Consider the following 115,343-nt stretch of genomic DNA (forward strand, 5'->3'; position numbering starts at 1 on the left):
TGAGTCCCAGCATGTTTCGATCATCATAGAAACGTAGTCCTAACGTGGAGCCTTTCTTGTCGATGAATCCGTCTATAAGCGCGTTGAACACGAACTGAGGGTTGCGTCTGTTGTTGGTTACCTGTGCCTGATATGTCAGTCCGTGGTCAGAGTCGCGCATGTTCAGACGTATGGTGTCTATGCGGGTAGAGTCGGCATTCAGCGAATAGATGTGCATGCCACCGTTAAGTCCCTTCTCTGCCGATGTGGTCATGTCTATGGCAAGCTCCTTGAAATAGGTGTCTGCCGATGAGCGCAGGAAGTTGGACAATGGGTTGTTGCGCCCACTGTTCACGTAGAGTCGTGCCGTGGGGAGCATGGCCTTTAGTACATCCTGCTTCAGCGTGCGTTCCTTTAGCTGTGCCGTCATGCTGTCGGCAAGAGCCATGAACTGATCCATGAGCACTTGATAGCCTCCGCTGGCATCGGCCTTTATCACAAGGTCGCCGCTCTGCATGCGGAATAGGGTTGTGTCGGGCTCTGTGCGTAGCATTATCCCTACGTCGTCAGGGCGATACAGCTCAAGTGAGTCGCGCAGGTAGATGTCGCCTATCAGTCCTGAAACCTTATATACGTCGTCAAGATTGCTGTTGAAGTCTATGTGTCCACACATACCCACCTGTAGTGGCCTTTCCATAATATTCATGGCATAGAGGTCCAGTCGTCTGAGGTCGGTGCTAAGCGTTGCCTGCACGTTCTTAGTGTCCATAAGTGCATCGACAGCTATGTCACCACGAAGCAGTTCGTTGTCGCCATGTACTGATGCCAGCGCATGTCCGTCGCGTAACGTTGCCGTGGCTTTCATACTGTCAACGTTCATCTCGCCAAATCTTAGATGATCCAGTTCAGCCTCTGCTTCGAGCCAGCTTGTCTTCTTGAAGAAGTCTGTACCATAGCCTTTTGCCTTGGCGCTTGCTGTCACCTCATAGAGCTCCTGTTTAGGCATGAAGTGGTGAAGGTTCAGGTCTTTTATCTTTATGTCGGCATCATAGCTCATGGTGTTCTGAGCGAACCATCCTTTCATCGTTACTATGCCCTTGCCTTCGCGTGCTGTGAGGTTGGCTGTGTAGCGTGGGCCGTCGGCTTTCACTATGCCGTTCATGCGCATGCCTGATGGTATGCGATAGTCTCGCATTATCGACGGGTCGGCGAGTGTCATGGCGAAACCGAGGTCATAGGTCTGTGCCTCCATGTCGAGCTGTGCTATCAGTCGCTCCGTGTCAGTGATGTTAGCTGCTGAGCCATGAGCCTTCACGCTGAATGCCGTGGGCAGCGTCATCTCCAGCTCCCTCACGAACATCTTCTCCATGTTACCGTCTATGTCGCCTCTTACTGCCAATGGCCATTCGGGCCATCGCTTGCAGAACTGTTCAGGCATATCGGCCATGAAGAGCATAAGGTCCTGTTTGCCGAGTGAGGCGTTGAGGCCCATCTGCAACTGTCCTGGATTAATGGAGTCCATGACAGAGAAGTCGAAGGCTCCTCGTGCGCGTATATTAGAATATGGTGTCTCGATATTCAACTTAGGCAGTTTTATGCCCACAGAGTCCATGGTGACATCGCCCGACAGATGCTTCAATACTAAGCCACACTGCTCCTGTAGCGCTGCGTCACTAATCTTCACAGCCATGTTTGGCGCACAGAAATAGATGGAGTCGAGGGCAAGACGCAGATTCGAGAATGCCAGATGGTTGTAGTCCATGCCCTTTGGCGCCAGTGGCTCGTAGGGTAGGTCGTAGGTTACACTTCCTTCATCCCATCGCAGGTAGCCCACCTTGTAACTATTGTTCAGCAGGTCGATGACGCCTTTCCCTACTGTTGCATGTCCCATGCCAACGCCAATGCGCATGGAGTCGCCAGGCATGTGAACCATAATCTTTGAGCGCATGATGCTCACACTGTCAATATTTATCAGCCAGGGAAGAGGCTCCGACGTGGTGGTATCTACTGCTGCCGTGTCACCAAGAATTATTGTAAGGTCTGCGTCGGCGAGCATAGTACCGTTAAGCTCTACTGTTCCTTCATCGAGGTCAATGCCTTTAGAGTGAACAGCCATGCGCCCAACGCTGCCCTTCACCTGAAGGTCGGCAATGAAGTCTGCTGTATTGATTTTCGCATTGTTGATTTCCAGTTCATCGATGACAACAGTCTTCTTTATCAATGGAAGAAGCCTTATATCGACAATCACGTTGCGAATGTCGGCAATGGTGTCGGGCTGCCTAACAACAGTAACGCCTTCGATGCTCAGGTCAAGGGGAAACGACAGTCTCATCTTCTCGATTCCTACGTCCATGCCTGTTTCTTCCGATGCTATGGCTGTCGCCTTGCCCACTGCCCAGTCTTGAACTGGTGGCAGATAGAGTATGATGGATAATATGATGAAAATCAGGATGGGGCTAAGCAGTATGCCACCAATCCAGAGAAACACTTTTTTCATAATATAATTAGAATCGTGGTGCAAAGTAAAAGAAAAAAAATGATATAGCGAAATGAATTCTTGTTTTTTTTGTATCTCTGTATTGTCCTCTTTTGTGTTAAATTCTTGGTTTTTATGCAAAAATATTGTGAGATTGAAATAAAATAGTTACTTTTGCAGCCCAAAATGAAACAAAAACCAATAAAATAAGCATTATGAAGAAACTTTACACAGCTTTCTTTGCTCTGATGGCACTTGCTACAGCGACAACGCAGGCACAGACCATTCTCGAAGAAGATTTTGAGACAGGAGCCACAAAGTCACAGTCAACACCGCTCACACGTGGTGAGGGATGGACAGTCGTAAGCTCTTATAGCGGTACAAACTACCGTTATAACTGGTTCAATGAATATCGCGACCCTGAGTCGCAGTCGGGCGCAACGATAAGTGGCGCCGGGTGTGCTGCTTGTGACGGCCCTACAGGTGGTACTGCACCAGACGGTATGGGACCTCGTGAGGAAATTCTTCTTTCTCCGGAGCTGGATCTCAATGACAACTATCAGCTTCAGTTCTCATGGAAGGTGAGCCCCATGAACAATCGCGACAACTCGCAATATGACATACAGGTTCGTGTGGTGACAGGTGGCAACCTCAATGCAGCAGAGACGGTGTTCTCTATACATAATGAGGATATGTTGCGCGAGAGCGGCGTGGCAGTGTTCCCTATCGACACATGGGATGTGCACACCTCAAAGATTGACCTTAGCGACTTCAAGGGTGAGAAGGTAAAGCTTGCCTTCGTATATAAGATGCAAACCACGATTGCAAACATCGTGTGGATTGACGATATCACCGTTAAGAAGTTCACACCTGCTACAGGTCCTGTGGCTTCTATTAATCTCGATCGTTATGACTTCAAGGAAGTGTATATCGGTGAGAAGCGCTATAGCGAGGTATTCACACTGACTAACGTTGGTAAGAACGGTCTTCAGATTACAGGTTTTGACCTTCCTGCTGGTGTTACCACAACACTCGACGCTTCTAAGGTAAACCTCCGTACGTATGACAAGGTGTCGTTCCAGTTGGCTTATGAGGCTTCTCTTACCTCTGCTCCTTCAGGCGACGCTATCATTCATACCACTGGCGGTGATGTGAAGATTGCAGTTTCTGCAAAAAAACAGTTCGTGCCCGAGGGCTATATGCTTGAGACCTTCAATGCCTATTTTCCACCTGCAGGCTGGAAGAATAATGGCTGGAGCGCAACAAAGACTGCTATTGAGGGCGACCAGAGCGCTTATTGCAGTGGCAACTTCTCTAATTCCTATCTGCGTTCACCACGTCTCGACCTTAGCGAAGGCGGTACACTGAAGTTCACCTATTATAATCAGTATGACGGTGAGTCTGCACCAGAATATGATATCGAGCTTCAGGTGTCTTACGATGGTGGCGACAACTGGACAACGAAGTGGACAAGCGATTACCAGAATGGACTGAACCAACTGCTCACTGCAGAGGTTGACCTTGGCATGGGTTCTGACGAGAGCTATGTGCGTTGGTACTATCCTGCTATTGAGAGTGATGACGAGGGTGCTTATGACCACTCTAACTTCACACTCGACGGCGTGCTGCTGCCTAATGTCTATGGCGCCGACGGTGTACCAGGCAACGCAACAATTGTAAGCCCAGCCAACAATGCCCAGAACATCTATCCAAAGAACATCAAACTGGAGTGGGCACCTGCACAGTTTGCAAAGGGCTATAAGGTCTATGTGGGCAGCAACAACGAGGTAAACAACCTCGTCAACGGTGCCGATGTGATGACCGACCTGTCTATTGTCATCCCACAGGCTGACTATGAGACCACATATAAGTGGAAGGTTGTGGCATATAATGATAATGGCGAGTCAACAACTGCCAGCACATGGAAGTTCACTACCCAGCCCGACGCATCGGTAATGGAGTTCCCATGGAGCGAAAACTTCGACGAGTGCACCAAGGAAAATCCAATACCTACTGGCTGGCTGAGCACAACGACCATTACTGATCTCTATCCAACATGGACAAACCGTCGCTGGGAGCCTCTTAACACCAGTAAGGCATACGGTGGCACTGGTGTCTCTATGTACACTATGTGGCTCTATGCAGGTTACAGCTCAACACTGACTTCTCCTGAGTTCAACCTTCCTTCAGAGGGCAAGGCCATGAGCATTTCTTTCGTATGGGGCGACAACCATCCTGCATCTCTGATTGTTGATGAGACAGGACTTCTGAAGAAGCAGAATGTACCTGGAGGCAATGGCGCCAGTGACTTGGTCTTCGAGATCTATGCCGATGGCGAGTGGCATCAGGCTGCATACCTCTCTGAGAATATGAATGCTGACGGCGATACCAAGTACTGGCGTAACGAGTCTGTTGATTTGAGCGAGTATGCAGGTAAGAAGGTACAGTTCCGCTGGATTAACAATGCTTACTCTGGTGCCCACAAGGGTGCTGCACTCGACAATATCGTTATCGACGGTATCGTTGACGACTATGTTATGTTCAACAAGGAAGGCTGGGATGCTGAGAAGGTGAACTCCGGCAAGGGCAAGAAGTCAACTGACATCACTATGCTCAACAAGGGTAAGAATGCCCAGAAGGTGAAGAGCGTCACATTTACTACAAATGACTTCCAGAGCTCTATCGCAGCAGGCACTGAGATTGCTGTCAATGAAGGTATCGCATTCAATGTTACATTTACTGCAAACCAGGCAGGTAAGAAGGTGGACGACGTGATGACTGTAGAGTTTGAGAGCGGACTGAAGGCATATTTCCCTGTTACTGGCGAGGCTCTTGCCGAGGATGTGCTCTACTATGGCTTTGAGGATAACTCTCTCGACTACGACTGGACAGCAGACTTCACCCAGAAAGATGTCGATGGACAGACCAACTACAAGTCGAATTACTATCTGACAGTTGTTGAGAACGATGGCGGACGCTATGCCTTTACACAGGCTTATCACAGCAATCCGAACCTGACAGCCCACTCTGGTCAGGGCACCGCTGCTGCATGTGCTCCAGATAATAACTCGGCTGCTAATGACTGGCTTATCAGCAAGATGATCCGTCCTCTCGAAGGCGCATCATTCGACTTCTATGCACGTAACCTCGGTACCACAAACTCTGTATTCGTTGGCGATAACGATTTGCACTCAGTAGAGGTGCTCGTAAGCGAGACAAGCAATACAGACACAAAGACATTTACAACAGTTATGCCAACAACCGAGATGGCTTATCTGCCAGAGAATCAGTGGCATCACTTTAATGTTGACCTCTCGGCTTACGTTGGCAAGAATATCTATGTTGCTGTTCGTCATACTACTGTAAGCGCAAACTGGTTCGCATTCTTCGATGACTTCACCTTCACACATGTTGGTGAGCCCGATTTCTCTGCCATCAAGTCTGTCAAAGCCTTGAATGCTGATACACAGGTAGTCGTTTACAATGCTAACGGCATGATCGTTGCCAAGGGCGCTGCTGCCCAGACAATGGACCAGCTCGGCAAGGGCATGTATGTCGTTAAGACTGCCGACGGACAGGTCATGAAGACTTTCTGCAAGTAATATCCATTTACAGGTAGAGGTAATGGGTGAAGCGCATAACAGCGATGCACCCTTACCTCTACCGTTTGTTATTGAAAAGACGCTATGAGACACATAAAGTCAATAATTCTTCTCGCGCTTCTCTTTGTCGTATCACTATCAGTTGGTGCACAGGAGCGAAGCGTGAAGCTGAATATTCAGGTGACATCTGTGGAGAATGACAATCTCTACGGACAGGTCATCACACTTATGCAGGATGACTATGGTGTGAGTTACGGCACCCTGAAACTTGACGGGCAGGGCGCTTGTTCACTGAAGGTCTATCCAGGAAACCATACCCTTACCATAGAACGCTCAGGCTTCGAGACGCTCAACCATTCTTTTACTGTGGCACAGAGCGAGACGGAGAAAAATATCGAGGTGACCCTCGTTGAAAAAACACGCAAGCCTTTTGCTCTTAAGGCAGACATACAGCACGATGTTAACACAGGCATGAACAGCTTGGCGCTGTCATGGAACACAGAAGAGCCTGCTTTCTTCGATGATTTCGAGAGCTATTCTCCTTTCGCCATTAACTTTGGCGAGTGGACGGGCATCGATGAAGACCTTGAGGCAGCCGCACCACTTGTGGGAAGCTATCCCAACCGTGGCGTTATGCAGTATGCACAGATTATAAACCCTCTGACGGTGACACCTACATGGTGGTATGATTATCCCATCCTGCGCCCCTATAGCGGACAGCAGTATGTGGGTTTTACCCGTACCAGCTCAGGCAATGCCAACGATGACTGGCTTATATCGCCTGCCATCACCGTAGGCACAGAGAACATCCTCTCGTTCTATGCTAAGGCTGCCGACCAGTATCCGGAACGATTCTTGGTATATGTCTGTGAGCTTAGCGATACGAAGAAGGGTGACAAGCAGGATGACTTCACTCGCATAGACAAGGATAACTATGAGAGCGTCGACTATAAAGGCTGGAAGCAGTGTGTCTATGATCTCTCAGAATACGCTGGTAAGGAGATAAAGTTTGCCATCCGTTACATAAGCCATTATAATCGCACTGGTTCGTTCATGCTTATGGTTGATGATGTCTATGTGGGACAGCGACAGGAAAATGCGCGTGCCATGGCTCGCATGGTGGCAAGGAAGTCTGCTCATAACCCCAACGAGCAGTTCAAGGTATACCTCGATAATGAGCTGAAGGCTACCACGCCTGACTACGAATATACTCTTACTGATGTTGCTGCTGGCGAACATACTATTGGCATACAGGCTGTCTATCTGAAAGCAACAAGTGAAATGGCAACACTGCTTGTTGATGTGCCAGCAAACATCTATGCTAAGGTTACGTTCAATGTCACTGCCGATAGTAAACTGACTGCTGAGGGACAGACTCTCTCTCTCGTTAATAAGTCAACGACGATGGCCTATGAAAAGCAGGTTAGCGATGGCAAGGTGGTCTTCGCATCACTGCCTAAGGGCGACTATGTGGTCAGCATGGCTGAGGGAGCCTTCAATGCTTATCAGAAGGAGATTACGGTCAGCGAGGACGTGGCGTTCGATATAGCCCTCACCGACCATATCATGGATCCGTATAATATCACCGCCTCACTTGGCAGCGATAGTATATATACCATGCGCTGGAACCAGAACCTCGTGTTCAGCGACAGCTTCGAGGACTATGATGACTTCGCTACAGGCAAGTTTGGCGAGTGGACATCAATTGATGTTGACCAGCGCCCTGTCTATCCGATAGGCCTTGGTGGCGTGACAACCATTGTGTCGTTCCCTGGTTCAGGCACTGCTGCTAACCCCACGCCAATAGCACCTATGGTGTTCAATCCATGGAAGACAACCCCAGCGATGTTACCTACCGACCCTGCTATAGCTGCGCCTACTGGTGATAAGACTATTGTGTTCTTCTCTTCTGAGCAGGCTGCATCTGATGACTGGCTCATCTCTCCGCTGTTGGAGATTCGCGAAGGCTACAAGCTGACTGTCAAGGCAAAGGCCTACAGCACAATGTACACAGAGTCGATGGAGTTCTGTATCTCTGACGGCAGCGTTATTCCTACAGATTTTACCGTCATAAGCTATGTTGATGATGTCAGTAGCGGACAGTGGGCACTATACACCGTTGACCTTGCTCCTTACGCAGGAAAGACAGTGCGTCTGGGCATCCATTACACGTCTATGGACGCCTTCCTTGCTCAGATAGACGATTTCACCGTTGGTCCTGAAGACGGACAGGGCGAGATAGTTGATTATGGCAACGTGGTGCGCTATGATGTAAGCCTCGACGGACAGAAGATTGGCGAGACCACTACATCAGAGTACCGCCTGCCGAAGCTCAGCGAGGGTGAACACACCATTGGCATCAAGGCTGTATATAAGTCGGGTGAGTCGAAAGAGATAACCTATCTCCTCAATGTTACCTCTGGCATTGTAAGCGTTATGCTCAACAGTACACTGCCCATGCAGGTTTTCAACCTCTCTGGCATGTATGTTGGTAACGACCTGAACAGCATGGCTCGTGGCATCTATATGGTGAAACAGGGTGATAAGATGTTTAAGATAAGAAAGTAAGATATAATGAGAAAGATGAATAATTATAGCTTTCTGAAAAGCTTGGTCTTGAGTTTAGTTCTTACAATATGCTGTTTGGGGGCAAGTGCTCAGCAGGGCATAAGCAACACCCAACGACTGCTGGGACATATAATAACAGACAGCATCACCAGCAGTGGTGGCGCTTTCGGAACGGCAGGAACATATTCTGTTGGTGCTGTGCTGACAAAGAGTCAGCTGTCATCGTTTGCTGGCTGTCGTGTGATGGGTGTGCGCCTTGCTATTGCGGGTAGTGCCTATCGCACGCGTACCTTTATATATAAAGTAGAGGAGGGTAATGTGACACCTGTTGCCGAACAGAAGCAGAAACTCTATGATGGCTGGAACAACGTGTTCTTCAATGGTGATGGCTATGAGATAAAGGGTGATGAGATACTCTTCTTTGGCTTCGACTATGTGGAGACAGATGAGATGGTGGCTGCTGACCAAGGCGGACTGTGTGGCTTTGGCGAAGACCTCGACGGTGGCTTCTACTATATGAGAACTGGTACAAAGACAACGCTCTACCAGATAACAGGCATTGGTCGTCTGTGTGTTCAGCTCATCATTGACGTAAGCTCTCTGCCACTCCATGACATTGATCTCACATGGCTCGACACTGGCTTCAAATACAAGCAGCCGGGAGAGAGTATAGAGGGCCTGGCTCATTTCGCAAGCGTGGGCCGTGAGGACGTAGGCTCTTACAAGATGGGCTACCAGATAGACAAGCAGACACCTGTCTATACTGAGTTCAATGACTCCGTGAGATATGGTAAGGTGAACGACTGGAAGTTCAACATAAACCTTCCAAACGATATTGCCGTAGGCATGCACAGAATAATTGTGTTTGTGAGCGAGGTAAACGGACAGCCGCTGCCTGAGAAGTCGAAGAACGACACGATGAAGGTGGACTTTGCTGTATATAATAATATGGTGAGCCGCGACAAGGCATACCTTGAGGTATATACCGATCAGGGTTCGTACTATGTACCCTATCTCAACGACGTGATAAAGAAGTTGCAGTCAAGCAATAATGGTCAGATTATGGCAACGGTGAATGTGCACCGTCCTGGCACGGCGCTCGCCATCGATGCTGCCGCCTACTTGCATGAACTCTATGCCTATGAACTGCCTTCGTTCACAGTTAATCGTGCCTACTTCCCAGGTGAGGACAATGTGGCATACGACATGAACTACTATCTGCCAATCCTTGATGCAGACATGAATGCCAGCATCGTTGGGGACATGATACTTCAGGACTACTACTCGCCTGCCTTTGCTTCGGTAGAACTCGATGCGTGTTTTAACGAAACGACACGAGAGATTAGTATAAACGCTAAAGGCACTCTACTGCCAGAGGCTGAGGCTATCTATGGCGAGGTGGCACTGACGCTCATGCTCACTGAGAACAATGTGAAGGGTACTCAGGTGGTTTACAACGCTTCGAGACAGACCACCTCGACAAACAAGAACTATAATCATAACAACGTCTTGCGTACCTATCTTACAAGTCCTATAGGCGATGGCCTCACAGCTGTAAACGGCAGTTTCGATGTTGACTATAAGGCTACAGTCGATGAGGCATGGAAGGTGGAAGACCTAACCATCGTGGCTCTGCTCACAAAGAAGGTTGATGCCGTTTCGGCCGACAATCTCCTTGATGTTGACGTCATCAATGCCAACAGCCTGCCTATGACTGAGAGCACAGGCATACGCAACGTTGTGAAAAACTCTGACACAGGTAATGGCGCTGTCTATAGCCTCGATGGTCGCCGTGTTGATGGAAACGTGCTGAAGTCGGGCATCTACGTAAAGAATGGAAAGAAAGTATTCGTTAGATAACACATACATTAAAATCTCACAATGAAAAACCTGTTTCTTTTAGCATTCACGATGCTGATGACACTGGTGGCTGTCGATGCTGATGCGCAGACACTCTATGGCTACACCCGTGACTATCCCTATGCAATGGTTAAGATTGACGTAACAAACACGGCTGCTGCCACACGTACTGGTTCCGTTGACGTGCTGGCTACAGCAGGTGCCTTCGTCAATGATACCTATTATGTGATAGGCATGGACGACGACTTCAACACACTCGTCTATACAGCCAATACTGAGACTGGCGCCTTGACAAAGAAGAAAAACCTTGGCGAGAGTGCCCCTCTGCCTGTTGACATGAGCTACGACTATGTTGATGAGAAGATGTACTTCGTGACAAACTCAGTAAACAGCGAAGGCATGTCGGCCCTTTGGACTATGAATCTTGAGACCTATGCAATGACAAAGGTACAGGATAACATGGGCGATGCCATCCGCGCCTTGGCAGTGAATGCTCAGGGTGAGATGTATGGTATGGCACGCAGCGGTAAGCTCTATCCAGTGAACAAGACTACAGGTAAGATAGGTACTGCCATTGGCGATACTGGTCACTCGCCCCAGCTGTTCACAGCGCTTGGCTTCGATTGCGCTACTGGTAAGCTCTACTGGTCATGTTATGCTGACTCAAAGGTGACACTCTACGAGGTGAATACCGCAGACGCTTCTGTTACCGACCTTGGCGTAATAGGTAGTGGAAAAGGACTGATTACTGTTGCTATCGGCGCTCCTTACACGCCAAGTGCTGCTACAGCACCTGCTCGTGTTGACTCGCTGAAGGTGACTGCTGCTGCCGATGGTGCCCTTGCAGCTACTATATCATGGCAGAACCCTACGCTCATGGTGAACGGCGATGCTCTGACAAGCATCACGAAGGTGGAGGTGCTGCGTGGCGAAGATACTATCGCTACACTCACTACAGCTGCTCCTGGCGCAGTGATGAGCTTCGTTGACGATAAGGTGCCTGCAAGCGGTATTCATCGCTATACTGTTCGTGCCTATAACGAGATAGGAGCTTCTGCCGATCGTTTCGTTGATGCCTATGTGGGTCATGACCTGCTGGCTGCCCCTGAACGTGTCATCTCAGCCCTCGGCGCAGTGATGGGTCTGCCTGCGCTGACCAACATCGTTGCATGGGACTCAAGCCGTCAGGGCATTCATGGCGGATGGGTGGACACTACCAAGGTGGTCTATGACGTCATTCGCGTTAACGATGGAAAGGTTATAGCTAAAGGCACTTCCAACGAGTATTGCTTCGATGAGAATCTTGCTGACACTCTGACACGCTATATTTACAAGGTTATACCAAGTAATGTTGATGGTGAAGGCGAGGGCAAGGAGAGCAACTATCTTGTGAATGGTCCTGCAGCAAAGATTCCGTTCGTTGCCGACTTTGATAAGAAAGCTGATGCCGACCTGTGGACAGTGCTTGACGTCAACGGCGATGGCTATGAGTTCATCTGGCACAGCTATACCGTTATGGATGGCAAGGGCATGTATATCTATCAGACTCATGAGTATAATTATGCTCTCGACATGATTGTTACTCCACCAATGGAGTTCCAGGAGGGTCATAAGTACCAGATTACAGTGAGCTGCTGCAACAGCTTTGCTCCTTATCCTGAGTCGTTCCGCCTCTATTCGCTGGCCGGCTATACCACACAGGGCGCTGTGCCCATTGGCGAGCCTGTGGAGAATATCAACCATCCTAACGAGTTCCGTCCTTACACCTTCGAGCTTACTGCTGAAGACGATGGGATAGGGGCTGCCGACGAGAAGTTCATCAGCTTCTTCGGTGTCTGCTGCACCTCTAACCCTTCTATGCAGATGTTCTTCGTTGACAAGGTGACGGTGGAGGATATCACTCCTTCTGCCATCAACGATGTGCGCAACTTCACAGCTAACGAGAAGAAGGTTTATACCCTCGATGGCCGCCGCGTTTCTACTTCTAACATGAAGCCAGGACTGTACATCGTCGGTGGAAAGAAAATTGTAGTGAAATAGTTAAATATATTCCATTTCCTTGGAAGTTATGAAATATTTCTCTATTTTTGCAAAAATATTTATAAAGAAACGGATTGCTGCCAGCGGTAGTTTTTAACAATAGTACCGCTGGTGGCAATGTCTGACGATTATTATAACAATTAACATAATACTAACTAAAACCGAATAAGATTATTAACTTAAAAGAAGAGAGACGATGCCTATGACTGGGTGCGCGACCGGTTTTACCACTAAGACTGGAAGACGATAGAAAGGTTCGCGGCCGTGCACATACGACTTAAAACAATAATTATTATTTCCTTGCGCTAACGAACCGGAAGGCGCAAATAATCTAAAAACAATAACCAAATGAACAAGAAAATACGTTTTTCATTGCTCACGCTGTTGGTGATGCTCTGCGGAACTGTGTTTGCAGATACTTATACTTATGAGTTTACTACAAAACAGTTCACTGCAGCAGGTACTAAGGCTTTAGGTGATGCCAATTGGACTGTTACCACAGATGGAAGCTATTGGGGTTATGATGAAACCAAAGGTCAACAGTTTGGAAGTGGCAATAATCCTGCAAAATCCTTAGTTCTTGCCACCTCAGATATTACAGGAACTATTTCTGAGATTAAAGTTACCACAAGTGGTGCTAGCTCAATTGCAGGTACACTTGATGTTACTGTTGGTGGTAGTGCTTTTGGAAATCAGTACACTTTGACATCTACTTCTACAGAGGTAACCTTCACTGGTTCTGCATCGGGTGAGATTAAACTCAACTATGCACAGACCTCTTCAAAAGCTATCTACATCAAGAAGATTGAAGTAACCTATGCTGCAGCAGCTCCCGAGCCTTCTGGCTACATTGTAGACTTCAATACTGCTATTGCGACAAGCACACACGACTTTGCCGTGGCAAGTAACTGGCGTCATATCGTAGGTTCTTACAATGATTATGGAACTCTCTACTATATGAGCTATAGTTATGGTGCCAACGATGGTGCTAACGGCGAAGGCGATGGCGCTCTCATTGCCTATCGTCAGTATGCTGGCGATAACTGGGATGGTACGACTGTACAAGATGTGTTGGTAACACCTGTTATTAATGGTAAGGTGACTTTGGATATTAAGGCTTCTACCCTCGCCAGTTCATCAAACGGTGCCTACGTTGAGGTGTATGCCATCAACGAGAATGGTACCCTTGGTAACCAGATAAAGAAGATCAGCGACGATATCGCTGGTGCCAACTCTGGCAGCAACACTGAATGGGCTACCTTCGAGCTGGCCGACCTGACCGAAGCTCAGCGCATTGGCCTGCGTTGTCAGTATGTGTATATTGATAACTTCAAGGCAGATGAGGCTACTATCGTACCCGAGCCGAAGCTTACAATTACTGCTGTAACCAAGGCCACCGATGCTAGTACTGTCTACTTCAATCAGCAGCAAGACGGAACGTTGCTCGTGCAGATGTACGCCACGCTGCAGAACAATGGCGACGTGGACTTTGTTGCCGGTACTACCGAGAACTACACGCTGTCTGTGATTCAGAAACCTTCCTATGGTGCCAGCCATGGCCCTTACGGAGCCTTTGCTATTCCTGTTGACCTTGCTAAGGGACAGACCAGCGACCCGATTCTTGTCTCTGTCTCAGTTCCCGCAGCCGATGTTTCTTCGCTTAGCACTTGGGGCAACTGGTATGTGATTGAGAATATCAACGGCACGCAGTCATCTGCTTATGTTTATGCTAGCTTCAACAAGTATGAATCGAAGTTCATCTTCCGTGAAGCCGATGCATCAAGCACAAGCAGCCTGACAACTCAGAGCTGGGGCGCTATCACCGAACAAACCGTTAAGAACTATGAGATTGCCAACACGGGTTCTGCTCCGTTGGTAATCAAGAACATGGCTTTCCCCGAGGGCTTCAATTTCGCTATTGACTATGAGAACCTTCCCGAAGGCATCACCCGTGATACCAGCACCGGCGAGGTGACCATCAATGGTGGCACTAAACTTCCAGTCGTTGTTACCGTTCCTGCTACGCCTTACGGTTCATTTAGCGGTAATTTCACGATTACCTATCGCAATGCTTTGGCTGAAGAAGACACTGAATTCAGCTGCGCTTTCTCGGTCAATGTGATCAATCCCAACACATGGACGGCCGACTTCAATAACACCTCTTCGACCATCATCTATCCTGATGGAGCTATCGTCGAGGCTGGTGTTACCAACGACTATCAGTATGTTTCCAGCAATAACTATAACAACTGGATTAAGGGTTACAACAGCAGCAGCTATGAGACGAAGAACAATAAGTTCATCACACCGAAGCTCCATGCCAATGCAGGCGATAAGCTGTCGTTCGACGTAAAGGCTGGCTACAGTTATTCTGATGATTACTTCGTGAAGGTTTACAAGTCTACCGACCGCGTGAACTGGGGTGAGCCTGTGGCAACCTATGTTTACAGCACTATTGGTAGCTCATTCACTGCTCAGAGCATTACTTTCGATGAGGCAGGCGATTACTATGTGGCCTTCGCTATCTATGGCAGTGGCTCTGGTATCGACAATATAGTTGGTCTGGAGAAGGTTGCTGTGACTCACGACCTCTATATGAAGGAGGTTAGCTGGCCCGATGCATCCGTGAAGAGCGGCACTGCCCTGAGCAAGCCCTCTTTCGATATCATTCCGCTGACCACTGAGGCTGCCGAGAACTACACTGTGAAATATGTGTGCGGCGAGACCGTTCTGGCCGAAGCCGATGCCAAGGCTCTCACCGCCAGCGCCAAGAGCACAACCAGCTTCTCATTCTCATGGACACCCACTGTTGCGGAAACAACCGCCTATGAGGGTACAAAGATTGTCATCGAGTTTACCGATGGTACTAAGTTTGAGAGTGAGACGTTCAATCTGACCGTTACCAACGAGGCCATTTTCCACTTCGTTAATAGCGTTCCCACCAGCAAGTGGTACGAGCCAACAGACCGCACCAATGCAATCTCGTTCGGCAAGACCAATACCGAGGATACACAATCATTCGTTATATTCAACTGGGGCTCGAAGGATTTGACCGTGAACAGCATCTCACTGCCCGAGGGCTTCACAACCGATGCTGAGTTCCCGATGATCGTTCCTGCCTTTAACGGCGAGAATGATGGTCTGGCTGCTTCGAGCAAGACGCTGAACATCACCTTCTCTGCTGCTACTGCAGGTACTTTCAGCGGTGATATGGTCATCACCTACGAGACCGACAAGACTTTCCAGCTTGCAATCAGCGGTACGAAGCTCGATCCTACGAAGTTCTATGCAAACTTCGGCACTGAGAGCAACCAGTGGCCTGCAGGTTCTGTTTATCAGAGTAACGTTAGCCTCAGTAATACTGGTACATACTCAGCTCCTAACTACGCCATCACTTCTTCAAGCACGGAAAATAACTTCTTTATCACACCGAAACTCTCTGCTAAGGCTGGCGATAAACTTATGTTCGATGCTAAGCTCTATAGCACTGGTGATTACTATAAGTCAGGTGCTGTGAAAGTCTATGCCGCTGCAACCCGCGAGGCGCTGTTCAATGCCGAGACCCGTACCCAGTTGCTTGCTATCGACGGTAGCGATGATACCGACGAGGTGAAGCGCATCACTACCGACTACAAAACCTTCGAGGTGACTGTGGCTGATGCAGGCGAATATTTCTTTGGCTTCGAGATTAGCGGTCGTCCATACGTTGACGAGCTCTATGGTCTGACGGCTGTCGCTGTCGAGAACGATATTAAGATTGCTTCGAGCGTTGTTCCGACTGAGGCTATGCAGAACGTGGCTGCTACGGCTACCGTCAATATTCTGAACTTCGGTGCTGCCGAGATTGCTGCCGATGCTTACACCGTTAAGGTCTATGTCGATGGCGAGATAGTTGGCAATGGCACTACCGCTGCTATTCCTGCTACACAACTGTATAGCGGCAATGGTACACAGGTATCTGCATCGTTCCGTACTCCAAAGGTTGGCACATTCCCTGTATATATTGAGGTTAAGGCTGGCGAATATAGCGTTGCTACTGAGCCTGTTGATGTTACCTTCACAGAGGAAGTAGCTGTTGCAGAAGCAATTGAGGTTGGTACAAAGTCTGGTGCAGACAAATCGCATGGTCCTGTTGACTGGTACAACAATGATGGTTCTGGTACAAACTGGACAGACATTGTTTACACTGCTAAGCAACTCGACGATTTCGGAATTAAAGCTGGTGATAAGATTACATCTATAGCATTCAAGGGCTCTGGTACTGCTAAGAGCATAAAGGCTGCTATTACCTCATGGGTTGGTGTTAAGACAGGTGATATCACACCGGGTAATGTTGATAAGGATGCTATGACAGAGGTAGTTGTTTATGATCAGACAGATGCAGCTGCAACTATTGATTTCAGTCTCTTTAATATTGATCTGTCTTCTAATCCTATTGTTTGGGATGGAACATCTGACATCCGTATTTACACTGAGGCTATTCGTCAGGGTAGTAATAACTGGCAGACTGTGACTTACGACTATGATAGCAACTATATGAATTCATACTTTAAGAGTACTACTGCAGTCGCAACTCCTCTTGGATACTTTACCCTTGCTGCTGAGCCTGCTGTATTCTCTGGTACAGTGAAGACTGACACAGGTGCAGCTGTTGAGGGTGCTACCATTACTCTTGTAAGTACCGATGGCGATAACGTACAGTACACTGGCGCAACTGATGCCGAGGGTGCTTACAGTATCAACGTCATCCAGGCAAATCGTACGTATGATGTTACCATGAAGGCTGAGGGTTACGACGATCAGGTTGTAACAATCGAATTCAATGGCGAGAGCCAGACCAAGAACTTCGTGGTTGCTAGTGGCTCATCATTCGATCCTACTACTGCTATTGCAAATGCAGACTTCGAGGGCGAATTCGCTGTTTACTCATCTCCAAATACAGATCGAGATATTCATCAGCCAGCTGGCTGGACTATCAACTACGAGAATAGTAATGAAAACGACATGACCGCCCTGAATAGTTCTTGCAAGGCATGGAACAACTTCTCTGGTCGTCCACAGCTGACAACAGGTGGTAATAATACTTATTGGGTACGTTTCCGTTGGGGTAACAACGAGAATCTGACAATGTCACAGGTTGTAACTCTTCCTGCTGGTGAGTACAGAATGACTGCTGATGCATTCTTCAATGGTGCTAATGGCGGTTCTGCAACAATCAGCGCTGCTGGCGTAAGCACAAGCGTAGCAGGAAACAGCACATGGGGTAAATATAATGTTGACTTTACCCTGACGGAAGAGACTGCTGTTACTATTGCCTTCAATGTTAAACAGACACAGACGGTTGAGAATGTAGCTGCATTCGATAATTTCAAACTGGGTTACTTGGCAGATGTTGTTAAGGTTACATTGCAGGAGGAAATTGCTAATGCTGAGAGCTTGCTTGCTGACGCTTCTAAGACTGAAGGTCGTGAAGTATTCGCTGCTGCTATTGAGACTGCTAAGGCTCTCCGCACATCTGATGACGTTGCTGCCATCAATGCTGGCATAGAGACTCTTAAGGCTGCTGAACTGGCATTCCGTGTCGCTAACCTGCCTGTACAGGAGGGTACATACTACGTTTACAATGCTTACGCTAAGAAGTTCCTGAGCCGTGGTGATAACTATGGCGTTCGTGCTGTGGCTGATGACTTTGGTCTGCCATTCAACGTAACTGTTGATATGAGCAACACCACTTATAAGCTCCAGATGTATGACAGCAAGGGATACTATGGTGATGACTATTGGATGTACTCTGACTGCTCTGGTAATCGTGTACGCAGCTACTCACTCGAAAAGGTTGACGGTGGATTCTATCTGCACAACTCAAACCGTGCAACTGCTGCTGACAACCGCATGTACGTCTATATGAAGGACGATGCTGACAAGTGGGCTATCGCAGGTAATGCTATCGTTGGTGACAACGTTGGTGACGAGGCACAGACCGTATGGCAGTTCGTAACAGCTGAACAGCGTAATGCAATCATCGCTGCTAATGCTGCTGCTCAGAAGACTGCTGCCTTCACTGCAGCTGGCATTGCTGAGGACGCAACCCTTGAGGTTGCTGACGCAACAGAGCTGACCTTCAAGACAGGTTCTGCATGGATTTACACTGCTGGCCCTAACAAGGGCGGTACTCCTGGTGTGAATGATAATGGTACAGAACTGTATCAGGCTACTGGTAACTTCGCTCAGACTGTAGAGAACCTCGAGAGTGGTCTCTATAAGGTTAGCATCCAGGCATTCTATCGCGGTGGTGGTAACGGTGATGTGGTTGCTGCATATGGACAAGGTCACGACCTCTCTACTGTAAGCCTCTATGCTAATGGTACTGTGATTCGTGTAAATAGTTGGGCTGCTGACCGTGCTGCTGATAATAATCCTAACAGCATGGGTGATGCTGCTGCTCTGTTCGCAGAAGGTAAGTATCTTGCTGAGGGCTATGCATTCGTTGGTGAGGACAAGACTCTCAGCCTGAAGGTCTTTGTTCCAAGCTATATCGGTGCTGGCTGGTTCATCGCAAGCAACGTTAAGTATGCTAAGGTTGACGAGGCTGTTCTCGCTGGTGACGCTAACCTTAATGGTGAGGTAACCGCAAGTGATGCTATACTTGCTGTAAGCTTCGCTCTTGAGACTGAGACACCTTCTCCAAAGGCATTCAAGGCTGCCGACGTGAACGCTTCTGGCAATATCACCGTCAGCGACGCTGTGGGCATCGTGAACATAGCTCTTAATGAGGTTACTTCAGAGCCATCTGCTCGTGGCGATGTTGCTGAGAACAATGCTCTTGCACTCAACGGCAATGTACTTGCTCTTGCTAACACTACTGAGTTCGTTGCATTCCAGATGGACGTTACTGTTGCTGAGGGCACTCAGTTCCGTGGCGTTGAGCTTGCAAGCCGCGCTGCAGGCCTGAATGTTTCATACAACCGAGTTGCTGATAATACCTACCGCGTTGTAGCATTCTCTGTAAACAAGAATGCTATCGAGGCAGGTGAGGGTGCTATCTGCACATTCGACATCGTTGGCAACAAGAACGTACAGGTAACTAACATCGAGTTCGCCGATGCTGCTGCTCGCGCTTATGCTCTTGTGCTTGGCGAGACAACACACATCAATGGCATCGCAGCTGGTGCTGCCGGCGCTGAGTACTACAGCGTTGGTGGTGTGAAGAGCGACAAGGCTCAGAAGGGCATGAACGTCGTTCGCACTGCTGATGGCAAGGTGAAGAAAGTGCTTGTTAAGTAAGTAATAACTAAAAACAATAATCACAATGAACAAGAACATGATTTCCAGATGGTTCTCCATGTACGTGCTCATGATGATGTTCGGTATAATGGGAGCGACTGCACAGTCGCTCTCCATTGCCGACTTCGCCATCCGTGCAGGTGAGTCAAAGACCATCACAATGAATCTTGCCCAGGGCGGACAGACCGTCTATGGCGTTCAGACCGATCTTACCCTTCCTGAGGGACTGACCATTGAAGGTGAGCCTGCTATCGTTGAAGGTGCCATTACAAATGGTACTCTCAGCAAGAACCTGCTCACATCTGGCGCTCTGCGTCTCATCCTCATGTCTTATCAGGGCGACGCTTTCGCTGCTGAGGCTACCGGCATTATCACAATGACCGTTAAGGCTGCCGACACATTCGCTGGCGGTAACATCACTCTCACCAACAACCGCATCACCACAAGTGCTGCCGGTGCAGAGACCACTGCTGATAATGCTACGACAAACGTAACACTCAACACAACTCCTGAAACGGTTTATCCAGCTGCTGCGGGCGGTATCTCTTGGAACAAGGTGGCTGCTGCCGATATGGCTACTGGTGATGTTGTGGTAATTGCTGATGCAACAACACAGAAAGCCATGAGCAATAATGGCGGAGCTTCTAATGCTCCTTCTGCTGCAGCCGTTACAATTGCAGATGACAAACTTACGGATGAAATCGCTGCAACATTGCAGTGGACTGTAACTAAGACTGATGACGGTTATCAGTTTGGTGTAGGTGATGCATATCTCTATACAACTGATACAAATAATGGCGTTCGCGTAGGCTCTAATTCCAATAATGTTTTCACTATAGAAAGCGGCTATTTAAAGAACTCTGCAACATCACGTTACCTTGGTGTATATAATAGTCAGGATTGGCGTTGCTATACTTCGATTAACAACAATATCAAGAATACTGTAACAACCTTCTTTAAGAAGATAGAGGAGATACCTGACGTTGCTGCTCCGACATTTGCTCCTGCTGCAACAATGACATTCTTCGGCTCGCAGACAGTGACTCTGACTGCTGAAGAGGGTGCCGACATCTACTATGTAACAGACGATAGCGAGCTTTCTTCTGACTGCGCTAAGTATGTGGAGCCTATCACAATCAATGCTACCACCACTATCCGTGCATTCGCTGTTAAGGAGGGTAAGGCTAGCCCTGAGGCTAAGGCAACCTATACATTCGGTCCTACTGTTGCCAACATTGCAGCGTTCAAGGAAACTACCACTACTGCTCAGCTGACACTCGTTGACGCTGTTGTTACTCATGCTTATAGTAGCGACAAAGGTGATTATGTCTTCGTAGAGGATGCAACAGGCGCTATATGCTTCAGCAAGACAGGTCTTGCTCTCGCAAAGGGGAACAAGCTAAATGGTACTATCATTGGTAAGCTTACATCTTACAATGGACTGCCACAGTTTGCTGCTGTAGAGGACCAGACATCTCTTGATGCCGTTCAAGTTACAGAAGATGGTACCATCGCTCCTGCAGTTGTTACAATAGAGGAGGCTTCAAACGCAGCTTATGCTGCTCGTATGATTAAGATTCTTGGTGGTACAATCACTAAGTCTGGTGACAATTGGTACATCACCGTTGGTGAACAGTCACTGCAAATCTACAAGAACACCAACTATGGTGCTGATTATGAGCTCCCTGCTGAGGGTACAGCGATGAAGAGCATCACAGGTCTGTTAGTTCCTTATAAAGGTGCGTATGAGATTTGCCCATTGTCACAGGCTGACATTGTGGAGAAGCCAATCATTGAGTTCCAGTATGCTAAGTACATCATCAAGAACACTGCTTCTGGTAAATATCTCAGCGCTGGCAACTCATGGGGTACACAGGCTTCACTTGTTGCTCATCCAGAGTATGTGAAGCTCTCTCCAAACGAGGATGACGGCACATATAAGATTGAGTCACAGGTAAAGAACGGTGATGGTAACTACTGGCTTAATGTCGATGGCTTTATGGACGGAAAGCCTGCTGATGCTGTAGTGCTGAACGTAACAAAGGTTTCTGATGGTGTTTACACAATCTCTGACGGCACAAATTACTATGGATGGGACGGCACATCTACAGTGCTCGCTCGTAATCTTGCTGCTGACAGCGAGAACGCTCTCTGGACCATCCAGACCCTTGATGACGCAAAGGCTGCTTTGGCAAATGCAACAGCTGACGCTCCTATGGATGCCACTGTACTTATTGAGGACCACGACTTCGGACGTGGCAACCGCTATCAGGATAGATGGACCATGGCTGCAAGTAATCAGAATCTCTCTGGTGGTGAGGATAACAACGGCAGTGTAGGTAACAACTGCGCAGAGTCTTATCACTCTGACTTCACTCTGAGCCAGACACTCGCAGGTGCTCCTAAGGGTATCTATGCCTTGACTGCTCAGGGCTTCTATCGTCAGGATGGAACAGACAATGAACATCTGCCAGTATTCTATGCAAACAATGAGACTCAGACATTCCCATTGCGCACTGGTACTGAGAACAGTATGTCAGATGCAGGTAAGTCATTCAAGACCGGTCTCTACACCATTGATCCAATCTATGTAGAGGTTGAAGAAGGTGGCTCACTGACCATCGGCGCTAAGCTCGAGGGTAATACAAGCCTGTGGTGTATCTTCGATAATTTCGTTCTTACATATTACGGCGCAGAGGCTTCTATGGACGAGGTTAAGAACGCTGCTATTCTGGCTGAGATGAACGCACTCCGCTTACAGCTTACAGCGATTAAGGAAGATGTTGAGATTCAGAGCGTTCTCGATCTCATTAATAATGCACTCACTTCTACCGAGGGCGCTACAGGCACAGAGAGCATCAATGCTGCAATCGTAACTCTGAAGGCTGCTCTTGAGACCGCACAGGCTTATGTGAAGGCTAAGAACACTTTGCCTAAGATGAAGCAACTCACTGAGGAGACCAACTTCTACACCGCTGAGGCTCTGCAGAGCTACTACACACAGTGGAACGAGAAATATCAGGCTGGTACTCTCACAAAGGATGAGGCTAACGCACTGCAGGATCCTTTCCTGGGAACTGGATGGCATTCTGACATTAGTTATGACGATTTGCTGCTCTCTGTTTGGAGCATCGGTGGTGAGAAGGCAAATAACTACGACAAGGCTCTCTACATCAATACATGGTCAACAGAGGGTGAGATAGATGGCTCTGAGTTCAAGGTTCCATTCTTCGAGTATTGGACTGGCGACGGCGAATCACTTGGTGCTAATACGCTTACTGGCGAGTTGACTGGTCTGGAGAAAGGCAACTATCAAGTTAAGGCATGGGCACGCGTACGCATGAAGAACGGTGCTGAAGCTCCTGCTACTGGCATCACAATGGATGTCAACGGTGAGAGTAATACTGCTGCCGACGTATGTGCTGGCACACAGGTTGGTGAGAGCCAGTTCTACATTGGTGAATTCACTGCAACGGGCGATGTCTTCGAGGAAGGCATATTGAAGCTGAACTTCAACATTGCTGCTGAAAACAACATCAGCTGGCTGTCATTCAAGAACGTAGTATATACACGCCTTGGTGAGACTGTAGGCATTGCTGGCGTGAAGAGCGAAAATAAGCTCGACGGCACTATCTACAACCTCAATGGTCAGAAAGTGGAGAAGGCTCAGAAGGGTCTCTACATCATCAATGGCAAAAAGGTGGTGGTTAAATAACCTCCCCCTGCCCCTCCGAAGGAGGGGTGTTGAATTAGTTGGTTTAATTCGACTTTATACAATAAGAAGGCATCCCGAAGTGGGGTGCCTTCTTATGTTATTTGTTTGCTAGTAAAGTTTAACTTCTCTCGGAGTAAAGTTAAACTTCTCTCGGAGTAAAGTTAAACTTCTCTCGAAGCAAAGTTTAACTTCTCTTATAGCGTTTTAGAAAGACGGTTTTTATTTAGGTGCGAGGGCTTGCCAGAGTGGGTCGTCGGGTAGGGGAGCTTCCACAATGATGGTTTCTTTCGAGACGGGATGGACGAACTCTATACGGTGAGACTGTAGGGAGATGCTGCCGTCGGGATTCGAGCGACGGGCACCGTATTTCAAGTCGCCCTTGATGGCGCGCCCGATGGCTGACAGCTGACAGCGGATCTGGTGATGACGGCCTGTCATAAGCTCCACCTCCACAAGGTCGTAGTTGTCGCCATTGCCAATGACACGATATCGCAGCTGCGCCTTCTTGGAACGCGGCACCTCATGATCGTAGGCATACGACTTGTTCTGCTGCTCGTTGCGCGTGAGCCAGTGGGTGAGTAGTGTACTCTCACCTCTTACCTCTAACCTCTCACCTCTAGCCTCAACTATCGCCCAGTAGGTTTTGTGAACCTGTCCCTCGGCAAACATCTTGTTCAGTCGGGTGAGAGCTTTTGAGGTACGTGCAAAGACAACCAGTCCGCTGACAGGACGGTCCAAACGGTGAACGACACCAAGAAACACCTCGCCAGGCTTGTTGTATTTCTCTTTTATATACTGTTTCACCGTTTCAGAGAGAGGAGTGTCGCCGGTCTTGTCACCCTGCACTATTTCACCGCTCCGTTTGTTGACAATGATGATATGATTGTCCTCGTAAACAACTTCCATGGTTAAAAAAGACTTATTTTGCTGCAAAATTACTGATAATCGGACAACTATCAAAAAAAATCAATAACTTTGCGCCGTGAAAATGTACTAAACGAAACAATTTATTATTAATTGAGAAAAGCGTATGAAGAAATTGTTGTTTTTCCTTACAGCCCTTGTCGTGCTCGGCTCGTGCAGTAAGTACAAGTACGATGAGGTGAAAGACGATATGTCGAAGACCCGCATCTACACTCTTAAGAACGGACTTAAGGTCTATCTTAGTGTTAACCCTGGTGAGCCGCGCATACAGACCTATATCGCTGTGCGTACAGGCTCGAAGAACGACCCTGCTGAGACAACAGGCTTGGCTCACTATCTTGAGCACCTCATGTTCAAGGGAACAAGCAAGTTCGGCGTTACTGATCCTGAGAAGGAGGCTCCGCTGCTTGAGGACATTGAAAACCGTTACGAGGCTTATCGTAAGATGACCGACCCCGAGGTACGCCGTAAGGCTTACCATGAGATCGACTCTGTAAGTCAGCTCGCTGCCCAGTATTTCATTCCTAACGAGTACGACAAACTCATGTCTGCCATCGGTGCCGAGGGTACCAATGCCTATACCTCTTACGACGTAACCTGCTATACCGAGGACATCCCTTCAAACGAGGTGGAGAACTGGGCAAAGATTCAGAGCGACCGTTTCCAGAATATGACCATCCGTGGATTCCATACAGAGCTGGAGGCCGTCTATGAGGAATATAACATTCATCTTAGCGATGATCAGGACAAGACCATCAATGCCCTCTTTGCTAAGTTGTTCCCCAATCATCCTTACGGCACGCAGACTGTCATTGGTACTCAGGACCATCTGAAGAATCCTTCTATTAAGAACATCAAAGAGTACTTTGAAAAGTGGTATGTTCCGAATAATGTGGCTATCTGTATGGCTGGCGACTTTGATCCCGATGAGGTTATTGCTACCATAGATAAGTATTTCGGCAAGTGGCAGCGTGGCAACGATGCTGTTCAGCCAGAGTTCGGAGAACAACCAGCCATTACCGCTCCTGTTGATACAACAGTTGTTGGTCAGGAGGCCGAGGCACTGTGGATGGGTTATCGCTTTGATGGCGCTTCATCGCTACAGCTCGACACTCTGAACATCATTGAGTCAATGCTGAGCAATGGTACGGCAGGTCTCATTGACCTCGACATCAACCAACAGATGAAGCTTCTCTATGCTTATGGCGGCATCTATTCTCTGGCCGACCAGTCAGTGTTCCTCATCTTGGGCGCTCCTCTTCAGGGACAGACTCTCGACGATGTCCGTGCCATCCTTCTCGAAGAGATTGAGAAGCTGAAGCGCGGTGAGTTCAGCGATGACCTTCTGCCTTCTGTGAAGAACAATATAAAACTGAATTATTATAACTCTCTGGAGAGCAACCAGCAGCGTGCGTCAATGTTTGTTGATGCCTTCATCAACGGCACGCCATGGGAGCAGAAGGTGAAGTCTATCAGCCGCATAGAAAGCATCACCAAGGAACAGATTGTTGACTTCGCTAAGCGTCACTTCACAGACAACTATGTAACAGTGTATAAGCGCCAGGGCGTTGACGAGACACAGAAGAAGATTGACAAGCCGGAGATTACTCCTATACCCACAAACCGCGAACTTGTGTCTGACTTTGTGAAGGAGATACAGAATTCTAAGGTTAAGCCCATAAAGCCACGCTTCGTTGACTTCAAGAAAGACCTTACATTCGGTGATGTGAAGGCAAAAGGTGATGATGGAGCAACTCTGCCATACGTCTATGTGAAGAACAAGGAGAACGGTCGTTTCTCACTGTCATTTAAGTATGACTTTGGCGAGGAGAGCGATGTGCGCTACAACTATGCAGCTGAGTATCTTGACTATCTCGGCACCGACTCGCTGTCACCTGCTGAGCTGAAGCAGCTGTTCTATAAGCTCGCATGTTCTTACAGCATATCTGTGGGTCCGCGTAGCATTTATGTAAATCTTGGCGGACTTAGCGAGAGCATGCCCGAGGCTCTTAAACAGTTGGAGAACCTCCTTCTCTGCGCACGTGTTGACACTGCTGCCTATCTGCAGTATGTGCAGGTTGTTGATAAGGCTCGCAGTGACGCGAAGCTCGACCAGCAGACAAACTACTCTAACCTCTGTTCTTACGGCATTTATGGTCCTTATAACCGCAACCGTAACATTCTGACTACACAGCAGCTTGTAGAGACCAATCCTAACGATCTGCTCGACCTTCTGCGCGAACTCGGCAACCATAAGAGCACGGTGTTGTACTATGGTCCTATGAAGGCAGGCAAGATGGCTTCTGTAGTGGCTGAGAACCATGCCATCCCTTCAAAATTCACTGCCGATCCAGAGGCTCGTCACTATGTAGCCCAGCCTACACCTGAGAACGAGGTGCTCATCGCTCCTTACGACGCAAAGAACATCTACATGCGCATGTATCACAACGAGCAGCACGAGTGGAACCCCGAGCAGGCTGCAGTACAGGCACTGTTCAACGAGTACTATGGCGGTTCAATGGGTAGCGTGGTGTTCCAGGAGCTTCGTGAGGCTCGTGGCCTGGCTTATAATGCGTATGCAGCTTACATGATGCCAAGCTATAAGGATGAGAAGGAGTTCTTCTTTACTCATATCATCACTCAGAACGACAAGATGATTGACTGCGTAAGTCAGTTCAATAACATCCTCGACACTATTCCTCAGAGCGAGTCCTCGTTCCAGATTGCGAAGGATGCCCTGACAAAGCGTCTTGCCAGCCAGCGTGCTACGAAGTTTGGTCTCATCAATACATGGCTATACTCTCAGCAGCTTGGCATAGACTACGACCTCAACGAGAAGATATACAAAGCTCTGCCCAGCATCAAACTTGATGATATCGTGAAATTTGAGCAGGAGAATATGGCGCACAAGACCTATCGCTACATTATCCTTGGTGACGAGAAGGAACTCGATATGAAAGCCATCGAGGCTTACGGTCCTGTGAAACGCCTCACCACAGAGGAAATCTTCGGATACTGATGATCACTCAATGGTGAATGTCCCGTTGTCATCGAGATTGACACGAGCCGACAGCGTGGGCGTGTCATCGTAGGTAAGTACAAGTCCCGTGACGAACTTCACTCCAGGAGTGAACTTCACCACGGGGCTTTTTCCGTCTATGTCATATGTTAGTTGCTCACCAATCCACAGCGCGTCATCATCGAAGCCGCCCATGTCGCTAACGGTGTTCGTCATCGTGTCTGTAGGCACATGGTTCGTGTAGAGCACTATCTGTTCGCCGCTGATAGAGTAGGAGAGACGCTTTATTAGTTCCTGCTGCATGTCGTATGGCGCTATTGAGGTAACAACTGTAGCATTGCTCTTGTCATCAAAACGAAGTTTGTACAGACGGTCTGTCTGAACACCTGTGCCCTCAGCATCGCCGCCAACGAACCACAGCACACCATCCTCCGCATCGTAGCGAGCCTGTGGCATACGTCCGTGACGGATATTGGGGAACATCGTCTTTACACCATTTCGGCAAACTATTATTCCGTAGCCCTCTGCTGATACATCGTTGCCGCAGGTAATGAGACTCAGCACGCGAATACCGTTCTCAGCATCATTCAGCGTTGTCTCGCAGAGCGTAGAATCTACATCGCCCTGCATGATGGCTTTGACTGCCTCAGGGGCTTCACCTGCCACATCCGTGCTGTCTATCGTTCCACACACGGCTTTCTCTGTCACTTTGTTCTCTGAACATGAAGTAATTGTCATGCCGCAAATCATCAGGATGGCGGCATACATCCATTGTCTCATACCTTTCATAGCAATCTGTAATAAACAAAGAGGAAATTTTATAATTAACCACAACGGATTTCACGGATTAAACGGATTATCTAAGGTGTTGACATTCTATAGAGTTTGAATCCGTTAAATCCGTGAAATCCGTTCTTTCAGCGTAACTTTTGTGGAGCTGGAGGGAGTCGAACCCTCGTCCGCACAAGGAAACCATACGCTTTCTACACGCTTATCTTGGACTTCATTTTCGTGCTGTGACAAGACCCAAGCCACCAATCGCAGCCTTATCCTCTAAATTTTCATCGCGACATCGAGGCCTACCGTGACTATTTCCGATTTATTCTGCGCCGCTTGATCTTCGGATTCGGAACCACATCCTTGGAGCGACGTCTCGTTCACCTACCTTGTAAGCGAATTAAGCTCATAATCTACTGTGCTTCGATTAAGCAGCGAGAGCATACTCATTGTTGCCAATTAATTTTCCTACAGAAGAGATTTAGGAGCCTCCCATAGCCCAGCTCCGCGTGCTTACGTACCATCTCGGCTTGCCGTCAAATCCAGTCAACCCCAGTGTTACGTGTCGTTTCGTGATGCAAAGATACGCTATTTAATACAATCTGCCAAATAATTCAATTAAAAATAAGCGTTTTTACAAGAATGGCTCGATAGATACTAATCTTTTTAAAAGAAAATGCTTACCTTTGCAATAATTTCCGAGAAAATCGGTTATATAATTACATTGATGTAAAGAAAACATGTTTTTTTGATGAAAAGATATATCCTTTCGTTGTTTTTGCTTTTGTGCTGTGCCACAATAGCATTCTCTCAGTCATCGATGACCGATGACCAGATTATTAGGTTTGTTGTGAAGGAGCAAAAAGCTGGTTCTACACAACAGGAAATAGCCATCAAGCTTGTGCAGAAGGGCGTTACCACTGAACAGATTAAACGTGTGCAGAAGAAGGTGGAACGTCTGAAGAAAGAGCAGGGCCTCGGCACCGTGAAGAGCAAGACCTTGCCCATGGACGACGAGGTCGAGGGACGCATGCGCAAGAACAATGGTGCTGAGAAGAAGAGTACAACAGAGCGTTTGAAGGGCGAGAGGCTGAGTAAGGACAAGTCAAAGAGACCCAGTAGCGCTGACAATGTGCTTCTTGAAGAAGATGAGGCTAAGGATATTAAGGACGAGCTTGATGAATTTATGCCCGACTCACTTGACGTATATGACCGCATGGTTATAAAGAAATACCTGAAGGCAAAGGAAGAAAAGGAGAAAAAGGATAAAAAGAAGATATTCGGTCATGACCTCTTTAACAACGAATATCTTACCTTTGAGCCAGAGGTTAATATTGCAACTCCCGACAATTATATCATTGGCGCTGGTGATGCCGTGAATATTGATATCTACGGTGCCTCGCAGAAAACCATAGAGACGACGGTGTCTCCCGATGGATATGTTGTTGTCGAGGACTATGGTCCAATACAGTTGGGCGGCCTCACCGTTGAGCAGGCCAACGCCCGTTTGCGTTCGCAGTTAGGCCCTCGTTACAGCAGTTCTCAGATTCTGCTTACTGTAGGCCAGACACGTTCCATCACCGTTAATGTGATGGGTGAGGTGAAGATGCCAGGCTCTTACACTTTGTCTGCCTTCGCATCCGTGTTCCATGCCCTTTACATGGCAGGTGGTCCTAACGAGATTGGTACGCTGCGTGACATAAAGGTCTATCGTAACAACCGCCTCGTCACCACTGTCGATGTCTATGATTATATCCTCAACGGCAAGCTGAAGGGCAATGTGCGCCTGTCTGACAATGATGTTATTACTGTTGGAACCTATGATTGCCTTGTCAGCGTTAATGGTAAGGTGAAGCGTCCTATGTACTACGAGATGAAACGTTCGGAGAGCATGGGCACCCTGATGACCTATAGTGGCGGCTTCACTGGCGATGCCTATAGGAAGTCAGTGCGCGTAATACGTAAGGAGGGTACTCACATGTCGGTATATAACGTTGGTGAGTTCGATATGGGCTCGTTCCACATGGCAGACGGTGACTCTGTTACTGTTGACTCTATACTGCCACGCTATTCTAATATGGTCGAGGTGAAAGGTGCCGTGTTCCGTCCTGGCATGTATCAGTTGGGTGGACAGGTGAGCAGTGTGAAGACGCTGCTCGAACAGTGTGACGGTGTTACTGAGGATGCCTTCACAGCCCATGCCGTGATGCACCGCCTGCGTGAAGACCGCACACTTGAGGTTATATCCGTAGATGTTGACGGCATAATGAACGGCAGTGCTGCTGACATAGCTCTTAAGAACGAGGATGTACTCTTCATTCCTACTAAGAAGGAGGTACAGGAGGAACAGACCATCACCATCCATGGCGAGGTGCAGTATCCTGGCGTATATAAGTATGCTGCCAACGAGACCCTCGAAGACTTCGTGCTTCAGGCTGGTGGTCTGAAGGAGACTGCTGCCATGGTCAACGTGTTCGTCTCGCGCCGTGTCGTCAATCCGATGGCTACAACAACCGATAGCATCATAGGTGAGTCATTTAATTTCTCACTGAAAGACGGATTTGTCATTGAGGGCGAGGCAGGCTTCCACCTAATGCCTTTCGATGAGGTGTTCGTGCGCAAGAGCCCAGGCTATAATGCTCAGCAGAACGTGACCATTGAGGGCGCTGTGCTCTTCGGCGGTGATTATAGTCTCACTAAGCAGAACGAGCGCCTTAGTGACTTGGTACGCAAGGCTGGCGGTGTGACAAATATTGCCTATGTGGAGGGTGCTCGCCTGGAGCGTAAGCTTAACGAGGCAGAGCGTATGCGCTATGAGGAGTCTGTCAAGATGCAGCGTCAACAGAACGAGGCTGCCATGATGGAACAGGCCCTGAAGAGCGGACGCTCAATAGGTGAAATACAGTCTGCTATGCAGAGTTCTCAGGAGCGCCTGCAGATTCCCGAGACCTATCCTGTTGGCATAGAGCTTGATAAGGCGTTGGCAAAGCCTGGCAGCGACTACGACCTTGTGTTGCGTGAGGGCGACCGCCTCATCGTGCCTACGTTCACCAGTACAGTGAAGATTAATGGTGAGGTGATGTATCCTAACACTGTGAGCTATCTGCCGGGCAAATCAGTGAAGTACTATATCAACCAGGCAGGTGGCTACAGTTCAAAGGCGAAAAAGAACAAGACCTACATTATCTATATGAACGGTGACGTGGCAAAGGTAAAGTGCCGTACAAAGGTGCGTCCTGGTTGTGAGATTGTGGTGCCACAGAAGGCTATCAGCCGCATGACAACTGCTGAAACAATGGCTTTGGGCACAGGTGTTGCTTCTATAGCCACGATGATTGCTACCATTGCTAATCTGATGAAGTAAACCCAGAAAGATGATATGGAAGAAGAGAAAAAGAAAACTATAGATCTCGCGGCCATCTTCAAGAAGTTGTGGCCATATAGGAAAAAGTACTATTATGTGCTTCCTGCAACGCTGATAATAACATATCTGTTGACGGTTTGCGTTCCTCGCTATTATAGTTGTACCGTCAGTCTGGCACCGGAGATCAACGGTCCGTCGATGTCGGGCTCGTTAGGTTCGCTCGCTTCGACAATTGGTCTTGGTTCGCTTGCAAAGATGACATCGCAGGATGCTATTTCGATATTAATCTATCCTGATGTAATAGCGTCGCGCGACTTTATCTCTGAGCTGATGTCTGTTGAAGTAACGACAAAGAAGGGCGATTTGAAGTGTAACTACTATACCTACCTTCGCGATCACCAGAGTAGTGCTTGGTGGTCACAGATTATCAGTTCTGTCAAGGAATGGGTGAAGCCAACACCTCCTGACAGCTATAATGGCGAAGAAAAGATATCTACGTTCCAGTTGACAAAGCGTCAGATAGACATCTTCGAGTCTGTCAAGTCGAACATAAACTGTAATTTGAATAAGAAGACAGAGGTCATCTCAATCACTGTAAAAGATCAAGATCCGTTAGTGTGTGCCACTATAGCAGATGCTACTTGTAAGAAACTGCAGGAGTTTATTGTTGCCTATCGCACACATAAGGCTCAGGTAGATTACGACTACTATACAGGCTTGTGTGAAGAAAGCAAGGCAAACTATGATGAGGCTCGTCGTAAATATGCTGAGTTTGCCGACTCCCATCAGGATGCTTTCATGGTGAGCTATAAGTCTAAGGAGAACGATCTCGAGAACGAGATGCAGCTGAAGTATAATATTTATACAGCAATGACTACTCAGAAGCAGGCCGCTGCTGCCAAGCTGCAGGAGGCAACACCGGCGTTCACCACCATCCAGAGTGCGTCAGTGCCAGTGAAGCCTGCAGGTCCAAAGCGCTTGTTCATCTCTATTTTCATGATGATGATGTCGTTCTTCGTACTCTCTGGCTGGTTGCTTTTGAAGAAATGCTAATTGTTCCTTTCTGTAATGGTAATTGCACTTGTCATAGTCTTTATGATAGCCTTGGCTCTTTCTTTCTACGAGGAAAGACTTGTTGAAAGAGATAAGGTCATATCATTTATTCTTTTTGGCATTGCACTGATATTCATTGCAGGTACACGAGGCGTCTTTGACACTCCCGACTCATTGGAATACGAGGAGATGTTCTATGATGCCGGTTCAGGCACTTTGCTTGAAGCAGCAAACGAACCCACCTTCCGCTTCTTCTCTGTGACATTGCGAGATGCAGGATTTGGCATAAACGCACTGTTTTTCCTTTACGCCTTAATCTCCGTCCCTCTCCATCTGCGCTGTCTATGGAAGATGAGCACTCTGCCTATGCTGTCGCTAGTGGTATATCTGTCATATTATTACCAGATGCACGACCTTGTACAGATGAGATGTTCTGTCGCGTCGGTGCTGTTCCTTTTTGCTATTTACTATTATTGCGAACAGAAGAAGATATATGCTTTCTTCTGCATCCTGGCAGGAATATTCTTCCATTATTCTGCTGCTGCAGGCTTCCTTATATTCTTCTTCAATAATAAGGAATGGAGCCGCTGGAAAGTATGGACTTCGTGTCTTATAGTGCCTGTTGGACTGGTTGTCTATTATTCGGGTATAGATATTTCCTATATTGTACCCGAAGGTCTTGGTGGTGACAAGCTTGAGACATACAGAAAACTTAGAGACAGTGGCATTGACGAGGAGCTGGCAGGATGGGACCTAAAGGGTAATGCAGTTATCTGGCTGAATGTGTTACTTTTCTATGGTGCGCTTGCATATAGGACTACTCTTGCAGAATATTGCAAGTACACTCATCTCATGATAAAAATACTCGCATTGGCATTTGTGTGCTTGTTCTTTCTTCACAATGTGAGTGCTGTGTTGGCAAGTCGTCTTTGTGACTATTTTGAGGTAGTGACTATTATATTATGGACGGCGGCTGTCTATGCCTTTAGTCCGTTGATAGCCGGCAAAGTGTTGATAAATTTCGTGTCACTATTACGATTCGTGTTAAGCATGCTGTTCTATGCAATGGCTTTGCTAACCTTGGATCGCTGAACCATGGCAAACGGTGTAGAATATATAGGTAAGAAAAGCGTGGCATGGAGCTACCTGTCAGTGTTCTTTTCAGTAGGCTCGGGTATTATTCTCCTGCCTTTTATCCTATATAGCATGCCGTCTGATACAGTAGCTGTATGGAACATCTTCCAGACCATCTACGCATTGACCATGTTGCTTGACTTCGGCTTTCGTCCATCTTTTGCCCGTAACCTTAGTTACATCTTCTCAGGTGTAAAGAAATTCTCTGTAAACGGAGTTGAGGAGTCGCATAACGAGGATATTAGCTATGTACTGCTTAAGGACACTCTTCAGGCAATGAAGATCTTCTATAGGTGGGCAGCGCTTTTGGTATTGGTGCTATTGTTGTCGGTCGGTACATGGTTCTTCGTTATGCTGATGTCAAAGTATAGTGGTGACAGTGACGATGCCCTTGTTGCATGGATATTGTTGTGCGTGATAAACTGCTATAACGTCTATACGCTTTATTATGATTCGCTGCTAACTGGTAAAGGTTATATATCCCAGTTGCAGAAGATAACCATATTAGGTCAGGCTGTATATCTCTTTGTCGCTATTATCCTCATACTATGTGGAATGAAACTCAGTGCGATAGTGCTGTCACAGGCTCTGTCTGTCGTTGTGAAGCGTGTGCTGTCATACAGGGTTTTCTTCAATGTCGAACTGCGAGGAGAACTGAGTAGGGTGGAGTGTAATGCCCCATACGATGTTCTTCGGGTGATAGCACCCAATGCAGTGAAAGTGGGTCTGACTTCCTTTGGTAGCTATATAGTAAACCGCTCTGCTATGTTCCTTGGAGCCATCTATCTGTCGCTTGACGTTATGGCTCAGTATGGTGTGTGTGTCCAGATACTTGATATCATGGCGCGGTGTGGAACGATGATGTTTGTAACCTATAGTCCAAAGATCGCGCAGTGGCGTACGCAGCGTAATATGATACAAATAGGACGCGTTTATATCTACAGCATTTACTCGCTAATCGCCATTTATGTTATTGGCGGAGCTATAGTGTTGTTGGCTGCCGACCCTCTGCTTGATGTTATTCACAGCAAGACACATCTGCTGCCAGCAGGCCTCGTGACGCTGATGCTTGCTATCAATCTGTTGGAGCAGAATCATGGCATTGCGGCAGGTTTCATTCAAGCAGACAACCGTGTGCCGTTCTTCATACCGTCTCTTCTGTCAGGATTTGCAACGGTGTTGCTGCTTTGGTTGATGCTCGATATCTTTGACATGGGCGTGCTCGGGCTAATACTTGCCCCTGGTATCGTACAACTTGCCTATCAGAACTGGAAGTGGCCCTCAGTCGTTATAAAAGAAATTTGGGGCAAGGGAAACTGCAAATGATAATTGACTATGAAGATATCTGTTGCTTTAACTACTCATAATGGTGACCGTTTTTTAAGAGAACAGCTCGACAGCCTGTACTCTCAGACTATGGTGCCCGATGAGGTTGTGGTCTGTGACGACTGCTCTACTGACCATACAATGGAGATTCTCGATGAATATGCCGTCAAATATGGCTTGCGATACTACAGAAACGAGCCGGCACTTGGCGTAAATGCCAATTTTTTTCGAGCTATATCATTGTGTGATGGCGATTATGTGTGTATCTGCGACCAGGATGATGTGTGGATGCCTCATAAGATTAAGACATTGGTAGAAGCCGTAACGTCGATAAACAGAAACGATGTGCCTGTTGCTGTGTCATCATTGCGACAGGATGTAGATGCTAAGCTGAACCCAATATGCCCACCGCAACAGTTCCCCTATGGCGAACGTTGGGAAGATACTCTTCTCAATACAGAGCAGTCTCAGGGATGTACTCTTATTCTGAACAGATGCCTTGCGAACCTCTCGGTAAACTACTATCACGAAAAGAGTAAGGCTGACGATGTGATGTATGATGTACTTATTTCACTTCTTGCAGCCGTGTTTGGCGTGAAGCGCAACCTTCCCGATGTACTGATGTGTTATAGACATCATGATGCGAATGTCGTGGATAAGCTGCGAACTGGAAAGAAGTCTTTTTGGCAGAAAGTAAAGGATATGCCTACATATTACCCATTTTTGCTTGACTATCGCATAAGGGAACTGGCAGTGATGAGTGAACTCGTTGAAGGTGAGGAATGTCCATCGGATGTTAGGTTGTTCCTTGATAAGATGCATGAGTTACATGCCATCCGCTCTATCTTCAGCGGATTACCGTTGGTGCTTGGTTTGCCACAGTTGTCTTTAGGCCGTAAGTTGAAGGTAATGGTTCTGACACCTGTCGTTAAATGTCTGAAAATAATAGAAAGCCATATATGAGGAGGTTGTTTTTACTTATATGCTTGCTCTGTAGCGCAGTCCTGTCTCATTCTGACGATGAGATGCCTGTCATTGCATACATAGGAGTGTCTGGCTGGCGTAATGTGGAGGCGGAGTTTAAGACGTTCAGCGAGTGTGGCTTTACGGTGAGCCTTAACACATATACGTCGTTGGATACGTTGTTGAAAGCATGCGACTACGCAGAGAAATACGGTGTTAAGATTATCGGTGGCTGTCAGGAGATGTTTGATGAGCCTCAGAGAGCAGCAAATGCTCTGAAAGACAAAAAGGGCTTTTACGGCTATCTACTGAAAGACGAGCCGTCGCTATTAGAGATACGCGAGATGAACGAGGAGATGCAGCGGCTAAAAACTGTGGATAGTACACACACTTTCTATGTTAACTTGTTCCCAAACTACTATCCCGAATGGATAGAACCAAGTCAAACGGCCAAGAGCTATCCTGAATATGTGCATGCATTGGCACAAACGCCATGCAGACAACTGTCTTTCGACTATTATCCTGTCACGTCAGCAGGAATACGTTCTACATGGTATAATAATCTGGAGATGATACGTAAAGTGAGTATAGAGACAGGCAAACCGTTTTGGGCGTTTGTGTTGTCCATGCCTCATGATGTGCCTTCAACTCCTGACACTTATTATCCACAGCCCAACATCGGCTCTTTGCGACTACAGGTCTATTCGAACCTTGCTTATGGTGCACAGGCAATACAGTATTTTACCTATTGGACACCTGGCGATGTGCAAGGACTTCACTTTCACGATGCTCCGATATCTCCAGAGGGACAGAAAACAAACACTTACTGGCTTGTACAACGCATGAACCGTGAACTGAAGCCTGTGGCGAAGCTCTTTTATGGAGCTAGAGTGCTCTCGGTAGGTCACCTTGGAACAATTCCTGATGGCACTAAAGCTGTAACTGAGGCACCGTTAAATATCAGTCGTCTGGAAATAGTGGGAAAGCCTGGCGCTGTGGTGTCGCAATTTGAAAAAGATGGTCATCGCTATCTTGCCATTGTTAACAAAAACCATAAAGGTTCTATGAAGGTTCTGATAAAGAAAAAGAATAACATACCGCGTTATGTTACCAAACTGCTGCGCGAGCGGTCGATGAAATCATCATATACCGTCCCTGCTGGCGATATAGTGATGTTCAGGCTGAATTAGTATTGTTCTTTTAATTTATGGAAATCGACACATGAAGATACTATATATCATAGACGGAATGTTTAACTCTGCTGGCAGAGAGCGGGTGGTGGCAAACAAAGCCAAGTGTCTCTCTCTTATGGGGCACCAGATAACGGTGCTTACCACTGACCAGCGTGGACGTCAGAGCTACTATCCACTGCCAGCGAGTGTAGAGATGGTGGATTTAGGCATAAACTATGACGAGTATTACGGTAAAAACATATTCAGCAAACTCGCTGCTCACAAGAGTAAGAACAGATTGTTTAGAAAACGTCTGGGCGAGTTTCTGAAGGCTAATCCACAGGATGTTATCGTAACTCTTATGGACCGGTATGTGCCTGCAGTGCTCGCGTTAGCAGGTAAGAGCGTGACTGTCTATGAGCACCACTTCAATAAGTTCGCAATGTATGACTTGAGGGAGTCACGGACGAAGCATGTCCTTCAGCAGTTGGTCTATGGTGTGAAGGATTGGTACTACACACGTTTCTATTACAAGAAACTTGATGTCTTTGCTGTGCTGACAGAGGAAGATAAAGAGTACTGGGGCGAAGGCTTTAGGAACATGGTCTGTATGCCAAACAGCATCTCGTACAATGGTGATAAGGTCTCTACCCTTGAGAATAAGATTGTCATCAGCGTTGGAAGACTGACCTATCAGAAAGGCTACGACCGTCTTGTTGACGTGTGGCGTGGGGTAGAGCAGAAGAATCCTGAGTGGCAGTTGCATATATATGGAAGCGGTGAGGACAAGGATATGCTTCTCTCGAAGATAGAGGAATATGGTCTGAAAAACGTCACAATTCTTCCACCGACATCTGATATAGAGGACAGACTCGTAGAGGCGTCGCTCTATGTTATGACGTCGCGCTTTGAAGGTCTTCCAATGGTTTTGCTCGAAGCAATGGCTGTTGGCTTGCCCCTCGTTTCTTTTGACTGCAAGTGCGGTCCGAGGGATGTCATTGAGGACGGTAAGAACGGCTACCTTATTCCTGATGGGGACTTGCTACTCATGGAGAAACGGATTAACAGTCTGCTGAACGATGATGAGAAACTGAAGGAAATGTCCCTCTATTCCAAGGAAGCAGCGATGAGATTCTCCCATGAGAAGATTATGGAACGTTGGATAGAACTATTTCAAAGCGTAAAAAAATGACAAAGAAGGTATTTGCTTATTTCTATACGAACAATAAATACAGCTCAATCTATCAACAGACAATGCTTCTGTTGGAGAGACTTGAGAAGATATTTTCTGTTAAGGTAACCATTATTGACAGAGAAGGACTGAAGCAGCATATAAACAAGAACGGTGAGATCGTCCTCTTGCCATACGAACGCTTCAAGCCTGAGCTGCTAGGATTTGGGAGCTTCAATAATGTGGTTTTTATATATCACAACATAACTCCTGCTTGTTTCTTCTGGAAGACAGAGCCTGTTGTTGCCCTTAAGTCCGTAGTAGGACATCTGCAGTTGCGTCTGTTGAAATATTTCTCTAAACACTGGGTTGCAGTTAGCGAATATAACAAGAGGGAACTGGAAAACTATGGCTATAAGGATGTGCATCTTTGCAGTAACTTGATAAAGAACTCTACTACAGACGGCGATAAGACTGCAGATCCTTCGTTGCTGTATGTCGGTAGAATAGTTCAGAACAAAAAATGTATAGAACTGCTTGAGGCTGCCCTGAAGACAACTGAGTTGATGGGGCGTAGTGTCACATTGTATGTTGTTGGAACTGGTAAGAAAGGTACTGCCTATCTGAAACAATTTCAGGAATGGATAGACAGTCATAAAGGCGGACTGCTCAATGTGTGCTGGATAAATGGACTGTCGGAAGAGGAACTGGCTTCACTCTATCACCGTTGTTGGCTTTATGTGTCACTTTCTCAGCATGAGGGCTTCGGACTTCCCGTCTGTGAGAGCGTAAACAATGGTACACCTGCCATTTATACACGATGTGGCGGTCAGGAACTTGTCCTTGACAATCAGGGCTTAACCGATGAGGCTGATTTGGCTGCAAAGGCCGCTCAGCTCCTGTCTGACAGTGCGCAGCTTAATGCTTTGTATGAGCAGCAGAGAGCACTCGTTGAGACATTTACCATTCCGAACTATGACTCTGAGATAGAGAAAGTCTTTACAAGGTTTATTAGCATTTAAACTCAAAAATTTTGTAAATGAATTTTAGACAAATCAGCAACGAGTTTGTGTAAATACCGTTTTCGCGACATGCCCTCACGTCGTCTTTTATAAGTGTGAGACGACTGTTGATGTTGCGTGTGCTGGCTCCTCCTGTGCGCATTGTGACGAAGTCCATGGGAATGTACTTTGCGCGTATCTTTTGAATCATAAACAGGCGTACCATCATCTCGTAGTCTGAACCGATTTTATAATCCGTCTTGTAATAGCCGGCTTTCTCAAAGACTTCTTTTCTGCAGTAGAACGATGGGTGGGCAGGCATGAAACCGAAACGCAGCCATAGAGGACGGAAATGCTTGGAACTGTAGTATCTCACGCATTTGTCTGGCAGACCGTCGCGTATAAAGTGTATGTCGCCGTAGATGGCATCAAGCTGCTTATCATCGAAAGCCGTTACCATACGCTCAATAACATCGTTAGAGGTGAAATAATCATCTGAGTTTAGTATTCCTACAACATCACCTGTAGCCATCTTTATTCCCTTGTTCATGGCGTCGTAGATGCCGTTGTCCTTCTCGGAAATCCATCTCAGACGACCTCCGAACAGCTTTTCATGTTCTTTAATGATGTTGACGGTGTTGTCTTTCGATGCGCCGTCAATGATGATATATTCTATGTTTGTGTATGTCTGCGCCAAGACAGACTTCATGGCATCTGCCAGAGTCTTCCCATTATTATAAACTGCAGTTATGATAGAAACCTTTGTCATCTTTTCAAATAATTATTTCACAGTATAGTTCAGCGCCTTCGTGGCATCTTCTTGTTCGGCATCGAATGCGGACTTCAGACCGAAGAGCATGTGTAGCATGTCAACAACAGAGTGCAAAATTACTGCTTTTATTTCACAAAAAATGAGCTGGTGAAGAAAAAATATAAAGTTAAAGCAATAATAGACGTTTTTTTCTGTTATAAAAATAAAAGATAATGCATGACAGAACATATACTCGTAATTTTAGCTTTCGTTCTTAGCGCAGTGTTGGGTTTCATCTTCATACCGATAATACTCAACTTCTGCAAGGAGAAGAAGCTCTACGACATACCAGATTCCCGTAAGGTGCACAGCAAGGCAATACCTCGCCTTGGTGGTTTGTGCTTCTTGCCGAGCATGTTCTTTGCGTTTGTTGCAACCATGCTGACGTTCAACAATTTCTCTGGTGAGACAGAACTCTCATTGAACCTATGGTCGGTATATTTCTTTGTAAGCCTTTTACTTGTCTATAGCATCGGTTTCATTGACGACCTCATCGGACTTGGTGCAAAGACGAAGTTCACAGTGCAAATCATTGCGGCCTTGCTCATGCCGTTGGCATACCTTTACATTAATAACCTTTACGGTTTCCTTGGTATTTATGAAGTGAACTATTTCGTTGGTGCTGCTCTCACGGTGCTGGTGATAGTGTTCATCACGAATGCCATTAACCTAATAGACGGCATCGACGGCTTGTCGGCCAGCATATCGTTCATCGCCCTGACAGGCTTTATGTTGCTTTTCTTAAATGAAGATGTGTGGCGTTACAGCGCGCTGATAGCGAGCCTGATGGGTGTGCTCGTGGCATTTCTCTATTTCAACCTGTTTGGTAAGGTTGAGGATAACCGTAAGATTTTCATGGGAGACTCAGGTTCGTTGACACTTGGCTTTATCCTCGGCTTCCTTGCCGTGAAATATTCCATGAACGACACAAAGTTAATGGCTGTGCGCACAGACGCCTTGTTGGCATCATTCACATTGCTTGTCGTCCCAGTCTTCGATGTGTTCAGGGTCTCTCTGAACCGCATGATTCATCGCAAGCCCATTTTCAGTGCCGACAAGAATCATATTCATCATAAGCTCATGCGTACAGGACTGAATCAGCATCAGACTCTTATGGCAATAATTGCTTTGTCGCTGTTCTATATCTCGGTAAATTCGATACTGGTGAATTACGTGTCTTCAACGATTGTCGTTGTGATAGACATTGTTATATGGCTTGTGTTTAACATGGTGGTTAACATGGCGATTCGTAGAAACGGACAGCCGGTATTCTTAGTTCGTAAAGACAATGAATAATATAGGGAAGAGGTTATTCGATTTCATCGTGGCGTTGATAGGCCTGCTGTTGCTGTTGCCTGTCTTTGTCGTGATATACATAGGGCAGAAGATTACCTATAAGGGACCTGCGTTTTTCCGTCAGGAGCGCATTGGCCTTGGCGGGCGTCCGTTTATGATTTACAAGTTCCGCACTATGGTGGTTAACAACGAGAATGACGGCGTGCCACAGTTGGCTGAGGTCGATGACGATCGACTGACAAAGTTCGGAAAGTTCCTGCGTTCCCATCATCTTGACGAACTGCCCCAGTTGTGGAATGTGCTGAAAGGTGACATGTCGTTAGTGGGTCCGCGTCCTGAGCGCAAATATTTCATTGACCAGATAATGACTCGCGATTCCCGCTACGAGAACCTCTATGCCATTCGTCCAGGTGTCACTTCTTATGCAACGCTCTACAACGGATATACAGACACCATGGAGAAGATGCTTCGTCGCCTGGAACTTGATCTTTATTACATGGAAAACTATTCGTGGCGTTTTGACCTTCTGATAATCTGGAAGACTTTTATCAGCATTCTTTTCGGAAAGAAATTCTGATTGGTTAAAAACAACAATGATGGGTTTTTGTTAAAGACAACTTTGCCAAGATAGGCCACTTTGATTGATTTTCCGCAAAAAAATGGCGTAAAAGCAAAAGATAGTCCAATTTTTTTTAATTTTCTGTAATAATTTGTTACCTTTGCCGAGTTAAATGCATGGTTATCGGTAAATAATTAGGTTTTTCAATGGGCGTTACAAATAGACTAGCAAACTGGTATTTCACTAAGAAAGCATTACCATATTGGTGTATACTTATCATGGATATCGTGATAGTGTACCTCTCATACCTCTTCACATATTTGCAATTCCGCAGTCTGACGGAGCTTCTTGGCGACTTCCAGATGATTTCGTTCAACGCAATGATATACATGATTTTCTATATCATTGGTTTCCGAATTATGCGCACCTATTCAGGCATCTTCCGCTATTCGTCGTTCGTTGACCTACAGCGTGTAGGCTATGCTATGGGCTTTGGAATGGTCGTTGCCTATTTGCTGCACTATGTCTTTGCTTACAATGAGTATGTCATCGAGACATTTGGTACTGTCAATCTCTTTACACATCTCCGTGGACGCGAGATTCTTGTAGCGTCTGTACTCTCGACACTTGTTATGTGGGGCGTACGTATGTTCGTGAAGGCCATGTACGACTTGTTCTATGCCAATGTGCATGCCATGCGTACATATATCTATGGCGTGAAGAATGGTGGCATAGGCATAGCTAAAAACATTCGTGCTGAGAAGCCTACACGCTTCCTGCTTCGCGGTTTTATTACCGATGATCCTGATTTCCGTGACTATGTGCTGATGGGCGTTAAAGTCTATCGTCTCAATGAAGACATTGTGACACAGATGAAGGAGAATCACATTGAAGCCATCATCATATCGCCGTTGCGTCTGCGTGCATTCCGTAAGAACATTGAGCTACAGAACCAGCTCATTGAGGCGGGCATTAAGATTTATATGACCCAGGAGGAGCGCGAATGGGGCGAGGATACATTGGATAAGCCACAGCTGAAGGAGATCAGTATTGAGGACCTTCTGCCGCGCGACGAGATTGAGGTTGATATGATGGCTGTTGGTAAACTGCTTACCGGTAAGTGCATCATGATTACTGGCTCGGCTGGCAGCATTGGCAGTGAGATGGTGCGCCAGATAGCTATTTATAATCCGGCGGAGCTTGTCCTCGTAGATCAGGCTGAGACACCGCAGCACGACATACTGCTGATGATGCAGAAGGATTATCCAGATATCAAGGCGGAGGTCGTGGTGTGCAGCATCTGCGAAGAGAACCATATGGACTATCTCTTCCAGAAGTTCCGTCCGCAGTATGTGTTCCATGCTGCTGCCTATAAGCATGTGCCTATGATGGAGGATAACCCCTCTGAGAGCATCACAAACAACGTGCTTGGCACTAAGGTTATTGCCGACCTGTCAGTGAAATATGGGGTTAAGAAGTTTGTTATGGTTTCTACTGATAAGGCAGTCAACCCCACTAACGTCATGGGCTGCTCGAAGCGCATCTGCGAAATCTATGTGCAGTCGCTCAACAACAAGTTGTCTGCTGAGGCCGCTGCTGCTGGCAAGGCCAACGAGCATTGTCAGTTCGTAACCACACGTTTCGGTAATGTGCTTGGCTCCAACGGATCGGTAATACCCCTCTTCCAGGAGCAGATAAAGAAAGGCGGTCCTATCACCGTCACCCATCCAGATATCATTCGTTTCTTCATGCTCATCCCTGAGGCTTGTAAGCTTGTCCTTGAGGCAGGCACCAAGGGCAATGGCGGTGAGATATTCGTATTCGACATGGGTGAGCCTGTGAAGATAGCCGATCTCGCAAAGCGTATGATTTCTCTCAGCGGCATGAAAAATGTGAAGATTGAGTTCACTGGTCTTCGTCCTGGCGAGAAGCTCTACGAGGAGGTGCTCAACGAACAGGAGTCAACGAAACCGTCGTTCCATGAGAAGATTCGCATCGCTACCGTGCGCGAATATGACTATAACGAGGTGAATGCTGCCATCAATGAACTGGGACGTGTGGCGCTCAGCTATGACAACATGGAGACCGTGAAGCTTATGAAGACTCTTGTGCCAGAGTACAAGAGCAATAACTCTGTGTATAGCGTGCTGGATAAGTGAGAGGTTAGAGGTTAGAGGTAAGAGGTAAGAGGTTAGAGGTAAGAGGTAAGAGGTTAGAACCTCCTACAGATAATTAGGGATTTTCCTTACATTGTTTAGGGAAAATCCCTTTTCTTTTTGTGCGTTTCGCCTTACCTTTGCCAACAGAAAACAGATGTTGAACCACAAAAAACCTACAGTTATGAAAAAGATAATATTTACTCTTGTAGCAATGTTCGCGATAGCAACAAATGCTAATGCGATGAGTTATGAACAGGCGCGCAACGAGGCGCTGTTCCTCACCGATAAGATGGCATACGAGCTGAACCTCAGTGACTCACAGTATGAGGCTGCCTATGAGATAAATCTTGATTATCTGATGGGTGTCACCAGCCGTGACAATGTCTTCGGCACATACTGGGAGCGTCGTAATGCCGACCTTAACTATATACTCTACAGCTGGCAGTGGGAGCTGTTCCGTGCAGCAGCCTATTTCTACCGTCCTCTCTACTGGGATGCAGGTTACTGGCACTTCCGCATTTACACCCGCTATCCGCACCGTAGCTACTTCTACTTCGGTCGTCCTCACTTCTATGGCACCTATCGTGGAGGACATGGCTGGCGTTATCATAGAAGCAGCTACTATGCTCATCACCACACTGTCTATCGCCCTCACAACAGCCGCGACCATCATTTCGGCATGCGCGACGGCTGGAACCGTGGAGACTATCGTGGTCATGACGGCAACCACCGCAGCTCAACCCACATAACAGGTCATGATGCTCATCGTGGAAACGATCATGGCGGTATAAACAACAGTGGCCGTACGTCACGTCCGAGCGATGGAACCTCTCGTCGTATTACTGATCGCACTGGTGCCTCAGTGAATAACAGACACGTCCCAAGTTCCGCCTCTTCGCGTGAGCCTATGTCACGCCGTGCTGACAACACAGCAAGTCTCAGCTCCGGTAGCTTCAGCCGCAGTACAAATAGCGTATCAAACCACAGCAGTAATAGCGTGTCAAACCACAGCAATCACAGCAGCTCAAGCCATAGCTCCGGTAGCTTCAGCCGCAGTGGTAGCAGTAGGTCAAGCCACAGTGCTAGCACTCGCAGTTCAGGCAGTCACAGCCACGGCTCTGCTGGTAGTGGTCGCAGCGGTGGTCGCAGTGGAGGACGTAGATAAATTAATGATTTAGTTCACTAGTAAATGCTTGTGTTTGCCTGCAGGTCGTTGTAAAGGGAAAAAACATAAAGAACACTTTTTGATGTTTGTAGCTCCTGCAGAGCTCCTGTGATAATGGCTATGGCTTTGGCTTTAAGAGTACACTCTTCATCCGAAGCCATAGCCATTATCACATAACTATCGTTATTACAAACGTCAAAAAGAAAAAACACCGGCTTTCAGCCTAAAAACTTTTCCTATTTGCTCAATGGCCTTACATTCTATCAAAATGTCATTACCAACAAGGAAATCAACATAATGCTTATGTTTTATCTGTTTATTCAATTTTCTCAAATTGTTTTTTAACCACGAATTACACGAATTGAACGAATTTATTGCTGCACACAATAACCGAATTTATAACAAATCACACGAATAGGAATCGCCAGCGATTCCTTGCTGAGCCAGCCAATTCGTTTAATTCGTTGCATCTACGATGCATATTTTTCAAGTCGTTCTGCATAGAAATATTCGTTCAATTCGTGAAATTACTGCGAGCACTCGTGGGTCTTCGACAAATCTCGTGGTCGTTATATACATGCGAAAGTTGTATATTATAATTCATATCTATAAATGTGTTTTATTGACAGAACGAAGAATCAATGGCATTATTGTACTAATCTTTGTTTTTTAGATTGTGATAACAATCGATGTTTTTGCTTTTCGAGGTTTGTAATAACGAAGTTATGTGATAAGTGGTGTGGGGTTGGCGTAAGAGCTCGCTCTTAAAGACAAGCCCATGCCACTTATCACAAAAGCTCTGCAGGAGCTACAAACCTCGAAAAGTTTTTTTTTGGTTTTTGTTAAAATAAACACAGTGGAGGACGTAGATAATTTTTAGAAGGTCGGTACTATAAGAACTCTGATACCATGTTTGTGTGCGCCGGGTAAGTCAAGATAATTTACTCGGCGCACATATTCTACCTGGAACAGGTGGAATATGTTCTGAATGCCGAGACCATATTCTATATAAGGCTTCTTACCGTCCATTATGTATGAGCCTTCTGGGAAATGCATCAGCACCGAGCTGCCTGCATTTTCCGCCATGTAGGGGTTGTTCTTATTCGACAGGTGTCCCCACAGTCCTTTCAGCTCAAGCAGCTCTCTCCATTTCAGTTTCTTCAGCAGCGGTATTCGGTTGAAGATTTTTCCGTCCAGCTCCCATGTGAGCATCAGCGAGGCATAGCGGTCGTTAAGGAACTCCATGTTGTTTATCATGCTGAACGCAGCGAAGTTATGTATATATGAGAGGTTCGCCTGTGGCATGATGAGGAGAGGGTAGGGCACTTGGTTCCACTGTACGCCAGCCTTCAAACGCACGTCGAGGTGTCCCCAGCTCATGGGCAGCCAGTTGCGTCGGTAGCCCTCAACCTCGGTGAAGTTGTAGTCATACTGCCCTCCGATGAAATGGTTGAATCCGGTGGTGTGTTGCAGCGACACATACCATGCGTCTTTGTTCGTAGTGCGGCGGCGCTGCTTGGTGTTGAAGAAACGCTCCTTCGGAGCAATGCGTACACCCACAGTTCCTTCCGTGTAGCGCATTGTCGGCAATGGTGCCAGCGATGTGTTCAGCGGCTGGAAGGCAATGTTTCCTTTTGGCGTTATCTTCTCCGTCTTCAGCGATGCCGTGAAGCGTGTGCGTCGCAGTGTCTCGTAGTCGAAGGTCAGCTGTTGTGTGTTGTACATGAGCATCTTGTCAATCTCGTGTACCTTGAACGATGAGAACACGTTGTCCTTGTCGGTGCTTATATACTTGTCGCTGGGCAGTGCCACGTCGCGTTTCGATGAGAAGGATATGTTTCTCACGGGGAACTCCTGTGGCAGATACTCACAGCGGCGCAGCGAGTAGGTCATCTCTGCGTTGTAGTAATGGTCGTGATGGCGCGTGCCGTAGGCGTAGTATCCCTTCAGGAACAGGTGCGGATTAAGGTTGGCCGTTGTCTGTCCGCTCAGTCGCAGTCGCAGTCCGTCGTAGAAGTTCTGCGATACTGAGGTGTTCAGCGGTCCCACGTCAAACTTGCTCGGACGCTCTCTTGTGCCAGTCTCCAGATAGTTCTCGAAAAGAGCTTTCAGCACCAGTATGGCAATCTTGTAGCCCTTCTGCTGCTCTATCTCGTCGAGGAACGAGCCCATGGCTTTCTCGCTTGCCGACAGCTCTACCTCGCGGTGCTGAGCCCAGAATGTGGAGTCGCGGTAGGCGGCCTCTGCGTCGGTCTCTTCGTCGGCTTTGTTGCGGAACTCCTTTGCTGCTATCGGCGAGAAGTCAAAGTCCTTGTATCGTGTGGTGCGAGTCACCAGTGCCTTTGCCATGAAGTCTGTCACCGCCAGCTCTACTATCATGTCGTCGATGGTCAGCAGCCAGTCGCCGTTGGGCTGCTTAGTGAACTCCTGCATGCACTGCAATCCGTCAACCCAGTTCACATCGTTTGTCTTCGGGAATGTCAGCTCGCATCGCTTCACCTGATAGCTGCCGTCGGTGAGCACATATATCCTGCCTCTGAAGCCGAAGTCCTGCTGGTTGTTTGCCACAAAGTCCAGCTGTATGCACTGGTCGTGGCCAATGTAGAGCGTGTCGGTAAGGTAGAAACGATAGAACTGTATGGCATCGCGGCCTATGGGACTGCTGAACTTATGGCGCAGCAGCATGATATAGTCGTCGTAGATGTCCACGTCAGAGAAGATGTCTTTTATCAGTGTGGTGACTATGTCGCCCGTCTGGAACAGGTCGTTGAGACCTATCGACTGCTTGCCTGTGATGTGTGTCAGCTCTCGCTTCGGCTGTTTGCGGTAGAGGCGTTCCGACACTGTCTCGTTCATGGTCAGCGGCAGTACCAGCTTGTCGTTGTACTGGCTCACCTCCACGTGTCCCACGAGCCACGGATAGCGTTTGAACAGGCCTTTCTGCAGGTCGTCACTATTCAGGTCATTAAGTGCTACCGACAGCTTCTGGTAGTTTGTGTAGCGGAAATAGTCGTGCTTGTGTATGTCGTTTTTCTTCTTGGCTGCTATCACCTTGCGCATAAAGTCCACGGCGGGGTTGTCCTTGCGCTTATAGCGTGATTTCTTCTTCGACTTCACCGTCACCTCCTGCAGCTTTCGGCTTTCTGGCTTCAGGCGTATCACGAGGTAGTTTGGTGTTGACGGTCCCACGTTGATCACCTGCTGCTGATAGCCCACCGAGCTGAATGTCAGTCGCCATCCCATGTGTCGTGGAATGCTGAACTTTCCGTTGGCGTCGCTTGCCACTGCCACCTTGTTGCCTTTGTACATTGCACTGGCATAAGGCACTGGCGCGCCGTCCTCAGCATCCACCACAACACCTGTTATCTGCGCCAGTGCGGTGCAGAAGGTCATAGTCAATGCCCAAAGAAAAACAATATATCGTTTAGTTTGTTGTCTCATTGGTGTGCAAATTTACGCAAAAAGGCTGAAAGCGCCAAGCTTCCAGCCTTTTTTCTTGTATTTTGGGTGAGGGTGTGTCAAAACACAAGATTTAATTAAAAATTCTAGTTTCTCAAATTGTTTTTTAACCACGAATTACACGAATTGAACGAATTTATTGCTGCACACAATAACCGAATTTATAACAAATCACACGAATAAGAATCGCCAGCGATTCCTTGCTGAGCCAGCCAATTCGTTTAATTCGTTGCATCTACGATGCATAGTTTTCAAGTCGTTCTGCATAGAAATATTCGTGAAATTCGTGAAATTTGTGGTCGTTATATACAATTATGACACGTCCTCCTTCAGTTGTTATTATTCTAACTCGTCACCGTCGTCCCAGAGTGAGCCACCACTTCGCGACAAACCGTCGGTACCGCTTTCCACCGTTTCTCCTGTAAGGATGGCGCTACCGCCTGTGTCGCCTACGCCATTGAGCGATGCTGCTATTATCGTTGCTGTCTCATCTTTGACAAGCATTATCTCAGGTGTCATATATATCTTTTTCATACTTTGTTCCTCCTATAACTTTACTTCACAATAACCTTTTTGCCGTTCACGATGTAGAGACCCTTCGAGAGCTGTCCGTCGATGCGGCGGCCCTGCAAGTCGTAGATTCTTTGCATCTTGTCGATGTTTCTGTTGTTAACGCTAACTATTCCAGTCGTCTCGCTGCCATTTTCATCGAAACCAATGAATGAGAACTGGCGTGCTTCTAAAGACTTTGGTATCCGCAGGTATGCCTTTCCCACAGCTATATTACTTTCGTTAGCGCGATAGAAACCTATCTGTTTGCCTGCCGGTTGAGCAAGTATGTAGTTATAGTTTTCACCATCATCATACGAGAGGCTGTTGCCTGTTATTGCTGTTGTAGGTGCATAGAGCAAGTTCACATCCACATTGTCTGCGCTTCCCACCACGGGTACATCGGCAGTCTCTCCCTTCAGCAGCAGTCCTGTGCCTGCAGGCACCTTTCCTACTGGCGTGAACGTTACCACATTGTCGCTTACCGATGCCTTGTAAGCTATCAGACCGCTCACGTTAGAGAAGTCAAGAGCGTAGTCGTGGTTGGCAAATGTGGCGAAGCCTGTTGTGCAGGGCACGGAAACGGTTGCATCACCTATGCGCTTAATTAAGACGTAGTCGAAACTGGTTGACAGGTTCGTCTTCTCAGTGCCGCTGTTTGCACCATTGATGTAAAGATCCTCTGTTGTTTTATACACTGTGAATTCAGCCTCGACATACTTGGTTTGGTTACTGCCTACAAGAGATGCCATGGGATCATTGGTGCCCTCGCGGAGGGTGATGGCGCGACCGCTATTGCCGTCTGCTACCAGGTGCCCCATAAACTTATATACGCCAGGAGTGAGCTTACCTGCTGCGATTCCTCTGTCTCTTTTGTTTTGTGCTGCTACAGTGCCATAAGCACCATTCGAATATGCTGAATTAGTGCCAGCGGTAGTCTCTTCGTAGAAACCAACAATTGTCTCATCGGGTGTATAGACAATGTTAATCGTTTTGTTAAGGCTTGTTGCTTCGGCTACATAATTGCTTGCAGATGTCGTGTAATACACATTGTCCTTCTTAAAAGCGTAAGGATAGTAATAGCTCACAGCCTCAGAGCTTGTGCCTGATGCAAACTCTTTGATAATATTATTCTCGCTATCAACCGCATTAATCGTATAGTCGAAAGCTGCTGGAGTGTATTCATAAGAATATGATACATCAGAGATGGCAAATGTATGATTACTAAGCCATGAATATGCCTCAATAATTGTTGCGTTACTAACAGTTGTTGAAAGATTCGAGCCTGATAAACCTGTTTGAACAACGCTTTCTCCATCAACGTATGTGATAGTATAACTATATTTGCCTGTGGTTCTGTCTAAAGTAAATGTGACATGAGACGATACACCTTTCAGATTAGAGTTGTTTGTTCCTCCATTAACGCGAACATATGTACCATCGCTTGTTCCGTAGCGCATAACAAGACCATTCGTGTCATAAGTGCTCTTGCTAGATGTACCGGCAGTAGTACCGCGGGTAGCCTTGTCACCTATACCAATCAGGAGGCGCCCAGAAATGGTAACGTCAAATTCTAATGTAACTGATGTCGCACTTGCGATATTCTCCAGTCCGCTTAAGTCAGCCAAAGCTAAGGCATATTGGTTACCAGCATTGCCTGCTGTTTTGAATGTACCATCGTTATTGTTGGTAATTCGGTTTTGGGCTGTAAAACTTACAGTTCCTGAGAAGGTGTCTGCCCACGCAGAATAAGTTCCTCCCAGCAGTAGGCATACTGCCAGTAAGAATGTTCTTATGATTCTTTTCATAAATAATTATATTTTAGTAGTTGTTTTTAAAGATAGTCTTAATCTTTGGGGACAAAGGTAATGAAATGTTGTGTAATAATATTGTGTTTTCATCAGAAGTTGTTCGATTGTAGCAAATAATATGTTCGTTTTCTCAAATTACGCGGTTGCATCGGGCCACCAGTAAATTCCTGTGTTTGCTTTCTTATTGTAATAATGGAAAAAAACAGAAATAACACTTTTTGATGTTTGTAGCTCCTTTAGAGCTCCTGTGCTAAGTGCTATGGCTTTGTCTTTAAGAGGTAGGCTCTTAAGCCAAAGCCATAACCCTTATCACATAACTTCGTTATTACAAACCTCAAAAAGAAAAAAACACCGCTTACGCTAAAAAAAACTGTTTAACCATAAACTTGAATCAGTTATCGTTATGATTGTTTTTCTGGTTTTTGTGAAAAAGTAAACACAGAGTTTTGCTGGTGAGCCGTTATATCGATAGTTTTTACTTTTGGGTTAATACGTCCTGCGGATCCACATTTCCATAAAACGATCAGAAACACTATACTTCTTTGTGCGTTTCTCGTTCTGGTAGGTCAGTATCTGTTTGTCAAGGAGAACGTTTATAGCATACTGCACAGAACTGGGCGATTTGAGCGCGTGCTTCTTGACGAAGGCTACCGATGTGACACCGCTGGCAATGCCTTCTTTGGCAATTGCTATCAACGTCTCTTTCTGCTGCATGTTGAGCTGGTTCATCACGTTGGCAAAAGAATGTCCTTTCTCTTCCAAAATATCACTCAGCGTCTTGTTGATAATTGTTTCGTCGATAGTCTCTTCAGAGTCTGTATATGCAAACGCATTGTGTAGAATGTTATGAACGTAATACGTATGTCCTGCAAAAAGGTCATATGCCAAAGATACAGCTTCATGTGTTATTCTGCGTGAGGCTTTCTTGAATTGCTCTTCTGCAAAATCTGTATATACCTCTTTAGGGATACAGTCCAAGTAAATCTGCTCGGCACTATTATAAAAGGGCTTTGCTGCAGAGTTAAACATGTTCTCAAGAATATGGCGGTTGCTTCCTGCATAGATGAAAAGGCAGTTGTTCATCTTCTGAATATGGGTGCGGAGCGTTGCTTCCACGTTTTTCTCCGGATAGTTAGCAATCTGCTGGAACTCATCTATGGCGAAGATACAAGGCTTGTCTGCCTGTTCCAAATAGCTGAATATCTCTTCCAAGGTCAGCTCTGGAGAATGAATGTCCCCCAGCTTAATGTTGAAGGTTGGAGTATTCGTGACAGGGTCGTAGCCAAAGTTCCCTGCCATAGAGTGAAGACCATCCAGGAATTTGTTGAGTACGACTTTTCCTTTGGGCACCAACACAGAATATATCTCTTTGCTGAGGAACAATACCAACTCATGCAGGCTGGTGGTGGGATAGATGTCCGTGTAGAAGGTGTAGTAGTTGTCTTTGATGGTAGGCTGCTCGAACACGTGGCGTATCAGCTGTGTCTTACCCATTCTTCTGGGGGATGTCAAGAGAATGTGCCCCTTGTTTTCAAGTGTACGCACCATCCATGTTGTTTCTTTCGTAAGCATTCGTTGAAATACACGTTGTAGCAGTTGTAGTTTGATAGTACCTTTGCAGTCGCAATAGTGCACCGAACTACAACTGTTATTTTTATGACTAAGGAAGAATTTGAAGTGCTGCAGTTAGACCTACAGCAGAGTGGTAAGCCACTGATGAGTTACTTGAAAGAGTCTGGTATCAATTACTCTACCTATACCTACTGGCGCAGGAAAGCTGATTCAGAGAAGAAGCCGCAGCTACCAATAGCTCCTATCAGTTTCTCCCAACATGCCGACCCTGTATTTTCCGGTTCTGTGCCCACTGGTGCCACTCTCTTGTTTCCCAATGGTCTTCGTGCCCACTTCGGCAGTGGCACGGAGGATGTGCTACGCGATCTGTTGGACAAAAGCCTTGTGAACCATGTTCTGCCTTAACGATACAATGCGCTACTATCTGTGCCCGGGAAGAACTGATATGCGTAAAGGCATCAGCTCTCTCTGCGGTGTTGTGCATGAGAAGATGAGAAGTGACGTGCGTAATGGTGACGTATTCATCTTCATCGGCTCAAGTCGTAAGCTGATGAAGTTGCTCCATGCAGAGGATGGCGGTATGGTAATGTACGTCAAGCGTTTGGAGGCAGGGCGCTTCAAGCTGCCTGAGTATGATGAGAATACTCGGAGTTATCAGATGGAGTGGCGCGATCTTGTAGTAATGGTGGAGGGCATACAGGAGTCTCCTGACCAGCGACTCAGGCGCCTTCGCGCACAACGGAGGGAGTATGTGGTATAGACAAAATTTATTACACATATATTACTGATTATTAGTTATTTATAGTACAAAATATTCTTCTTTCTCAGATATTTTTTGTACCTTTGCACTATATTTAAAAGGTACGGACAATGGAAGAAAGAGAAGAGATGTATATGAAAACGATAGAGACGCTCAACGCCTCTATCGCCACATTGTCCGAGAACCATAAGAAGGAGGTGGATTCCCTTAACGAGCGCATCAAGGAACTGACAGCCCAAGTGGCATGGCTTAACCGCCAGCTCTTCGGGCGCAAGTCCGAAAAGCTCCCCATCATCGATCCCAACTACCCGGACCTCTTTGCTAGTATGCTGCCTGAAAATGCACAGCAGATAGCAGATGCCCATGACGAGGCTGTGGAGAAGATCACGAAGACCAAGGAGGAGCGCCGTCAGGACAGGAAGAACCGTATCATGATGGAGGATCTTCCTGTACTGGAACAGGTAATACTCACACCGGATAATCTCGACACGAATCTCTATAAGAAGATTGGCCAGGAGGTGACACGTATCGTGGAGCACAAACCTGGCCAGCTGTATATCAAGGAGATCATCCGCGAGAAGTGGGGTCTGAAGGATAATACCGCTACTGCGCCAAAAGGAATGAGTGGAGTGCTGATAGCCCCAATGCCCCTTCTGCCTATCTACAAGGGCATAGCCGGTGCCAGCCTGCTGGCAGAGATCCTGCTTCAGAAATATGAGTACCACATGCCTTACTACCGTCAGATTAAACAGTACAGTCATCTTGGCATGAAGGGTCTTACGGAAAGTACTATGGACGGTTGGTTCAAGCAGACGATGGAATTGCTCAGGCCACTTTATGAAGTGCTCAAGGCAGAGGTGATGAAAGCCGACTATGTACAGGCAGATGAGACCACCACGCCAGTGATGAACAAGGATACCCACAGGGCAGCGAAGGAATATCTCTGGATGGTGAGGGCTGTAATCCAGCGGCTGGTGCTCTTCCATTACGACCAGGGCTCCAGGGCAGGAGCAGTGATAGAAGCACTGGCAAACAAATACGATTTTAAGGGATATCTACAATGTGACGGTTTTGTGGGCTATGAGACGGCCTTCAAGACAAATCCTGACGTGTGGCTGGTTAACTGCATGGTACATATCCGTCGCCATTTTGAGCAGGCACTCGATGAGAACCGCCCGATGGCAGAACATGCCCTTACGGAGATACAACATCTCTACAAAATAGAAAACATGTGCGATGGTGCAGGACTGTCACCCGATGAGCGCAAGGCCAAGCGTCAGGAACTCGCCCGTCCCATTATGGAAGCCATGAAACTGTGGATGGAGACCGAGGGGGTGAAGTACAGCGAGAGTTCACTGATAGGCAAGGCCATCACCTATGCCTATACCCGCTGGGACAATATGATGCGCTATCTGGAGGACGGAAGACTCCTGCTTGACAACAATCTTGCGGAGAATGAGATACGTCCCATCACGCTGGGCAGGAAGAACTATCTCTTCTGTGGAAATCACGAGGCTGCACAGAATATGGCTGTCGTCTGCTCACTACTGGCAACATGCAGGAACCATGATGTCAATCCGAGGGATTACCTCAATGACATTATCAGCCAGATGCCATATTGTGCGAAGGCAAAACCAGAGGAACTGATAGAATTACTGCCGCATAAGTGGAAAATGAAGCATCCAGAAGCCATTATGACAAAGAAAGCATGAACAGACACTAACAAATAGCAACAGCAGTTACAAATCGAAAATGATGTAGCTGCTGTTACTGTAATATATAGGTACTACTACCTGTAGTTTATCGAATGCTTACTTTCTTTCTCCCTATCGCAGAAATAGGGCTCTGGTATAATGCCTGTGATGTAAAACGGATTCTCCATAGCTTTGAATTTTGTTGCAAAGATAAATACATTATTTGAATTATACAAATTCTATAATAGAAATTCTATAATTGAGTAAATTCTTTGCGAGATTATTACAAATGCATTGAATCCATAATTACGCAAAAAGGCTGAAAGCATCGATGCTTTCAGCCTTTTTTCTTAGTATGTGGGTCGTGATGCTGCGGCATCACTTTCCGTTGTTAATAACCATAGTCGTCGTCTTCGTCTTCTTCGTCATCCCAGACGGACTTGTGGTCACGACGAGATGACATGCCCAATTCTGGATCAGCATATTGTTCACTCGTTCTGAGAGAATTCGCCAAGATTTTTGTAGGATGTATCTTAACTATCTTTATTGTGGGATTATTATATAACTTTTTCATTGTCTTTATTTGCTATTTGAACATTAATTACCATGAATTTATCATACTCTCGGCTTTGCCGCTTTGCTCGTCCAAGGATTATTTAACCACGACTTTCTGGCCGTTCACGATGTAAAGACCTTTCGTAGGCTTAGCCACGCGCTGACCGCGAAGGTTGTAAACAACTCCCTCGCCTTCGGAGAGGGCAGGTGTGAGGTTCTCAATGCCTGTTGTCTCATCATCAAAGATGCTCATACGTACGGAAGCACGTGAGCTGCTGCTTGTTGGAACATTATCTAAATCAAGGTAGCAGCGGTATTTCGTTCCTGTCAAACTATTCTCAAGCTTATAGAATGCTGTTCCAACTTTGTCTGCCTGATATTGAAGGATGTAGCTATCAGCAGGTACTGTCTTTGCTGCGAGCAAACCTACAAGACCATTGTCTTCGTATGTATCCTTATCGTTATTAGCAATTCCCTTGAGTGCTACTGATACATTTGAAGCCTCTTCTGTAGAGAGTATATAAGGAGTATTAGCATTCAGCACACCTGTTTCATTCTCTTCAAGGTAGATATAACCACTTCCTTTGTGAGAAACAGTATATGCTTTAACTGTTGAAGGAATCAGGTTTTCATATGGCGCAATGAATGTTCCCCAACCTGTTGTTGCATTCACGGCAAGATTTACATCCGTAACATCCACAGCATCAGAGATGACCCATTTACCAGAGCCTCCTTGTGGTGCCGTAACGAGAGAACCTTCACTAGCAGCAGCCTGATAGTTGTTGAAGTTGCCAGAGCCTGCATTTCCTCCAATTTTTATTGTTCCATCATCATTCAAAGTAAATTTTATTTGATTGCAACGAGTATTAATACCTTCTGTCTTTACGTATGCAGTTGTCTTAGCATCCTTGTCTGTACACAAATCATTGCCATAAGGAGTCTGAATATTGTAGTAGCTACTGTTATCTTTATCAACGGTAATCTTTATTGGATAAGGAGTAGCAGATACCTTAACTTGTGTCTTGGTTTTTTCATATAACATGTAAAGATTAAAGTCCGATGCAGTACCATCATTATTAGCAACAAAAATCTGATAATACTTATCTGGATCAGGTTGGTTCTGAGTGCTTGATGCCATATTACCTTCAGCAGTCTCAAGGGCACTCTTGGCATCAGTGTAATCATCTACTTCATCACCGTCAGCATCAATCACATCCTGTGCTTCGCCAATCGCTATATTAAGTGCATTATAGTACGTTGCATCATACTTGAATGGAGCTGTGCCCACCTTTGGTGTCCAGCTGTTATAGAGTGCTGTTGCTGTTACTATCTCAGCCTCAAGAGAAACCTTTGCTAGAGCTAAAGGATCTTGCCCAACATAAGTCAATGTAAACTTATCTGCTTTATACCACCAGTGACCATCATCGGTATAGCTACCGTCATCATTACTACCTACTGCGCCTATAGTAACTTCTGTTTCTGTAGCCAGAGTAAATGTATATTCATTATCAACATATGTGCCACCACCTTCTGCAGTTGTTATGACTCCTGAGTTGTGGGTATTGTTCATCTTGAGATATATTGTACCACCGTCAGATGCTACAAGCGCAGCCAATTTATACTGACCTGCAGGAAGTGTTCCTATCGTCTGAGTTATAGGTGTACCTTGTGACCATGTATTAAATTGCCATGAGCCGTCAATTCCAGAAGTTGTATAAGGTGAAGAATTTCCTTTTGCACCTGTATCATTAGAAGCAATCGTTGTCCAGCCTAGGGTGCTCCCTAGTTCAAAACTACTGTTAGCAATAATTGCGGTAATATCAGTATTATCATTTTTCACACCTTCTTCAATCACCTCTGCACGAACATCCGCAGCCAAAGCAACTGGGTCAACATCAGCATTCGATGTATAGACAGTTGATGCACCCTCTGGAGCCACATAGCTTGTCACAGTTTCTGCAAATGTGTTGGCACGAGTAATCAGGTCGTTAAGAATAATGAAATCATTAATTGATGTTTGAGCATCTTCATTCGCAGTCTCCAATGCTTCAATAGCAGAAATGTAACCAGAGTAATCTGCATAAATTTCCTCATCAGTATCGAAATCGGTGTTAAGCGTACTATACGCGGCATCAAGCGCAATTTTTGTTGAACTATTCATCACTGAATTTTTAATGGAATTATATTCGGTAATTGCATTAGATGCCCTTGTTTTTGATGTACTAACATCTACTCTCAATATTATATTGTCAAAAGATTCTTTCAAAGCGGATGAGTTTTGTGTTGAAATCTTTATCTCTTTTATTGTTACTAATCCATCAGAAAGAGTTATCGGATCTCCAGAATTTACAGTAAGAGTAGTTCCGGAAGAACTGCTATTAATTACGAAAGAGTTTGACGGAGTCATTGTTGCGCTATTTCCATATCCTCCATTTGTGAAAGTCGTGAGATCTTCACTATTTGAATTTTGTACATGTGACGTGGTACCATACCCATCAGCATTGTTACTAACAATCTTAAATAGAGTAATTTGATTGCTGTTTTTTATTGCTGTAATAGTTATTGTTACTGCTCTACCTGTTACGTGGTAATTCATGTTAAAATCAAAAGAGAATCTATAGTTATCCGCATTTAAAAAGGCAACATTGTTTGCAAATGAAATACTTGCAGAACCATTCTTGGGTTGTGTTAAAAGTAAATACTTATTGGTATCATTTACACCTTGAGAAGGAGTGATGTTAGAGAATGTCCACCCATTAGCATAAGTATCAGCATTCTCAAAATTAGCCTCATATGCTTTTGCATAATTATGGGTAACCACAATACTCTTAATGGTAGGATACACCTTAACATCATTGACTGTAGCACCATTCTTCACCATCTTAAAATAGAAGTTACCATCAGCCGACATTGTAAAAGTTAAAGTGTTATTTACTTCATCTTTCGTACCTGTAGTTGGTGTGGTGTTAATATTATTGATTGCATCAGAATTACCAGTAATAGTAATAATGTCACCTTTCTTAAGGTTTGGAACAATTACCATACGATCACCATTAGATATATTTCGTAGTCCCGGATTACTATCACTCGTCCTATAGACTTGCCAGTTATCATAAAAGTAAAGTCCTGCACAACAAGTTGGAGCTGTAGCCAAATTGCATGTTGTACCAGATTGTGTAAGAGAAGTCGTCTCTGATTTAGTTATAGCAGTGCTAGTTGCTAAACCTGTGAAAGTCCATGAATGGGTTGTTATCACATCAGCCCACGTAGAATTAGTGCCTCCCACTAGCAGACACACTGCCAGTAAGAATGTTTTTAGAAGTTTTTTCATAGTTTATTATTTATTTAGTAGTTGAATTATCTGGTAGTTCCTAGTTTGGTCGGCAAAGGTAAGGAAATGTTGTCGAAAAGGATTGTAATTAAACAGAGAATTATCCGATTAGAGCAAAAAATGTCTTTGTTTTCTCAAATTTCACGGTTTCAACATCGGTTTTCTGCTCACCAGTAAAGTCCTTTGTTTGTTTTTTTTACAAAAACCAGAAAAAACCCCATTAAAGAGATTGTACTCTTGCCAGAGTACTAACGGTATTAGTGACAAACTTCCTTGAGAGCATGCTCTCAGATAATTCAAGTTTCGGATGTAAACAACTTGTTGTCTGTCAAGTAATTTATTTCTATCAAGAATTAGAGAATTGGAGAATTTTTCTCAATATGCAATACGCTGTCTTATGAATTGATGAGAATAAATAGAATGTCTTTTGCTTTGCAAAAGCTAGAAAATTCTCTAATTCTCTAATTCTTGATCAATAAAAAACACATCCGAAAGTTCAGTCAATATATTAATTCAAAACGCTGGTTTTGCTATCATAAAACTAGTCGTTAGTGGTAAGGTGTCAGCCTCTCAGGCTGTCATTTTATCACTAACGATTATTTTTCTGCGATTTTTCTTGCATTTGCCTCTTTCGTTTAGTATCTTTGCCAACTAAAAATGATTGTACAGATGAATCTACAAAAAATATAAAAGATGGATGCTAAAAAAACGGTGACAGTGACAGCGTGACAGCACGTTTTTCGAAACATTACGCGTACCGCGCGCGTATACACGCAGTACGCATAATACTTTTTAAAATTCTGCTGTCACGCTGTCACTGTCACTGGTAATTGAGTAGGTTTGCAGTGGTTTTCCTTGCTCTCATGGCTGCGTTAACGCAAATTTATGCCGAAAGTTTTGCACTTTTGACTTTTTTGTTTATTTTTGCAAGCGAGGAACTTAAACTAATCATAATGAGACGACCAGATATCGTAGATAGAATTAGGGAAGAAGCTCACAAAATGAGTTCTGAAGTGCAAACAATTCTTTATGGATCGGAGGCACGTGGTGATGCACGTCCTGACTCAGATATTGATTTGTTGATACTTGTCAATAAAGACAAACTCTCATATATAGACAAAGATCGTATCATTGCTCCATTTTATGACATAGAACTTGATACTGGTATCATCATCAGTACTCTCATTATGCCACGCAAAGAATGGGAGAATAGACCTTTCTTAACTCCATTCCAGTATAATGTAAATAAAGAAGGTATTACACTATGAATGCAGTATTGACCGATGAAAACTATGAGGCATTGTCTCACTATCGCCAACAGCGAGCTCATGAGACAATAGCAGAAATCCCCTATTTACGTGAACAGGGCTACTTTAATACGGCAGTAAACCGTTTGTACTATGCATGCTATTATGCTGCGGTGGCTTTACTTACCAAACATCATATCAGCTCAGCGACCCATGCTGGTGTTAAAACTATGCTCGGTATGCATTTTGTATCAAAGGGACTCATTACGAAGGAAAGTGGAAGGGCGTTTGCAAACTTGTTTGACAGTCGTCAAAGTGGTGATTATGACGATTTCGTATATGCTACACAAGAAGAGGTTGACGAGCTGTTGCCCAAGGCACAGCGGTTCATAGAAGAAGTTGATGCTTTATTAGAACAACCTACTTGATCTCTTATGTTTTTACTTGCCGTTAAGAGAAGTATAACATCTCTCTGAGCAAAGTTAAACTTCTCTATTAGTAATAATAATTAATGTTCAAAAATCCGTGTTTATTTTTCACAAAAACCAGAAAAACTCCATTAAAGAGATTGTACTCTTGCCAGAGTACTAACGGTATTAGTGACAAACTTCCTTGAGAGCATGCTCTCAGATAAGTTTTCCACTAATTCCGTTACCCTTTCAGGGATCTAATCTCTTTAATGGCAAAAACATAAAAAACAATCTTAACGATAACTGTTTCAAGTTTATGGTTAAGCGTTTTTTTTAGCGTAAGCGGTGTTTTTTCTTTTTAATGTTTGTAATAACGAAGTTATGTGATAAGGGTTATGGCTTTGGCTTAAGAACCATTTCTTAAAGACAAAGGCATAGCACTTAGCACAGAAGCTCTGTAGGAGCTACAAACATCAAAAAGTGTTGTTCTGGTTTTTGTGGTTCTTCTTCAATTTAGTTGAAAAAGCAGAGGCTCCAGAATAAGTTTTCTCTTAAGCAGTTCCAGTCCAGCCCTGCCATACATGCACCGTTTGACCTCCTTTATCTTGTTGACAAATCCTTCGACAATGCCATTGGATATAGGTAAGACGATGCAGTTCATAACGGCTTTGAGGTCTCTGTTCACACCATCAACGAAGCGTCTAAGCCTTTCAATGGAGGTATGTCTGTATTCTTCTATCCATTTGGTAAGTCGTCTAGGATTATTAGACTTGAGAAGTTCATTGAATTCAGAAACTGCATAATACAGAGTTGAGAACCACTTCAGTGAGAGCAATTTTCTGATAAGCGTGTCCTCTTGCCCATTGAGTTTCATGCCTCTTACAGACCTATTTATGATATTGGCCATCATGTGAATAGGCAAAAGCGGTTCTTTGTGTGACACCTCAGCGACACGCTTTGCCTGCACGTGTTGCTCTTCAGTCTTACGCGGTCCCCGATGGCCATCTGACAAATAATGGAAATGGCGGTAATAAGGCCCCATTGACTTGTAGCTACCATCTTTGTTGATGTCCTTGAATATCTTGGACAGAGGCCTGCCTTTGGCGTATTCCGTCTCCACATAGGCCTCGTGCATTGAGAAGTCAACTTGGGCATTGCTCTTACGGGCAGGTAATGATGTGATGTCCATATACGACTGTACAGTTGTATAGAATATGCCGGTAGCTTTGACTATCTCACCCTTGCTCATACCCTTGGCCTGTAGAATCTTGACCTGATTGAATTTTGCCTGCCGTTGCACGTTGGTGCCATTACTGATATCGTTGGTCTTGCGTTCTCCCATGACTAACATCCTGTAATCCTCGTAGTTTTCACTGACAACACGTGCTATCATATCGGAGGCATTCTTTACTAGATGAAAGTGGTCGGCAACCTCCTTGATCAGGCGCTTGGTACTTGCGACGGCAGCAGAGTAGTCGGTGGATCTGTCACGACTGACAATCTGCACCTTTATGTGTCTGTCCAGCCACTCCCTGAAAGTTTCCTCCTCACGATTACCTAACAGGTCTATGATCATACCCGTCCGCAGATTGACAATCACGCTACCATAGGATACGCCCTTACGGAAAGCCCAGTCGTCAACACCTATCCGATCGATATCCGGATATACGGGAAGAGGCATGCGGTGGATGTCGCGAAGGACAGTTGCCCTGCTAATAGGTATTCCCATTATACGAAGATGGCTGCTGCTCTTGCCTGCCGATGAGTCAAGTGACAGTTTTGACACCAAAACCTCACAGCGCCTGCTTCTTCTACGGTATCGGAATACCTCCGTCCCAGGCTGCTCCGCAAAAGTCTTGTGGCTGCAATCTTCATCGTGGCAGAAGAACTTACGCATCTCTAGATGAAGAATAGTGCGCCTGCCGAGTATGGGAAGGTCTGTAACGTGACGCATATATCTGCTGTGTATCTTTTTACTGTGACTGCCGCAATATGGGCAGATACCATAGGAGAGAGAACTACGAGCATATATATGGATGGTATCTGGAAGCACCTCCACATCCTCTATGCTGAGTTCTGCATTCGGATACAGGGAAGAAATTTTGAGGTTGTCGTTATTTGATGCCTCTAAAGTTTGGTTATGACAATTATTATTAGTACTTTTGTCGCTATTAGGATGTTTTGACATGATTTTGAACCACTTGTTTGGCGACATAAAGGTACAAAAAATATGTCAAATATCCTAATTTTATTTACTGTAAATACTTGATAGTTAGTTAATTAAGTTTAATATGGAAGCCGACAATACATTTCATTCTGTCTCCTCTTAAACACTTAAAGAAACATGATTTTCAATGCATCGAACTATTGCTGCTTTTTCAACTAAATTGAAGAAGAACCGTTTTTGTCAAACAACAAACACTGGGAAGGATTACTGTTTAGACTGAATTGTAACATAGTGGAAACAAAGTTGCGATGTAGTTTTGACTGTACTATCTTACAAAGTCGACGACTTTGGTGACCAAACTCGTCGACTTTGGTGACCAAACTCGTCGACTTTGGTTTTCAGCTTACTCAGAACTGGATTACAAAACTTCCAATAGCGGATTACAAGATAGACAGAACTACTCAGCTTTTGCATGTGACCTCTTTTGCAAGCCTAAAAAACAAATTTTGCCATTTTTTTTGGTGATTCCAAGAAAAGGACGTATCTTTGTGCATAATATGCAATAATTCAGAAAAATCATCACATCATAACATTATGGGTGTATATTTAAATATTGGTAATTCGGGGTTCCAAAGCGCCAGAAATAGTGACTATGTTGATAAATCAGAGCTGATAGCAGTTATCAACCAGACTCTTTTCACAGAGCGCCGCTTCAGTTGCGTTACGCGATGTCGCCGTTTTGGCAAGTCACTGGCTGCCAAGATGCTCAATGCTTATTACGACCAGTCGTGTGATTCGCGCTCTTTATTCGAGGACCTTCTTATTGCCCACCACCCATCGTTTGAGACCCATCTCAACAAATATCCTGTAATTTATGTGGATATTTCAGATTTTGTTACTCGTTACAAGGATGCAAATATCATGCAACATATTAATGAGGACGTGAAATCTGATGTACATGCAGCATATCCTGACATTCCCTTACAAGAGGGTGATGATTTAATGGCGTTGCTTATTCGCATTGCAGAAGCAAAGGAACAGCAATTCATATTTATAATCGACGAATGGGATGCCATATGCCGTGAGTTCAAAGCTGGTACAAAGGTTATGGACGATTATGTCAATTGGCTGCGTCGTCTGTTTAAAGCGGCTAACAGCAACAAGGTCTTTGCTGGGACCTACATGACTGGTATCCTGCCTATTAAGAAGTATCAGACAGAATCTGCACTGAACAACTTTACAGAGTATTCGATGGTTAATCCTGGTCGTTTGGCTGGCTGTTTTGGATTCACGAAGTCGGAAGTAAAGGCTTTATGCCAAAAGGAAAACGTAGATTTCGATGAAATGGAAAAATGGTATGACGGCTATAAGCTGGGCAGTGAACCATCCATTTTTAACCCCAACTCTGTTATGCAGGCTCTTTGGGAAGGACGCTGTCGTAGCTACTGGGCTACCACTGGCGCTTACGATGCTGTAGCATCATACATTCAGATGAATTACAATGGTCTGAAAGATGACATATTGAGAATGCTTAGCGGAGGAAGGTGCAAAGTTGACCCTACAGGCTTCCAGAATGACATGTCAGTGATAAGAACTAAAGACGATGTATTGACAGTACTGATTCATTTAGGTTATCTGGCCTATGATTTTGACACAAGCGACTGTTATATTCCCAATCGAGAAGTGGAAGGTGAACTCATCAATGCTGTCAAGTATTTAAATTGGCAATAAGTAATTGTATCTCGTTGGAATCAACTATGATGTTAAGACAAAGAAACACGAGTGCATCATCAGAAATTTCTCTCACCTCTCACCTCTAACTTAGAAAGTTGGTACTATAAGAACTCTGATACCATGCTTGTGTTTGCCCGCAGGTCGTTGTAAAGGAAAAAAACATAAAGAACACTTTTTGATGTTTGTAGCTCCTGCAGAGCTCTTGTTATAATGGCTATGGCCTTGTCTTTAAGAGCAAGCTCTTACGACCAGACCATAGCCATTATAACATAACTTCGTTATACAAACATCAAAAAGCAAAAACATCGGCTTTTCAAGCCTTAAAAAAACTGGCACATCAATGGCCTTAACATTCTATCAAAATGTCATTACCAACAAGGAAATCAACATAATGCTTATGTTTTATCTGTTTCGGATGTATAAAAACCACAGATTACGCAGATTACACGAATTTTAATGACTATTACAGCGGCTAAGCCGCGATTATGTGTGATTTCACAGATTGCTTCGCGTAGCTAATCGCAACTTTAGTTGCAGTAATCAGAATAAAAATCTCATCATAGTGCGCAGCCATAATCTGTAAAATCTGTGAAATCTGTGGTAGTTTTTATATATGCGAAAGTTGAGTAATTCATATCTATAAATGTGTTTTATTGACAGAACGAAGAATGTACTAATCTTTGTTTTTTAGATTGTGATAACAATCGATGTTTTTGCTTTTCGAGGTTTGTAATAACGAAGTTATGTGATAAGTGGTGTGGGGTTGGCGTAAGAGCTCGCTCTTAAAGACAAGCCCATGCCACTTATCACAAAAGCTCTGCAGGAGCTACAAACCTCGAAAAGTTTTTTTCTGGTTTTTGTGGTTCTTCTTCAATTTAGTTGAAAAAGCAGCAATAGTTCGATGCATTGAAAATCATGTTTCTTTAAGTGTTTAAGAGGAGACAGAATGAAATGTATTGTCGGCTTCCATATTAAACTTAATTAACTAACTATCAAGTATTTACAGTAAATAAAATTAGGATATTTGACATATTTTTTGTACCTTTATGTCGCCAAACAAGTGGTTCAAAATCATGTCAAAACATCCTAATAGCGACAAAAGTACTAATAATAATTGTCATAACCAAACTTTAGAGGCATCAAATAACGACAACCTCAAAATTTCTTCCCTGTATCCGAATGCAGAACTCAGCATAGAGGATGTGGAGGTGCTTCCAGATACCATCCATATATATGCTCGTAGTTCTCTCTCCTATGGTATCTGCCCATATTGCGGCAGTCACAGTAAAAAGATACACAGCAGATATATGCGTCACGTTACAGACCTTCCCATACTCGGCAGGCGCACTATTCTTCATCTAGAGATGCGTAAGTTCTTCTGCCACGATGAAGATTGCAGCCACAAGACTTTTGCGGAGCAGCCTGGGACGGAGGTATTCCGATACCGTAGAAGAAGCAGGCGCTGTGAGGTTTTGGTGTCAAAACTGTCACTTGACTCATCGGCAGGCAAGAGCAGCAGCCATCTTCGTATAATGGGAATACCTATTAGCAGGGCAACTGTCCTTCGCGACATCCACCGCATGCCTCTTCCCGTATATCCGGATATCGATCGGATAGGTGTTGACGACTGGGCTTTCCGTAAGGGCGTATCCTATGGTAGCGTGATTGTCAATCTGCGGACGGGTATGATCATAGACCTGTTAGGTAATCGTGAGGAGGAAACTTTCAGGGAGTGGCTGGACAGACACATAAAGGTGCAGATTGTCAGTCGTGACAGATCCACCGACTACTCTGCTGCCGTCGCAAGTACCAAGCGCCTGATCAAGGAGGTTGCCGACCACTTTCATCTAGTAAAGAATGCCTCCGATATGATAGCACGTGTTGTCAGTGAAAACTACGAGGATTACAGGATGTTAGTCATGGGAGAACGCAAGACCAACGATATCAGTAATGGCACCAACGTGCAACGGCAGGCAAAATTCAATCAGGTCAAGATTCTACAGGCCAAGGGTATGAGCAAGGGTGAGATAGTCAAAGCTACCGGCATATTCTATACAACTGTACAGTCGTATATGGACATCACATCATTACCTGCCCGTAAGAGCAATGCCCAAGTTGACTTCTCAATGCACGAGGCCTATGTGGAGACGGAATACGCCAAAGGCAGGCCTCTGTCCAAGATATTCAAGGACATCAACAAAGATGGTAGCTACAAGTCAATGGGGCCTTATTACCGCCATTTCCATTATTTGTCAGATGGCCATCGGGGACCGCGTAAGACTGAAGAGCAACACGTGCAGGCAAAGCGTGTCGCTGAGGTGTCACACAAAGAACCGCTTTTGCCTATTCACATGATGGCCAATATCATAAATAGGTCTGTAAGAGGCATGAAACTCAATGGGCAAGAGGACACGCTTATCAGAAAATTGCTCTCACTGAAGTGGTTCTCAACTCTGTATTATGCAGTTTCTGAATTCAATGAACTTCTCAAGTCTAATAATCCTAGACGACTTACCAAATGGATAGAAGAATACAGACATACCTCCATTGAAAGGCTTAGACGCTTCGTTGATGGTGTGAACAGAGACCTCAAAGCCGTTATGAACTGCATCGTCTTACCTATATCCAATGGCATTGTCGAAGGATTTGTCAACAAGATAAAGGAGGTCAAACGGTGCATGTATGGCAGGGCTGGACTGGAACTGCTTAAGAGAAAACTTATTCTGGAGCCTCTGCTTTTTCAACTAAATTGAAGAAGAACCGTTTTTGTTAAAATAAACACAGTGGAGGACGCCGATAAAAACTATCCTCTCACTTCTCACCTCCTCAGGAACTGTATGGCCTGCTCGATGTGCGGATACATCAGTTCGTCGTTGAGGATGAACGGCACCACACGACGGAAGTCATCGTGGATCTGGCAGATGGCGGGCGACGACTTCAGCGGCAAGCGGAAGTCAAGAGCCTGGGCTGCATTGAACAGCTCGATGGCAAGCACACGTTCGGTGTTATAGATGACCTTGTAGAGCTTGATGGCTGCGTTGGCACCCATAGACACGAGGTCCTCCTGGTCCTGACAAGACGGTATGCTATCTACACTCGACGGCATGGCCAGTGACTTGTTAAGGCTCACGCACGATGCCGCCGTGTATTGCGTTATCATGAAACCGCTGTTAACACCTGGGTTGGCAACAAGGAACGACGGAAGGCCGCGTGTGCCGCTTACCAGTCGGTAGATGCGGCGCTCGGAGATGTCGGCCAGCTCACTCATGGCTATAGACAGGAAGTCGATGGGTAGCGCGATGGGCTCGCCGTGGAAGTTGCCGGCAGAGATGATGAGGTCGTCGTCAGGGCAGACGGTGGGGTTGTCGGTGGCAGAGTTTATCTCAATGTCAATGACGGAGCGCACGTAGCGGATGGTGTCTTTCACTGCACCGTGAACCTGTGGCACGCAGCGGAAAGAGTAGGGGTCTTGCACGTGGGCTTTTATGTTGTTGAGAATCTGACTGCCCTCCAGCATCTCGCGCATGCGTTTCGCCGTCTCTATCTGTCCTAAGTGCGGACGCACAGCATGGACGGCATGCATGAAGGGCTCTATGCGCCCGTCGAAAGCGTCGAGACTCATGGCGGCAATCTTGTCGGCCCAGTCGCTAAGTCGCTGAGCCTCAAGGAGTGACCACACTGCGAAGGCACTCATGTTCTGTGTGCCGTTGAGAAGTGCCAGACCTTCCTTAGAGGCCAGCTCTATTGGCTTCCAGCGCTTCTTGCGGCATAGCTCCTCGCCAGAGATTACCTTTCCCTGATATTCCACCTCGCCCATTCCGATGAGCGGCAGACAGAGATGGGCCAGCGGCACGAGGTCGCCAGAAGCACCCAGCGAGCCTTGGCGATAGACCACGGGATAGACATCGTTGTTGAAGAACTGCACCAGTCGTTGGACGGTGTCGAGCTTACAGCCGGAATAGCCGTAGGACAACGACTGAATCTTCAGCAGCAGCATTATCTTCACAATGCTGTTTGGCACTCGCTCGCCCACACCGCAGGCGTGGCTCTTGATGAGGTTTATCTGTAGTTGTGACAGCTGATCCTTGCCAATAGACACGTTGCAGAGCGAGCCGAAGCCTGTCGTCACACCATAGACAGGGGCTCCGTTGGATGCAATCTTCTTGTCCAGATAGTTGCGACAGCGACGGATTCGCTGCTTGGCATCGTCAGACAGTTCAAGTTTTTCTCCGTTCTTGATTATTTCGCCGATGCGCTCAATAGATAGGTGCTCGGCAGAGATGTAATGTGTAGTCATAGGGTTAGTTAGTCATTAGTTAACAAATCATGGGGCAAAAATAATAAAAAAGGCTGAAAGTATCAAAACTTTCAGCCTTTTTTTGTTAGCTCTGCTATTACTGTGCATTGTGTTTTCCTCTGTTGCCTCTTGGTCCGCGGCCTGGTCCGCGACCATGGCGCTGGTGCATACTCTTGTATTTCTCCATCTGCGCCTCAGTGAGGATATCTTTGAGTTTTGTGTTGTATTCCTCGCGCTTCTCGAACATCTTCTTCATGGCCTCTTTCTGCTCCTCGGTCATCTGTGGACGCTGGCGCTCCTGGTTGTCACCCTCAGGGCGTGCTCTGCGCTCTCCCATAGGACGCTGTGGACGCATGCCTGGACCTTTGAACATGTCTGCGTAAGCTTTGTTCAGTTCAAGAACCTTTGCCTTCTGGTCGTCGGTCAGCTCGAGCTGCTTTGCCATGCGGTCTGTCATTGCCTCGGGTGTGATCTGACGTGGCTCTCTCTGTTCGTTCTTCTCTTCCTGTGCTGTGGCTGCTGTCATTGTGAGTGCTGCCACGATTGTCAAAATAAACTTTTTCATAATCTGTTTGGTTTTGTGTTTATATTGTTAGTTTTTTGTTGGTTGTCATTGTTATGATGCACAGTAATCCCGATAGTTTAATCGTTTCACATTTTTTATGAAAAAGGTGGCTCGCCTTTAAAAACTCTATGTTCAGATTTTAACAAAAACACCGGCTTTTCAAGCCTAAAATACACTCATTGAAGTATAAACATAATTATCATATACAAGTTTCGCATGTATAAAGACCGCAGATTTCACAGATTTCACAGATTATGGCTGCGCACTATGATGGGATTTTTATTCTGATTACTGCAACTAAAGTTGCGATTAGTTGCGCGAAGCAATCTGTGAAATCACACATAATCGCGGCTTAGCCGCTGTAATATGCAGCAGAATCCATGTAATCTGAAATCTGTGGTAGTTTTTATACATCCGAAACATGAATTATCATAAATTATTGTTCAAAATACAGTCGTTAAAGTGTGCAACTTTTTTAGGCTTGAAAAGCCGATGTTTTTTCTTACCTCTTTATTGTCTTCTTTCCGCCAACGATATACATGCCAGAGGGCAGACCGTCGGTGGCGTGCTTAGCATCAGCGTTCTTGCGGAGCAGCTGACCAGACAGAGAATAGACGCTTACAGAGGTGTTGGCAGTCTCAATAGACTCTATGCCAGTGTTAGGATCCATTGGCGTGTAGTCGCTGTTGTTGGTAAGGTAGATATCCTTAACTTTTATGTCCTGGTTGCCGTTGCCCCAGAAAGCCACAATCCTGATGTTGTCTGTTTCAAGAGCCTTACCCTTCTTGTCGCCGTCGCTGGTATATTTAGCCGATTGCAGATTAACCACGATTTGAGTCTTAGAACCAAAATCAGAGGTAGAGTAGCAAGGAGTCCAGATGCTGTTCTGAGTGAATATGTTGAGGTGAGAATTGCTGCTGCTTGCTCCAAGTTTGATAACCAGGTACTTATATCCCGACATGTCGGCACCGTTAGGATACTCCCATCCCATCTGTCCCCATTGTCCTGGACGGAACGTGTGGGTGCTCTCGTTGTAAGTGCCGTTGGCAAAGAAGTTTGTCTTTATGTGCTGAGCACCGAAGGGGAAGAATGTTGAGCGAACGCTGAATGTAGCCTTCAGCTCGTTGCCCATTGGGTCAGTGTAGGTGGCTGTCACGTCGGCCTTGCCTTCAGAGAGACCGAACAGACGACCGTTCTGTATCTGTATGCAGTTGCTGTTACCCATCTCGTAGGTGGTCTGCGATGCCACGTTCTCTGTGTGTCCGTCGCGGAATGTTGCAATGACCTGCAGAATGCTGCTGTTGCCAATCATTACCTCTGAGTCAGTTGATGACAGTTCGATCTTCTCTGCAGTGAGCATATCTTCGTTGAAACCGACGAAATCGGCAGGATAGTAGGTTGCTTCATCGAAGCTGTCCTCTGTTGAGAACCAGTCGAAGTCAGCATAACCGCGCTCGGCATTCTCCTGTGTGGCATAGCAGAACAGACCGAAGCGTGCGCCAACGAACATAGTGAGGTTGAAGCCCAGAGTGGTCTGCTCTCCTAAAGGAGTAAATGTCTCATTGTCAAGAGAATAGTAGAACTGCGTCTTGCTGTCAGAGTAGTTCACTGTTGCACGCAGGTAGATGACATCCTGTATGTCAACAGCCTTTGTCTCTTCGGCAGGAGTGAAGCTGTCGTTTGTGCGAAGCGTGTCCTGACGCCATACGAGACGGCGCTGTCCGTCTTTCATCTCTACGGCAATCATGGCGTAGGGGTCTTGCAGTATGCAGATACCGGCGCGGTCGCCTTCCTGCAGGTGAGACACATCCACGCGTACTGTTCCTAATGAAGCCTTGTTCTTATAGGCGAAGATGCGCTGTGTGAGGATGTTACGGGCCTGTGTAAGGCGGTTCACGGCAGCACCTGTCTTCATGCGGAGCCATCCCTGACGCTCGAAGAGTGTCCATGCGCCGTTGTCGGGTGTGTGGTTCCACTCCCACTGCATGCCCAATGGATAGCTGCGGAAGTTATCGTTTGTAGGCAGCGGGCTGATGGGGTAGCTGGTGCCAACGGCAGGCTTCGTCATGGATGCGCGTGGCACGCCATTGTTGCCCACAACGGGCCAGCCGTCCTTCCATGTCACAGGCTGCAGGTTTGGCATGCGTCCTAAGCAGCCCAGGTCTTCCTGAAGAATGGTCCACCACTGGCTTCCGTCAGGCGTATCTACGAGAGCGCCCTGGTGTACGGTGTTAGCTTTTCCGTTGATGGTCTTCTGTATGAGCATCTTCTCCTCGTAAGGGCCGAAGATGTTCTCTGAGCGGAAGATTGCCTGTCCTGAGGGCCAGCCGCCATAAGTAGCATAGATGTAATAGTAGTCACCTATCTTATATAAATGGCTGCCTTCCAGACCGTCCTTGTTGCTAATGACGTTCTGTTCCTGAATGAAGTTGAAGTCTTCGTCGAGCTCACACATCTGGATGTTGCCTATGCCGCAAGCTACGTAGATTTTTCCATTGTCGAAGAGCATGCCCGGGTCATAGTAGCCACGAGAGATAGGCTTCATGTCCCATTTGCCCTCGGGATCGGTGGCAGTGAGCACAAAAGCACCGGCATCGTTGCAGTTGAGCAGTATGTAGAACATACCGTTGTGATATTTCATTGAGCATGCCCACATGCCGCGAGCATAGGCGTTCTTGCCGTTGATGAGTGAGTAGTCCTCCTTGTCAGAGAGCTGTGTCAATGGCTGTGCGCAGTATTCCCAGTTCACGAGGTCTTTTGACTTCAGAATTGTAGCGCCAGGCAGCAGGTGCATGGTGGTGCTAACCATGTAGAAGGTGTCGCCCACGCGTATTACGTCGGGGTCGGGGAAGTCGGCAGAGATAAGAGGATTCTTAAAGGTGCCATTGCCCTGATCACTGACAATGAAATTGGTAAAATCGGCGTGTGCCCAGTTCTCGTTGTAATAATCAGCATACCAGTCCATGCAGGCCTTACCGCAAGCCTCGGGATTCTCATTGAAAGCAGCCACTACAGTTCCGTCGGCAAGCAATCTGTCGATATCGAAGAAGTCGTGAGGGTGGGTGAGGGTCATCGACATGTTGCCGTAGTAGTCATGGCAAGCCTTGAAAGCCTTACCGTACTTAGATGTAGAGCCTGTTCCCCATGTGCCGAGGTTAGGAAGGACCCAGTTGCCGTGCTCGTCGTAGTGACCTTCACCGTCGGGATTCTCTGGACTCCAGTCCACCTCAGACACCAGGATGGGGTTGGTATCTACTACAGGCACCTGATTGTGGAACTGCCTGATTTTGTTTTGTGGGTCAGGTGTGTTGTCGCTACATCCGTACCATCCAGGGTAGTCGTGAACGGCATAACCGATGTTGTAACCCTCGATGGGCCATGAGGCATAGCTTGTGTAGTTTGCCTGCCAGCCAGTGCCGGGCACCCAGATAATGCCTGTGAATCCGTTGGCACGAATCTTGTCAACGATAGGCTGGAAGTAGTCGTGACATGCCTTCGCGTCGTCCTGGTTGTTGGCATTTCTAATGGAAATAGGCTCGTTTGCCAGCTCGATGCTTATGCGTCCAGCATTCTGTCTTATGTATGCGTTCTTCGATACCTTGTCCCAAACGGTCAAGAGGTACTGGTTGTAGTAGTCGCCAACCTTCAAGTTGTCAGGACATACACCCGGTGGGCGTACTACGACATACATGCCGTGGCTTATAGCCTTCTTCATCAATGGAATGTAAAGACTTGTGAGGTATGTTGACAGACGCGTGGGGTTGAACTTCGTGATGTCTGCCTCGCCTGTTACCCCCGAAGCCTGTCCTGCAGAGCCTGACCATACATAAGAGTCATTTGGGTCGTTAGTCCATGCGGGGTCAAGGTGCAGTCGGAAGATAGTGCACTTTGCTTTCTCCATACCAGTGAAGAGTTTCTCGAAATAGTTTAAGCATTTCGACACACTGGCAGAGTTGTAGCCTGTTCCAGTTCCATCCCATGGCGAGCCCCAGCGCCATCCGTTGAAATACATGTTGGGAGTGTCCATCACGCCATGCAACACCACATGGTTGCCGTGCTCGTCAACCAACCATCTGCCTTCGACATGCAGTGATGGCAGCGGCTTTACTCCCTGTGCCCAGCCAAGTGTGGCAAGACACGAAATGAAGATAAATGTTAATAGTTTTTTCATCATGATAGTTTTGATAATTTATAGTTTTCTTGCGGCAAAGTTAATATATATTTTAATGTACGCGTGTGTAAAATAGCTAAATAAGCGCAAAATGAGACAAAATGAAAAACTGATGAGACGTGTGCGTAACGTGCGTGTACTAAATGAAAAACACGTTGGCACGTAACGTAAAATCGCGCACGTAAATATTATTTAACTTTGCAAGCGAAATTTAACTTATGCCTGAAAGCTAACAATAAAGCATAGCAAAAACTTGAAAAAAGAGAACCTAAAGAACTCAAATTAACATAAAACAAAAACCAACAAATCGTATGAAAACCAAAAGACAAAGCCTACTATGGGTGATGGCTGCAGGATTCCTGTTGGCAGGAAGCGGAGCTCTGACTTCGTGTACTGACAAGTACGACCTTGATGAGAGGACTCCAGGCGGTTGGGGTTCGACCATCTACACGTGGCTTGAACAACAAGGTAACTACACCAACACCGTACGCTTGATTGACGAGCTTGGACAGAAGGAAGTTCTGTCTAAGACAGGTTCGAGAACGCTTTTTGCAGCCGATGACGCTGCCTTTGAGCGTTTCTTTAACAGTGACAACGGTTGGGGAGTTAAGAGCTATGACCAGCTCTCCCTTGCCCAGAAGAAACTGCTGCTCTATGGTAGCATGATTGACAACTCTATTCAGGCAAGTGCTCTCTCCACCATTGAGGGTACTCCTCTGCGTGAAGGACAGTGCATGCGTCGTTTCACATTCCTCGATGAGTACGACTCTGTGCCCGTTCTCAAGCCAAGTCAGATGCCTGTCAATAAGTACTGGCAGCGTCATATCGATGCTGGCAAGGACATGGTCTGCTTCCAGGACGGTTCGCGCATTCCAATGCTGCTTTTCCTCCAGGGCTTCATGACCAACAACAAGATTACCAACGAAGACTATAACTTCCTGTTCAACCATCAGACTAATCGTGAGGATGGTGACGCCAGCGTTAATGGTAAGAAGGTTATCAATCAGAACGTTCGTTGCGGTAATGGCTTCATTCATGTTGTAAATGACGTGGTTAGCCCACTGCCCAACATGGCAAAGATTATTTCCGACAAAGAGCAGTGTAAGATATATACCAGACTGCTGAACCGCTTCTGTGCTCCTTATCCCGATGACAAGGATCTCACGAAGACTGTAGAATATAACCGTATCTATGGTACAAATGTCGATACAGTCTATACAATGAGATACCTCAACGACAAGCGCGATAATGAGACTTTCGAGACTCCTGATGGCGCTGTGGTTATCTCACGTGAGGGCGCAGCACAGAAGATTAAGAATCCAACTCTTACTTTCGACCCAGGATGGAACGCTTACTATTCTGCCAGCCACAAGAATACCAGCGAGGGCAATGTTGCCGAGCAGCGTGATATGGCTGTAATGCTCGTTCCTACCGACAAGGCCATGATGGACTACTGGAACGACGAAAATAAAGGAAAGCCACTGAGAGACAATTTCCCCGGCGGATGGGACACTGTTGATGACAAGGTGATTATTGAGTTGCTCCGTCTTAACATGCTTCCTTCATTCATATCGTCTGTTCCTTCAAAGTTCGCCGGCGTGCTTAACGACGCTAACGATCCCATGGGTCTGAAGGAGAGTAGCGTTGACTCTGTTTGGATGGCTTGTAACGGTGCTGTATATCAGCTGAACACCGTTTATCCTCCAACAGCTTACGTCTGCGTGTCATTCCCAACCATCGTTGACAAGAGCTTGCGTATCATTGATTGGGCCATTGAGCAGTGTAAGTACAGCTTCTATCTGAAGGCTCTCGGTACCACTTACAGCTTCTTCGTTCCAAATAACCATGGACTGATAGAATATGTTGACCCATGTTCTTACGGAAAGTCACAGCTCCAGCTGCTCAGCTTCCGTTGGGACGATGCTTCCGGTGTTTCTGCTGTCATCTATGACTATGACCCCTCGACAGGCTATCGTGACTCTGTAGGCGTGACAACCGACTACAACCGTCTTGTAGGCTGTCTGAGAGATATTCTTGACACACATATCGTGATGGGTAACGTTTGGGAAGGCAATAAGACCTACTATCGTACTAAGAACGGTACAGGTATCCGCGTGAACAAGAATCCTGACGACGAGCACATGACTGTTGAAGGCAGCTATCAGATGTATGACAGCAAGCAGCCTGTTCCTGTTGCAAAGGTTTGGGATCAGCGCAAGGAGGTAACCGGCGGTAACGGTAAGACATATATCCTCGATGCCCAGCCTATCATGGGTACACGCAAGACCGTGTGCAACCAGCTGGAGAATGTTCCTGACTTCCAGTATTTCTTCGACTTGCTCGACAAGAGCGGTCTGGCATCCGAGTTCTATAACCCCGGCACTGGCAAGAAGGAAGACAACAAGGCTTGTGGCGGTAAGAACATAACACTGTTCAATACCTATCATTATACTATATATGTACCAAGCAACGATGCTATCCAGAATCTGTTCGATACAGGTCAGCTGCCTACATGGGATGACTATCAGAATAAGATTGATGCAGGTAATACCCTTGGTGCTACTGAAGACTCTCTTAAGATTGTGAACTTCCTGAAGTATCACATTCAGGATAATGCCCTTTATATCGGTGCCAACAATGAGTCTGGTGACTTCGAGACCTCTTGTATCAATGAGGATACAGGACGTTTTATGATGCTTCACGCAGAACTTAAGGACGATGAAATCGTCGTTACTGATGGCACTGGAGCAGTTCACAAGGTGACAAAGCAGACCTATTTCGACGGTGATGGCATTGAACAGCCTCTTTATAACATCCAGGCACGTGAATACGTGTATGATGGACAAAATGCTGCTACTGCAACATCGTTGTACACCACGTCTTCTGCAGTTATCCATTTGATTGACTCACCATTGCGTAATGGTGCAAAGAATGGTTCATGGTAATTAAAAAATTAAGAAATAAAAAGCTCTAAGATTATGAAACGACTAATTCTATTATTTTCATTTTTTAATTTTTTGATTGCTGCCAATGCTCAGCAGGCTGGCGATATCATCAGCGGTACCGTTAACGATGCGTTCGGACCAGTGATGATGGCAAACGTCGTTGAGCTCGATGCTTCAAACCGTATCGTGGCTTCGGCAGTCACAGATATGAACGGTAACTTCTCGTTCAAGCTGAAGAATCCTAAGGATAAGCTGCGTGTCACATTCGTGGGATACAAGACAGTGACTCTGCCAATTAATAAAAAGAAGTATGTAGTAAAGATGGAAGATGCCACGACTCTTAAGGAAGTGACTGTCGTGTCAAAGCGCCGTGCACAAGGCTCTGGTCTGGCTATTCCTGAAGATGAGATCTCTACTGCCCGACAGACCATTAGCATGAAGGAGTTCGACGGTCTGGCTATCACCACCGTCGATGAGGCTCTGCAGGGACGTATCGCAGGTCTTGACATTGTTGCAAACTCTGGTAACCTCGGTGCAGGAACGTCAATGCGCCTCCGTGGTGTGTCAACCATCAACGGCTCAAGTGAGCCTCTGATTGTTGTCGATGGCAACGTGTTGAACGCAAACACAAGTAACTTTGACTTCCAGAGCGCCAACGAGGAGAGCTTCGCACAGCTGCTGAACGTTAACCCTGAGGATATTGAGAGCATCTCAGTCCTGAAGGATGCTACTGCAACAGCCATCTGGGGTTCTCAGGGTTCTAACGGTGTTATCGAGATTAAGACCAAGCGTGGTGCACGTGGTAAGACCAAGGTAAGCTATAGCTTCCGTCTCACAGGCACCTATCAGCCTGAGGGCTACAAGATGCTTAATGGTGACGAATATACCATGATGATGAAGGAAGAGTTCTTCAACCCCACTATGAGTGACGAGGCAAGTAACATTCCTGAGATCAGCTACAAGCAGAACTTTGCTGAGCGCAACATGTATGACGATAATACCGACTGGCTCAGTGAGGTGAAGAAGGTTGGTTGGCGTCAGAACCACTACGTTGCTCTTACCGGTGGTGGTGAGAAGGCAAACTTCCGTATCGGTGCCGGTTACGACCGTGAGACTGGTTCTATCATCAAGCAGCAGCTCGACCGTTTCACCTCGCGCGTGAACCTTGACTATTTCGTCAGTGACCGCATCAAGATCGAGACAAATATCTCGCTCACCTATACCAAGAACCAGAAGAACAATGGTGACCTGCTTTCTATAGCATACAAGAAGATGCCAAACATGTCTATCTATGAGGAGGACAATAATGGTAACGACCTTCCTGAGTACTACTCTATGCTGTCAACGGCCACACCTTCTATTAAGGGTAATGCGAACGACGGTAATGCACAGATTAACCTTAAGAACCCAATCGCTCTGGCTAATCTGGCTAAGAACAATACCACAAGCTACAACATTGAGCCTGAGTTCAAGATGCACTATAAGCTCCTGAGCTTTGATGATGAGAAGACACGTCTTGACTATGAAGGTAAGGTGGTGTTCAGCATCTTTAACCAGACCGATGACTCGTTCATGCCAATGGCACTTAACAACAAGACATGGAACAACTCTGGTAACAATACTTCTACAACAAGCTCGTCAAAGAGATTTGGTATCACAACAACCCATACCCTGACATTCACTCCTGTATTCAAGAACAAGGACCACTTCGTAACAATGATGTTGCGTGGTCAGCTCAACAGCGGTGAGTCAAACTCTCAGAGCACTACTACATGGGGCCTGCCATCAGGAACTATCCAGAGCACTGCAGCAGAGGGTATCATCAGCGGTATGAACACCGGTAGCGGACAGTGGCGCAGCATCTACCTTACTTACTCTGCCCACTATGCTTACAAGGGACGCTACATGGCCGACTTCTCTGTACGTCGTGACGGTAGCACACAGTTCGGTGGCGACCAGCGCTGGGGTAACTTTCCTGCATTCTCAGTACGTTGGAACATCAGCAAGGAGCCTTGGTTCAAGAAGACCCTGCCATTCGTTTCAATGCTGTCTCTCCGCCCAGGTTGGGGTATCGTAGGTCGTCAGCCCGGTCAGGAGTATCTCTACTTCTCTAAGTATTCTCAGGGTGACGGCTATATCGGCGGTTCTACTATCCAGAGCAACATTCAGCTTAAGAACCTTAAGTGGGAGCAGAAAGAGACCTACAACGTCGGTCTCGACTTCGGCTTCTTCGATGAGCGCATCACCGGTAACGTGGAGATGTACTGGCAGTACACAACAGACATGTTGATGGCTAACCGCGCCATTCCTTCTTCTTCAGGTTATGCAAGTCTTGCTTGGCAGAACGTGGGTAAGATGAAGAACGTTGGTTGGGAGTTCAACCTCAATGGTAATAGAATCGTGAAGATTGGCAAGGCTGCCTTTGACTTCAACGTTACATTCGCAAACAATAAGAACCAGCTTACCGAGATGGATGAGTCTTGTCTCACCAGCCTTAACGATGAGTTCGGCTTCCGTAACGGACAGTATCTGAACCGTGTTGAGCTTAATCGCGCACTCGGTAGCATCTACGGTTTCCGCTATAAGGGCGTTTACCAGTACTCTCGTTATTCTGCTGAGGAGATCAAGGGCATCAGCGGTCCTAACGCTCCTGTAGCACACGATGCTGACGGCAACGTGGTGCTCGACGAGCACGGCATGGCTAAGCCAATGATGTTTGCTGTAGGCAAGAACAACTACGAGTTCAAGGGTGGTGACGCTTGCTATGAGGATATCAACCACGATGGACAGATCAATGAGTACGATATTGTTTACCTCGGCTCTTCTCTGCCAAAGATTACTGGCGGTTTCGGCTTCAAGGTAAATATTGGTCGTTTCTCTTGGAACAACCAGTTCAACTTCCGTTATGGTAACAAGATTATCAATGCAGCACGTATGAACGCTGAGAATATGTACACTGCAAACAACCAGAGCCGTGCCGTTAACTGGCGCTGGCGTGTTGACGGCGATATTACAGAAGTACCTCGTGCACTGTATAACACTGGCTTCAACTGGCTCGGCAGCGACCGTTTCGTTGAGGATGGCTCGTTCATCCGTCTGAACTATACACAGGTTAGCTACTCGGTGAATCCGAAGCACCTTAAGAAGTGGGGACTCACTCAGCTCAACTTCTATGTCTCTGCAAACAACCTGTTCTGTCTGACTAAGTATTCCGGTGCTGACCCTGAGGTGGGCTACGGAAGCTATGGTGTCGTTACCGATAATGCACAGACACCGCGCGCTAAGTCGTTCACAGGTGGCGTGACAATCAATTTCTAAGACCCACCCCCTGCCCATTCTTTGCAAGCAAAGCGTCGCAAGCGCCGAGCGCCCGAGGGGAGGGGAGATTGAATAGAATATTTATTACATAAAAAATATAGAGTATGAAAAATACTAATTTAAATAGAATGAAAGGAAAGCTACTCCGCTTCTTCGGTATTATAGCCCCCATCACCTTGGGAGGCGTAGGAGTCGGGTCCCTTTCCTCATGCTCCGACTTTCTCGACATCCTGCCTATGAACGATGTGGTGCTCGAGAACTACTGGAAGGAGAAGGCCGACGTGACGAGTGCCGTAGAAGGATGCTACGAGGCAATGGCTTCTAATGATGCACGCATACGTATGAGCGTCTGGGGTGAGCTTCGTTCAGATAACCTTACCGAAGGTTCAGGACTCAACGATAACAATATTCGTGAGATTCTGAAAGAGAATCTGATGCAGACAAACAGTCTCTGCGACTGGAGCTCCGTCTATAGCATCATCAACCGTTGTAACATTGTTTGTCACTATGCACCTGAAGTGCAGAAGATTGATCCTAACTATACTTATGAGGAGATGAAGGCTACTATAGCTGAGATGAGCGCTATACGTGCATACTGCTATTTTACTCTCATCCGTACATTCCGTGATGTGCCTTATTCTACTACGGCAACCATTGATGACGGACAGACATTCGTTCTCCCTGCTACTCCGTTCAATGATGTGCTTGACTCACTGATTGTCAGCCTCGAAGCTGTTAAGGACGATGCACTGCGCCGTTCTAGTCAGGAGGAAGTTTTTGGCGGTTCTATCAGTGAGCCAAAGGAGAACGTTTGCTACGTTACTCGTTGGTTTATTTATTCTCTGCTTGCCGACCTCTATCTGTGGAAGGGCGACTGGGACAATGTGATAAAGAACTGCGACGTGGTAATCAGCTACAAGAAGCAAATCTACGATGAGTTGCTCAAGAAGTATGGTACCATCAATGATATTGGCCTCTTCCATGGTGTTCCTCTTATTCTTGAGGCAGCCAAGGGCTCTGCCACTGTCGGTAACGCCTATAATCAGATTTTTGGTGAAGGAAGCTCGTTTGAGAGTATCTTCGAGATTTATTTCTCTGGTCAGCAGTTGGCGTCTAATAGAGTCTGCGCTCATGAGAACGGTTGGGCATATACATATTATGGTAACATAAGCAACGAGGTAGGCTATCTGAGAGCTCCTAAGTTCTTAATGGATGAGTTTGAGAACAAGAAAAACCCCGTGTTCACCTCAACCTCTGACTGCCGTGCATACGAGAACTTTAATAAGAGCGGTCAGACATACAGCATTGCAAAGTATGTTCGTGAACGCGCATCGTTCAAACTGTCAGATGCTCCTTCAATCACTCTGGGAACAGGCGATTATCGCTCTCAGAGAGATGCTAACTGGATAATCTATCGCATGACAGACATTATGCTGATGAAAGCTGAGGCGCTCATCATGCGCGGCTCTGCTGACTGGCCCGCAGCTTTCGAACTCATCAACGATGTCTATAAGCGTGCCAACAATCTGTCTCCTGATGTAGCAGGTGGTTTGACCTACGCAACTTATTCCACCTCACAGGACAAGATGGAAGAACTGCTCTTCCTTGAGCGTCATCGTGAGTTCGTATTCGAAGGCAAGCGTTGGTTCGACCTCGTTCGTATGGCACGTCGCGATGGCAACACGAAGCGTCTTATCAATAATGCACTTCGTAAATATGAGACCGACCTCAACGTTATCAAGGTGAAGTTGGCAGATCCTAACTATATCTACTATCCTTACACGAAGAAAGAGTTGAAGGCTAACCCGCTGCTGAAGCAGAATCCTGCTTATCTGAAAGGCGAGGAGAGCACACTCAACTAAGCCACATTATTAATAATAGAAACCTATATGGAAATTATGAAGACAAGATTTCATTACATATTATGCGCACTCGCTGTAGTGATGGCTTTTGTGGCATGTGTCGATAACGACGACGATATACCCATGAGCCGTTACCAGTCGAACAAGCTTACTGCTGCGCAGTTCCTTGATGAGAATGAGGCACGTCTGGGCAATTTCGTTACGCTTCTGAAACGTACGTCTTTCTACCAGCTGCTTACTACCTATGGTAACTACACCGTGTTCGCACCAAACAACGATGCTTTCGCAAAGTTCATGGCAGAGCGCGGCTATGCCACTCTCGATGACATCCCAGCGGCAGTGGCCGATACCTTGGTGCGTAACCACCTGATTAAAAGTTCGAAGGCATATTTCACTACCGACATTTCTGAGGGTAACCTTGGCATGAATATGGCAAAGCTCTATATCAACCTGAGCGTTGAGACCGATACTGCCAATAACAATGAGATTATTCACTATGCCAACGGCACTGCACGAATGGTGGAGTATGACGACTCTGTGTCAAACGGTGTTGTACACATCGTTAGCAGCATGATTCCTATGACCAGTGACTGGCTGGCCGACGTCATTGCAAAGGACTCTACAATCACTATTTTCAGGGATGCTCTGTTTGCCACAGGTTTGGCTGATACCCTTCGTCTCTATCTTGACGAGAACTATCCTGCGTGGGGTACTGACAAGACTTCTGTTGACTCTATCTCAGAGCTGGGAAAGATTATGGTCGTATGTAAGTCGGGTGGACTTTCTGAAGTACCTGCTCACTGGCCTGAGTTCCGCTACTTTAAATGGACTGCCTTTATTGAGCAGGACGCTGTCTATAGGGCTAATCATATCAACAACCTGAATGAACTTATCGAACATGCTAAGACCGTATATCCTGAGGGTAAGGACATCACAGATCTCAAGGATCGCAACAACTCCTTGAATAAATATGTGGCTTATCACATCATTGACCGTGTGCTCCCCTACGACGAGGTTATAATGAACTCTGAATATCTCAAAGGTTCATGGTGGGACTATGATGCAGCTGATGCTGAAGAGTTCTATGAGACCATGTGCCCTGGTGCTATCATGCGCTTCTGTATCCCTTTCTGGGCAAAAAAGGAACTCTATATCAACCGCAAAGGCTTTAAGGGCACCGCAAAGGTTAAGGGTCTGAAGGTTGAAAGAGGTGAGCACCAGGCTCCTAACGGCATGTATTATTATGTGTCAAATGAAGAAAATGAACTTCTCGAGTATAACTCAAAGGTTCGTAACGAAGTGCTTAACTGCCGCATCCGCTTTGATGCAAACGTGCTGAGTCCTGACTTCCAGAACTGCACCGATTATAACAACCGCCCTGCCCGCGGACGTAACGATGTTCAGGAGGTCGTGGCTTTCCGTCTCGGATATGTGAAGAACTGGTCTATCATGGGTGACGATGCCTTCCTCGGATGGCATGGCGACGGTCCTTGGTGGAGCTCGTTCAAGGGCAATGCCATGAACATCAACGGTATCTTCGACGTAACGTTCAAACTTCCTCCTGTACCATCGGGAACCTACGAGATCCGTACTGGTTATACCGTAGGCGATGAGCGCGGTGTCGTACAGTTCTATCTGAACAATGTGCCTTGCGGTATTCCTGCTGACCTGCGCGACTATGGTGGCGCACCATATATCGGATGGGTGGCTGACGTGGAGACAGGCACTGATGATGAAAAACTCGCTGCAAACAAAGCCATTGACAAGGCTATGCGTAACCACGGTTATATGAAGGGTATGGATACTTGGAGACAGGGCGGTGATGTGAATGGTACTCTCCGCAGCCACTCTCACAACCTGCGTAAGATTCTTACCACCACTTATCTCGATCAGAACCAGACTTACTACATTCGTGCACGTCAGGTGCTCGCAGATCGTAAGTGCTACTGGAACTTCGACTATCTGGAACTTTGCCCGAAGAGCGTATATGACAGCCCACAGGGTGAGGATCAGCACTAATAGACCCACCCCCATCCCATTCTTTGCAAGCAAAGCGTCGCAAGCGCCGAGCGCGCGAGGGGGAGGGGTGCTTGAAAAGAATAATTATCACATAAATAAAATACAAGTATGAAGAATACTAATCGAAATAGAATGAAAGGAAAGCTACTTCGCCTCTTTGCTATTATAGCTCCCCTCACCTTGGGAGGGGTAGGAGGTGGACTCCTTTCTTCCTGCACAGACTGGGATGACCATTATGATGGTGCTGCCGAATCAGCAGCTGCAGGCTCTAACGCTACTCTTTGGGAACAGCTGCAGGCTAACCCACAGCTCAGTGACTTCTGCGAGGTTCTTGAGCAGACAAAGATGTATCGCATGCACAAGAAAACAGCTGTTAGCTATGCTGAGATACTCAACGGCGGTCAGTCTTTCACATTGCTCGCTCCTGTTAATGGCACCTTTGATAAGAACGCTCTCCTCGAGCAGGTTCAGACTGTACAAGGTGACTCTGCCGTAGAGAAAAGCTTCATCTTCAACCACTTGACCCGTAAGCTCATTTCCCTTAAGGCCGACACCACTCAGCGTGTGATGATGCTTAGCAATAAGTATCTGAAAATGGGTGACAATGATGTTGAAGGCGTGAAAGCCATTTCAAAGAACAATCACGCAAAGAACGGTGTGCTCCATGTGCTTGAGACACCAGTAAAGTACAATCGTAATATTTACGAGGTGTTCTGCGATGATCCTGACTATGTGGATGTAGGCAAGGGCATACGCCGCTTCACGACCGAGGAGTTCGACGACAAGTCATCAGTGTCCAACGGTGTCATTGAGGGCGTGCCAGTATATGTTGACTCGGTTATGATTGAGTACAACCGTCTGTTGAATAACATCGGTGAGCTTGATTCCGAAGACTCTGTCTATTGGGCAGTAGCTCCGAAAGCAGAGGGATGGAAAAAGGCTTACGATGAGGCATTCTCACTGTTCCAGTTCGACTCAAAAGTTGAGAAGCGCGACTCGCTGCAGGAATACTATGCAATGTCTTCACTTATGAGAGACGCTGTGTTTAACATGACTGACCAGAAGTCTGTTAACGACTCACTCATTTCTGTGCCTTATATCCATACTTCTCACAACTATGCAAACAGAAAGCCTATCTACAATGTGTTCTATAAGCCATTCGAAGAAGGCGGCATACTCTATGGTGCTGAGGCTATTCCTTGCAGTAACGGTATCGTTTATAAGACTAATGAGTGGCCGTTCAAGCCTGAGCAGACATACTTCAAGGATATCTATGTAGAAGGTGAATCAACATGGAGTATCCTTGAATATGACAAGTGTCTCCCGAATAATGAGGCTGTAATGACCAAAGTTGCTGACAGCATCTTTGAGAATAAGTATCTTATCATTAAGCCTTACCCAAGTAATGCTAACTGGAGTGTGACATATCCTATTAGTGGAACTCTTAGCGGAGCATATGATGTCTATGTTGTCGTATTGCCAAAGTCTGTTCTCAATAAAGAGAATCCTGATTTAAAACCATGTAAGTTTAGTGCAAATATCAACTACCTTGATCTTACTGGTAAGAAACAGACATATGTGTGTAAATCTTCAAATGGTAAGTCTGCATTCCAAAATAATCCGCTACGTGTTGACTCAGTGCTTATTGCTGAGAACTTTAAGTTCCCAGCATGTAACTATGGTATAGGCAGCCAAGATTTCAGCATTAATTTGAAATGTAACATAAATCCATTGGAGTCTGGCAAGTACTCTCGTGACTTCTATCTGGACTGCATCATTCTGAAACCTCGTACCTCTAAATCTGAAGAATAATGAAAAAGTATATATTATCTGGCATGATGCTGCTGGCAACGATGTCGCTGGCAGCTCAGGGAGACCTGAAGACCGTGAAGGGACAAGTTGTCGATGATGCTACAGGCAAGCCACTTGCAGGTGTCATCGTACAGGCCTACGGCGAGAACGCTTTCACGGCAATGACCGATGATGAAGGCCGTTATGTGCTGAAAGCTCCAAAATATGTTCACTCGGTGCTGATGCGCGTTGACGGCTACAACCTCATGCAGCGCGCCATCAGTGACAGCATTGCCGATGCGCGTCTCTATCACGAGTCGTTCACCGAGCTTTACAAGCGCAATACAGTGGCAACCGTAAGTTCAACGGCAGATCAGTTCGACAACACGTCGGTTGTGAGCATCGATCCCCTCATTCAGCAGCAACTCGGTGGTGATGTGCGCACAGTGGCACGCGGAGGCAACGTAGGCCTGGGTAACATCATGTTGCTTGCCGGCATCAACTCTATCAATGCTAATGCGCAGCCTCTCATCGTCGTTGATGACATGATTCTCGACATGATGTATGACCGCTCAACACTGCATGATGGCTATTTCAACAACATGCTCGCTAACCTCAATGTTAATGATATTGAGAGTGTTGAGGTGCTGAAGAACGGTACTGCCCTCTATGGTGCAAAGGGAGCCAACGGTGTCATCCTTATCCATACCAACCGTAACAAGAGCATGGCAACGAAGATCGATGTCACCATCAATGGCCGCTACGAGCTCATCCCTCGTCTGCCTAAGATGATGAATGCCGATGACTATCGTCTCTATACCGCCGAGATGCTGTCAGACAAGGTCGCTGACTTCAGCCAGCTGCGCTATATGAACAGCGATCCCTCTTACTATTATTATAAGAGGTATCATAACAATACCGACTGGACTGATGATGTCTATCGTAATGCGTTCTCTCAGAACTATGGCATCAACGTACAGGGTGGTGATAACGTGGCTTCTTACAACCTGTCAGTAGGCTATTCACTTGCTAACAGCACACTGGAGAAGAACGACTACTCGCGTTTCAACATGCGACTGAACACTGACATTGAGATTACGAGAAAGCTCAATGTTCGTTTCGACGCAAGCTACAGCGATGTTGACCGCAGCCTCTTCGATGATGGTGCACCTTCAGAGATTCTCTCTGGTGTCGTAAGTTCTCCTGGCTTCCTCGGTCTGGCACAGGCTCCGTTCCTGTCGCCCTACGCTTATGACAAGGGTGGTAAACTGAGCCATTATTATTCAAGCTATGTCAAGAACGGTGAGGCTCTTGTTAATGACGACCTCGAGTATCTGGCTAATGGTGAGGTCAGAATGTTCCAGGGTCGCGGCCGTCTTGCCAACCCTGTCGCAATCCTTGACCGTGGTGAGGGTAACAACCGTAACTCACAGGGAACACGTCTCATCACCTTCTCTGTAACGCCACGCTACGACTTCAACAAGCATCTCGCTCTTAGCGAACATTTCTCTCTGGGTCTTGTCAGCACCACTGAGAACTACTATCTGCCTATACTTGGCGTGCCAAACTTCAAGGTTGATGGACTCGATGAGAATGATGAGCTGAAGAACATGGCACAGAGCCAGGCTTCAAATCTCACATCAATCCAGAGCGACACCCGTCTGTCATGGCACAACAGCTACGATGCTCATCAGATTGGCGTTAAGGGTGGCTTCCGCTTCTTCAGCAATAACTACAAGCTTACTTCACAGCGCGGTTACGACACAGGTAACGATAAGACTCCACAGATGAGTGCTTCGCTGAAGTACAAGCAGACAGACGGTGACAACGACAACACCACAGAGCTTATGTGGTATGCACTGGCAGACTATAACTATGCACAGCGTTACTATGTTAATGCAGGCCTGTCGGCTCACGCTTCTTCACGCTTCGGTTCTGATGCCAACGGTCTCAAGGCCTTCGGCGTCGCATGGGGAATCTTCCCAAGCATCGAGGCTGCATGGGTCATCACCAATGAGGAGTGGTTCCCGAAGCTGAGAGGTGTTGACTACTTCCGCTTCACTGGTGGTTTCGATGTCTCTGGTAATGATGACATCAACCATATCGCTTCTCGTTCGTACTTTGTGTCTCGTCGTATGCTTGGCAGCAACGCTACCGGTCTTGTAATCGGTAACATTGGTAACACTGAGCTGCAGTGGGAGACAACACGCAGACTGACTGCTGGCTTCGAGGGTAACTTCATCAACAACCGTGTAAGCCTGCGCTTCAACATGTTCAAGAGCTGGACTTCAAACCTTCTCTCTCTTCAGCAGCTCGCATGGACCAGCGGTCTCGCTGAGTCATGGACCAACAATGGCAAGCTGGAGAACTGCGGCTATGACGTAAACGTTGGAGTGAAAGTCCTGAACCATAAGGACTGGCACTGGGAGGTCGGCGCTTCTGTAGGTCACTATACTAATAAGGTGACTGCTCTGCCAAACAATGACAAGCCATTTGAGACAACCTATTATGGTGCTACTGTTCAGACAAAGGTTGGTCAGCCTGTAGGCATGTTCTATGGCTATAAGACAAACGGTGTTTATTCTACATCTGCCCAGGCAAAGGCTGATGGTAAGTACATCGTTAAGGAGAATGGTGAGAAGTCTTATTTCCAGGCAGGCGACATGAACTTCGTCGATGTTGACGGCAATGGTGAGATCAATGCCGATGACCGCGTAGCCATTGGTAATCCTAACCCCGACATTTACGGTAACATCTATACTAAGCTCAACTGGAAGAACTTCACCCTGTCTGCTGTAATGAACTATTCAATCGGCAACGACATCTACAACTACCAGCGCTCACTCCTTGAGGGTGGTACCTACTTCCTCAACCAGACAACAGCCGTCAATGGCCGTTGGACTACTGAGGGACAGCAGACCAGCATCCCACGCGTGAGCTATAAGGACCCAATGGGCAACTCTCGTTTCAGCGACCGCTGGATTGAGGATGGCAGCTATCTGCGCCTCGCTTCTGTAACGCTGAGCTACTACGTGCCCATCCAGAGCACCTATCTACAGGGTATCACCATCTGGGGTAATGCAAACAACCTGTTCACTCTGACACGCTACCTCGGCAGCGATCCTGATGTCTCACTCTACAGCGGAGTTCTCTCACAGGGTATTGACCGCGGTGTCATAGGAGCCGGACGTTCATTCTCACTTGGCGTGAATATCAATCTGTAATAGAACCCACCCCTTCCCTTCCGAGGGGAGGGGGACGATATAGATTTGTAAAATAATAAAACGATAGAATATTATGAATAATCATATAATAACAAAGAGAATAAAGTCGTCTCTTGTATGGCTCTGCGGCATCGTTGCTCCCCTCACCTTGGGAGGGGTAGGAGGTGGACTCCTTTCCTCTTGCTCCGACATGCTGGAGACAGACTCTGAGCTGGTGGAGTTTGCTAATAACAACAAACTCGACAATGCCACTGATACTGTCAACAGTGTTCTTGGTATCATAAACAAGCTGCAGATCATCGCTGACCGCACCGTGCTTCTGGGTGAGGCTCGTGCTGACCTTATGGTTACCACCGACGCTGCATCATCCGACCTGAAGAACCTTGCAAACTTTGACTTCAGCAAGGACAATAAGTACAATCAGATTAGTGACTACTATGCAGTTATCAACAACTGTAACTTCTATATCGAGAATGTCGATACAGCCATGACACGTCGTGGTCGTAGCGTGTTCATGCCGGAGTATGCTGTTGTGAAGGCTTATCGTGCATGGACATACATGCAGCTCGCACTTATCTATGGCAAGGTGCCTTTCGTACTGAAGCCTGTCATGACTGAGAAAGAGGCACAGAACGCCATGAACCAGCAGTATGTTGGCATGAAGGAAATCTGTGACTATTTCATCAGCGACCTTCTGCCTCTCACCGGTATCAACTACCCACGCTTCGGTAGTGTTGGCGGCTATGACTCAGAGCGTTTCTTCATTCCATTGCGTGTGTTGCTTGCCGACCTCTATCTGTGGCGCGGCTCTCTGACAAATAACAAGGCTGACTATCGTGAGGCAGCTACATGGTATCACGACTTCCTTACCGACCGTCGTGACCCAATCAAGATGAGCAGCCGCCGTACCACATGGTCTAATTCTACTTCGTTGACAAGTCCAAGCTATGGCTACCATGTATTCAACAGTGATGAAATACTCACTTTGATACCCATGGAGAGCCGTATCTTTGAAGGTAACATCAGCGAGCTGAGAAATATCTATAATTCAACTGAGCAGAATAACTATTACTATCAGATGACACCTTCGAAGGCTATGTTCAGCCTCTCTAAGGCTCAGAACTATGTCTATCACGATGAGAATAATCCTGGTACAGACACTATCTATATTCAAAAGACTGGCTTCACAAAAGATGAGTATGCTGGTGACCTGCGCTTCGCGAGCAACTATACTCTCAGCTCTTATGGTACTAACAATGAGTACTCTGAGTATAACTCATACCATCAGTCCATTAATAAGGTGTCGAGATCACAGGTGCCCATCTGCCGTGTAACAATGGTCTATCTGCACTATGCTGAGGCTCTTAACCTTGCAGGACTGCCACAGTCGGCAATGTGTGTCCTGAAGTATGGCATGTGCCAGAATGTTACTAAGAAGTATGTCGATGCTATTGAGACTGCCGAGGCTGGTCAGCTCATCTACTTCGACCCACTTGTATATAAGGAGGACAACGGTCAGTCTTATGGTACAAAGACCTACCAGCGCACTGTCTATGGCATCCACGCTCTCGGTTGTGGTGAGACTCATGCTGATAGCACGTATAACGTGCCTCAGCCTCCTATGGCTCTGCCTACACGTCAGGATTCTGTTGACTACCAGGTTGCAAAGATTGACAGCATGATCATCGATGAGCTCGCTCTTGAGGGCTCTTTCGAAGGCTATCGCTTCTACGACCTGATGCGTTACGCTAAGCGTAAGAACGATAACACTATCCTCTCAAATGCTGTCTATGCACGTAAGGCTACCGCCAAGGACGAGATTAAGGTTGATCTTACCGACGAGAACAACTGGTATCTGCCAATGCCCAAGAAATAAATCAATATTGGATAGGTAATGACTAAAGTCGGTGGCTTGCAGCGCAAGCCACCGACTTTCTTATATCTTCAACATTAATAGCCTTTTCCCCTTCGACATTAATTATCATTAATTGGTACGTTAATATGTCGTTAATTAAAAATCTACGAAGCAATTAATGGGTAATTATATGGTCAAATTATATGGTAATTGTATGTTTTTTCGAAAAAATTAGATACTTGTCTTTAATTATTCTTTTTGGAAACAGAAATCAAACTAAACGAAACATTTGTGATAGCAATATTGTACGGAAAAGCGTAATTTTGCATCAGAAATGTTATTAGTAAAGTGATAGTAAAGAAACACTACGATTGGCGAATCGATATAAAGGTGATTTTTTTCATAGTAAACATGTAATTAGTTAGTAGTTGATTTTTTTGTAGCATATTAGTTATGGTAAAACTAATGATAACGGTCGCCCGTATGAGATATATCGGTGGCTGTTTTTTTTCTATTTTTACATTATGAAAACGATGAAACAAAAAGAAAAATGAGCTAATAACGAAAGAAAAGTCCTATAAATGCATTGTTTTAGTTTTTTTTCTTTATTTTTGCAACACGTTTTTGAGACAAATACATAACTGTTAATAGTCTTACCATAGCTAAAATGAAAAAACTATTTCTTTTTGTTTTCCTCTCTGTGTTTAGTCATGCTTTTGCACAGACAGGTCATTTCATATCTCCAGATCGTTTCTCAAGTAGTCTTGTATCTTCCATCTGCCAGGATAATCTCGGTTCCATTTGGGTGGGAACAGACTATGGACTGAACCGCTTCGACGGTTATAATTTCGGAGTCTATCTGCATGATGATGCTGACTCCACGTCGCTCTCTGTAAACACCATCACCGTTCTCTTCTCAGACTCGAGCGGTCGCCTGTGGGTGGGCACTAACCGTGGCCTTGACCGTTTTGATGAGGCTACCAGCAGTTTCAAGCACTATCGCTTCCCTGAAGGACTCGCACCTCGTGTGTCAAGCATCATACAGCGACGCGATGGCACCATCCTTGTAGGCACCGCAGGATATGGAGCCTTTTCTATTGGTAAAGATGATAAGCTGACAGCATGTTTCACAAATGCTGAGCAGCCCTATTTCATTCGTTTGTTTGAAGACTCTCACGGACGCTTATGGAAAGGCGGCTTCAACGATGTTATCTCTTATTTTGAGGGTGAGAAGGAACATAAGTTCAACTCCACCTGCGGCAATGTGGAGGCATTCATTGAGCAGGCAGGAGAGATACTCGTGCTTTGCCAGAACGGCATCATGTCTTATCGTGGTAATCAGATTGCGAAGGCAAACATTGACCTAAGTGCCATTGCCGACAAGGATGTTGTCTTTTCGCGTATAGCTGTCAATGATGAGGGCACTATATATATAGGTACGCGCGGAAGGGGTGTCTATACTATCTCTGCCGACCGCCGTCTTGTACATGCTGACATCAATACTTCGGGCGTAGATCCCAATACCTCGTCAGTCAACTCCATCTGTTTCGACCGTAATGGAAACCTGTGGCTTGGACTTCACCGTAAGGGTCTTGTCGTTGTGCCACTACACCCTGTACCATTCTCAGACTGGAGCTTCAGCTCGCAAGGTTATCTCCTTGGCTCAACCATCTCGTCTGTATGCGATGGCGATGACGGCATGACATGGTGCACCATTCGCGATATTGGCGTCTATGGGTTCAACAAGAGTGGTCGCATCGTAGCCCATCCAGCATCACCAGAGGGTGTGGAGTTTATCTTCCGTGACCGCCAACATCGCTTCTGGCTCGGCAGTAATGATGCTATATATGCCTACGACCCCAAGACAGGACGCTCACAGCATAAGTTCTCTTTCGAGTGTGATCACTTCAAAGATATGACAAGCGATGATCAGGGACGTATCTATATCTCCACCTTTGCGCGTGGCTTCTGTATATTCGATCCATCAACGGGTTCTGTGCGTAATCATCATTTCCTTGAGCGTGACTCTGTGCGTGGCTATCTCTGTAACAACTGGGTTATGGGTATGTCGGCCGACCGTCAGGGACTCATATGGATGGCAACAGCCTCAGGCGTGTCATGTTATGATCCGCGTGTTGATGGCTTCCGTACTCAGGGGTGGAACTCTATCCTTGACAGAATCAGCTGTTTCGACATCTGCGAACTGCATCGTGGCCGTCTTGCTGATGGCCGTTCTCTCGATGGCAGCATAGCCATTGCTACTGAGGAAGGATTGTATCTCTACGACCGGCAGAAGCATAGTGTTGAGCGTTTCCCAGGCAGTGAACAGCTTAACAACAAGATCGTTAGCTATGTAGTACAGTCAAACGACGGTGATATATGGTGCTCCACATCGCAAGGTATCTGGCAGTACGACCTTGACCGTCAGGTCTTTGTGGGCCATGTGAGGGGCAACGGACTGTCACAGATGGAGTTCCTATATGGCATAGGCATGCATACCGATGATGACCGCATCTTCTTCGGTCATAGCGACGGCCTTACCGTCTTCTCTCCTGCAAACGTCAGCGAATATCATCCAATGCTCGACTCGTTGCAGCTGTCGGCATTCTTCGTGGGCAACCAGAAAATTGACACGCGCACCGTGCTCAACGATGTTCAAATCACTGAGCGTCCAGTCAACGAGAGCGATCATTTCACGCTGAGCTATCTCGATAATACCGTGACAATGGCGTTTTCACAGTTCAATTTCGACAATCCGAGTAACGTGCGTTTCGAGATGCGTGTCGATGATGGCGAGTGGCTTCGCAATGTGGAGGGAAAGAACGATTTCACCCTCAGTCACCTGCATCCAGGCACCTATCGCATATCAGTGCGTGCGCAGGTGGGCAGTGGCTATACTCCAGAGAAGGTTATCTATATCACCATCCGCGGTCCTTGGTATAAGAGTACTGTAGCTTATGTCATCTATGCGTTGATTGTAGTGCTGCTCCTTGTTTATATCAACTTCAACTATCGTCGTCGCGCCACTGAGCAGATGAACGAGGAGAAGATGAAGTTCCTCATCAACGCTACCCACGACATACGCTCGCCGCTGACGCTTATCCTTGCAGCACTGAAGAAACTGAAGTCTGCACCCGACGATAATGCCCTCGATACCATTGAGCGCAACTCCCAACGCATACTCAATCTGGTGAACCAGATTCTCGACGTGCGTAAGATTGACAAGCAGCAGATGCATCTGCACTGCAAGCAGACGGAGTTCATAACCTTCGCGCGCGGTATATATAAGATGTTTGAATTCTCAGCTAAGGAGCGTAACATCACATTCCTGTTCACAACCGATGACGAACAGCTCGACGTGTGGATAGACCGCAGTCAGTTCGACAAGGTGGTCACCAACCTTCTCTCCAACGCCTTAAAATATACCTACGAAGGCGGCACCATCGAGCTGCGCATTAGCCATGATGAGAATCAGATGCAGCTGCAGGTCATCGATAGTGGGGTAGGACTCGACCCTGACAGCCTCAAGCATATCTTCGACCGCTTCTATCAGGGCAACAACTCGCGCCGCATGCACATCGATGGCACAGGCATCGGCCTGAACCTCTGTAAGATGATTGTCGATATGCACCACGGCGAGATACAGGCATCAAACCGTGCCGACGGTCAGAACGGTTCTGTCTTTACTGTTACCCTGCCTCTTGGCAATGCTCATCTCAGTGAGGAGGACATTGATCGCGAGGAAGTTGAGGAAATTGTTGCTGATACAACGGAGACGAAAGAAGAGGAAAAGCCATCTAAAGCCACCACAATGTCTTCGAAGCGTGGCTCCTCATCGAAGCGCCGTGTGCTCATTGTCGATGATGACCTCGAGATAGGCCATTATATCTCTACGGAACTGGGCCGTTACTACAAGTTCGGACTTTGTTCTAATGGTAGGGAGGGACTGAAAGAGCTTCTCACCAATGACTACGACATCGTTGTCAGCGACGTGATGATGCCTGAGATGGATGGCTTCTCTATGCTTCGCCTGATAAAGACAAACCTGAATATCTCTCATCTACCTGTCATAATGCTCACTTCGAAAGCCGATGTGGGCAACCGTCTCGAAGGTCTTGAGCGTGGTGCCGATGCTTTCCTTGCGAAGCCGTTTGACATGGAAGAACTGCACATGGTCATCGAGAACCTCATCCAGGGCCGTCAGCGCCTGAAGGGTAAGTACAGTGGCGCACAGCAGCAGGCCGACAAGGTGGAACAGCCTGAGGTGAAGGGTAACGACGAGCAGCTCATGGAGCGCATCATGAAAGTCATCAACAAGAACCTCTCCGATAGCGACTTCAACGTGGAGATCCTTACATCCGAGGTAGGCATAAGCCGAGCACAGCTGCACCGTAAGATGAAGGAGATGACAGGTCTCTCTACCAGTGAGTTCATACGAAACATCCGCTTGGAGCAGGCAGCACGTCTGCTGAAGGAGCAGAAGATCAATGTCACTCAGGTGGCATATACCGTGGGTTTCTCTAACCTTGCTCACTTCTCCACTATCTTCCGCAAGCACTTCGGCGTCTCGCCCTCAGAATACGTCGGCTAGCTTTGTCTTTTTAAACACCATCGTTGTAGTTTAATACTATATTGTGTACTGAATTGTCGATGAAACCGAACGTTTTTGTTAGATAAAGAGGGCGAAATAGTCAGAAATTATTAAATCTGCGTCACGGATTATTAAATCTGCGACGCAGATTATGTATTTTGTGACGCAGTTTATTAAATCTGTGACGCAGATTTAGTTTTTCCCGTAAGAAGAAGATGCTTTTTGTGACCTTTTTATGCCATTTCTCCGTTAGAATAACGATCATCTTTAGCCTCCAATACTCTTGCTAAGTCCCTGCGAAACGCCTTTGTGTCTCATTGTATTACTACTTTGTGATACAAATTGAAAAGAAATTGAGACATGTTGTTATAGTATATATAGGTGAATTGTACTATCTTTGCCACCAAATTATTATTTATTATAACCTAATTTTCTTTATTTACTAACAAAACTTAAAACTTATGCGAAAAGTTACAAAGTTATTCATCTTGCTATTCTGCTTGTTTGGCGTGATGAATGCGTCTGCAAAAACCGAAAAGGTTCATGCGACGTTTGAGAATCCCAGCAACACCAATACTACTTGGACTGCTGGTACAAAGACCTTCACATGGTCAACAACGTACTACAACCAGCTACGCAACATTGGTTTGCCTTCTGGTGATATTACGAAGTATAAGAAGCTAGTTGTTGATTGTAGTATGGTTACAGGAACACAGTTCCGTGTTCTTTTCTACAAGGGCGGCTCTAATCTTGTGCTCTATGCTCATGACGGTGTTAATGAGTTTATCATTGCCGATACGCTGAAGGCAATAGCTCCTAATGATTTCAATGAATACATGAAGGAATGCACAGAGATTTGTCTCTCTGGCGATAACGTAACAGCTCCAGGCGAAGCTGTTATCAATGATGTGTATCTTGAAACTTATGATGATGAGGGCGAGAAGGTCTATGCTACTTTTGAGAATCCCAGCAACACCAATACTACTTGGACTGCTGGCACAAAGACCTTCACATGGTCAACAACGTATTACAACCAGCTACGCAACATTGGTTTGCCTTCTGGTGATATTACGAAGTATAAGAAGCTAGTTGTTGATTGTAGTATGGTTACAGGAACACAGTTCCGCGTTCTTTTCTACAAGGGCGGCTCTAATCTTGTGCTCTATGCTCATGACGGTGTTAATGAGTTTATCATTGCCGATACGCTGAAGGCTATAGCTCCTAATGATTATAATGAATACATGAAGGAATGCACAGAGATTTGTCTCTCAGGCGATAACGTAACAGCTCCAGGTGAAGCTGTCATCAATAGTGTTTATCTAGAGACATATCCTGAGAATGAATCTGTAGAGATTCCTGATATTGTATATGAAGAAGACCCAGGTATGCCCGAGGGCGACTTTATTAACTTCACTGAGGCATTCCCAAGCCTCCAGCCGAGGATTGGTATTGGTGCTGACACACATCCAATCGTGTTGGGTAATGGCGAAGTTGTTGTTGGTCAAAGAACAAAGGATGTTATCGCAGACCTCTCTGCATATAGCAAGCTCACCCTTGTTACTTCTCCAAACTTGAAACTTGTGATCTACATGAACCATGAGGTTGACGCTCAGCAGAATGCTGGTGACTATGCAGCAGCTGATTCTGGTAAATATGTGTTCCTGAATGTTCAGGCTGATGAAAATGGTATTGCAGAAGTTGACTTGACAAAGTATGCTAAGCAAGATCTTAACTGTATCTGCCTGCCTTGGGATAATAACAACAAGGGTACTGTTTGGTATATCTTGCTGACTCAGAAGGCTCCTGCTTTCGAGCCTGCTTATGGCACAATCTGGGAGAATGGTGAGACCATAACTGATGGTGACTACACTCTGATCAGCCTGAACAAGGGCTATTTCCAGAACTTCGCAAAGGTTGCCGACACTCTGAAGGTTGACTTCGAGGTTGTTGCTGCCGCTCGCGCTGCTCGTAATATTAAGAAAGGTGAGATCTCATTCTGGGCTGATGGAAACGAGCTGTTCTCACTGGCTAACATCATGGCTGAGGTAAACAATGTTGAGATTGCTCTTACTGAGGAGATGATCACTAAGCTGGCTACTGCTGAGCAGGTAACTCTGAAGTACAAGAACATGGCTGTTGCTAAGGTTGCTCTCGTAGAGAAGGTTGTTCCTCCATTCGAGCCTACCGATGTAACTGCAAAGGTTAATAAGGCTGGTTGGAAGAGTGCTGTTGGCAACGTAGGTGACCTCGGCGATCAGAAGGAGCAGTATCTGACTAACACCACAACAAATGGTGAGATTCTCTATCAGACTGTTGAAGGACTTGACAATGGTACATATACCGTTGAGATTATTGCAAACGCTTCTTATACCTCTGGTCGTGGCTTCGCTTCTGCAGCCCTCGACGGTGAGATTGGCCGCGTAGTTGTTTATGCTGGCGATGTTGAGAAGACTATCCCTGTTGTTTATCAGACAGCACTTGGTACTAACAATGTTGTTACTTTGGAGAACGTTGTTGTTACCGACGGTACCCTGAAGATGGGTCTCCGCAAGGATATCGAAGGTTCTAACTGGCACACAATCCAGATTCAGAAGCTGATGCACGAGAGCCTCGAGGCTAATGCTGATGCCGCTGCTCAGGATGAGTACTGGAAGAACGTAGCTGCTACAGTTGCTGCTTATGAGGCATATGCAAATGTTGCAGGTTCTGAGAAGGCTGCCATCGCTGCTGCTGAGACAAAGGCTGCTGCACAGGCTGCTATCGCTCCATTCTATGCTGCTAAGGCTAGCTATGACGCACTTGTTGACATTATCAACAAGGGTAAGAGTCTTAACATGGACATGACTGAGGCTGAGGCTCTGCTCACAAATGCTGAGACAACAGCTGCTCAGGCTGCTGAAAAGGCTGCTGAGCTCGTTCATCCAGTGAACCTGGCTTACAACACTTCTAAGGCTACTGAGGGTGCAGACATGACATTCGTTATTGTTAACCCAAGCTTCGAGAATGGCACAACAGGTTGGACTTACGAGACAAGTAATGACCATGGCGCTAAGGAAGTTCGCAATGAGACTTATGCAATGACAAATGCTGATGGTAACTATCTGTTCAATATCTGGAGCAGTGGTAACCAGATTAGCCAGGTGATTGAAGACCTGCCTAATGGTACTTACAAACTGAAGGCTGTTGCTGCTACCGACGGTGGACATCAGATCCAGCTCAATGCAAATGACAAGAGCTATAAGATTGATGCTATTGACAAGGGTACTGGCGTTGAAGGCGAGGTAGAGTTCAAAGTGCTTGATAACAAGGCTACTATTGGTGCTGAAGGTGTTGACAAGTACTGGTATAAAGTCGATAACTTCCGCTTGACCTATGTGAAGGGCTTTGATCTCGCTGCTCTGGTTCAGGCTTATAATGAAGCACTCGCTGCTGCACAGGCTGTTGAAGGTAGAATGAACGTAAATGTTAAGGCCGCTCTTGATGCTGCTATTGCTGCTCAGGTTGATATGACAAATGCTGATAATCTGGCTGCTGTTACCGCTGCTCTGACAGAAGCTACTGCTGCTGCTAATGCATCTGTTGCTGCTTATGCTAAGGCTGGCGAGGTTCTGCCAAAGATGAAGGAGATTACTGAGAGCACCAACGTTTACACTGCTGAAGCTTATGAGAACTACTATGCTAAGTGGGCTGCTGCTTACAATGTTGATACTCTGACAACAGATGAGGCTAACGCTCTGCAGGATCCATTCATAGTAACTGGCTGGCATGCTGATATCACTGTTGACAACTTCCTGCTCTCTGCATGGGATACTGAGGCCGACAAATTCCAAGGATACTATATCAACTCTTGGAGCACTGAGGGTAGCAGCGATGGTACTGGTTTCGTAGTTCCATTCTTCGAGTACTGGACTGGTGACGCTAACTCACTCGGCGCGAAGACTCTTACTGCTACAATGAACGGTCTGACCGCAGGTGATGCCTATGAAGTAACAGCTCTCGTACGTGTACGTATGAAGGATGGTGCTGAGGCTCCTGCATTCGGTATCTCTCTCCAGGCTAACGAGGGTGACGCTGTTGACGTTTGCGCAGGTGATGCTGTTGAGAACTCACGGTTCTTCCTGAAGGAGTTCACAGCTGAGGGTGTTGTTGCTGAGGACGGCGTGCTGAAGATTAAGTTCAACATTGCTGCTGACAACAACGTAAGCTGGCTGTCATTCAAGAATGTTGTATTCGCGAAGAAGACCATCGAGGTTGCTCACACATGGAACTTCACCAAGTGGAGCGAGGCTACCGTTGCTAACCTGAAGGCTGAGGCTGCTAAGGGCATGACTGAGGGTCTCTGGTCTGATGCTGAGAAGGCTGATGGCACTGCTACAACAATGGAGATTTCTAAGGACAACTGCTTCTGGCAGGTTGGCACAAGTGCAGCTGATGGTGAAGAGCTGACCGCTAACGGTGAGGTTATCGCTGAGCTGAAGGGTCTGAAGTTTAAGAACAACAAGGCTCGTTCACTTGCTATCGCTGTGAACTATGGCGACTGCACATCTGCAAACGGTGATGGCTTCGGTCCTTACTATGGAGCATCTTACCTCTGGTTGGGTAGCAAGGGTGTTGAGTACTTCACTATCCCTGCTGTTAAAGCTGGTTCAATCATTAAGATGGGTGTTGAGTCACACAAGCTCACAGACGCTCGTGGTGTACAGCTGTTTGCTGGCGAGACTGAGCTGAAGGACGCTGAGGGCAATGCCGTAGCTGCTCCAAAGACCTATACCGAGCAGACATGGGTTGTTCCTGCAGGCGATGCTCAGAACATTGTTGTTAAGAACACCAATGGTTGCCACATCTACTTCATCGATGCTGAGCAGGATCCTACTGCTGTAGGCATCAGCGCAGTGAAGAACAATGACCGCATGAACAAGGGTGTTATTTACAACCTGAATGGTCAGAAGGTTAATAAGGCTCAGAAGGGTCTGTATATCATAGACGGCAAGAAAATGTTTGTAAAATAACACTTATAAGGCGTTTTTACGAAAACGAAACCTTATGAAACAAATGATAAAGCCCTTCCCAGTGAAGGGCTTTATCTTTGCACCGTAGAAAAGCTATAAACTTATTCTTATTATAATAACTTATTAACCAACTTTCATTAAAACTTTATTCACATGAAGAAAACTTACAAAATGTTTCTCGCTCTTGTAGTTTGTCTGCTGAGCGGTATTAGTGTGAACGCTGAGACTATCTCTCTGCAGGATATACCATTCTGCACATGGGACGGTTGGGGCGCTGACGCTAAGAGTACAGGCACTGCTGACTGTGCATGGGTCGTTGGTGAGTCTACTGGTCAGCCTTATGGTGACTCATCTGTTAAAAACTACTCTGACTTGTCAAATTACTCCAAACTGATCGTCGTTGCAACTGAAGGAACACCACGTTTCCTGTTCAACCGCGATGTAGATGAAGGAAAGTGGTCTACAACTGAGTCTGAATCTCATCTTATCGAGTATCCAGCTTGTATTGGCGCTTGGGCAGAAAAGTACTTTACCTCTGCTCCTGGTGAGAACGAGGGCGAGACAGTATATACTGTTGACCTGAAGGCTCTGGTTAAGGACAAGGGCTTTGCTCACCTGCACGCTATCAAAGGTGCTAACTGGGCAAACGTAACTGTTCTTAGCATGGAAGTAACACGTCAGGCTAAGGCACCTCAGGGTTGGACCTCTATTATTAATAATGGTGACTTTGAGAGTGATGACATCAGCTCATTCGTTCTGGCTAAAGAGGCAAAATCTGGTGATGGCGACGCTACTTATCCTATCGAGATCAATGATACAGTTGGTAGAAACGGCGGACGTGGTCTTGCTGTTACATCAATGGCAGATGCTTACGAGACATGGTCAACACAGCTGTTCGTAAAGCTTAACGAGGCTGTTACAGAAGGTCTGCAGTGGCGCTTCACTATGGATGTTAAGGCCGATCGTGCTGCAACTGTAACAAGTGGTAGCCACGCTGCACCACGCGCATGGATTGGTGGTGGCATTATCGATCAGTTCGAGGTTACCGATGATTGGCAGACCATAACAGGTGAGGGCACCATCTCTAAGGATCTTGCTGAAAAGGCCTTCGGTAGCATTGCTTTCGACCTGAACAACGACAAGGTATCTGCTAATACATTCTATTTTGATAACATCAACTTTGAGGTGTTCAAGCTCGGTACATCTGCTGAGTTCAGTAGTATTGCTGTCTTGCTCGACTTTGGTTTTGACACAAACATTCCTCAGCTCGTTAAGAATAGTGGCAAAAAGCGCCTCATCTATCCTAACGACTGCGCTACAGTTAAAGTAAATGGCGTTGCTGCTGAAATCTACTCTGTTGAGGCTCTTGAAGATGGACGTTTCTATATTTTCCTGACTGAGGAGCCTAATGAGGACGCAACAGTTGTTGTTTCTCTGAAGAACCCGAAGGATGCTGAACATCAGATTATCTATGCTTCTGGTGCCGTTAATGGGCAGGTTGTTGGTGATGTTGATGAACTTGTTGCTACATATAACTATGATATCGTTGGCGAGGATGGTATCCCATACGACTATGTTATTCCAACTCTGATGGCTGCTGATCCTGAGAATGGCGCATTCAACCTGCCTAACTCTATCAGCGAGTTCAAACTGAAGTTTGACAAGAATGTTGATTGTGAGAAGCTTACTGCTACTCTTAATGATGCCGCTCTTGCTGTTGAGCCTTCTACTGGTTTTGCTGAAGAAGTTAAGCTCGTGCGTTCTGGAGAGAATCTCGCTAATGGTCAATATACTCTCAAGATTGAGAAGATCTTTGCAGAGCAGTTCATTGATGACGCATACTGCGGTGACACCACTCTCGTTCTTAACATTGGTAAGACTGAGTCAGATCCTTCTGACGTAGCTCGCGAACTTATTCCTGCTGAGTACTTCGCTAATTGCGCTGCAAACTCTATCCCTGAAGGCTTCTTCGTGAAGTTCGGTTCTGAGGATCGTCCTGGCGGTTCTGGTGCAGGTAGCGGTTCACGTATGTTCGACTTCGGTACAGGTGGTGACTTCACAAAGGGTCTCTATTTCCGTGAGGGTTATGTAGAGTATGGTACTACTGTGAATAAGGATCCTGAAACTAGTGAAATTATTAACGAGTATGCTCTCGAACTCGGTGCTGGTAAGAAGTATGACATCAGCTTCAATAGCGCAATGTGGAAGGACAATGGTTCACAGCTCTGCTTCCGCGTATATTTCAAAGATGATTTCGATGCTGCTATCGCGGCTTCAGAGGAGCCTCAGGCTGTTCTTTCACAGGTTGTCGCTAATAAGCCTAATGTAAACGGTAGCACAGCTGCTGTTAATGGTTCTGCAAAGACTGTTATCAGATTCGTTCCTGCTACAACTGGTAAGTATGTTCTGAGATGGGTATCTACTGGTTCAGAGACTGGTGCTGCTGAATATAAGGAGGTTATCCTTGCTAATCCTTCTGTTAAGTACATTCCTAACAAGGCTGGTATTGAGTTGATTACCAAACTGGAGAATGCTCTTACTGATGCTAAGGCAGTTCTTAATGCTAATAGTGGTGACCGTTATGCAGGTGTTGACTTCGACAATCTGAGTGCAGCTATCATTAAGGTTGAGGCTGAGAAGGATGGTTACTACAACCCATCTTCATTTGACAAAGCTGCTGAAGAGCTGCTTGCTCTTGCCCAGGCTATGAAGGATCACCATGCACTCTGTGACGACTACGATGCTTCTATTAAGAAGACTATCGACGTTGAGCGCCAGAACAAGGCTACTAAGTTCAATGCTACCGAGCTCTATGCACAGGTTGTTGAGATGAATGCTAAGTACAACGGTATCTCTGAGTGGAGAAATGTTGCTGACACAATCTCTAATCCTGAAGCTGAACCAGAATGGAAGCTATTCTATGTATTCGATGAGCTGAAGACCGCTGACTCTCTGAATGTTGCTATTAAGGAACTGAAGGATCTGGGTAACTTGACTTCTCTCCTGTTCACTGAGGGCGTTTCTGCTCCTGAGAATGCTAACAATGGTAAGGCTACTGGTGTAGCAGTGCTCACTGACCGCATCCGTAGAGCTGTAACAGCTATGGAGAAGATGGGCATTGCTGAGAATGACGAAGTGATGATTGCAGCAAAGAATGCTCTTACCGATGACGACGATCTCGTTGAGGCTATCAAGAATAAGATTAAGCTGACAATGTACACCGATCTCGCAAAGGGTGACAGCAGCGTAATGTTTGCTGAGGATACTGTAACATTTGCTGAAAAGGTTTATGACCTGACAGTGTTCGCAAAGAATCCTAACATCTACAAACTCCAGCCTAACATGAATGTTGATGAGAATAATATTCCTGGATGGACATACCCAGAGGGTTACAACAGACCTGGCCTCACCGTTGGTTGGGGACAGCCAAAGCACGTAGAAGGTGTTGCTGAGGACTGCATGTTCCAGGCATACATGAACTCATATCGTGTTGAGCAGACTATCACCGACCTGCCTGCAGGTGTTTACACAATCTACTTCGGTTTCTCTGAGCGCAGTGCACAGGGCGATGATCTTGCTGAGAAGGGTAGCTATGCTTATGTAATGAACTCTGAAGATGTTACTGAAGGCACTGAGAAAACAGCTGACATTGAGTACATTGGTCAGGCATTCCCATTCGCTGAGGGTTCAGGCTCTGCAATGATTGAGGGCGTTGAGGTTCTTGACGGTGTTCTGACAATCGGTGCAAATGCTGGTGCTGGTTCTAACACGTTCTTCAACGATGTACACATTGTCTTGACAGCAGCCGCTGCTGCAAACTATGAAGAAGAGCTTACGAATCTTATTGAGACAGGTATTGAGAACGTTAACAAGACTGCTAAGGTTAACGCTATCCAGATGTTCGACATCAACGGTCGCCGCATTTCTGAAGCTCCTCGTGGTGTTGTTATCGTGAAGAAGTACATGAGCGATGGCACTGTACGTGTACAGAAGATGGTGAAGAAATAATCTACCCATTAACAATACACAACTTGAATTAAGTTAACAGGGCGGACAGATATGCTCACGGCATGTTTGTCCGCCTTTCTCATTAAGAAATATGAAGAAAGTATTTGTTTCTATAGCGGCAACGCTGCTGATGTCGTTATCAGCATACGCTGACAACATTATTAAGAACCCGATGCTGTGGGCAGATGTGCCAGACCCGGATGTTATCCGTGTTGACGATACGTTCTACCTCGTGTCAACAACGATGCACCTCATGCCAGGCGCACCGATAATGAAGTCGAAAGACCTGAAGAACTGGGAGACGGTGGGCTATATCTTCGACAAGCTCACAGATTCACCGAAATATGACCTCGCCTTCACCTTGCCACTCGACAAGCAGAGTGGAGATGGTGTGGGCACCGTCTATGGACGCGGACAGTGGGCCACGTCGCTGAAATATCATAAGGGAAAGTTCTATGCTCTGCTGGCACCTAATGAGGCTGGTCCCATGGGACAGACCTATATCTTCACTGCCGAGAAAGCTGAGGGACCATGGACGCTCCACTCACGTCTGCGCCATTTCCACGATGCTACGCTGTTCTTCGATGATGATGACACACCATATGTGTTCTTCGGAACGGGTGAGATGTGTCAGCTGACGAAGGACCTGAAAGGTGTAGTGGAAGGTAGCTTGAGACATTATTTCCAGCGTGAGGAAGATGAGCGCGGTCTCCTCGAGGGTACACGTGTCATCAAACACCGTGGCCGTTACTATGCCTTGCTCATAAGCCATACCTACGCGCCTGGCCGTCATCGCCGTGAGGTGTGCTACCGCACGACAGACCTTAAAGGAAAATGGGAGAAGAACGTGATTCTCGAGAGTGACTTCGGCGGCTTCTCATATCTGGCACAGGGCACCATCGTTGATACCGAGGATGGCGACTGGTATGGAATAATGTTCCAGGACCGCGGTGGAGTAGGTCGAGTGCTGACACTCTCACCTGTCCGCTGGATTGACGGATGGCCACAGCTCGGCGACGAGAACGGTAAGGTGCCCGAAACCATGCGTCCGCTTAAGAGTGGGGAACCCACCACCTCCATTGTCTGTGCCGACGATTTCGCCCCTATTGCGGTAGCAAATTCTTGCGTCCCTTCGGTAGCAAGCGACCAGAGGTCGAGCGCTCCACTCTCCACTCTCCACTCTCAACTAAAGAAGTGTTGGCAGTGGAACCACAACCCTGTGGATAACGCATGGAGCCTCACGGAGCGTCCTGGATTCCTGCGATTGAAGACTGCGCGCGTAGTACCAAACCTCTATCTCGCTCCAAACACACTGACACAGCGTATGGAAGGACCTCAGTGTGACGGAAGCATCGTGTTCGACTGCTCAAAGATGAAGGATGGCGACTGCGCTGGTTTCTGCGCCTTCAACGGTGACAGCGGCGTGCTGACACTGAAGAAAAAGGGAAAGAAGATGTTCCTTGAGATGAGTGAGCAGAGCGTGAGCCTGACTGACCGCGAGAAGGCGGTGACAGCAGTAGCAGAAAATGTGATAGAGACTGTCGATCTTACGTCACAGCTTAAGAAAGGTGGAAAAATGTGGCTGCGCATTACAGGCGACTTCCGTCCTGGCAAGAATGACGCTGCAAACTTCTTCTACAGCCTTGATGGTGAGAAGTGGGAACAGATAGGTTCGAAGAACTACCGCATGCGTTTTGACTATCGCCGCTTCTTCATGGGCTCGAAGTTCGCTATCTTCAACTATGCAACAAAGAAGATTGGCGGATATATCGATGTGGATAAGTTCGACTACTCAGTGGAACCTAAATGATTCTTGACTCTTAGACACTGATTGGACTGGCTTAACCAGTCCAATCAGTGTCTAAAAATAGTTTAGTTCTCGCCTGAGAACTGCTTGATTCTTTGTTCTTCAGACAGCTTACAGATGAGTAGCGTATCGTCTTTCTCTGCTACGATGTAGCCGTCAAGTCCCTGAACAACAACTTTCTTCTCCTGTGAGGCATGGACAATGCAGTCATGGCACTCGAAGAGCTGAACATCCTGTCCAATGGCAGCGTTGCCGTAGAGGTCGCGCTTTGACTGGGTGAGCAGTGAGCCCCATGTGCCAAGGTCGCTCCAACCGAAGTCGGCAGGACAAACGAAGATCTCTTCGGCCTTCTCCATGATGGCGTAGTCAACAGAGATGTTCTCGCAAGTGGGGAACTTCTCGTTGATGACAGCCTGCTCTTCGGCTGTGCCATAAACAGGAAGCATAGACTCAAAGATCTTTGCCAGCTTAGGCTGATACATGCGGAAAGCGTTGACGATGGTGTTAACGTTCCAGATAAAGATGCCTGCATTCCAGTAATAGTTGTTTTTGCTGATATATTCCTGAGCAGTCTTCAAATCGGGCTTCTCACGGAATGAGTCAACACGGAAGATACCCTTGTTGCGAAGAGATGCTGCGGTGAGGTTGGCTTGTATGTAACCGTAGCCAGTCTCAGGACGTGATGGCTTCATGCCGAGGGTCACAATGGCATCGGTGTCGCTGGTGAACTTCATGCAGTCGCCGATGATGCGCTGGAACTCTTGCACGTTCATTACTATGTGGTCGCTTGGTGTCACCACGATGTTAGCCTTCGGGTCGCGCTTCTTTATTCGCCAAGAAACGTAAGCGATACATGGGGCGGTGTTGCGGCGGCATGGCTCACAGAGAATGTTCGTGCGAGGCATGTCGGGCAGCTGCTCTGCCACAATGTCGGCATATTTCTCGTTGGTCACCACCCAGATGTTCTCGGGAGAGACAAGTGTGCCGAAGCGCTCAACGGTGAGCTGAAGAAGGGTCTTGCCAACACCAAGTACGTCAATAAACTGTTTGGGCTTTTCAGCCGTGCTCATAGGCCAGAAACGGCTTCCTACGCCGCCTGCCATGATTACCAGATGATTGTTTATTCGTGCCATAAGAACAATATTTTAAGTTATTTCTTTATATCTCCCAACCTACAGCGGAAGCACCGAGGACTGCTGCTGAGGCACCGTCGAGACCGCTGACGAGGAACTGCGCCTTGCCACGGAAGATAGGCATCACATGTTGCTCGTATGATTCGCGTATGGGTTTCATGATAAGTTCTCCTGCTTTCACCATGCCTCCGAAGAAAATGAATGCCTCAGGAGATGAGAAAGCTGCGAAGTCTGCACAAGCCTCACCAAGCATCTTGCCAGTGAACTCGTATATCTCGTTGGCAAGTTCGTCGCCTTTGCCTGCTGCAATAGACACCTCGAGAGAAGTGATGTCTTCGGGCTTTATGTCGCGAAGTAGCGACGGACGTGTGGTCTTGGCAAGAAGCTCGCGGGCAGTGCGTGCAACACCAGTAGCTGAACAGTATGCCTCAAGACAGCCTTTGCGACCGCAGCCACAGAGACGACCTTCCTCGCCGCGTACCATGGTGACATGGCCCAGCTCACCAGCAAAACCATCGCTGCCATAGAGTAGCTGACCATTGACAACTATGCCTGAGCCTACGCCTGTGCCGAGGGTGATGACAATGAAGTTCTTCATGCCACGAGCAACGCCATAGACCATCTCGCCGAGAGCAGCTGCATTGGCATCGTTGGTCATTGCCACGGGGATACCACCAAGACGGTCGCTGAACATCTGAGCCAGGGGAACAATGCCGTTGTGAGCCCAAGGGAGGTTGGGCGCAAACTCGATAGTGCCTTTATAATAGTTCGCATTAGGAGCACCGATGCCCATTGCCTTGATTGTCTCAATGCCGCCAACTTGCTCAATGATTGGCTGTAGAGCGTTGATGCAAGCGTCAACATATGTTTCCGCGCTGTCAAAGCCGCCAGTCTTTATGGCTGTGGTGGCTTTTATCTCGCCACGCGAATCAACAATGCCGAAAACAGAGTTCGTACCGCCAAGATCTAAGCCAATAACATATGGCTTCATGGTTGCTTGTGTATTCATAATAAGGTCGTTTTATTTTAATTATTGATTATTGTGAGTTCCAAAAATTGATTGTGTCTGCAAAGATAACAGAAAAATCTCTATTATTTTTCATTTTTTGCTATAAAAAATGTTTCTATAACAGTATTATCTTGTATTTTTTTGTATCTTTGCGACAGAACAACTTATTAACTTTAAAACTACATGCTTATGAACAAGGAGGATAAATTTGTGATTACGATAAGCAGACAGTTCGGTACAGGTGGTCATGAGATTGGTGTTGAACTGGCACGACGGCTTGGGGTTAAGTTGCTTGACAAGCAGATATTAAACGAGATGGCAAGCCGCTACTGCGTGGTTGAGGATGCTATGGAGCATATTGAGGCTCGCAATCCTCACTGGCGAGACGACTTCACGTCGTTCTACAGACAGTATATGGCAGGCGCCGAGTATAGCGGACAGGAGCAGGATCAGACATCGCACAAACTGTTTGATGCCCAGGCTGAGGTGATAAAGAAAATTGCGCGTGAGGAGTCATGTGTCATAATAGGACGCTGTGGCTTCCATATCTTCCGTAACCACCCAAATTGCCTGAAGATTTTCCTGCATGCTGACATGGACTGTCGCAAGAAGCGCATAGGCAGAAAGTATGACCTGCCTGAGAGCGACGCTGCGGCAATGATAGTGGATAACGACTATTCGCGTGAGCTATACACAAAGACTTATACAGGAAGTGAATGGCAGGATGCACGTAACTACGACCTGTCGCTGAATGTGAAGAAGTTTGGAGTGAACGGCGCGGTGGACTATATCATGAGTTGTATAGAATGAACAACTTATATAAAGCATAAAAAGAAACTGATTTACTAAAATGACAAAAAAAATCGTAATGGCGATAATGGCACTGGCGTGTGCCTCCTTCGCATGGGCTCAGCAGAGATCTGTTGAGTGTCTTAACTTCGGCTGGCGTTTCCATGAGGGCGATGTGCAGAATGCACAACAGAAAGACTTCAATGATGCAGGCTGGAGAGTGGTTAATGTGCCTCATGATTTCCAGATTGAGCAGCCGTGGGTGGCACCTGCTGCTGACGAGAAGGCAGACAATAGCGATGCGGCTGCCAACATAAAGAGCCGACTGTCAAGCCGTGGCTTCAAAGAGATGGGCAAAGGATGGTATAGACTGCACATCACTCCTGCCGACTCACTCCGTGGTCGCAGGCTGCTGCTGCAGTTCGATGGCATAATGTACACGGGCGATGTATATCTTAACGGTGAGCTCATAGGTGGTACAAACTATGGATATGTTGACTTCGAGATTGATGTAACAGGCAAGCTGAAGCTTGGAAAAGAGAACGTTATTGCCGTTATGGCAGACACACGCGACGCAAAGGCATCACGTTGGTACACAGGTGGCGGACTGTTCCGTAGTGTGCGTCTTGTGTCAACACCAAGTGATACATATTTCGAGCGCCATCCTCTTTATATTACTACGCGCGATAATAAATATGTGAACATTACTGCCGAGATAACGTTCCGTGGTCGTGACAGCAAGGCTGTGGCCGAGGTGCAGATTGTTGATCCACAAGGAAAAACCGTCTATGAAGGAAACACTGACGTTCAGCGTGGACGCATGGCACGCACCTTTGAACTGCCGCTGAAAGAGATAACGATAGAGAATGCCCAGCTGTGGGACACCGATCATCCTAATCTTTATACAGCCGTGGTGAAGTTACGTCGTCCTAATGGCAGTCTGGCTGACGTGGCATGTTCGAAGTTCGGCATACGCACGGTGGAGATAGTTCCAGGCAAGGGACTGCTCCTTAATGGAAAGAAGGTGCTGTTACAAGGCTATGCCAACCACCACACTCTTGGTGCACTTGGCGCTGCTGCCTATCCACGAGCTATAGAGAAGCGCATACAGCTGATGAAGGAATATGGAATGAACCATATCCGTACCAGTCATAATCCTTATAGCCGCGAGTTCATTGAACTTTGTGACAAATATGGAATGCTTGTCGTTGACGAGCTCTACGACAAGTGGACACGTCAGCATACTGGCGGACGTGTGGACTTCACTGAACTGTGGCAGAAAAATATTCCTGAGTGGGTTAAGCGCGATCGTAACTCTCCGTCGGTTATAGCATGGAGCCTTGGCAACGAGTTGCAGCAGGATCCCAACCAGCCGTTCAATGATTTCGGAGTAACGATGTATAGGCTCATGCGTCCGTTGGTAGCCCGCTATGACTCCACGCGAAAGGTGACGGTGGCCATGCACCCTCGTTATCGTAACTGGGAGACTGACTCACTGCCGTGTAACCTCGCCATGGAGACCGATTTCCAGTCATATAACTACCGTTACATGTATTTCCCCGGTGACGGCAAACGCTTCCCTTGGATGACATTCTATCAGAGTGAGGCTGCCGTGGCTGCCATGGGACAGAACTTCTTCGAGATGGAGCTTGACAAGGTGATGGGACTGGCTTACTGGGGCGCTATAGACTATCTTGGTGAGAGTCAAGGATGGCCGGCAAAGGGATGGAACCAAGGTGTCTTCACCATTGACCTTGAGACAAAGCCAAAGGCATTCTACATGAAGAGTTTCTTTAAGCCTGACGAGCCAATGGTTCACATAGGTATAATTGACAAGAAAGGCGACCAGATGTGGAATGGCGTGCAGACTGGTAACGACGGCATGAGCGACCACTGGCAGCGTGTTGAGGGACAGAAACTGTCAATCGTTACCTATACAAATGCCGAGGAGGTGGAACTTCTCCTCAATGGAAAGAGCCTCGGTAAGCAGAAGAACGATGTGAAGAATGCTAAGATGCGCAACCAGATACGTTGGAACAATGTTGAGTATAAGCCAGGTCGTCTTGTCGCTATAGCCCGTAATGGTGGTAAGGAGGTGGCGCGTCACCAGATAGAGACAACAGGCGAGGCTGTGAGTCTCACAGCTGAGGCTGATAAGCCGATGGCAACAAAGAAGAATAAGAATGTGGCCAAGTGGAACGCTGACGGCATGGACCTGCAGCATGTGCGCATAGTGGCTGTCGATAAGAAGGGACGCCGTGTGCCAATGGCACAGCAGGAGGTGACGTTCAGTGTTGACGGACCTGCAGAGATTGTTGGTGTCATCAATGGTGACATAAACTCCAACGAGATGACCGTTGGCAACAAACGTTCATTGTATAATGGCGTGTGTACCGTCATCTTGCGCTCTAAGCAAGAGCCAGGCAAGGTGACACTCAAAGCCAGCGCCGACAAACTGAAACCGGTTTCAGTCAAATTGATGACAGAATAATTGAGAATGGAGAGAAGGGCGTATTAAGACACAAGAGTTCTTTTTAAAACAACGGATTACACGGATTTTACGGATTCTCCAAGTTACTGATTATCAGTTTGGCTTAAATCCGTGAAATCCGTGTAATCCGTTGTGTTTAATTATTATACATCCTCTTTTAGAGCTTGTACAAGTCGTTCGCTGCCATGAGTTCAACCTTCATTTCAGAGAGGATGCGGTCGCACTCCTCGAGATCGGTAGGACGTATGACAACATGGGCGACATCGCCGTTGGCAAATGAGTACATGTACTCGATGAAGACACCCTTTTCAGAGAGCTTCTTAAGCACTATGGCAAGTGAACCGCTGATGTTCGGACATACGAAACCGATAACATCTGTGATTTTTACTGCAAAATGCTTTTCTTTCAAGACGGCATAGGCCTTCTCCGGATCGCTGACTATACAGCGGAGAATGCCGAAGTCGCTGTTGTCGGCAATACTCATGGCAGAGAGGTTGATGCCAGCCTCACCAAGAATCTCGGTCACCTCGTTAAGACGACCAGACTTGTTTTCAAGGAAAATAGATAATTGTTTTGCTAACATAATTATTAAAGGTTTTATTGGGTTACCGTGATAATGATTAAACGATTATTCGATTAAACGATTATTCGATTAAACGATTAAACGACAAAACGATGCTTTACTTAAACTGTCGCTTGTCGATGACGCGCTTGGCCTTGCCTTCGCTTCGCTCAATGCTCTTCGGCTCAGCCAGCTTGACCTTGAAGCCGAGACCGATGACTGAGCGCAGTTCAGCCTCAAGTTTCTTCTGAATACCGACCATCTGTCCCATCTCGTCAGTGAAGTATTCTTCCTTAACCTCCACGCGCAGTTCACAGGTGTCGGTGTTGTTGACACGGTCAACGGTAAGCATGAAGTGGGGCTCGAATTCTGGAACACTGAGGATGACAGCCTCAATCTGTGATGGGAATACATTGACGCCGCGAATGATGAGCATGTCATCGCAGCGACCGAGTATGCGGTCCATGCGTACCAGCGTTCTGCCGCATGAACACTTGTCATAGTGAAGAGCTGTGAGGTCGTGGGTGCGATAACGAAGCAGTGGCATGCCCTCTTTCGTGAGATGGGTAAACGTCAGCTCGCCAAGTGTACCCTCAGGAAGTGGCTCTCCAGTCTGCGGGTCGAGAATCTCAGGATAGAAATAGTCTTCGTTGAGGTGGGTGCCATGCTGACACTCGCACTCATAGCCTACGCCAGGACCGGCAATCTCTGATAGACCGTAGATGTCATAGGCTTTGATGCCTAAAGATGACTCAAGTTTGGTACGCATCTCTTCAGTCCATGGCTCGGCACCGAAGGCACCGACGCGAAGTTTGAACTCATCGCGCTGCCATTCGCACTCTTGAAGAGCTTCGCCGAGGAATAGTCCGTAGCTTGGGGTGCAGCAGAGAATGGTTGTGCCGAAGTCGTGCATCAGTGTTATCTGTTTCTGAGTGTTGCCGCTGGAGATAGGTATCACGCTTGCTCCGATGTTTGTTGCACCATCATGAGCGCCAAGTCCGCCAGTGAACAGTCCATAGCCATAAGCAATCTGGAAGATGTCGTCTTTCGTTGCGCCATAAGCAGTGAAGGCGCGTGATATAGCCTCTGACCACATGGCAAGGTCCTTGCGAGTGTAGAGCACTACCACAGGCTTGCCTGTAGTTCCGCTGGAAGCATGGATACGAACTATCTGACTCATTGGCACGGCTGCCAGTCCGAAGGGGTAGTTGTCGCGCAGGTCGAGTTTGTTGGTGAATGGTAGCTTGACAATATCATCAATGCTCTTGATGTCGCCAGGCTCGAGTCCCATCTCCTGAAACTTTTTGCGGTAGAAGGGTGTGTTGTGATAGACATACTCTGCCATCTTGACAAGACGGCGGCTTTGCAGTTCGCGAAGTTGTTCGCGGTCCATGCACTCAATGCTCGGATTCCAAATCATAAGTTTAGTTTTGATGTGTTGTGTTATTGTTTAAGAAGATATTCCTTGAAGTCCGCAAATTCTTTTGTCATCGGGATGCTCTGCTTGGTACCTTTCATGAAGGCCTGCAGACGCTCGGGAATCTCAACATCGATGCCGAGAATCTCGTCAACCTTCTCTTTGAACTTCGCAGGGTGGGCTGTCTCACAGAAGATGCCTATCTCTCCTGGTTTCAACTGCTCCTCTAAGGCGCGATAGCCGCATGCTCCGTGTGGGTCGAGAACGTATCCTGTTTCGGCATAACACTTGCGCATGGTCTCTTTTATCTGTTCGTCGCTATAGGTTGCACCGCTGATTAGGCTTGTTATGCGGCGGTGGGTCTCTTCGGAAGAAAGCTTGCCATTCTCACTATAGAGGTTGATGATACGAGCAAAGTTGCTTGGGTCGCCCACATCCATCGCGTTTGCCAGTGTCTGTTTCGATGGCTTCGGCTCGTATTTGCCTGTCTGCAGGTAGTTATAGAAGATATCGTTTGCGTTGTTGGCAGCAATGAAACGGCTGACGGGAAGACCCATCTGATGACCGAACAGGGCTGCACAGATGTTTCCGAAGTTGCCGGAAGGAACACACATGACAAGCTGAGAGTCCTTAGCGTTTGATACGGCGTTGAAACGCGCTACTGCATTAAAGTAGTAGAATGCCTGTGGCAGGAAACGTGCTACGTTTATGCTGTTTGCTGAGGTGAGCATCATGTGACGGTTCAGTTCTTCATCCATGAAGGCGCTCTTAACCAGTCGCTGGCAGTCGTCAAACACACCATCTACCTCAATGGCGGTGATGTTCTTGCCCAGTGTGGTGAACTGACATTCCTGTATGGGACTTACCTTCCCCTTAGGATAGAGCACATAAACATGGATGCCATCAACGCCAAGGAAACCGTTGGCCACTGCAGAACCGGTGTCGCCAGAGGTGGCTACAAGGACATTGACGGTGGAGGGGACTGCGACGGTGTCGCAGTTTACTGAACCGTTGTGGCTTACTGAACCATTGCGAAGGAAGTACTGCAATAGGCGCGCCATGAACCTTGCACCAACATCCTTGAATGCCAAGGTGGGACCGTGGAAGAGCTCAAGAACGTAGATGTTGTCTTTGATTTTCTTTATAGGGCAGTCGAACTGCAGGGTGTCATAGACGAGGTCTTGCAGTGCATCGCCATCGACGTCCTCGCCGAAGAACGCATCAGCCACTGTGTAGGCGATGTCCTGAAATTTCATGTCTGCCATGTCATCGAAGAATGCCTGTGGCAACTTATTTATACGTTCAGACATATAAAGACCGCGGTCTTCAGCCAGTCCCTTTACTACTGCCTTCTGCAGGTCGGCTATGGGAGCCTTTCCGTTTGTGCTATAGTATTGCATATTGTGTCAGATTTGAAATCAGCTTTAGATTTTGTTTGAACTTGGTTTATTGTATCTTCATCAGTGTCTGCATGAACTCATTAAGGCGCAGCAGGCCATAACCACCGTTTGTGCACGACACTTCATCGTAGTGTTCAACATCATCTGGCTCTATACCATTATAATATATAATAAAAGGTACAGGCTCGTTGACGTGGATACGCATCTCTACTGGGGTGGGGTGATCGGGGAGTACGGCAATGCATACTGGCTCACTCATTAGCTTCGTAGCTTCAACGATTGGCTTTATCAGCCGTTGGTCGAGGTAGTTTATTGCACGCAACTTCAGTTCGAGGTCACCGTCATGGCCTGCCTCGTCGGTAGCCTCTACGTG

General features: G+C 46.6%; 59 protein-coding genes and 1 other RNA gene (2 of these 60 cut by a window edge). 39 read left to right on the forward strand and 21 right to left on the reverse strand.

The window, feature by feature from the left end; genetic code table 11:
• Positions 1-2,476, reverse strand: partial view of a translocation/assembly module TamB domain-containing protein gene (locus M1L52_RS06775; protein ID WP_248614174.1) — the 5' portion only. It extends 2,171 nt beyond the left edge of the window; only the first 2,476 of its 4,647 coding nucleotides appear in the window; the start codon lies at positions 2,474-2,476; its stop codon lies off the left edge, out of view.
• 194 nt (positions 2,477-2,670) lie between these two features.
• On the opposite strand from M1L52_RS06775, the gene M1L52_RS06780 reads away from it, so the two are divergent.
• The 6 genes from M1L52_RS06780 to M1L52_RS06805 all read left to right on the forward strand — a co-directional run bounded on the left by M1L52_RS06780 (position 2,671) and on the right by M1L52_RS06805 (position 23,524).
• Positions 2,671-6,057 (forward strand): choice-of-anchor J domain-containing protein, encoded by a 3,387-nt coding sequence (locus tag M1L52_RS06780; protein ID WP_248614175.1) that lies wholly within the window; start codon positions 2,671-2,673, stop codon positions 6,055-6,057.
• Between the two features lie 84 nt (positions 6,058-6,141).
• Positions 6,142-8,625, forward strand: a complete 2,484-nt coding sequence (locus M1L52_RS06785; RefSeq protein WP_248614176.1) for a choice-of-anchor J domain-containing protein — start codon at positions 6,142-6,144, stop codon at positions 8,623-8,625.
• A 75-nt stretch (positions 8,626-8,700) separates the two neighbouring features.
• The gene (locus M1L52_RS06790; RefSeq protein WP_248614177.1) at positions 8,701-10,485 is read left to right on the forward strand and encodes an Omp28-related outer membrane protein; all 1,785 of its coding nucleotides are present in this window, start codon (positions 8,701-8,703) and stop codon (positions 10,483-10,485) included.
• A gap of 21 nt (positions 10,486-10,506) precedes the next feature.
• On the forward strand, positions 10,507-12,525 hold the full coding sequence (locus M1L52_RS06795) for a hypothetical protein (protein WP_248614178.1): 2,019 nt from the start codon (positions 10,507-10,509) through the stop codon (positions 12,523-12,525).
• A gap of 348 nt (positions 12,526-12,873) precedes the next feature.
• Positions 12,874-19,809, forward strand: a complete 6,936-nt coding sequence (locus M1L52_RS06800) for a carboxypeptidase regulatory-like domain-containing protein (RefSeq protein WP_248614179.1) — start codon at positions 12,874-12,876, stop codon at positions 19,807-19,809.
• Positions 19,810-19,834: 25 nt separating this feature from the next.
• Entirely contained in the window at positions 19,835-23,524 is a 3,690-nt protein-coding gene (locus M1L52_RS06805; RefSeq protein WP_248614180.1) for a chitobiase/beta-hexosaminidase C-terminal domain-containing protein, read from the forward strand.
• 219 nt (positions 23,525-23,743) lie between these two features.
• On the opposite strand, the gene M1L52_RS06810 is transcribed toward M1L52_RS06805, so the two are convergent.
• The gene (locus tag M1L52_RS06810) at positions 23,744-24,430 is read right to left on the reverse strand and encodes an RluA family pseudouridine synthase (RefSeq protein WP_248614181.1); all 687 of its coding nucleotides are present in this window, start codon (positions 24,428-24,430) and stop codon (positions 23,744-23,746) included.
• A gap of 124 nt (positions 24,431-24,554) precedes the next feature.
• Here M1L52_RS06810 and M1L52_RS06815 point away from each other — a divergent pair, with 124 nt between their 5' ends.
• Positions 24,555-27,467: a M16 family metallopeptidase gene (locus tag M1L52_RS06815; RefSeq protein WP_248614182.1), complete on the forward strand. Its 2,913-nt coding sequence runs from the start codon at positions 24,555-24,557 to the stop codon at positions 27,465-27,467.
• A gap of 3 nt (positions 27,468-27,470) precedes the next feature.
• On the opposite strand, the gene M1L52_RS06820 is transcribed toward M1L52_RS06815, so the two are convergent.
• Together M1L52_RS06820 and ssrA are read right to left on the reverse strand one after the other, a co-directional pair.
• Positions 27,471-28,247, reverse strand: a complete 777-nt coding sequence (locus M1L52_RS06820; RefSeq protein WP_248614183.1) for a hypothetical protein — start codon at positions 28,245-28,247, stop codon at positions 27,471-27,473.
• Positions 28,248-28,396: 149 nt separating this feature from the next.
• Positions 28,397-28,798: a transfer-messenger RNA gene (gene ssrA / locus M1L52_RS06825) on the reverse strand.
• A gap of 197 nt (positions 28,799-28,995) precedes the next feature.
• Between ssrA and M1L52_RS06830 the strand changes: the two genes are divergently transcribed.
• From M1L52_RS06830 to M1L52_RS06865, 8 genes are read left to right on the forward strand one after another with little or no spacing between them, the layout of a single operon-like run.
• Positions 28,996-31,608, forward strand: a complete 2,613-nt coding sequence (locus tag M1L52_RS06830; RefSeq protein WP_248614184.1) for an SLBB domain-containing protein — start codon at positions 28,996-28,998, stop codon at positions 31,606-31,608.
• 15 nt (positions 31,609-31,623) lie between these two features.
• Positions 31,624-32,661 carry a chain-length determining protein gene (locus M1L52_RS06835; protein ID WP_248614185.1) on the forward strand — a complete coding sequence of 346 codons (1,038 nt, stop codon included), beginning with the start codon at positions 31,624-31,626 and terminating at the stop codon, positions 32,659-32,661.
• A gap of 15 nt (positions 32,662-32,676) precedes the next feature.
• On the forward strand, positions 32,677-33,753 hold the full coding sequence (locus M1L52_RS06840) for an EpsG family protein (protein ID WP_248614186.1): 1,077 nt from the start codon (positions 32,677-32,679) through the stop codon (positions 33,751-33,753).
• 3 nt (positions 33,754-33,756) lie between these two features.
• Positions 33,757-35,121 carry an O-unit flippase-like protein gene (gene wzx, locus M1L52_RS06845; RefSeq protein WP_248614187.1) on the forward strand — a complete coding sequence of 455 codons (1,365 nt, stop codon included), beginning with the start codon at positions 33,757-33,759 and terminating at the stop codon, positions 35,119-35,121.
• Positions 35,122-35,130: 9 nt separating this feature from the next.
• Positions 35,131-36,084: a glycosyltransferase gene (locus M1L52_RS06850; RefSeq protein ID WP_248614188.1), complete on the forward strand. Its 954-nt coding sequence runs from the start codon at positions 35,131-35,133 to the stop codon at positions 36,082-36,084.
• Positions 36,081-37,274, forward strand: coding sequence for a beta-galactosidase (locus tag M1L52_RS06855; protein WP_248614189.1), 1,194 nt, complete (start codon positions 36,081-36,083; stop codon positions 37,272-37,274). Before M1L52_RS06850 ends, M1L52_RS06855 begins: the two co-directional genes overlap by 4 nt.
• A 31-nt stretch (positions 37,275-37,305) precedes the next feature.
• Entirely contained in the window at positions 37,306-38,448 is a 1,143-nt protein-coding gene (locus M1L52_RS06860; protein WP_248614190.1) for a glycosyltransferase family 4 protein, read from the forward strand.
• The gene (locus M1L52_RS06865; RefSeq protein WP_248614191.1) at positions 38,445-39,449 is read left to right on the forward strand and encodes a glycosyltransferase family 4 protein; all 1,005 of its coding nucleotides are present in this window, start codon (positions 38,445-38,447) and stop codon (positions 39,447-39,449) included. The genes M1L52_RS06860 and M1L52_RS06865 overlap by 4 nt, the downstream gene beginning before the upstream one ends.
• Here the strand turns inward: M1L52_RS06865 and M1L52_RS06870 are convergent.
• Positions 39,439-40,197: a glycosyltransferase family 2 protein gene (locus tag M1L52_RS06870; protein WP_248614192.1), complete on the reverse strand. Its 759-nt coding sequence runs from the start codon at positions 40,195-40,197 to the stop codon at positions 39,439-39,441. The genes M1L52_RS06865 and M1L52_RS06870 overlap by 11 nt on opposite strands.
• Positions 40,198-40,416: 219 nt before the next feature.
• Between M1L52_RS06870 and M1L52_RS06875 the strand changes: the two genes are divergently transcribed.
• The 4 genes from M1L52_RS06875 (at position 40,417) to M1L52_RS06890 (ending at position 45,418) form a co-directional block, all read left to right on the forward strand.
• Positions 40,417-41,535, forward strand: a complete 1,119-nt coding sequence (locus M1L52_RS06875; protein ID WP_248614193.1) for an MraY family glycosyltransferase — start codon at positions 40,417-40,419, stop codon at positions 41,533-41,535.
• Positions 41,528-42,112, forward strand: a complete 585-nt coding sequence (locus tag M1L52_RS06880) for a sugar transferase (protein ID WP_248614194.1) — start codon at positions 41,528-41,530, stop codon at positions 42,110-42,112. The genes M1L52_RS06875 and M1L52_RS06880 overlap by 8 nt, the downstream gene beginning before the upstream one ends.
• 188 nt (positions 42,113-42,300) lie before the next feature.
• The gene (locus M1L52_RS06885; RefSeq protein WP_248614195.1) at positions 42,301-44,253 is read left to right on the forward strand and encodes a polysaccharide biosynthesis protein; all 1,953 of its coding nucleotides are present in this window, start codon (positions 42,301-42,303) and stop codon (positions 44,251-44,253) included.
• A gap of 181 nt (positions 44,254-44,434) precedes the next feature.
• Positions 44,435-45,418 (forward strand): hypothetical protein, encoded by a 984-nt coding sequence (locus M1L52_RS06890; RefSeq protein ID WP_248614196.1) that lies wholly within the window; start codon positions 44,435-44,437, stop codon positions 45,416-45,418.
• An 876-nt stretch (positions 45,419-46,294) separates the two neighbouring features.
• Here M1L52_RS06890 and M1L52_RS06895 read toward each other — a convergent pair.
• The 4 genes from M1L52_RS06895 to M1L52_RS06910 all read right to left on the reverse strand — a co-directional run bounded on the left by M1L52_RS06895 (position 46,295) and on the right by M1L52_RS06910 (position 52,809).
• Positions 46,295-48,859 carry a DUF5686 and carboxypeptidase-like regulatory domain-containing protein gene (locus M1L52_RS06895; protein WP_248614197.1) on the reverse strand — a complete coding sequence of 855 codons (2,565 nt, stop codon included), beginning with the start codon at positions 48,857-48,859 and terminating at the stop codon, positions 46,295-46,297.
• A 357-nt stretch (positions 48,860-49,216) separates the two neighbouring features.
• Positions 49,217-49,411 carry a hypothetical protein gene (locus M1L52_RS06900; protein WP_248614198.1) on the reverse strand — a complete coding sequence of 65 codons (195 nt, stop codon included), beginning with the start codon at positions 49,409-49,411 and terminating at the stop codon, positions 49,217-49,219.
• A 20-nt stretch (positions 49,412-49,431) separates the two neighbouring features.
• Positions 49,432-51,234, reverse strand: a complete 1,803-nt coding sequence (locus M1L52_RS06905; protein ID WP_248614199.1) for a hypothetical protein — start codon at positions 51,232-51,234, stop codon at positions 49,432-49,434.
• Positions 51,235-51,723: 489 nt separating this feature from the next.
• On the reverse strand, positions 51,724-52,809 hold the full coding sequence (locus M1L52_RS06910) for an AAA family ATPase (RefSeq protein ID WP_248614200.1): 1,086 nt from the start codon (positions 52,807-52,809) through the stop codon (positions 51,724-51,726).
• An 84-nt stretch (positions 52,810-52,893) separates the two neighbouring features.
• On the opposite strand from M1L52_RS06910, the gene tnpA reads away from it, so the two are divergent.
• The 3 genes from tnpA (at position 52,894) to tnpC (ending at position 55,281) form a co-directional block, all read left to right on the forward strand.
• Complete coding sequence (tnpA, locus tag M1L52_RS06915; RefSeq protein ID WP_248614201.1) at positions 52,894-53,214, forward strand: IS66 family insertion sequence element accessory protein TnpA; 321 nt, start codon at positions 52,894-52,896, stop codon at positions 53,212-53,214.
• Positions 53,215-53,221: 7 nt separating this feature from the next.
• Entirely contained in the window at positions 53,222-53,569 is a 348-nt protein-coding gene (gene tnpB, locus M1L52_RS06920) for an IS66 family insertion sequence element accessory protein TnpB (RefSeq protein ID WP_248614202.1), read from the forward strand.
• A 110-nt stretch (positions 53,570-53,679) separates the two neighbouring features.
• Positions 53,680-55,281, forward strand: a complete 1,602-nt coding sequence (gene tnpC, locus M1L52_RS06925; protein ID WP_248614203.1) for an IS66 family transposase — start codon at positions 53,680-53,682, stop codon at positions 55,279-55,281.
• A 373-nt stretch (positions 55,282-55,654) separates the two neighbouring features.
• Here the strand turns inward: tnpC and M1L52_RS06930 are convergent, their stop codons facing one another.
• Complete coding sequence (locus M1L52_RS06930) at positions 55,655-55,837, reverse strand: hypothetical protein (protein WP_248614204.1); 183 nt, start codon at positions 55,835-55,837, stop codon at positions 55,655-55,657.
• A gap of 78 nt (positions 55,838-55,915) precedes the next feature.
• Positions 55,916-59,149 carry a hypothetical protein gene (locus M1L52_RS06935; protein WP_248614205.1) on the reverse strand — a complete coding sequence of 1,078 codons (3,234 nt, stop codon included), beginning with the start codon at positions 59,147-59,149 and terminating at the stop codon, positions 55,916-55,918.
• A gap of 953 nt (positions 59,150-60,102) precedes the next feature.
• Here M1L52_RS06935 and M1L52_RS06940 point away from each other — a divergent pair.
• Both M1L52_RS06940 and M1L52_RS06945 read left to right on the forward strand, forming a co-directional pair.
• Entirely contained in the window at positions 60,103-60,417 is a 315-nt protein-coding gene (locus tag M1L52_RS06940; protein WP_248614587.1) for a nucleotidyltransferase domain-containing protein, read from the forward strand.
• Complete coding sequence (locus M1L52_RS06945) at positions 60,414-60,824, forward strand: HEPN domain-containing protein (RefSeq protein WP_248614206.1); 411 nt, start codon at positions 60,414-60,416, stop codon at positions 60,822-60,824. The genes M1L52_RS06940 and M1L52_RS06945 overlap by 4 nt, the downstream gene beginning before the upstream one ends.
• A gap of 490 nt (positions 60,825-61,314) precedes the next feature.
• On the opposite strand, the gene M1L52_RS06950 is transcribed toward M1L52_RS06945, so the two are convergent.
• Positions 61,315-62,994, reverse strand: coding sequence for an ISL3 family transposase (locus tag M1L52_RS06950; RefSeq protein WP_248613604.1), 1,680 nt, complete (start codon positions 62,992-62,994; stop codon positions 61,315-61,317).
• A 573-nt stretch (positions 62,995-63,567) separates the two neighbouring features.
• Here M1L52_RS06950 and M1L52_RS06955 point away from each other — a divergent pair.
• Together M1L52_RS06955 and M1L52_RS06960 are read left to right on the forward strand one after the other, a co-directional pair.
• Positions 63,568-64,704, forward strand: coding sequence for an AAA family ATPase (locus M1L52_RS06955; RefSeq protein WP_248614207.1), 1,137 nt, complete (start codon positions 63,568-63,570; stop codon positions 64,702-64,704).
• 1,076 nt (positions 64,705-65,780) lie between these two features.
• Positions 65,781-67,460 (forward strand): ISL3 family transposase, encoded by a 1,680-nt coding sequence (locus M1L52_RS06960; RefSeq protein ID WP_248613604.1) that lies wholly within the window; start codon positions 65,781-65,783, stop codon positions 67,458-67,460.
• 65 nt (positions 67,461-67,525) lie between these two features.
• On the opposite strand, the gene hutH is transcribed toward M1L52_RS06960, so the two are convergent.
• From hutH to M1L52_RS06975, 3 genes are all read right to left on the reverse strand, one after another.
• Positions 67,526-69,004 (reverse strand): histidine ammonia-lyase, encoded by a 1,479-nt coding sequence (gene hutH / locus M1L52_RS06965; protein WP_248614208.1) that lies wholly within the window; start codon positions 69,002-69,004, stop codon positions 67,526-67,528.
• A 97-nt stretch (positions 69,005-69,101) separates the two neighbouring features.
• Positions 69,102-69,569, reverse strand: coding sequence for a DUF4890 domain-containing protein (locus tag M1L52_RS06970; protein WP_248614209.1), 468 nt, complete (start codon positions 69,567-69,569; stop codon positions 69,102-69,104).
• 502 nt (positions 69,570-70,071) lie between these two features.
• Positions 70,072-73,743, reverse strand: coding sequence for a family 43 glycosylhydrolase (locus M1L52_RS06975; RefSeq protein ID WP_248614210.1), 3,672 nt, complete (start codon positions 73,741-73,743; stop codon positions 70,072-70,074).
• Between the two features lie 308 nt (positions 73,744-74,051).
• Between M1L52_RS06975 and M1L52_RS06980 the strand changes: the two genes are divergently transcribed.
• The 11 genes from M1L52_RS06980 (at position 74,052) to M1L52_RS07030 (ending at position 106,172) form a co-directional block, all read left to right on the forward strand.
• Positions 74,052-76,685 (forward strand): fasciclin domain-containing protein, encoded by a 2,634-nt coding sequence (locus M1L52_RS06980; protein WP_248614211.1) that lies wholly within the window; start codon positions 74,052-74,054, stop codon positions 76,683-76,685.
• Between the two features lie 33 nt (positions 76,686-76,718).
• Positions 76,719-80,003: a SusC/RagA family TonB-linked outer membrane protein gene (locus M1L52_RS06985; RefSeq protein WP_248614212.1), complete on the forward strand. Its 3,285-nt coding sequence runs from the start codon at positions 76,719-76,721 to the stop codon at positions 80,001-80,003.
• A gap of 128 nt (positions 80,004-80,131) precedes the next feature.
• Positions 80,132-81,865: a RagB/SusD family nutrient uptake outer membrane protein gene (locus M1L52_RS06990; protein ID WP_248614213.1), complete on the forward strand. Its 1,734-nt coding sequence runs from the start codon at positions 80,132-80,134 to the stop codon at positions 81,863-81,865.
• A 36-nt stretch (positions 81,866-81,901) separates the two neighbouring features.
• A complete protein-coding gene (locus M1L52_RS06995; protein ID WP_248614214.1) occupies positions 81,902-83,884 on the forward strand; it encodes a fasciclin domain-containing protein in 1,983 nt (660 codons plus the stop codon).
• Positions 83,885-83,992: 108 nt separating this feature from the next.
• Positions 83,993-85,696, forward strand: a complete 1,704-nt coding sequence (locus tag M1L52_RS07000; RefSeq protein ID WP_248614215.1) for a fasciclin domain-containing protein — start codon at positions 83,993-83,995, stop codon at positions 85,694-85,696.
• The gene (locus tag M1L52_RS07005) at positions 85,696-88,899 is read left to right on the forward strand and encodes a SusC/RagA family TonB-linked outer membrane protein (protein ID WP_248614216.1); all 3,204 of its coding nucleotides are present in this window, start codon (positions 85,696-85,698) and stop codon (positions 88,897-88,899) included. The genes M1L52_RS07000 and M1L52_RS07005 overlap by 1 nt, the downstream gene beginning before the upstream one ends.
• A 73-nt stretch (positions 88,900-88,972) precedes the next feature.
• The gene (locus tag M1L52_RS07010) at positions 88,973-90,775 is read left to right on the forward strand and encodes a RagB/SusD family nutrient uptake outer membrane protein (RefSeq protein ID WP_248614217.1); all 1,803 of its coding nucleotides are present in this window, start codon (positions 88,973-88,975) and stop codon (positions 90,773-90,775) included.
• Positions 90,776-91,421: 646 nt separating this feature from the next.
• Positions 91,422-95,345: a two-component regulator propeller domain-containing protein gene (locus M1L52_RS07015; protein ID WP_248614218.1), complete on the forward strand. Its 3,924-nt coding sequence runs from the start codon at positions 91,422-91,424 to the stop codon at positions 95,343-95,345.
• A 461-nt stretch (positions 95,346-95,806) separates the two neighbouring features.
• Complete coding sequence (locus tag M1L52_RS07020; protein ID WP_248614219.1) at positions 95,807-100,354, forward strand: hypothetical protein; 4,548 nt, start codon at positions 95,807-95,809, stop codon at positions 100,352-100,354.
• Between the two features lie 153 nt (positions 100,355-100,507).
• Entirely contained in the window at positions 100,508-104,362 is a 3,855-nt protein-coding gene (locus M1L52_RS07025) for a carbohydrate binding domain-containing protein (RefSeq protein ID WP_248614220.1), read from the forward strand.
• Positions 104,363-104,453: 91 nt separating this feature from the next.
• A complete protein-coding gene (locus tag M1L52_RS07030; protein ID WP_248614221.1) occupies positions 104,454-106,172 on the forward strand; it encodes a glycoside hydrolase 43 family protein in 1,719 nt (572 codons plus the stop codon).
• A gap of 62 nt (positions 106,173-106,234) precedes the next feature.
• Here the strand turns inward: M1L52_RS07030 and M1L52_RS07035 are convergent, their stop codons facing one another.
• Positions 106,235-107,302, reverse strand: coding sequence for a mannose-1-phosphate guanylyltransferase (locus tag M1L52_RS07035; RefSeq protein WP_248614222.1), 1,068 nt, complete (start codon positions 107,300-107,302; stop codon positions 106,235-106,237).
• Positions 107,303-107,327: 25 nt separating this feature from the next.
• Positions 107,328-108,311 (reverse strand): ROK family protein, encoded by a 984-nt coding sequence (locus M1L52_RS07040; protein WP_248614223.1) that lies wholly within the window; start codon positions 108,309-108,311, stop codon positions 107,328-107,330.
• 189 nt (positions 108,312-108,500) lie between these two features.
• On the opposite strand from M1L52_RS07040, the gene M1L52_RS07045 reads away from it, so the two are divergent.
• Entirely contained in the window at positions 108,501-109,121 is a 621-nt protein-coding gene (locus M1L52_RS07045; protein ID WP_248614224.1) for an AAA family ATPase, read from the forward strand.
• A gap of 40 nt (positions 109,122-109,161) precedes the next feature.
• Positions 109,162-111,591 carry a glycoside hydrolase family 2 TIM barrel-domain containing protein gene (locus M1L52_RS07050; RefSeq protein ID WP_248614225.1) on the forward strand — a complete coding sequence of 810 codons (2,430 nt, stop codon included), beginning with the start codon at positions 109,162-109,164 and terminating at the stop codon, positions 111,589-111,591.
• A gap of 157 nt (positions 111,592-111,748) precedes the next feature.
• On the opposite strand, the gene M1L52_RS07055 is transcribed toward M1L52_RS07050, so the two are convergent.
• The 4 genes from M1L52_RS07055 to M1L52_RS07070 all read right to left on the reverse strand — a co-directional run.
• On the reverse strand, positions 111,749-112,174 hold the full coding sequence (locus tag M1L52_RS07055) for an ACT domain-containing protein (RefSeq protein ID WP_248614226.1): 426 nt from the start codon (positions 112,172-112,174) through the stop codon (positions 111,749-111,751).
• Positions 112,175-112,271: 97 nt separating this feature from the next.
• Positions 112,272-113,573: a phenylacetate--CoA ligase family protein gene (locus M1L52_RS07060; RefSeq protein WP_248614227.1), complete on the reverse strand. Its 1,302-nt coding sequence runs from the start codon at positions 113,571-113,573 to the stop codon at positions 112,272-112,274.
• Between the two features lie 23 nt (positions 113,574-113,596).
• Positions 113,597-114,970, reverse strand: coding sequence for a threonine synthase (gene thrC, locus M1L52_RS07065; protein WP_248614228.1), 1,374 nt, complete (start codon positions 114,968-114,970; stop codon positions 113,597-113,599).
• A gap of 46 nt (positions 114,971-115,016) precedes the next feature.
• Positions 115,017-115,343 carry the final stretch of a cofactor-independent phosphoglycerate mutase gene (locus M1L52_RS07070; RefSeq protein WP_248614229.1) on the reverse strand. 921 nt of this gene lie beyond the right edge of the window, so 327 of the gene's 1,248 nt are visible here — the last part of the coding sequence; the start codon falls outside the window, past its right edge — the gene reads right to left on this strand; its stop codon occupies positions 115,017-115,019.

This window comes from Prevotella sp. E13-27, from assembly GCF_023217965.1.
Lineage (GTDB): Bacteria > Bacteroidota > Bacteroidia > Bacteroidales > Bacteroidaceae > Prevotella.

Excerpts from the sequence above, each read along its gene's own strand:
- M1L52_RS06935 (WP_248614205.1), bottom strand. The coding sequence starts at position 59,149 with ATGAAAAAACTTCTAAAAACATTCTTACTGGCAGTGTGTCTGCTAGTG.
- M1L52_RS06990 (WP_248614213.1), top strand. The coding sequence starts at position 80,132 with ATGAAAGGAAAGCTACTCCGCTTCTTCGGTATTATAGCCCCCATCACC.
- M1L52_RS06835 (WP_248614185.1), top strand. The coding sequence starts at position 31,624 with ATGGAAGAAGAGAAAAAGAAAACTATAGATCTCGCGGCCATCTTCAAG.
- M1L52_RS06905 (WP_248614199.1), bottom strand. The coding sequence starts at position 51,234 with ATGAAAAGAATCATAAGAACATTCTTACTGGCAGTATGCCTACTGCTG.
- M1L52_RS07015 (WP_248614218.1), top strand. The coding sequence starts at position 91,422 with ATGAAAAAACTATTTCTTTTTGTTTTCCTCTCTGTGTTTAGTCATGCT.
- M1L52_RS06950 (WP_248613604.1), bottom strand. The coding sequence starts at position 62,994 with ATGTCAAAACATCCTAATAGCGACAAAAGTACTAATAATAATTGTCAT.
- M1L52_RS07045 (WP_248614224.1), top strand. The coding sequence starts at position 108,501 with ATGAACAAGGAGGATAAATTTGTGATTACGATAAGCAGACAGTTCGGT.
- M1L52_RS07040 (WP_248614223.1), bottom strand. The coding sequence starts at position 108,311 with ATGAATACACAAGCAACCATGAAGCCATATGTTATTGGCTTAGATCTT.
- M1L52_RS07020 (WP_248614219.1), top strand. The coding sequence starts at position 95,807 with ATGCGAAAAGTTACAAAGTTATTCATCTTGCTATTCTGCTTGTTTGGC.
- M1L52_RS07055 (WP_248614226.1), bottom strand. The coding sequence starts at position 112,174 with ATGTTAGCAAAACAATTATCTATTTTCCTTGAAAACAAGTCTGGTCGT.
- M1L52_RS06805 (WP_248614180.1), top strand. The coding sequence starts at position 19,835 with ATGAACAAGAACATGATTTCCAGATGGTTCTCCATGTACGTGCTCATG.
- M1L52_RS06780 (WP_248614175.1), top strand. The coding sequence starts at position 2,671 with ATGAAGAAACTTTACACAGCTTTCTTTGCTCTGATGGCACTTGCTACA.
- M1L52_RS07030 (WP_248614221.1), top strand. The coding sequence starts at position 104,454 with ATGAAGAAAGTATTTGTTTCTATAGCGGCAACGCTGCTGATGTCGTTA.
- M1L52_RS06830 (WP_248614184.1), top strand. The coding sequence starts at position 28,996 with ATGAAAAGATATATCCTTTCGTTGTTTTTGCTTTTGTGCTGTGCCACA.
- M1L52_RS06910 (WP_248614200.1), bottom strand. The coding sequence starts at position 52,809 with ATGCTTACGAAAGAAACAACATGGATGGTGCGTACACTTGAAAACAAG.
- M1L52_RS06985 (WP_248614212.1), top strand. The coding sequence starts at position 76,719 with ATGAAACGACTAATTCTATTATTTTCATTTTTTAATTTTTTGATTGCT.
- M1L52_RS06955 (WP_248614207.1), top strand. The coding sequence starts at position 63,568 with ATGGGTGTATATTTAAATATTGGTAATTCGGGGTTCCAAAGCGCCAGA.
- M1L52_RS06980 (WP_248614211.1), top strand. The coding sequence starts at position 74,052 with ATGAAAACCAAAAGACAAAGCCTACTATGGGTGATGGCTGCAGGATTC.
- M1L52_RS06930 (WP_248614204.1), bottom strand. The coding sequence starts at position 55,837 with ATGAAAAAGTTATATAATAATCCCACAATAAAGATAGTTAAGATACAT.
- M1L52_RS07000 (WP_248614215.1), top strand. The coding sequence starts at position 83,993 with ATGAAGAATACTAATCGAAATAGAATGAAAGGAAAGCTACTTCGCCTC.
- M1L52_RS06960 (WP_248613604.1), top strand. The coding sequence starts at position 65,781 with ATGTCAAAACATCCTAATAGCGACAAAAGTACTAATAATAATTGTCAT.
- wzx (WP_248614187.1), top strand. The coding sequence starts at position 33,757 with ATGGCAAACGGTGTAGAATATATAGGTAAGAAAAGCGTGGCATGGAGC.
- M1L52_RS06810 (WP_248614181.1), bottom strand. The coding sequence starts at position 24,430 with ATGGAAGTTGTTTACGAGGACAATCATATCATCATTGTCAACAAACGG.
- M1L52_RS06900 (WP_248614198.1), bottom strand. The coding sequence starts at position 49,411 with ATGAAAAAGATATATATGACACCTGAGATAATGCTTGTCAAAGATGAG.
- M1L52_RS07050 (WP_248614225.1), top strand. The coding sequence starts at position 109,162 with ATGACAAAAAAAATCGTAATGGCGATAATGGCACTGGCGTGTGCCTCC.
- M1L52_RS06895 (WP_248614197.1), bottom strand. The coding sequence starts at position 48,859 with ATGAGACAACAAACTAAACGATATATTGTTTTTCTTTGGGCATTGACT.
- M1L52_RS07010 (WP_248614217.1), top strand. The coding sequence starts at position 88,973 with ATGAATAATCATATAATAACAAAGAGAATAAAGTCGTCTCTTGTATGG.
- M1L52_RS07005 (WP_248614216.1), top strand. The coding sequence starts at position 85,696 with ATGAAAAAGTATATATTATCTGGCATGATGCTGCTGGCAACGATGTCG.
- M1L52_RS06855 (WP_248614189.1), top strand. The coding sequence starts at position 36,081 with ATGAGGAGGTTGTTTTTACTTATATGCTTGCTCTGTAGCGCAGTCCTG.
- M1L52_RS06860 (WP_248614190.1), top strand. The coding sequence starts at position 37,306 with ATGAAGATACTATATATCATAGACGGAATGTTTAACTCTGCTGGCAGA.
- M1L52_RS06885 (WP_248614195.1), top strand. The coding sequence starts at position 42,301 with ATGGGCGTTACAAATAGACTAGCAAACTGGTATTTCACTAAGAAAGCA.
- M1L52_RS06890 (WP_248614196.1), top strand. The coding sequence starts at position 44,435 with ATGAAAAAGATAATATTTACTCTTGTAGCAATGTTCGCGATAGCAACA.
- M1L52_RS07035 (WP_248614222.1), bottom strand. The coding sequence starts at position 107,302 with ATGGCACGAATAAACAATCATCTGGTAATCATGGCAGGCGGCGTAGGA.
- hutH (WP_248614208.1), bottom strand. The coding sequence starts at position 69,004 with ATGACTACACATTACATCTCTGCCGAGCACCTATCTATTGAGCGCATC.
- M1L52_RS06800 (WP_248614179.1), top strand. The coding sequence starts at position 12,874 with ATGAACAAGAAAATACGTTTTTCATTGCTCACGCTGTTGGTGATGCTC.
- M1L52_RS06870 (WP_248614192.1), bottom strand. The coding sequence starts at position 40,197 with ATGACAAAGGTTTCTATCATAACTGCAGTTTATAATAATGGGAAGACT.
- M1L52_RS07025 (WP_248614220.1), top strand. The coding sequence starts at position 100,508 with ATGAAGAAAACTTACAAAATGTTTCTCGCTCTTGTAGTTTGTCTGCTG.
- M1L52_RS06785 (WP_248614176.1), top strand. The coding sequence starts at position 6,142 with ATGAGACACATAAAGTCAATAATTCTTCTCGCGCTTCTCTTTGTCGTA.
- M1L52_RS06975 (WP_248614210.1), bottom strand. The coding sequence starts at position 73,743 with ATGATGAAAAAACTATTAACATTTATCTTCATTTCGTGTCTTGCCACA.
- M1L52_RS06795 (WP_248614178.1), top strand. The coding sequence starts at position 10,507 with ATGAAAAACCTGTTTCTTTTAGCATTCACGATGCTGATGACACTGGTG.
- M1L52_RS07060 (WP_248614227.1), bottom strand. The coding sequence starts at position 113,573 with ATGATTTGGAATCCGAGCATTGAGTGCATGGACCGCGAACAACTTCGC.
- M1L52_RS06970 (WP_248614209.1), bottom strand. The coding sequence starts at position 69,569 with ATGAAAAAGTTTATTTTGACAATCGTGGCAGCACTCACAATGACAGCA.
- M1L52_RS06850 (WP_248614188.1), top strand. The coding sequence starts at position 35,131 with ATGAAGATATCTGTTGCTTTAACTACTCATAATGGTGACCGTTTTTTA.
- M1L52_RS06995 (WP_248614214.1), top strand. The coding sequence starts at position 81,902 with ATGAAGACAAGATTTCATTACATATTATGCGCACTCGCTGTAGTGATG.
- M1L52_RS06840 (WP_248614186.1), top strand. The coding sequence starts at position 32,677 with ATGGTAATTGCACTTGTCATAGTCTTTATGATAGCCTTGGCTCTTTCT.
- M1L52_RS06815 (WP_248614182.1), top strand. The coding sequence starts at position 24,555 with ATGAAGAAATTGTTGTTTTTCCTTACAGCCCTTGTCGTGCTCGGCTCG.
- tnpC (WP_248614203.1), top strand. The coding sequence starts at position 53,680 with ATGGAAGAAAGAGAAGAGATGTATATGAAAACGATAGAGACGCTCAAC.
- thrC (WP_248614228.1), bottom strand. The coding sequence starts at position 114,970 with ATGCAATACTATAGCACAAACGGAAAGGCTCCCATAGCCGACCTGCAG.
- tnpA (WP_248614201.1), top strand. The coding sequence starts at position 52,894 with ATGACTAAGGAAGAATTTGAAGTGCTGCAGTTAGACCTACAGCAGAGT.
- M1L52_RS06820 (WP_248614183.1), bottom strand. The coding sequence starts at position 28,247 with ATGAGACAATGGATGTATGCCGCCATCCTGATGATTTGCGGCATGACA.
- tnpB (WP_248614202.1), top strand. The coding sequence starts at position 53,222 with ATGCGCTACTATCTGTGCCCGGGAAGAACTGATATGCGTAAAGGCATC.
- M1L52_RS06865 (WP_248614191.1), top strand. The coding sequence starts at position 38,445 with ATGACAAAGAAGGTATTTGCTTATTTCTATACGAACAATAAATACAGC.
- M1L52_RS06875 (WP_248614193.1), top strand. The coding sequence starts at position 40,417 with ATGACAGAACATATACTCGTAATTTTAGCTTTCGTTCTTAGCGCAGTG.
- M1L52_RS06880 (WP_248614194.1), top strand. The coding sequence starts at position 41,528 with ATGAATAATATAGGGAAGAGGTTATTCGATTTCATCGTGGCGTTGATA.
- M1L52_RS06940 (WP_248614587.1), top strand. The coding sequence starts at position 60,103 with ATGAGACGACCAGATATCGTAGATAGAATTAGGGAAGAAGCTCACAAA.
- M1L52_RS06945 (WP_248614206.1), top strand. The coding sequence starts at position 60,414 with ATGAATGCAGTATTGACCGATGAAAACTATGAGGCATTGTCTCACTAT.